The organism is Cohnella algarum (assembly GCF_016937515.1).
In the GTDB taxonomy this organism is placed as follows: Bacteria; Bacillota; Bacilli; order Paenibacillales; family Paenibacillaceae; genus Cohnella; species Cohnella algarum.
Genome location: NZ_JAFHKM010000002.1, coordinates 925,001 through 1,040,343 on the forward strand (window position 1 = coordinate 925,001; position 115,343 = coordinate 1,040,343).

At 54.3% G+C, this 115,343-nt stretch carries 90 protein-coding genes, 1 rRNA gene, 3 pseudogenes and 1 riboswitch (2 of these 95 running past the window's edge); of the genes and pseudogenes, 13 read left to right on the forward strand and 81 right to left on the reverse strand.

From position 1 onward, the window contains the following. Positions 1–723: ribosomal RNA gene (locus tag JW799_RS04305) — 16S ribosomal RNA — on the reverse strand (it extends 827 nt beyond the left edge of the window). Between the two features lie 487 nt (positions 724–1,210). On the opposite strand from JW799_RS04305, the gene JW799_RS04310 reads away from it, so the two are divergent. Both JW799_RS04310 and JW799_RS04315 read left to right on the forward strand, forming a co-directional pair. Then, positions 1,211–1,609, forward strand: coding sequence for a DUF4395 domain-containing protein (locus JW799_RS04310; RefSeq protein ID WP_338026214.1), 399 nt, complete (start codon positions 1,211–1,213; stop codon positions 1,607–1,609). 105 nt (positions 1,610–1,714) lie between these two features. Further along, entirely contained in the window at positions 1,715–2,110 is a 396-nt protein-coding gene (locus JW799_RS04315) for a VOC family protein (protein WP_205428765.1), read from the forward strand. 110 nt (positions 2,111–2,220) lie between these two features. Here the strand turns inward: JW799_RS04315 and ligA are convergent, their stop codons facing one another. From ligA to JW799_RS04360, 9 genes are all read right to left on the reverse strand, one after another. Beyond that, positions 2,221–4,251 (reverse strand): NAD-dependent DNA ligase LigA, encoded by a 2,031-nt coding sequence (gene ligA, locus JW799_RS04320; protein ID WP_205428766.1) that lies wholly within the window; start codon positions 4,249–4,251, stop codon positions 2,221–2,223. Positions 4,252–4,354: 103 nt separating this feature from the next. After that, positions 4,355–6,754 (reverse strand): DNA helicase PcrA, encoded by a 2,400-nt coding sequence (gene pcrA / locus JW799_RS04325; RefSeq protein ID WP_080831791.1) that lies wholly within the window; start codon positions 6,752–6,754, stop codon positions 4,355–4,357. Further along, positions 6,744–7,463 carry a heptaprenylglyceryl phosphate synthase gene (gene pcrB / locus JW799_RS04330; protein ID WP_205428767.1) on the reverse strand — a complete coding sequence of 240 codons (720 nt, stop codon included), beginning with the start codon at positions 7,461–7,463 and terminating at the stop codon, positions 6,744–6,746. The genes pcrA and pcrB overlap by 11 nt, the downstream gene beginning before the upstream one ends. A 224-nt stretch (positions 7,464–7,687) precedes the next feature. Then, on the reverse strand, positions 7,688–8,563 hold the full coding sequence (gene galU / locus JW799_RS04335) for a UTP--glucose-1-phosphate uridylyltransferase GalU (protein ID WP_205428768.1): 876 nt from the start codon (positions 8,561–8,563) through the stop codon (positions 7,688–7,690). Between the two features lie 18 nt (positions 8,564–8,581). Next, on the reverse strand, positions 8,582–9,946 hold the full coding sequence (locus JW799_RS04340; RefSeq protein WP_080831794.1) for a UDP-glucose dehydrogenase family protein: 1,365 nt from the start codon (positions 9,944–9,946) through the stop codon (positions 8,582–8,584). Between the two features lie 358 nt (positions 9,947–10,304). Beyond that, a complete protein-coding gene (locus JW799_RS04345; protein ID WP_338026342.1) occupies positions 10,305–11,153 on the reverse strand; it encodes an IS3 family transposase in 849 nt (282 codons plus the stop codon). Between the two features lie 11 nt (positions 11,154–11,164). Next, positions 11,165–11,461: a transposase gene (locus tag JW799_RS04350; protein WP_080833492.1), complete on the reverse strand. Its 297-nt coding sequence runs from the start codon at positions 11,459–11,461 to the stop codon at positions 11,165–11,167. 424 nt (positions 11,462–11,885) lie between these two features. Continuing rightward, a complete protein-coding gene (locus JW799_RS04355) occupies positions 11,886–12,590 on the reverse strand; it encodes an SDR family oxidoreductase (RefSeq protein WP_205428770.1) in 705 nt (234 codons plus the stop codon). A gap of 226 nt (positions 12,591–12,816) precedes the next feature. Then, entirely contained in the window at positions 12,817–13,710 is an 894-nt protein-coding gene (locus JW799_RS04360) for a LysR substrate-binding domain-containing protein (RefSeq protein WP_205428773.1), read from the reverse strand. A gap of 121 nt (positions 13,711–13,831) precedes the next feature. On the opposite strand from JW799_RS04360, the gene JW799_RS04365 reads away from it, so the two are divergent. Both JW799_RS04365 and JW799_RS04370 read left to right on the forward strand, forming a co-directional pair. Then, positions 13,832–14,230 (forward strand): CidA/LrgA family protein, encoded by a 399-nt coding sequence (locus JW799_RS04365; RefSeq protein WP_205428775.1) that lies wholly within the window; start codon positions 13,832–13,834, stop codon positions 14,228–14,230. Further along, entirely contained in the window at positions 14,227–14,907 is a 681-nt protein-coding gene (locus JW799_RS04370) for an LrgB family protein (protein ID WP_139787027.1), read from the forward strand. Before JW799_RS04365 ends, JW799_RS04370 begins: the two co-directional genes overlap by 4 nt. Positions 14,908–14,958: 51 nt before the next feature. Here the strand turns inward: JW799_RS04370 and JW799_RS04375 are convergent. Together JW799_RS04375 and JW799_RS04380 are read right to left on the reverse strand one after the other, a co-directional pair. Beyond that, positions 14,959–17,470 (reverse strand): annotated as a pseudogene (locus tag JW799_RS04375) (U32 family peptidase). Between the two features lie 164 nt (positions 17,471–17,634). Next, positions 17,635–17,856, reverse strand: coding sequence for a hypothetical protein (locus JW799_RS04380; RefSeq protein WP_080831798.1), 222 nt, complete (start codon positions 17,854–17,856; stop codon positions 17,635–17,637). A 272-nt stretch (positions 17,857–18,128) separates the two neighbouring features. Here JW799_RS04380 and JW799_RS04385 point away from each other — a divergent pair, with 272 nt between their 5' ends. Beyond that, positions 18,129–19,748, forward strand: a complete 1,620-nt coding sequence (locus JW799_RS04385; protein ID WP_205428777.1) for a nitrite/sulfite reductase — start codon at positions 18,129–18,131, stop codon at positions 19,746–19,748. Between the two features lie 751 nt (positions 19,749–20,499). Then, a complete protein-coding gene (locus JW799_RS04390) occupies positions 20,500–21,171 on the forward strand; it encodes a PDDEXK family nuclease (RefSeq protein ID WP_205428780.1) in 672 nt (223 codons plus the stop codon). A 242-nt stretch (positions 21,172–21,413) separates the two neighbouring features. On the opposite strand, the gene JW799_RS04395 is transcribed toward JW799_RS04390, so the two are convergent. Continuing rightward, on the reverse strand, positions 21,414–22,121 hold the full coding sequence (locus JW799_RS04395) for a YwaF family protein (protein WP_176220560.1): 708 nt from the start codon (positions 22,119–22,121) through the stop codon (positions 21,414–21,416). Positions 22,122–22,295: 174 nt separating this feature from the next. Then, a complete protein-coding gene (pyk, locus tag JW799_RS04400; protein ID WP_205428782.1) occupies positions 22,296–23,711 on the reverse strand; it encodes a pyruvate kinase in 1,416 nt (471 codons plus the stop codon). 110 nt (positions 23,712–23,821) lie between these two features. On the opposite strand from pyk, the pseudogene JW799_RS04405 reads away from it, so the two are divergent. Then, positions 23,822–24,603 (forward strand): annotated as a pseudogene (locus JW799_RS04405) (helix-turn-helix domain-containing protein). A gap of 77 nt (positions 24,604–24,680) precedes the next feature. Here the strand turns inward: JW799_RS04405 and JW799_RS04410 are convergent. Next, complete coding sequence (locus JW799_RS04410) at positions 24,681–25,718, reverse strand: YheC/YheD family protein (RefSeq protein ID WP_205428784.1); 1,038 nt, start codon at positions 25,716–25,718, stop codon at positions 24,681–24,683. A gap of 95 nt (positions 25,719–25,813) precedes the next feature. Next, positions 25,814–27,880, reverse strand: a complete 2,067-nt coding sequence (locus tag JW799_RS29195) for a LuxR C-terminal-related transcriptional regulator (protein WP_205428786.1) — start codon at positions 27,878–27,880, stop codon at positions 25,814–25,816. A 121-nt stretch (positions 27,881–28,001) separates the two neighbouring features. Between JW799_RS29195 and ilvB the strand changes: the two genes are divergently transcribed. Beyond that, positions 28,002–29,747: a biosynthetic-type acetolactate synthase large subunit gene (gene ilvB / locus JW799_RS04420; RefSeq protein ID WP_205428788.1), complete on the forward strand. Its 1,746-nt coding sequence runs from the start codon at positions 28,002–28,004 to the stop codon at positions 29,745–29,747. Continuing rightward, positions 29,744–30,223 carry an acetolactate synthase small subunit gene (gene ilvN / locus JW799_RS04425; RefSeq protein WP_080831806.1) on the forward strand — a complete coding sequence of 160 codons (480 nt, stop codon included), beginning with the start codon at positions 29,744–29,746 and terminating at the stop codon, positions 30,221–30,223. Before ilvB ends, ilvN begins: the two co-directional genes overlap by 4 nt. Before the next feature lie 170 nt (positions 30,224–30,393). Here the strand turns inward: ilvN and rpiA are convergent, their stop codons facing one another. Both rpiA and uvrA read right to left on the reverse strand, forming a co-directional pair. Then, complete coding sequence (gene rpiA / locus JW799_RS04430; protein ID WP_080831807.1) at positions 30,394–31,077, reverse strand: ribose-5-phosphate isomerase RpiA; 684 nt, start codon at positions 31,075–31,077, stop codon at positions 30,394–30,396. A 101-nt stretch (positions 31,078–31,178) separates the two neighbouring features. Next, positions 31,179–34,037 (reverse strand): excinuclease ABC subunit UvrA, encoded by a 2,859-nt coding sequence (gene uvrA / locus JW799_RS04435; RefSeq protein WP_205428790.1) that lies wholly within the window; start codon positions 34,035–34,037, stop codon positions 31,179–31,181. 357 nt (positions 34,038–34,394) lie between these two features. On the opposite strand from uvrA, the gene JW799_RS04440 reads away from it, so the two are divergent. After that, on the forward strand, positions 34,395–34,910 hold the full coding sequence (locus JW799_RS04440) for a GNAT family N-acetyltransferase (protein WP_245809589.1): 516 nt from the start codon (positions 34,395–34,397) through the stop codon (positions 34,908–34,910). 1,865 nt (positions 34,911–36,775) lie between these two features. On the opposite strand, the gene uvrB is transcribed toward JW799_RS04440, so the two are convergent. Further along, positions 36,776–38,776: an excinuclease ABC subunit UvrB gene (gene uvrB / locus JW799_RS04445; RefSeq protein ID WP_205428792.1), complete on the reverse strand. Its 2,001-nt coding sequence runs from the start codon at positions 38,774–38,776 to the stop codon at positions 36,776–36,778. A 267-nt stretch (positions 38,777–39,043) separates the two neighbouring features. Between uvrB and JW799_RS04450 the strand changes: the two genes are divergently transcribed. Further along, complete coding sequence (locus JW799_RS04450) at positions 39,044–39,319, forward strand: autorepressor SdpR family transcription factor (RefSeq protein WP_080832473.1); 276 nt, start codon at positions 39,044–39,046, stop codon at positions 39,317–39,319. After that, on the forward strand, positions 39,316–39,993 hold the full coding sequence (locus JW799_RS04455) for an SdpI family protein (RefSeq protein WP_080832474.1): 678 nt from the start codon (positions 39,316–39,318) through the stop codon (positions 39,991–39,993). Before JW799_RS04450 ends, JW799_RS04455 begins: the two co-directional genes overlap by 4 nt. Here JW799_RS04455 and JW799_RS04460 read toward each other — a convergent pair. The 54 genes and pseudogenes from JW799_RS04460 to JW799_RS04725 all read right to left on the reverse strand — a co-directional run bounded on the left by JW799_RS04460 (position 39,990) and on the right by JW799_RS04725 (position 106,787). Continuing rightward, the gene (locus JW799_RS04460) at positions 39,990–40,310 is read right to left on the reverse strand and encodes a DMT family transporter (protein ID WP_080832475.1); all 321 of its coding nucleotides are present in this window, start codon (positions 40,308–40,310) and stop codon (positions 39,990–39,992) included. The two genes, JW799_RS04455 and JW799_RS04460, sit on opposite strands and share 4 nt — an antisense overlap. Next, positions 40,310–40,651 (reverse strand): DMT family transporter, encoded by a 342-nt coding sequence (locus JW799_RS04465; protein WP_080832476.1) that lies wholly within the window; start codon positions 40,649–40,651, stop codon positions 40,310–40,312. Before JW799_RS04465 ends, JW799_RS04460 begins: the two co-directional genes overlap by 1 nt. 138 nt (positions 40,652–40,789) lie before the next feature. Further along, positions 40,790–40,918, reverse strand: a riboswitch (guanidine-I (ykkC/yxkD leader). 119 nt (positions 40,919–41,037) lie between these two features. Beyond that, positions 41,038–42,516, reverse strand: coding sequence for a PDZ domain-containing protein (locus JW799_RS04470; RefSeq protein WP_080832477.1), 1,479 nt, complete (start codon positions 42,514–42,516; stop codon positions 41,038–41,040). A gap of 61 nt (positions 42,517–42,577) precedes the next feature. Beyond that, the gene (locus tag JW799_RS04475) at positions 42,578–44,044 is read right to left on the reverse strand and encodes a S41 family peptidase (RefSeq protein WP_205428794.1); all 1,467 of its coding nucleotides are present in this window, start codon (positions 44,042–44,044) and stop codon (positions 42,578–42,580) included. Positions 44,045–44,202: 158 nt separating this feature from the next. Continuing rightward, positions 44,203–45,381 (reverse strand): peptidoglycan DD-metalloendopeptidase family protein, encoded by a 1,179-nt coding sequence (locus JW799_RS04480; RefSeq protein WP_205428796.1) that lies wholly within the window; start codon positions 45,379–45,381, stop codon positions 44,203–44,205. A 15-nt stretch (positions 45,382–45,396) separates the two neighbouring features. Continuing rightward, the gene (gene ftsX, locus JW799_RS04485) at positions 45,397–46,314 is read right to left on the reverse strand and encodes a permease-like cell division protein FtsX (protein WP_205428798.1); all 918 of its coding nucleotides are present in this window, start codon (positions 46,312–46,314) and stop codon (positions 45,397–45,399) included. After that, complete coding sequence (ftsE, locus tag JW799_RS04490) at positions 46,304–46,990, reverse strand: cell division ATP-binding protein FtsE (RefSeq protein WP_338026215.1); 687 nt, start codon at positions 46,988–46,990, stop codon at positions 46,304–46,306. The genes ftsX and ftsE overlap by 11 nt, the downstream gene beginning before the upstream one ends. A gap of 459 nt (positions 46,991–47,449) precedes the next feature. After that, a complete protein-coding gene (gene argH, locus JW799_RS04495; RefSeq protein ID WP_205428800.1) occupies positions 47,450–48,865 on the reverse strand; it encodes an argininosuccinate lyase in 1,416 nt (471 codons plus the stop codon). Between the two features lie 674 nt (positions 48,866–49,539). After that, the gene (locus tag JW799_RS04500) at positions 49,540–50,787 is read right to left on the reverse strand and encodes an argininosuccinate synthase (protein ID WP_080832483.1); all 1,248 of its coding nucleotides are present in this window, start codon (positions 50,785–50,787) and stop codon (positions 49,540–49,542) included. Between the two features lie 116 nt (positions 50,788–50,903). Further along, positions 50,904–51,863 (reverse strand): ornithine carbamoyltransferase, encoded by a 960-nt coding sequence (argF, locus tag JW799_RS04505; protein ID WP_080832484.1) that lies wholly within the window; start codon positions 51,861–51,863, stop codon positions 50,904–50,906. A 50-nt stretch (positions 51,864–51,913) separates the two neighbouring features. Further along, entirely contained in the window at positions 51,914–53,098 is a 1,185-nt protein-coding gene (locus JW799_RS04510) for an acetylornithine transaminase (protein ID WP_205428803.1), read from the reverse strand. Positions 53,099–53,124: 26 nt separating this feature from the next. Beyond that, entirely contained in the window at positions 53,125–53,910 is a 786-nt protein-coding gene (gene argB, locus JW799_RS04515) for an acetylglutamate kinase (protein WP_080832485.1), read from the reverse strand. 18 nt (positions 53,911–53,928) lie between these two features. Continuing rightward, positions 53,929–55,158, reverse strand: coding sequence for a bifunctional glutamate N-acetyltransferase/amino-acid acetyltransferase ArgJ (gene argJ, locus JW799_RS04520; protein WP_080832486.1), 1,230 nt, complete (start codon positions 55,156–55,158; stop codon positions 53,929–53,931). Positions 55,159–55,185: 27 nt separating this feature from the next. Further along, complete coding sequence (argC, locus tag JW799_RS04525) at positions 55,186–56,244, reverse strand: N-acetyl-gamma-glutamyl-phosphate reductase (protein WP_205428804.1); 1,059 nt, start codon at positions 56,242–56,244, stop codon at positions 55,186–55,188. A gap of 955 nt (positions 56,245–57,199) precedes the next feature. Further along, complete coding sequence (locus JW799_RS04530) at positions 57,200–63,877, reverse strand: alpha-amylase family glycosyl hydrolase (protein ID WP_240353145.1); 6,678 nt, start codon at positions 63,875–63,877, stop codon at positions 57,200–57,202. Between the two features lie 465 nt (positions 63,878–64,342). Then, positions 64,343–65,462 (reverse strand): peptide chain release factor 2 gene (prfB, locus tag JW799_RS04535; protein ID WP_139787072.1). Its coding sequence is split into 2 segments (ribosomal slippage): positions 64,343–65,383 and positions 65,385–65,462, totalling 1,119 coding nucleotides; the frame shifts between segments, so codons are not numbered across the junction. A gap of 18 nt (positions 65,463–65,480) precedes the next feature. Then, positions 65,481–68,000: a preprotein translocase subunit SecA gene (secA, locus tag JW799_RS04540; RefSeq protein ID WP_205428805.1), complete on the reverse strand. Its 2,520-nt coding sequence runs from the start codon at positions 67,998–68,000 to the stop codon at positions 65,481–65,483. 319 nt (positions 68,001–68,319) lie between these two features. Further along, positions 68,320–68,880: a ribosome hibernation-promoting factor, HPF/YfiA family gene (gene hpf, locus JW799_RS04545; RefSeq protein WP_080832491.1), complete on the reverse strand. Its 561-nt coding sequence runs from the start codon at positions 68,878–68,880 to the stop codon at positions 68,320–68,322. A gap of 281 nt (positions 68,881–69,161) precedes the next feature. Then, positions 69,162–69,359, reverse strand: coding sequence for a cold shock domain-containing protein (locus JW799_RS04550; protein ID WP_080832492.1), 198 nt, complete (start codon positions 69,357–69,359; stop codon positions 69,162–69,164). Positions 69,360–69,490: 131 nt separating this feature from the next. Next, a complete protein-coding gene (pseC, locus tag JW799_RS04555) occupies positions 69,491–70,678 on the reverse strand; it encodes a UDP-4-amino-4,6-dideoxy-N-acetyl-beta-L-altrosamine transaminase (RefSeq protein WP_205428806.1) in 1,188 nt (395 codons plus the stop codon). Positions 70,679–70,767: 89 nt separating this feature from the next. Next, complete coding sequence (locus tag JW799_RS04560; RefSeq protein WP_205428807.1) at positions 70,768–71,715, reverse strand: dTDP-glucose 4,6-dehydratase; 948 nt, start codon at positions 71,713–71,715, stop codon at positions 70,768–70,770. Positions 71,716–71,780: 65 nt separating this feature from the next. Continuing rightward, positions 71,781–72,860: a UDP-2,4-diacetamido-2,4,6-trideoxy-beta-L-altropyranose hydrolase gene (gene pseG / locus JW799_RS04565; protein WP_205428808.1), complete on the reverse strand. Its 1,080-nt coding sequence runs from the start codon at positions 72,858–72,860 to the stop codon at positions 71,781–71,783. A gap of 2 nt (positions 72,861–72,862) precedes the next feature. After that, a complete protein-coding gene (locus JW799_RS04570; protein ID WP_205428809.1) occupies positions 72,863–73,591 on the reverse strand; it encodes a cytidylyltransferase domain-containing protein in 729 nt (242 codons plus the stop codon). A 130-nt stretch (positions 73,592–73,721) separates the two neighbouring features. Beyond that, on the reverse strand, positions 73,722–74,774 hold the full coding sequence (gene pseI, locus JW799_RS04575; RefSeq protein WP_205428810.1) for a pseudaminic acid synthase: 1,053 nt from the start codon (positions 74,772–74,774) through the stop codon (positions 73,722–73,724). Positions 74,775–75,139: 365 nt separating this feature from the next. Beyond that, positions 75,140–75,739: a class I SAM-dependent methyltransferase gene (locus JW799_RS04580; RefSeq protein ID WP_205428812.1), complete on the reverse strand. Its 600-nt coding sequence runs from the start codon at positions 75,737–75,739 to the stop codon at positions 75,140–75,142. 32 nt (positions 75,740–75,771) lie between these two features. Next, positions 75,772–76,812, reverse strand: coding sequence for an acyltransferase (locus JW799_RS04585; protein ID WP_205428814.1), 1,041 nt, complete (start codon positions 76,810–76,812; stop codon positions 75,772–75,774). A gap of 35 nt (positions 76,813–76,847) precedes the next feature. Further along, positions 76,848–77,957 carry a hypothetical protein gene (locus JW799_RS04590; RefSeq protein ID WP_205428816.1) on the reverse strand — a complete coding sequence of 370 codons (1,110 nt, stop codon included), beginning with the start codon at positions 77,955–77,957 and terminating at the stop codon, positions 76,848–76,850. 2 nt (positions 77,958–77,959) lie between these two features. Further along, the gene (locus JW799_RS04595; RefSeq protein WP_205428817.1) at positions 77,960–78,901 is read right to left on the reverse strand and encodes an ATP-grasp domain-containing protein; all 942 of its coding nucleotides are present in this window, start codon (positions 78,899–78,901) and stop codon (positions 77,960–77,962) included. Beyond that, the gene (locus JW799_RS04600) at positions 78,901–79,953 is read right to left on the reverse strand and encodes a polysaccharide pyruvyl transferase family protein (protein WP_205428818.1); all 1,053 of its coding nucleotides are present in this window, start codon (positions 79,951–79,953) and stop codon (positions 78,901–78,903) included. The genes JW799_RS04595 and JW799_RS04600 overlap by 1 nt, the downstream gene beginning before the upstream one ends. 29 nt (positions 79,954–79,982) lie before the next feature. Then, positions 79,983–80,279: pseudogene (locus JW799_RS29950) on the reverse strand (CatB-related O-acetyltransferase); the annotation flags it as partial. Between the two features lie 655 nt (positions 80,280–80,934). Beyond that, positions 80,935–83,274 carry a polysaccharide pyruvyl transferase family protein gene (locus JW799_RS04610; RefSeq protein WP_205428819.1) on the reverse strand — a complete coding sequence of 780 codons (2,340 nt, stop codon included), beginning with the start codon at positions 83,272–83,274 and terminating at the stop codon, positions 80,935–80,937. Between the two features lie 13 nt (positions 83,275–83,287). Continuing rightward, the gene (locus JW799_RS04615) at positions 83,288–84,301 is read right to left on the reverse strand and encodes a 6-hydroxymethylpterin diphosphokinase MptE-like protein (protein WP_205428820.1); all 1,014 of its coding nucleotides are present in this window, start codon (positions 84,299–84,301) and stop codon (positions 83,288–83,290) included. A gap of 18 nt (positions 84,302–84,319) precedes the next feature. Continuing rightward, complete coding sequence (locus tag JW799_RS04620) at positions 84,320–85,513, reverse strand: N-acylneuraminate cytidylyltransferase (protein WP_205428821.1); 1,194 nt, start codon at positions 85,511–85,513, stop codon at positions 84,320–84,322. Continuing rightward, entirely contained in the window at positions 85,473–86,348 is an 876-nt protein-coding gene (locus JW799_RS04625) for an N-acetylneuraminate synthase family protein (RefSeq protein WP_205428822.1), read from the reverse strand. The genes JW799_RS04620 and JW799_RS04625 overlap by 41 nt, the downstream gene beginning before the upstream one ends. Positions 86,349–86,378: 30 nt before the next feature. Next, the gene (locus JW799_RS04630; protein ID WP_205428823.1) at positions 86,379–88,700 is read right to left on the reverse strand and encodes a hypothetical protein; all 2,322 of its coding nucleotides are present in this window, start codon (positions 88,698–88,700) and stop codon (positions 86,379–86,381) included. A gap of 37 nt (positions 88,701–88,737) precedes the next feature. Then, positions 88,738–89,904, reverse strand: coding sequence for a glycosyltransferase (locus tag JW799_RS04635; protein ID WP_205428824.1), 1,167 nt, complete (start codon positions 89,902–89,904; stop codon positions 88,738–88,740). A 16-nt stretch (positions 89,905–89,920) separates the two neighbouring features. Next, complete coding sequence (locus tag JW799_RS04640; protein ID WP_205428826.1) at positions 89,921–91,015, reverse strand: glycosyltransferase; 1,095 nt, start codon at positions 91,013–91,015, stop codon at positions 89,921–89,923. Positions 91,016–91,032: 17 nt separating this feature from the next. After that, positions 91,033–92,445: a CDP-glycerol glycerophosphotransferase family protein gene (locus tag JW799_RS04645; RefSeq protein ID WP_205428828.1), complete on the reverse strand. Its 1,413-nt coding sequence runs from the start codon at positions 92,443–92,445 to the stop codon at positions 91,033–91,035. Then, positions 92,442–92,846: a glycerol-3-phosphate cytidylyltransferase gene (gene tagD, locus JW799_RS04650; protein WP_205428829.1), complete on the reverse strand. Its 405-nt coding sequence runs from the start codon at positions 92,844–92,846 to the stop codon at positions 92,442–92,444. The genes JW799_RS04645 and tagD overlap by 4 nt, the downstream gene beginning before the upstream one ends. A 23-nt stretch (positions 92,847–92,869) precedes the next feature. After that, entirely contained in the window at positions 92,870–95,233 is a 2,364-nt protein-coding gene (locus JW799_RS04655) for a hypothetical protein (protein WP_205428830.1), read from the reverse strand. Further along, positions 95,230–96,228 carry an SDR family NAD(P)-dependent oxidoreductase gene (locus JW799_RS04660; protein ID WP_205428831.1) on the reverse strand — a complete coding sequence of 333 codons (999 nt, stop codon included), beginning with the start codon at positions 96,226–96,228 and terminating at the stop codon, positions 95,230–95,232. The genes JW799_RS04655 and JW799_RS04660 overlap by 4 nt, the downstream gene beginning before the upstream one ends. Before the next feature lie 39 nt (positions 96,229–96,267). Then, on the reverse strand, positions 96,268–98,130 hold the full coding sequence (locus JW799_RS04665; RefSeq protein ID WP_205428832.1) for a motility associated factor glycosyltransferase family protein: 1,863 nt from the start codon (positions 98,128–98,130) through the stop codon (positions 96,268–96,270). Next, positions 98,127–98,726 (reverse strand): hypothetical protein, encoded by a 600-nt coding sequence (locus JW799_RS04670; RefSeq protein WP_205428833.1) that lies wholly within the window; start codon positions 98,724–98,726, stop codon positions 98,127–98,129. The genes JW799_RS04665 and JW799_RS04670 overlap by 4 nt, the downstream gene beginning before the upstream one ends. A 128-nt stretch (positions 98,727–98,854) precedes the next feature. Further along, complete coding sequence (locus tag JW799_RS04675) at positions 98,855–99,676, reverse strand: flagellin N-terminal helical domain-containing protein (protein WP_205428834.1); 822 nt, start codon at positions 99,674–99,676, stop codon at positions 98,855–98,857. Between the two features lie 101 nt (positions 99,677–99,777). Beyond that, positions 99,778–100,194, reverse strand: coding sequence for a hypothetical protein (locus JW799_RS04680; RefSeq protein WP_205428835.1), 417 nt, complete (start codon positions 100,192–100,194; stop codon positions 99,778–99,780). Further along, positions 100,181–100,570, reverse strand: coding sequence for a flagellar export chaperone FliS (fliS, locus tag JW799_RS04685; protein ID WP_205428836.1), 390 nt, complete (start codon positions 100,568–100,570; stop codon positions 100,181–100,183). The genes JW799_RS04680 and fliS overlap by 14 nt, the downstream gene beginning before the upstream one ends. A 48-nt stretch (positions 100,571–100,618) precedes the next feature. Next, positions 100,619–102,121: a flagellar filament capping protein FliD gene (fliD, locus tag JW799_RS04690; RefSeq protein WP_205428838.1), complete on the reverse strand. Its 1,503-nt coding sequence runs from the start codon at positions 102,119–102,121 to the stop codon at positions 100,619–100,621. A gap of 36 nt (positions 102,122–102,157) precedes the next feature. Beyond that, positions 102,158–102,553, reverse strand: a complete 396-nt coding sequence (locus JW799_RS04695) for a flagellar protein FlaG (RefSeq protein ID WP_205428840.1) — start codon at positions 102,551–102,553, stop codon at positions 102,158–102,160. Between the two features lie 13 nt (positions 102,554–102,566). Next, positions 102,567–102,815: a carbon storage regulator CsrA gene (csrA, locus tag JW799_RS04700; protein ID WP_205428842.1), complete on the reverse strand. Its 249-nt coding sequence runs from the start codon at positions 102,813–102,815 to the stop codon at positions 102,567–102,569. Continuing rightward, a complete protein-coding gene (gene fliW, locus JW799_RS04705; protein ID WP_205428844.1) occupies positions 102,802–103,266 on the reverse strand; it encodes a flagellar assembly protein FliW in 465 nt (154 codons plus the stop codon). Before fliW ends, csrA begins: the two co-directional genes overlap by 14 nt. 28 nt (positions 103,267–103,294) lie before the next feature. Beyond that, positions 103,295–103,696, reverse strand: a complete 402-nt coding sequence (locus JW799_RS04710; RefSeq protein ID WP_338026343.1) for a DUF6470 family protein — start codon at positions 103,694–103,696, stop codon at positions 103,295–103,297. A 77-nt stretch (positions 103,697–103,773) separates the two neighbouring features. Beyond that, entirely contained in the window at positions 103,774–104,664 is an 891-nt protein-coding gene (flgL, locus tag JW799_RS04715) for a flagellar hook-associated protein FlgL (protein WP_205428846.1), read from the reverse strand. Between the two features lie 12 nt (positions 104,665–104,676). Then, entirely contained in the window at positions 104,677–106,254 is a 1,578-nt protein-coding gene (gene flgK / locus JW799_RS04720) for a flagellar hook-associated protein FlgK (RefSeq protein WP_205428847.1), read from the reverse strand. Between the two features lie 35 nt (positions 106,255–106,289). Further along, entirely contained in the window at positions 106,290–106,787 is a 498-nt protein-coding gene (locus tag JW799_RS04725) for a flagellar export chaperone FlgN (RefSeq protein WP_205428848.1), read from the reverse strand. Between JW799_RS04725 and JW799_RS30395 the strand changes: the two genes are divergently transcribed. Further along, the gene (locus JW799_RS30395; RefSeq protein ID WP_476695925.1) at positions 106,776–107,174 is read left to right on the forward strand and encodes a hypothetical protein; all 399 of its coding nucleotides are present in this window, start codon (positions 106,776–106,778) and stop codon (positions 107,172–107,174) included. The two genes, JW799_RS04725 and JW799_RS30395, sit on opposite strands and share 12 nt — an antisense overlap. Positions 107,175–107,195: 21 nt before the next feature. Here JW799_RS30395 and JW799_RS04735 read toward each other — a convergent pair whose 3' ends face one another. The 8 genes from JW799_RS04735 to JW799_RS04770 all read right to left on the reverse strand — a co-directional run. Beyond that, positions 107,196–107,609: a TIGR03826 family flagellar region protein gene (locus JW799_RS04735; protein ID WP_205428849.1), complete on the reverse strand. Its 414-nt coding sequence runs from the start codon at positions 107,607–107,609 to the stop codon at positions 107,196–107,198. A 99-nt stretch (positions 107,610–107,708) separates the two neighbouring features. After that, the gene (locus JW799_RS04740; RefSeq protein ID WP_205428850.1) at positions 107,709–108,473 is read right to left on the reverse strand and encodes a ComF family protein; all 765 of its coding nucleotides are present in this window, start codon (positions 108,471–108,473) and stop codon (positions 107,709–107,711) included. Next, positions 108,463–110,727 carry an ATP-dependent helicase ComFA gene (locus JW799_RS04745; RefSeq protein WP_338026217.1) on the reverse strand — a complete coding sequence of 755 codons (2,265 nt, stop codon included), beginning with the start codon at positions 110,725–110,727 and terminating at the stop codon, positions 108,463–108,465. The genes JW799_RS04740 and JW799_RS04745 overlap by 11 nt, the downstream gene beginning before the upstream one ends. A gap of 22 nt (positions 110,728–110,749) precedes the next feature. After that, positions 110,750–111,163 (reverse strand): hypothetical protein, encoded by a 414-nt coding sequence (locus tag JW799_RS04750; protein WP_080832524.1) that lies wholly within the window; start codon positions 111,161–111,163, stop codon positions 110,750–110,752. Between the two features lie 396 nt (positions 111,164–111,559). Further along, positions 111,560–113,191 (reverse strand): hypothetical protein, encoded by a 1,632-nt coding sequence (locus JW799_RS04755; protein ID WP_205428851.1) that lies wholly within the window; start codon positions 113,189–113,191, stop codon positions 111,560–111,562. Positions 113,192–113,349: 158 nt separating this feature from the next. Then, positions 113,350–113,778, reverse strand: a complete 429-nt coding sequence (locus tag JW799_RS04760; RefSeq protein ID WP_080832526.1) for a hypothetical protein — start codon at positions 113,776–113,778, stop codon at positions 113,350–113,352. A gap of 695 nt (positions 113,779–114,473) precedes the next feature. Next, on the reverse strand, positions 114,474–115,196 hold the full coding sequence (locus JW799_RS04765) for a response regulator (protein WP_080832528.1): 723 nt from the start codon (positions 115,194–115,196) through the stop codon (positions 114,474–114,476). Then, a protein-coding gene (locus tag JW799_RS04770; protein WP_420830675.1) for a sensor histidine kinase crosses the window boundary here: on the reverse strand, positions 115,186–115,343 show its 3' end. The gene runs 1,027 nt beyond the window's last position; 158 of the gene's 1,185 nt are visible here — the last part of the coding sequence; the start codon falls outside the window, past its right edge; its stop codon occupies positions 115,186–115,188. The genes JW799_RS04765 and JW799_RS04770 overlap by 11 nt, the downstream gene beginning before the upstream one ends.

A 115,343-nucleotide genomic window follows, 5' to 3' on the forward strand; every position in this document is an offset into this window, starting at 1 on the left:
CCTCCACATCTCTACGCATTTCACCGCTACACGTGGAATTCCGCTCTCCTCTTCTGCACTCAAGTCCCCAGTTTCCAGTGCGTCACGGGGTTGAGCCCCGCACTTAAACACCAGACTTAAAGAACCGCCTGCGCGCGCTTTACGCCCAATAATTCCGGACAACGCTTGCCCCCTACGTATTACCGCGGCTGCTGGCACGTAGTTAGCCGGGGCTTTCTTCTCAGGTACCGTCATCGAGCTAGCAGTTAACTAGCCCTTATTCTTCCCTGGCAACAGAGCTTTACGACCCGAAGGCCTTCCTCACTCACGCGGCGTTGCTCCATCAGGCTTTCGCCCATTGTGGAAGATTCCCTACTGCTGCCTCCCGTAGGAGTCTGGGCCGTGTCTCAGTCCCAGTGTGGCCGTTCACCCTCTCAGGTCGGCTACGCATCGTCGCCTTGGTGAGCCGTTACCCCACCAACTAGCTAATGCGCCGCAGGCCCATCCCTTAGCGACAGATTGCTCCGTCTTTCCCAGCTCGCTCATGCGACCAAGCTGCGTATCCGGTCTTAGCATTCGTTTCCGAATGTTATCCCAGGCTAAAGGGCAGGTTGCCTACGTGTTACTCACCCGTCCGCCGCTAACCTTCTTAAGTAGCAAGCTACCTAAAAAGATCCGCTCGACTTGCATGTATTAGGCACGCCGCCAGCGTTCGTCCTGAGCCAGGATCAAACTCTCCATAAAGGGACTTTTGACGGCAGGGTTCCCAAAGGAAATCCCGATAGTCAAAATGTCCAACTACTTTATTGAAGAGCCCTTAGGCTCAAAAAGTTATTGCTGGTTTGTCTCGCACAGGCTCAAAGCCTGCATTCGACTTGTTTCCAATTACGCTCGATGTTCAGTTTTCAAGGAGCAATCGCGTTAGCCCGAAGGCCTTCGCTTTCGCGTCTGCTCAAGGAGCCGACAGCGATTAATGATATCAGCTTCTTCAAAGCTTGTCAACCACTTTTTTTGAAGCTGTTTTTCATTTGTTTCGTTCGTGCTGCCCGCTCCGTTCGAAGCGGCGAGATTTAATTTACCACGAATCGACGCGACTACGCAACAACCTTTTTATGGAATTCATTGAACTTCCACTTGACGATCCAAAAGCCGATAAGTTAAGTTGGAATTAATTCAACGTTTCTTCATCCCTTTTGCGAAAACGGAGGCGAGCAAATTGAAGGAGATTCCCATGCCTTACGTAAAAGCGAATCAGGCAGGCATCGTCCTGTTCGTCGTTGCGTCGGTCGTTTTGCAAAACCCTTGGGTGCTTGCCGCCCTGTGGCTCGTTCAGGTCGCCGGACTGCTGACGCGGGGCAAGTACAATTTGTTCGTGCGCCTCGCCAGGCCGTTTCTGCGAACCGAAGGCAAAGAAACGCAGGCGGAAGTGCTGCAACGTTTCAACAATACGCTTGCGGTCGTCTTCCTGACCTTGTCGCTGCTTTGCCATTTCTTCGGCTGGACGCTCGCGGGGACCGTATTCGCGGCGTTTCTGCTGATCGCGGCCGGCGTCGCCCTGCTCGGCTATTGCATCGGCTGCACGCTTTATTATCAATATAAAAGGATATCGCGCAAGCTGAAGCCCGGTTGACGCCTAAGCCGCCCAACCGCAGCCGTCTTCGCTCCCTATTTCAGGCACCGCAGAAGTGGCGAGCTTTGGCAACGGGCGTGAACTTATTTTCGGGAGGAATCGGATATGGCGCAAAAAAGAATCGATCATGTCGGCATCGTCGTTCGGGATTTGGAAAAAACCGTCCGATTTTACACGGAAGTTGTCGGCTTGGAGGTAAAAGGGCGCCTCGTCCACACGAACGGGGTGTTTCAACTCGCGTTTCTCGGCTTCAACGGCTCGGACGAAACGGAAATCGAACTGATTCAAGGCTACAGCGATCAATTGCCGTCGGAAGCCACCATTCATCACTTTGCGGTTCACGTGCCGGATATCGAAGCGGAATTCGAACGGCTCAAGCGGCTCGGCGCGACGTTCATCGACCAGGGGCTGGACCAGGATATCGTAACGCTCCCCAACGGCCACCGCTACTTCTTCATCTACGGCCCCGAACGGGAGTGGATCGAGTTCTTCCAGCGATAATTCGGACGAAAGAAAGAGACCGTCGTCCCCGACCCGACAACGACAACGGGCCATTCGGACGGCGGTCTTTCGTATTATTAGGTCAGCCAGAATTTCTGGTTGGCCTTTTTTTACGACTCCATGCCCAGCAGCTTGAGCAGCTCCTCCTCGTCCTCCAGCACCTCGACGCCGAGCTCTCGCGCCTTCGCCAGCTTGCTGCCCGCGCTCTCGCCGGCGATGACGAGGTCCGTCTTCTTCGATACGCTGCCCGATACTTTCGCCCCGAGCGCCGCCAGCTTCTTCGCCGCCTCGTCGCGCGTCAACCGCGTCAGCGTCCCGGTCAGCACGACGGTTTTGCCGAAAAGCGGGTGGCTCTCGTCGGCGGCTTCCGACGCCGGGCGCTCCGCCTCGGCGCGCACGCCGGCCGCGCGCATGCGGGCGATGCTCTCCTGCATGACGGGATCGCGGAAAAAGCCCGCGATGCTCTCCGCCACGATGCCGCCCACGTCCGGCAGCGACGTCAGCTCCTCCGCCTCGGCCGCCATCACCTTGTCCAGATCGCCGTAGTGATCGGCCAGCATTTTCGTCGTCGCCTTGCCGGTGTTCGGAATGCCGAGGGCATTCAAAAACGCGGCCAGCTCGCGGGATTTCGACTTCTCGATCGCCGCCAGCAGGTTGCTCGCCTTTTTCTCGCCGAAGCGGCTCAAGCCCAGCAATTGCTCGAGCGTGAGCGAATACAGGTCGGCCGGATCCCGAACGGAGAGCTCCTCGTACAGCTGCTCGGCCGTTTTTCCGCTAAACGTCTCGATGTCCATGCAGTCGCGCGAAGCGAAGTGGGTGATGCGCCCGATGATTTGCGGCTTGCAGCCGAGCTTGTTCAGGCAGAACAGGTGCGCCCCGCGCATTTCCAGCGGCGAGCCGCAGCCCGGACAGACGTTCGGATACTCGATCGTCCCGCCGGCTTCTTCCTCGCCCGCTTTCCCCAAAATTTCCGGGATGACGTCGTTGGAGCGGCGGATGAACACCCGCGTGCCCAGCGCGTGCTTCAGGTTTTTCCGCTCGATGTCGCCGATGTTGTTGAGCGTGCAGTTTTGGACCGTCACTCCCGCCAGCTCCACCGCTTCCACGCGGGCGAGCGGCGTGATTTTCCCCGTGCGGCCGACTTCCCAGGAGACGGATTCGAGCACGGTCGTCGTCTCTTCCGCCTCGAACTTGAACGCGATCGCCCACCGCGGGAACTTGTCCGTATAGCCGAGCGCCTCGCGGGTCGCGAAATCCGTCAGCTTGACGACCGCGCCGTCGATCAAATAATCGAGTTCCTTGCGCATCTCGGCGACCCGCTCCAGCTCCGCCGACAGCGCTTCGATATCGGAAAAATACCGGACGTAGGCGTTGACAGGAAATTGATTTTCGCGCAAAAACGCCATCATTTCCCGGTGGTTGGCAAGCTGCAGCCCCTCGGAATAGCCGATGTTGTAGCAAAAAGCGTCTAGCCGACGAGACGCGGTAACGCGCGGATCGAGGTTCCGAAGAGCGCCGGCGGCGCCGTTGCGCGCGTTTTTGAGCGGTTCGGCGGCCGTCTCGTTGTACTTCTCCAGCACCGAAAGCCGCATGATGCCTTCGCCCTGCACTTCCACGACGCCGTCCTTGAACGGAATCGCGAGCGGCACCGAGCGGATCGTCCGAACCTGCGCCAAAATGCCTTCGCCGACGACGCCGTTGCCGCGCGTGGCGGCTTGAACGAGCTCGCCGTTCGAATACGTCAAATTGAGCGTCAGGCCGTCGTATTTCAGCTCGACGACGTATTCCGGATCCGGAAGCGGACGGTCCGGGTTTTTCGCGTTGTAATCGGCGATAAGCTTCTTTACGCGCGTCGCCCAGGCGGTCAGGTCGTCCAGATTTTGCGCCTTGTCGAGGCTCCACAACCGGGACAGGTGCCGATGGGGAACGAACCCCTTCAAAATTTCCCCGCCGACCCGGCGCGTCGGCGAATGTTCCAAAACCGTTCCGGACGCTCGCTCAAGCTCCGCCAGCTCGTCGTACAGCGCATCGTATTCCTTGTCGCTGATGGTCGGACTGTCCATCGTATAATAGCGGCGGGCGTGCCCGTTCAGCACCTCCACCAGCTCCCGCATCCGCTCGATCGGTTCCTTTGCCGTCATAATCGACCGTCCTTCCTATGTACTCTTATGTTCTCCAATGGGCCGCGCATAAAATCACCCCGTGAGCCTGCGATATGGAACACGGGGTGATAACGCGAAAAGATTATATCTTCGTCACCGGCGCGAATGCCGCGAGCAGCCGCTTCACGCCGACCGGCGCCGGAAACGCGATTTGCAGCTCGGTATCCTTGCCCGAGCCTTTGACGGCGATGACCGTGCCGACGCCCCATTTGGCGTGCTGCACTTTATCGCCCGCGGACAGCTGCGCGTCGGCCGCTCCGCCGGCTTGCGGCGCGGAACCGCCGCCCGCGGCCGTTCGTCCGGCCCCGGTCGCTCCGGCGGCCGCTCCCGGCCGCGAGCCGAACACGCTGCCGCCCGAGCCCGCCTGCGCCCGGCTCCCGAAGCCGCCGGCCGTCGCCGCGCCGCTTCCGAACCGCGAGCCGCCCGGACGGGCGCCGAAGCCGCCGCCTCCGCCGATCGAGCCGTAGCGCCCTCCGCCAAACGAGCCGGCCCGCTCCTTGAGCGGCTCCGGTATTTCCTCCAAAAAACGCGAAGGCGAGTTGCTGTTCGTCCGGCCGTACAGGAGCCGCGAGCGCGCGCACGTCAAATACAGCTTTTTCTCCGCGCGGGTGATGCCCACGTAGGCGAGCCGCCGCTCCTCTTCCATCTCCTCGTTGTCCAAAAACGCCCGTCCGCCGGGAAACACGCCTTCCTCCATGCCGACGATAAACACGACCGGGAATTCGAGCCCTTTGGCGCTGTGCATCGTCATGAGGACAACGGCGTCATTTCCCGCTTCCGGATCGTCGTTCATCGTATCGATATCGGCGATGAGGGCAAGGTCGGTCAAAAACGCGAGCAGCGACTTGTCGTCGTTGCGCTTCTCGAAGTCCTGCGTCACCGACAGAAACTCGTCGATGTTTTCGAGCCGCGCCTGGGATTCGAGCGTGTTTTCGCGCTGCAGCTCGAGCCGGTAGCCGGTTTCCTCCAGCACCTTTTCCGTCAGTTCGGTTACCGACAAATAGTCGGCCATTTTGCTCAAGTTCGCGATCAGGTTCCGGAATTCGGTCAACGCCGTTTTCGCCCGCGTCTGAATGTCCAAATGATACAGCCCGTCCCCGAGCAGGCCGTCGCCCTCGCTCAGCAGGCTGTACACCGAAATGCCCCTGCGCCCCGCTTCCTCCAACACCTTGGCCATCGTCGTATCGCCGATCGACCGCTTCGGAACGTTGACGATCCGCGCCAGGCTGATGTCGTCGTCCGGGTTGGAGATCAGCCGCAAGTACGCGAGAATGTCCTTGATTTCCTTCCGGTCGTAGAACTTGACGCCGCCGACGATCTGGTATGGAATTTCCGACTTGATCAGCACTTCTTCGACGACCCGGGACATCGCGTTCGTCCGGTACAAAATCGCGTGGTCCCCGTAGCTGCGGCCGTTCTGCCGGTTGTTGCGGATTTCGCGCGCGATAAAATAGCCTTCGTCGTGCTCGGAATCGCCCTGGAAGACGGTGATTTTGTCCCCGCCGGCCTTGTCTGTCCACAGGTTTTTAGCCTTGCGGCCCAGGTTGTTCTGGATGACGCCGTTCGCCGCGTCCAAAATGTTGGACGTCGAGCGGTAATTTTGCTCCAATAAAATCGTCTGCGCTTCGGGGTAGTCTTTCTCGAAGTTCAAAATGTTGGAAATGTCCGCCCCGCGCCAGCGGTAAATCGACTGGTCGCTGTCGCCCACGACGCAAATGTTGTGGTGCCCTTCCGCCAGCATCCGGCAAAGCACATACTGCGCCCGGTTCGTATCCTGGTATTCGTCGACGTGGATGTACCGGAATTTGTTCTGATAAAACGCGAGCACCTCCGGCACGTCCTTGAACAGCCGAATCGTCAGCATGATCAGATCGTCGAAGTCCAGCGAGTTGTTCGCCTTCAGCCGTTTCTGATAGACGCCGTAAACCTTCGAGACGATCGTCTGAAAATAGTCCCCGATTTTCGCCTCGTATTGCTCCGGCGTGAGCAGCTCGTTTTTGGCGGCGCTGATGACGGCCTGCACCGCCTTCGGTTCGAACTTTTTCGTGTCGATGTTTTGCTCTTTCATGATGGTCCGGATGACCGACAACTGATCGCCCGAATCCAGAATGCTGAAGTTGGACCCGTAGCCGATCCGCTCGATATCCTTGCGAAGGAGCCGCACGCACATCGAGTGAAACGTGCTGACCCAAATGTCGCGGCCTTGCGGACCGACGAGCTTGGACACCCGGTCCTGCATCTCGCGGGCGGCCTTGTTGGTGAAGGTGATGGCCAAAATGCTCCACGGCGCGGCCAGCCGCTTGGCGATGAGGTACGCGATCCGGTGCGTCAGCACCCGGGTTTTGCCGCTGCCCGCGCCGGCCATGATCAGCAGCGGGCCGCTCGTCGCCAGCACCGCTTCGCGCTGCTTCGGATTGAGCCGGCCGACCGCGCTCTCTATGTCGAACGATTCCGTATCTTGGGGTACAGGTTCAAAAAACATGGTCTTGCTCCTTTGCGCTGTTGATTACGGCATCCACCGTCGAAAGCGCCGCCTCCAAATCCTCGTAGACGACGTTGCCGACGACGACCGTATGCGCGGATAGCGCCGCCTGCCTCGCCTGTTCCGCCGAACGGATGCCGCCGCCGTAAAACAGGCGCGCCTGCGTCAGCTGCCCGCGCACGCTGCGGACGGTCGCCATATCGCCGAACGTTCCGCTGTATTCCAAATAGACGACCGGCGCGCGCCAGAGCCGGTCCGCCACCTGCGCGTAAGCCGCGATTTCGGCCGCGGACAGGTCCGCCTTCGCTCCCGTCACTTTCGCGGCGGTCGAGTCGGGGTTCAGCACGAGATAGGCTTCTCCCGCGACATGCTCCCACGGGAGCAGTCGCCCGTAGTCGCGAAGCGCTTCCGCCTGCCGGCGGGCGATCCATTCGCCCCGGTCCGTGTTCAGCATCATCGGAATGAAGTAGCCGTCGAAGCCGGGCACGCCGCATTCCGGATCGGACAGCTCCAGCGCGCACGGCGTCTCGAATCGGCGGACGCGGGAGAGCAAGTCCACCGTATTGTCGAACGTCAGGCCGCTCGAACCGCCGACGAGGATCGCATCCGTGCCGGACGAGCAGACGGCGGCAAGCCGGTCGTCGTCGATCGGGCGGTCGGGATCCAGCTTGAACACATGACGCCATTCGCTGTAAAAAGGGGAATTCATGCCGTCCTCCGTCGGTCGTTTACCCCTAGTCTAAGCGTAGGCAAAGGGTGTGTCAATTTGCTTCCGTTCCCAATTTCCGGGGACCGGGGGGCTTGTTCTGCCGCGCGCTTCCGGATGCGGCAACATCTTCCCGAAAATGAAAAAGCCCGGCTCCATAAGAACCGGGCTTCGGCCTGCGCTCCGGAAGCGGCCGCCGCATCGTCGGCGGATTCCCTCGTTTCCGGTTATTCGCTTAGCTTCGTTTTCAAATAGTTCCGCACGTCTTTCGCCAGATCGGGGCGCTCGAGCGCGAAGTCGATGATCGTCTTCAGGTAGCCGAGTTTTTCCCCGGTGTCGTAGCGCTTGCCTTCGAAGTCGTAGGCATAAATCGATTCGCTTTCCATCAGCCGGTAAATCGCGTCGGTAAGCTGAATCTCTCCGCCCGCTCCCATCGACTGGGTCTCCAGCAAATCGAAGATGGCCGGGGTCAAAATGTAGCGGCCCATGATCGCGATGTTCGAAGGCGCGTATTGCTTGACCGGCTTTTCCACCACGCCGCGCACCTTGACGATCTTGTCGCCGTCCGCCGTGCCCGGCGCGGGATCGACGATCCCGTAGCGGGAAATTTCCTCGTCCGGCACGCGCTTGACGGCGAGCACGCTGCTGTGGACTTGGTCGTACACGTCCATCATCTGCTTGAGGCACGGCACCTCGGATTGCACGATGTCGTCCCCGAGCAGCACGGCGAACGGCTCGTCGCCGATGAACTTCCGCGCGCACCAGATCGCGTGGCCGAGTCCTTTCGGTTCCTTCTGCCGGATGTAGTGAATGTCGGTAAGCTCCGTCGCCTTTTGCACCTCGGACAGCAGCTCGAGCTTGCCCTTGGTGAGCAGATTTTGTTCCAATTCGAACGAACTGTCGAAATGATCCTCGATCGCGCGCTTGCTTTTGCCGGTTACGATAATAATGTCTTCGATTCCGGAAGCGACCGCCTCTTCTACGATATACTGGATCCCCGGCTTGTCGATGATCGGCAGCATTTCCTTGGGCATCGCTTTGGTCGCGGGCAAAAAACGGGTTCCGAGTCCCGCCGCGGGAATGATGGCTTTGCGAATCTTCATGAAACGAGTATCCTCTCTCTACGACAATAATGACGAAGGAAAATCCGCCGCAGCCGCGTCGAGTTCGGCCGTCGCCTCGGGCAATCTTCCGATGCCGATGCAAACGACGCCTTCCGCGTTCAACCCGACGGCGTCCAAATGGTTTCGTCCATCTAGTATTATCGCTCGTTTCATCCATTTTTTAAAGTCATTTGCGGAAATATGGCGAAATTCCGGCCAATCCGTCACCACGATCGCCGCATCCGCTTCATGCAGCGCTTCTTCCGCCGAACCGCAAATCCGGACGGCGTTCGGCAGCATCCTCTTCGCCGACTGCCCCGCGGCGGGGTCGTACGCCGACAGCCGGATTCCCGGATGTCGGCGCAGCAGCTCGGTCGCCAGCCTCAACGAGGGAGCCTCGCGCATATCCGCGGTCCCCGGCTTGAACGCAAGGCCCAGCAGCGCGACCTTGCGCCGCGAAGGACCGGAGATCGCGGCTTCGAGCTTGCGGACCATGCGCAGCGGCAGCAGCGCGTTCGCGCGGATCGCCGCCGACACGACCGTCTGCGGCGCCCCGGCTTCGTCCGCGAGGCGCACGAGACCGCGCGCGTCCTTCGGCAAGCTCGAGCCGCCGAAGCCCAGGCCGGCCCCAAGAAATTGCGGCCCGATTCTCGGATCCAGCCCGAGCGCCCGCGCGATGGCCGGGTAATCCGCTCCGGTATGCTCGGCGAGGGAGGCCATCTCGTTGGCGAAGGACAGCTTAACCGCCAGCGCGCCGTTGGCGGCCAGCTTGGAAAGCTCCGCGCTTCTCCGGTCCATATGGACGACCGGGGCGCAAAACGGCCGATGCAGCCGCTCGAGCTTCGCCGCCGTCTCCGGATTCGCCGCGCCGATCACGATTCGCGACGGCTGGAAAAAGTCCGCCACCGCATGGCCTTCGCGCATAAAATCCGGCAGCGAGGCGACGTGAACGGGACAGCCCGCGGGCAGCCGGCTGCGAAGCCGCGATTCCAGCCGGTCCGCCGTCCCGACGGGAACGGTGCTTTTGACGACGACTGTCCGTTCTTTTCCGTCCGCCCACTCCCCGATCCGTTCCGCCGCCGCCCACAAAAAAGAAAGCTGCAGTTGGCCGTCATCCGCGGACGGCGTACCCACAGCGAGAAACACCGTTTCGGCCTCGTGCATCATCTGCGCCGGATTGGAGCCGAACTTCAATCGCCCGGCTTCCGCATTGCGAGCGACAAGCGCTTCCAATTCCGGTTCGACATAAGGCATCGTTCCTTGCGTCAACAACCGAATTTTTCCCGAATCCGCGTCATAACAGTCCACGCGATGACCCAATTCCGCAAAGCCGGCCGCCGTCGTCAATCCGGCAATCCCCGCTCCGATCACTGCCATATGCATCGCGGAAGCCTCCTTACATCACTTTGGTTTCGATATACCGCGATGATAGCATGGAGGCAATATCGCATTTCCCTTTTTTCGTTAACGGAGTGTAAACTTTTGCGCGCGTTAACGAATCGGTGCGCCCGACATTGCGCTTCGGCTCCCTGAGCGAACGGGATAGCGGCGCCAGGCTGTGAAATAAAATACCACATAAGGAAACGCTTGACGGGGGCCTTGGAAACACGAACGAGACTCCCGGGATCGTGAATCGGAGGAAACTTCGGACGGACTAACCGAAACGCGGCCGTAGGCGGAAAGAGGTTCGGATAGGTAATTTTGAACCTCTGTCAAGAAAGTGGACACTCAAATTGAGTAATTAAGAAGCAAAGTTGGCAGCAAAACGAACCGGCGACAGATAGCCAAGTGCACCATGGATTCGTTTGCGGTTGTAGAACAGCATGATGTACTCGTAGATCTCGTCGTACGCCTGCTTTTTCGTTTTAAACTTGGTGCAGTAAATGAGCTCCTTCTTCAGAATGCTGTGGAAGGACTCGATGCACGCATTGTCATAGCAGTTTCCTTTTCGGCTCATGCTGGCTTCCATTTTGTAGGTTTCAAGTTGCTTACGGTAATCTTCTGACGTGTATTGGGAACCACGATCGCTGTGGTGCAGAAGGCCTTCCGGCGGCTTTTTCGCTTCGTAGGCGTCATCTAGCGCGCCCAGGACCAGATCGACGGTCATGCGGTCTCCCAGACGCCATCCAACGACCTCACGTGTGCATAGGTCTAGCAGGCTCGCGAGGTACAAGCGGCCTTCGTTACAAGGAATGTACGTAATATCTGCAACCCATACTTGATTCGGCTTCTCCGTTGCAAACGCTTGATTTAGCGTGTTCGGGGCGACGGGATTGTTGTGATTGGAGTCGGTGGTAACGACCTTGAATTTACGAGATACGCAGGAACGCAGGTTTAACTCCCGCATGTAGTTGCTTACCGTTCGCTCGGTTATTTGAAAGCCCTCTTCATGCAACAAGTGCGTGATCTTCGGGCTCCCGTACCGTTCTTTGTTGTCGTAGAAATGATACGTGATGCGCTCCATCACCTTCTCCTTCAGAAGGGCTTGGTTGCTTGGCTGCGCATCCTTCCAGTTGTAATAACCGCTCCGAGAAACACCGAGTACCGCGCACATCTTCTCCACAGGAAAGTCGGAGCGATGATCTTCAATGAATTGAAATCTTACTTTCTTGGGCTGCTGAAGATGTGCACTGCTTTTTTTATGATTTCAAGCTCCTGTTCGAGGTCTGCAACCTGCTTGTCTTTCTCGCGGAGAAGCCATTCCAGCTCACGAATCCGATCTGCGCTGTTAACGGGCTCGACCTCAAACTGACGATACTTTGCTACCCACCCGTATAACGTCTTTTCCGGAATATCCAATTCCTGCGCAATCTGTACGACCGTCTTCGTTTGTTCCTGGATGTACCTTACCGTTCTTTGTTTGAACTCCTCGTTGTAATGCACCCGTTGTCCACCCATGTGAACACCTCCCGTTAATCTTATTATTGGGTTTATCTTAACGAGTGTCCATCTTTTATTCTAGCTGCATTTTTACTCAACTGAGCAGGGTTATCGGCGTTTGGACGGGACAGATGGGTAATTTTTACTCAACTGAGCGCGGTGATCGGCGTTTGGATGGGGCAGATGGGTAATTTTTACTCAACTCGGCGCGATGATCGGCGTTTGGCCGGGGCAGATGGGTAATTTTTACTCAACTCGGCGCGGTTATCGGCGTTTGGACGGGGCAGATGGGTAATTTTTACTCAACTGAGCGCGGTGATCGGCGTTTGCGACAGCGGACGCATGGGGGGAGTTGGGTGCGCCCGCTATCGCCGGAGATGCTCGCCGGCTGCGTCGGATATTCGTTTCGTCCAATCCGGCGAGGCCTTTCTCTTGGCTTCCGCTAAAACGGCAGCGGGCTCCCGTCCGAGTGGATGAAGAAGCGGCCGTGCTCCGGCCTCGTCTTCCCTTCCAGCAGATCGCACAGCTGCGCGGCCGGCTCGGACGGGTCCAGCGGCGCTTCCATCCCGCCCTGATCGGTGCGCACCCATCCCGGGTGCACGGCGTACACCGTCACGTTCCGATCCGCCAGCTGATTGCGCAAAATGCCCGTGAACATATTGAGCGCCGCCTTCGACATCGCATACGAATAGTCCTTCGACCCGCATTTTTCGATAATGCCCGACGCGGAGGACATGTTGATGACGAACGACGGCCCGTCCCCGGCCCTCAGAAGCGGGACGAAATGCTTGCAGACCCGCACCGGACCGAACGCGTTCGTTTGAAACGTCCGCTCGAAATCGTCCAGGTCCGCTTCCTCGATCGAGCTTTTACGGCCGACGGCGATGGCCGCGTTATTGACGATCGCGTCGAAACGAACGCCGTTCGCCCGCATCGTTTGCGCGGCGGCCCGAATCGAAGCCTCGTCGCCGACCTCCGCTTCGACCGTTTGCAGGGCGTCGGCCGGATATCGACCCCGCAACCGCTCCATTTCCTCCAGCCGCGAAGCCGGACGAATGCCCGCCACGACCCGATGTCCCCGCTCCAGCAGCGCTTTGACGATAGCCAGTCCGATGCCGCGGTTTGCGCCCGTAATGAAAATGTTCATCCCGTATCAACTCCTGTCCAGTATCGGCTCGCAAGAGCCTTTCCCCCGCAATTCGCCGATCATGTCGAATGCGGAAAATTACGGATGTTGCCTTTGGACCTGGCAAATATCCTTTCTCGGCGTCCGGCCTCGTCTTCCCGGCCGGGCCAAGCCTCCCCGCCATTTTATTGCAAGCGCTTTACTTTGTCCATGGAAAATTCGGCAGCGCCCGGCGCTTGGCGCGCGCCTATCCCCGTCCGCCTTTGAAATACGACTCCGCGAACTGCAGCCATGCCCGCTCCGCAGGGGACAAATATTTGTCCTTTCGCCAAATCATCGCGAGCGCCCACGGAATCGAAGGACGGACGAGGCGGATCGCCCTCGCCTTGTCCGAAACGACCTGTCGGCAGATCGATTCGGGCAAAAGCGAAATGCCGAGCCCCGCCGCCACCAGCTTGCCGATCAAATCCCACTGCGAGCTTTCGCAAACGATCGCCGGCTCGAAGCCGGCCTGAATGCATGCCGAGCGGATCCGGCCCCGCAGCGCGAATTCCTGGCCGAACAATATAAACGGCTCGCCCGCCAGCTCGGCGAGCGACGCCTCCTGCCGCCCGGCAAGCCGATGCGAGCTCGGGACAAGCAGGTGGACCGGCTCCTCGGAAATCGGAATGGAATGATAATCATCCCGTTTGGTCGGCAGCAGCACGACGCCGATATTGAGCGTTCCGGCGGCAATGTCGGCTTCCATTTTTTTCGCGCCGTCTTCCACCAGCTCCAGCGCGATGCCGGGATGACGCTCGTGAAACAGGCCGAGCGCTTCCGGAAAATAGCCGGCTCCCGCCATCGGGGGCAAGCCGATGCGCAGCGTCCCCTTTTTCAGGTTCAGCAAGTCGTCCAAATCCGAGGACAAATGCTCGAACGAGCGAACGATATTTTCCGCCTGCGCCAAAATCATCCGTCCCGCGTCGGTCAGCTCGATCCTTTTGCCCGAACGGTCGATCAGCTCGGTTCCGAGCTCCTCCTCGATGCCTTTGATCATTTTGCTGATCGTCGGCTGGCTGACATGAAGCTTTTCCGCGGCTTTCGTGAAGCTTCCCTGGCGCGCCGTCTCCATAAAATATTGCAAGTGCCGGATGTCCACCGATTTCACCGCCATGCACGAATGGAATGATAAGCATTCATTATATGTATTTTACCTATGAAAATAAGCGGCGTATACTTTTCATTATTCATTTCGCCCGTTCGAAGGGAGGCAAGCTCGCATGAAGTGGCACATCCGAATCCTCAATGCCGCCGCCGCGTTCGTCCAAATCGCCGCTTTGGCCGGCGTCGCGCTGGCGATGGACAAGTTGGCCGGCCGGCTCGGCCTGCCGCTCCCGGGCAGCATCTTGGGCGCGATCGCGGTGTTTCTGCTGCTGAAAACGAAGCTGCTGCCGCTGCGCTGGATCGAACGGGGAGCGAATTGGCTGCTGGCGGAATTGCTGCTGTTTTTCGTTCCTTCCGCCGTCGGCATCGTCCAATATCCGTCGCTGCTCGGAAGCGCGGGCTTTCAGCTGCTGCTCGTCATCGCGGCGGGGACGCTTCTCGTTCTGGCATGCGCCGGCGCGGTGACGAAGCTCGTGTTGCGGCCGCGCGCGCGGAAGGAGGCCGATTGCCGATGACTCCGCTGGCTTTGCTCGGGGCCGGGATGACGGTCGGCTTGTACTTCGGGATCAAAAGCGCGGCGAAGCGGCTGCGGTCCCCGCTGCTCTCTCCGCTGCTGGTCACGCCCGTTCTGCTGATCGCCTTCATCCTGATCGCGAACATTCCTTACGATGACTACCGGGCCGGGACTTCCTGGCTGACCGATCTGCTGCAGCCCGCGACCGTCGCGTTCGCCGTGCCGCTGTACAAAGCCTATCCCGTGCTCAAAAAACATCTGCGAGCCATCGCGGGAGGCGTCGCCGCCGGCAGCCTGATCTCGCTTTTTTCCTGTTTGCTCATCTCCGGCATGCTGCGGCTGGATGTCCGGTTGACCGACAGCCTGCTGCCGCGCTCGGTGACGACGCCGATCGCCATCGGCCTGTCGCAGGCGAACGGCGGCATCGGCTCCGTCACCGCCTGCGCGGTGCTCGCGACGGGATTGCTCGGCTCGATGATCGGTCCTTCCGTCATCCGCCTGCTGCGCATTCGCGACGACGTCGCCCTCGGCGTCGCGCTCGGGACCGGCGCCCACAGCGCCGGCATATCCAGGGCGCTCGAGCACGGCGATGTCGCGGGAGCCGTCGCCAGCGCATCCATGATTTTGTCCGCGCTTTTTACGCTGTGCGTATATCCTTATCTCGTTCCCGTCCCGTGAAAAAACGGCCCGCCGAATCGTATCCGATCCGCCGGGCCGCTTTTCGTTCGTTTATTTGATCAGTTGCCCGCGCGTGACGCCGAGCTGGTTCGTCGCCTTCAGTTTCTTCCAAACGTCGCTTCCGGCAACCCGGCCGTCGATCGCGGCCCGGTAAAGCGCGAGCACTTCCCGCACCTTGTCCGCGTTCTCCTCCAGAAACTCCACCCGATACGAGGCGAGCCCCAATTCCATAAAATGGCTCAAATATTCCGCTCCCGATTGCTCGATCGCGTTGTACACCGTGTTCCGGCAGCCTTCGTCGACGCGGACCGGATGCGACATCCCAATGCGGTCCTGCAGCGACGCGCGTTTCTCCTCGCAAGGACGGCCGCAGTTCGTGTAGTCGGTCCCTTCGCTCAAAAACGTGCAGTACACGCAATGCTCCGTATGGAACATCGGCATATGCTGGTGAATGACGAGCTCCAGTCGCGACGTGTCGGACTCGCGCAGCATATCGACCATTTGCTGGATGTTCAGGTCGTAGGACGGCGTCAGCCAATCGAGGCCCGCTTCGCGGAACAGCTCGATCGTCTTGTGGTTCGCCACGTTCAGCGAGAAATCGCCGATCAGCAGCGGATGACGCTCGCCCGGCTTCTCCGCGCGCTCCTTCAAATAATAGTACAGCGCGCCGGTATTGCGAACGAGCACCGCGTCCGGCTTCAGGTTCAAAATGTTCCGGTGATAGCCGTTCTCCCCGGGCATATGAATGCGCGGCGTCGCCAGCGCGATCGGCTTGCCGGCTTCCCGGCAGACGGCGATCGCGTCCGGGAACTGCTTGATGAATTCGAAGTCGGCGTAGATCATCGCCGCGTCCGTTTCCGCCGCCGCGCGCACCTGCTCAAGCGTGCGGCAAAGCACGGTCAGCCGGGCGTCTTCCGGGCGAACCGGCTTGGCTTGCGCCTTCGGCGCGCGCGGCGGCAGCGGCCGCTTGACGTACCGCGGCGGCTGCTCGCGAAGCCGTTCCAGCTGCTCGACGGCGACGCGCCGGATGCGGTTCAGCTCGCTCTTGGGCACGATCACGTCCCCTTCGAGCGCGACGGCAAGCTCCTCCAGGCGGTAAAGCGAGCCGCCGAGACGGCCGAGCTGCTCGGCCAGCACCTCCTGGCCCAGAGGCCTTTTTTCCGCGCGTTCGAGCGGCATTTCCGACGGCACGACGACCGTCGTCCCCCTTGCCGCATCCGTCCAGATCGTCCGCAACGGCGCGCCCTCGCGGCCTTCGACCGTAACCGCCACCGGGAAGGTGCGGTACGGCTTCTCCGTCTCGAACGTGCCGCGCAGCCGCTTGTCCAGCGCCGGATCGCTCGTCTTCCAGATCCGGTCGCCTTCATGCACGCGATGGAGGTCGACGTCGTTGCGCCCCATCACGATTTCGACGCGGCCGCCTTCCGGCGCTTCGCCTTCGAGCTTGGCGCCGTTGCTGCGCAAATCGTAGACGCGCCCGCCCTCTTCCTTCTTCGTCGGGTCCCCGCGTCGAACACGATGCCGTCGCCGCGCTTGAGCGGCGCTTCGATCACGCAAACGACGCTGTCGCGCAATATTTTCTCCACGCGCCCGAGATAGACGCCCCGGCTTTTAGGAAACGTGCCCTCCACGAGCTTCTTGTTGTTCGTACCTTCCAGAAAGCCGTGCGTGAAGCCGCGCGAAAAGCTCTGCTCCAGCTCGCGGACTTCCTCGCGCGACGGCTTGCTTTCGTCGCCCTCGAAATAGCGGTCGATCGCGCGGCGATATTTGCTCACGACGTTCGCCACGTATTCCGGCGACTTCAACCGGCCTTCTATTTTAAAAGAAGTAACGCCGGCCTCGATCAGCTCCGGCATGATATCGATCGCCGCCAAATCCTTCGGCGACAGCAGGTAAGCGATATTGCCCATCTGCTTCTGGACGCCGTCGACGATGAGATCGTACGGCAGGCGGCAGGCCTGCGCGCACTCGCCGCGGTTCGCCGAGCGGCCGCCCCACACTTCCGAGGTCAGGCATTGTCCGGAATAGGAAACGCACAGCGCCCCGTGCACGAACACTTCCATCGGCAGCTTCGCCTGCTCGCCGATTTTGCGGATTTGCTTCAGATTGTTTTCCCGGCCGAGCACGACGCGCTCGATGTTGAACGGCTTCGTAAATTCCACCGCTTCGGGCGACGTGATCGTCATCTGCGTCGATCCGTGGATCGGGAAATCCGGCGAAAGCTCGCGAATGAGCTTCACGAGGCCCAAATCCTGCACGATGACCGCGTCCACGCCCGCGTCGATGCAGGCTTCGACCAGCGTTTGGGCATCCTTGAGCTCGTCCTCGAAAACGAGAATGTTGAACGTCAGAAACCCTTTGACTCCATAACGGTGCAAAAACGCCATAATTTCCGGCAGCTCGTCCATCTTGAAATTGTTCGCGCGGGCGCGGGCGTTGAACTTTTCCACGCCGAAAAAGACGGCGTCCGCCCGTTCGCCACGGCGGCCCGCATGCACTCCCAATCTCCCGCCGGAGCGAGCAGCTCGATATCTTCACGCCGAATAACGGCTTTGTCTGTCATTTCGTTTACCTCCATACCGCCCTCCCGGGCAGCCAATACCCCAAGTATACCAAACCGCGCCAACCGGGGCCAAAAGAAAATAAAGCCTCCGCTTTGCCGCAAACAGAAAAAACGGGCGGAAGCGCTCGGCTTCGGCCCGTTTCACACCCCTATCATGCCATCGTTTAAAACCAGCCGCTGACCATCTTGACGTCCGCGATGAGGAACACGATCAAAGCCACGAGCGCGAAGCCGATGGCGAACACGTTCTTCTTCCCTTTCTCCATGAGCAGACGCACGAGTCCAAGCGCGATGAGCACCGTAAAAATGACCATGAATATGTCGAACGGAGTGTAAAGGCTGGCCGTTTCCTCCGCCGCGTTTGCTGCATTTGCCGCCAGGAACATTGGGTGGGACCTCCTTTTGTTCATAACCTTCCCATTATCCTATATGTTATCCGCAAAAAGCGAGGCTTGCAAGTCCGAGTTTGCGCGCGTAACAACTTTGTCACAACTTGGAAGCGCTTTTGTTTATAACGATCCGTTAAAGCAGCCATCAGTAAGTTTTATAGATGAAATCGCGTCATGCATTGTCGGGGGAGTCAAATATGATACGATCAAAACATACTGGATAAATCGGAATTAGCTGCCGATTCGATTCAACAAGGGGGAATATCGCAGTGGCCTACGAAGCGGTATGGATGAAGAATCCGGACAAGCTGAATAAATTCGAATTTTATAAAATGGAAAAAGACGGCCTCGACATTATCCGCGACATCGTGGAAAAGTATGCGAAGGAAGGGTTCGCGTCGATTCCTCAGGAGGATTTCAACCTATTTAAATGGGCCGGCGTATATCAGCAAAAGCCGAACAACGGCCACTTCATGATGCGCATCCGGATTCCCGGCGGCGTGCTGACGAGCGCCCAGGCCCGGGTGCTGGCATCCATCGGCCGCGACTACGGCCGCGGACTGATCGACGTGACGACCCGTCAGGCGATCCAGTACCACTGGCTGGAAATCGAGCATTTTCCCGACATTTTCGACCGTCTCGCTTCCGTCGGCATGTCGGGGGTCGAAGCTTGCGGCGACTGCCCGCGGACGATCGTCGGCAACCCGCTCGTCGGCATCGATCCGGACGAATTGATCGACACGGCGCCGATCGTCGACCGGCTCGAGAAGTTTTTCCTGAACAATCGGGACTTCTCGAACCTGCCGCGCAAATACAAAATGTCCATCTCGGCCAACATTTACAATAACGCCAGCGCCGAAATCCAGTGCCTGGGCTTCGTCCCGGCCTCGAAAGTGATCGACGGCAAAGAAACGATCGGCTTCCACGCGCTCGTCGGCGGCGGCCTGTCGGCCAAGCCGCACTTGGGCAAACAGCTCGACATGTTCATTTTGCCGGACGAAGTGCTGAAGGTCGCCATCGGCGTTACGACGCTGTTCCGCGATCACGGCTACCGGGAAAAACGCCACTACGCGCGCCTGAAATACCTGGTCGCCGACTGGGGCGTCGAGAAGTTCCAGGAAGAGCTGGTGAAGCTGATCGGCCCGATGCCGTCCCGCGGGGAAAACCGGGTAATCGGCTGGAACGGCTCCTACTTCGACGGCGTGCACAAGCAAAAGCAGGAAGGCCTGAACTACATCGGCCTGAACGTGCCGGTCGGCCGCACGAGCAGCGAGGAGTTCGAACAGCTGGCCGATATCGCCGACAAATACGGCGACGGCACGATCCGGACGACGATTTCGCAAAATATTTTGCTGCCCGGCATCCCGGACGCCAAAGTCGAAGAAGTACTGCAGCACCCGCTGCTTGAGCGCCTCACGCCCAACCCGAACCGGTTCATGAGCCGGACGGTGTCGTGCACGGGGAACGAATTTTGCAACCTGGCCATCGTCGAAACGAAGGAGCGCGCCCGCCGCGTCGCCCAATATTTGGACGAACACGTGCAGCTCGACCAGCCGCTCCGCATTCACTTCATCGGCTGCCCGAACGGCTGCGGCCAGAAGCACATCGCCGACATCGGCTTGCAGGGCTCCCTGATCAAGACGCCGGAAGGCATGATCGACGCCTTCGATATCGCCGTCGGCGGCACGCTCGGTCCGGATCCGAAGTTCAATTCGGTGCTCAAAGGCCGGGTCAAGGGCGAAGAAGTCCAGCAGGTGCTCGCGCAGCTGATCGAATTTTACAAGGAGCAGCGCAGCGGAAACGACGAATCGTTCCACGATTTCGTCCACCGCGTGGGCGTTCCCGTTCTCCAGGAGAAGCTGACGGCGATTTTGGCTGCGGCTTCCTGATCGGGGCGGCGAACTGATCGGCGCTACGTTCTACGTTCTGATCGAGGCGTTCTGATCGAGGTGGCTATTCTTCTCCCGGCGAACCTTCCGTTATCGCGGCATCGGATTCATTCCTATCCTCGAGCAATGCGCCCCCCCTTCGTTTCGGCCTCTGCCGCGGAGGAGGGGGTTTTCCATTTCGTGGGCTGGGAGATTTTAGTGCCTCCGCGATTTTCTCGGCCGGCAGGATTGTTACCTCTTTCGCTCAAGACTGGCCATAATGCCCCCTTCCCGGGAGGAAGGCTCTACCTTCGTTGGATTTTATCCAATCTGCAGAGGGAAAATTCGCAAAACCGGTCCCTACGTTGGATTTTATCCAACGAAAAAGCTCATTTTTTCATCCGTCACAAGGAAATGCCGATTTTGATTGGACAAAATCCAACGTAGGCGCGTTTCTGGTGCAAATCAGGCTTCCCCGTTGGATATTTTCCAATGTAGCCGACTGCAGCCGGTATCCGGTTCACCCGAACGATGAATTTCTCGTTAAATCCCCCCGCATTTTTCGACCGCAGTGTACTCTAAAATCCCGAATCCCGCCGTCTATATCTTCTCCATTCAGCCAACAGTCTACATCCAGCAATCCGGCATCCTCACACTATTATCACCTCTTGCCCTGTGGCCGTCCTTTCGTTATACTGATGGCAAGACGAAGAACGTCCCGAAGCCTTTTACAGGTTCCGGGGCGTTTTTTATTTTCGAGGGGGAATCGGGAATGGCTCATGTTGACCAAGCGGTTGAAGCTTTCATCGAACGCCACGTTGCAGCGCGCCAGGGAGAACGGAAAGGACGGCTGCGGAGAGGAAACCGTTATGCGGAAAACCTGTTTCTCCGCAATGTCTGGTGGCCGTTGTTCGGACAGTTCGACCATTTGCACCCCGAATACGAGGTCTATGATTGGAACCGCAAGTCGCAATTCATCGATTTCGCCTTTATGCCCCCGTATGGGCGATTCGGCCTCGAGATCGACGGGTTTCAGACGCACGTCAAGGATATGGACCGCGAAACGCACAGCTACAGCCTGAACCGGGACACTTTCCTGACGGGACTCGGCTGGACCATGCTTCATTTTTCCTTCGATGACGTGCAGAAACATCCGGAAATCAGCCGCATGCTGCTGCAGCTTGCGGTTGGCACCGACTCGCTGCGGCCTCTCGCGTTGACGTCGGAAATCTCCCATGTGGAAAAAGACATCCTTCGAATGGCCTGGAGGCTTGGTCGGCACATCCGTCCGCGGGACGTTCGCGAGCAGTTCGGATTGGATTTTCGCACGGCTCGGAAGCATCTCGCCTCGATGTGCGACAAGGGGCTGCTCCGTCCCGTTTCCTGCGGAGGAGCCGTTCGCCGCTATGAACTGGAGCCCGACTCGCTGAAAAAGCTGCTCTAGCTGGCACCGTGCGCCAGAACGCAGCACGATTGCGGCGGTCTCATACCATCTGCGTGCCCTGACCGAGTTGCGATTGCTTGACAAGCTTTTATCCAATGAGGGATGACAGTTATTACGGAATCTTAATCCCCTGCAATAGCGGCCTCGAGGCGCGTGTCGCCCCCAAAGAGATTGCTTGACCCGCAAGCCGAACACCACTCCCCTGCAGCTCTGCTTGGCCCGAAAGCTGAACGTCGCTGCAGCTATGAGCCCGACGCCGCTTCCCGTCTCCCGAAGACGAAATCGGCGAGCCGGACGACGCCGAGCAGCAAGAAGCAAAACGCCGCCGCCACAACCTCCAGCTGCAAAATGTACCAGGGCCATGGGGCCAGCAGATCCAGCAACGACCCGGTTGCCGGTTTGCGAGCGAGAAACATAAAGTTGGTCCCTTTCCACGCGTTGACGATGCCGGCGGGGATGGCAAGCAAATTCAACCAAACGAGCGCCCGGACGACGGACCGGACGGTCGGACGGAAGCCGGTGACGGCGGTCATGAACACGTTGGCCGCGATGATGGCGATATGCGCGATAAAAAAGTGGAAGTAGCGGAACTGCGGGAACGTTTCGTCGAGCGCCGGCGTCAGCATCGCCTGCAGCGCCCCGAGAATCCCCAGGAAAAAGGTAATCTCGTACAGCCTGTAGCTGGACGTCAGCAAAGTCGCGCAGGACAAGAAGACCATCATGCTGCAAAGCTGCAGCGGCAGCGACCCGAACGTCCAGGAATCCGTCAGAAAATAGGACGCCTGCAGCGACAGCTCGCTCGCCGCCAGGACGGCGGCAATCGTATAGGCGACCGCCTTGCTCGCGCCCGGCCGTCTCAGCCGCCCGCGAAAAACGACGATCGCGGCCACGGCCGCGGCGCAAGCGGCCATCGCCGCGACATGAGCAGCCGAAAACGCTTCGAATTCCATCCTGAACGCCCCCCGTGTTCCCGGATTGAAAGCCTCTTTCTCTATTATCCCCATTGTAAAAAAGAGGAAGCGAAATGAACAGGGCAAAAAGAACGCAAAAAGCTCCCGGAACCGCCGCAAAGCGGCGGCGCCCGGAAGCCGGTTCATCCCGTATGAAATTAACGGGGCGAATGGTTAAACCTGTTGAACTTTAATGAGGTTCGTCGTTCCCGACTGACCGAACGGCACGCCGGCGGAGATGACGATCGTGTCGCCCGGCTTCACGACGTCCGTTTGCAGCGCTCCGCGGACGGCGGACTCGAACATTTCGTCCGTCGTCGAGACGGCGCCGCTCTTGACCGGAATGACGCCGGACAGCAGGCTGATTTTGGACAGCACCTTTTCATGCTGCGAGATGGCGATGATCGGCGCCTGCGGCCGGTACTTGGACACCATGCGGGCGGTAAAGCCGCTTTCGGTGGCCGCGACGATGGCCGCCGCATTCAGCTCAAGCGAAGCGCTGACCGCGCTTTGGCTGATGATTTCCGTCGTGTTCGTCGCGTGATGGGCGATCTTTTTGTGGAACTGCTCTTTGTAGTCGATCATGCCCTCCGCTTTTTTCGCGATCGTCGCCATCGTCCGTACGGACAGGACCGGATATTTGCCGGCGGCCGATTCTCCCGACAGCATGACGACGTCGGCTCCCTGAAGCACCGCGTTGGACACGTCGCTGACTTCCGCCCGGGTCGGACGGGGGTTCACCTGCATCGACTCCAGCATGTGGGTCGCGACGATGACCGGTTTGCCCGCGAGGTTGCACTTTTCGATCATTTCCCGCTGAATGAGCGGCACGTCCTCGATCGGAACTTCGACGCCCAGGTCGCCGCGGGCGACCATAATGCCGTCGGACGCTTCGATGATCGCGTCGAGGTTCGCCACGCCCTCTTCGTTTTCGATTTTCGAAATGATCTGGACGTGGCCGGCGTTGTTTTCCTCCAGAATGCGGCGGATTTCCAAAATATCTTCGGCTTTGCGGACGAAGGACGCCGCGATCATTTCCACATTATGCTTGAGTCCGAAATGAATATGCTGAACGTCCCGCTCGGTCACGCCCGGCAGCGACGTTTTGATGCCCGGCAGATTGACGCCTTTTCTCGGCTTGAGCGTGCCGCCGTTGACAATGCGGCAAGCAATTTCGGTCCCCTCAACCCGCAAAACCGTCAAGTCCACGAGCCCGTCGTCGATCAAAATCCGGTCGCCCGCTTTGACATCGTTCGGCAGATCCGCATAGTTGACCGGCAGCCGAGCGGAATCTCCGAGCACTTCCTCCGTCGTCAGAACGAGCTCTTCGCCCGCCTTCAGCTCGCAGGAAGCTTCCTTCAGCTTGCCGATCCGAACCTCGGGACCTTTGATATCCATCATGATCGGAACGAATGTATTCAGGTCGCGAGCGGCCTGGCGGATTTTGTCGATCCGGCCGGCATGGTCCTCGAGCTCGCCATGAGCCATATTCAAGCGGGCTACCGTCATCCCCGCCTCGATCATCTCTTTCAGGATGCTTACGTCCTCGCACGCGGGTCCCATCGTGCAAATGATTTTCGTTTTGCGCATGATTGTCCAGTCCTCCTCGTCATACCGCTATTGTACGACGAAAGTTCGGCATGAACTATGAAAAATAGTATAATGAATGAAAAATGGTATGCTTCGGGAGGACGTTCTTTTTGCTAAAAATCGAGGAATTTCGCCAGGACAGCGGCTTCGATTGGTACGAGGAAGGCGGCGCCGCGCGGGATACGCATTATGCCGGCCTGGCCACTTACGGGAAGTGCGTTTATTGGGCGGAGGACGAAAAGTATATTTTGGAAAAGGGCGAGCTTCTCCTCATCCCCCGAATGCCGCGTTTTACGGAAAAAGCATTCCGTCCGTCCTGCACACGAAGTTCGCCGTTCGGTTTTCCGTTCCGGACGCCGAAGCGAAACTTCCGATCCTGAACGTTCGGAAGCCGCTGAAGCTGAAGCTGGGCGGATACGATTTGATTCACGACCGGGTGCGCGAGGCCTGGAGCCAGTGGCAGGAGCATCCGCCCTATTACGAGACGATGGCGGGGGCGCTGCTGACGGAAGCGCTCGTCCATTTCAACCGGGAGCGGGATCGGGGCGCCGTTCCCTCCGAAAAGCATCGTCATGCGGAAGTGATGAAGGAATACATTCATAAACATTACCGCGAAAAAGTGACGAAGCAGGAGCTTGGCGAAGCGATCAAAAAAACGCCCAACTACGCGGCGGCCCTGTTCCGCGAGGTGACGAACCAGACGATCAGCGAATACGTGCATCGGCAGCGGATCAAAACCGCCGTCTATTTGCTGACCGAATCTAGGCTGACGATCGGCGAAATCGCCGCCTTCGTCGGCTACGGCGACGTTTCGTATTTTTTCCGCCTGTTCAAGCGGATCACGGGGAAATCGCCTTCCGAAATCGCGGACGATCGGCGTCATGGCGTTTAAAAATCGCCCGAAAGCGGGTAACTTTTCGCACGGCTCGTTCGTCCCGATTCTTCGTCGGGAACGGTGACTGCCTGGCGCTAACGCAAATTCGAAGCCGCGGCGGCGCGGGCGGCGATACGCTTCGCGTAAGCGATCGTATGGACGGCCCGCTCCGGCTCGTGGTCGGCGGCCTGCGGCGACATGTCGGCCTCGTAAAACCACGTCCGCAGCCCTTCGTCGATCGTCAGATCGATCTCCAGCTCGTCCAGCGGGAAATCGGAGCCGCCGTCCGCGCAAGCCGCGATTTCAAGGGCGAGATGGCGGAGATGGCGCTCGATAAACGGATGCTGCTGCGGAAACCGTTCTTTCAGAAAGGGCTCCAGTTCGATCGTCCTTCCGTTGCGGCCGCGACTGTTGCTCGCGACCGCCCCCGGTTGGCCGAGCCTCGGATAAATGCGGGTCACGGTCCATCCCCCTTCCCCGTTTCGCTGCGCGCGAATGCGGAAATCGAACGGTTCCCCTTTTTCCGTGACGCAGTTGATATACGGCTGGACCAAATACAGGCCGTTCCGGCCAAGGGCGCGGACGGCGCGATCCAGCATGGCAAAGTCCAGCTTCTGAAGCCTGAAGCCTTCCAGCCAGCGATAGTAAAGCCCGTCGGCTTCGACCGCGACGATGCCTTCCCCCTGACGCCCGTTGTCCGGCTTCAGCACTACGCGTCCGTACGCTTCGAGCGCCCGCAGCACGTCCGACGCATCGCGCGCCGGCGCGGTCGGAATGAGCAGTCCCCTCAGACTGTCCGATCTTTGCAGCAGCTCCATCGTGCGCAGCTTCCCCTGAATCGCATGCGACGCAAAGGTCACTCTCCGGCTCAGGCTTTGCTCGATCGGCGAGCGGTCGGCCGGCGGCCTCGGCTGCTCGTCGATGACGACCGAAGGAAGCGGCAGCTCCCTTTCCGTCCATCGTCCCCTCTCGAACGTTTGGCCTTTGACGAGATTCCGCTTCAGGTCCACCCCTTTTTCATCGAAAAAAACGAGCTGAACGTGCTGCCGGACCGCTTCGGCCGCAAGCGCTTCGAGCCGTTTGCCCGGTAGCCGCTCGAGGGGAGATTCCGGGTAATAGACGCCGATTAACACGGTAGGGTCCTCTCCTTGAACTCTTTTAACGAGTCATGATAGCAGACCCCGCTTAAAAGATACTTAACATGCGTCCACGCACGCCTCGGCGCGCGTCAGGCTTCCAGCAGCGCGGCCGCCAGCTGGGTGCGGTTTTTCAGCCCGTATTTGGACAGCATCGAATTGACGTGCTTTTTGACGGCGGCTTCGCTGATAAACAGCGAGGAGGCGATCTCCGCGTTCGTGTACCCTTGCGCCAGCAGCCCGGCGACCTCGCGCTCCCGTTCGGTCAGGCCGCCGTGCTTTTCCGGCATCGGCATCGGCGGCGTAGAAACGCGTTCGCTTCCGGCCGCTTTTTCGCCGGTCAGACGGCAAATGTAGTCGTACAGCCGATGCTGCCTCGTATCGAGTACGTACGTCGGCGAGGGATCGTCCCCGCCGTAATCCGCATGCTCCGCCCCGGGAAAAACGTCAAATCCGAGGCTGAGCTTGGCCAGGCGATAGTAGTCGTGCGGAGGCGGCGATTCGATGAGCAGGCATCCGCTCAACAGCCGTTCGAACACCGCATGAAGCGAATCCGCGCGATACGTCTCCTCGCCCAAATCCTCGACGTCCATCGCATAGACGTACCAGGTGTCGGCGGGCGCTTCCGCCGCCTGCAGCCTGCGTTTTTCCGCCTCGGGCAGCGCCGCGAAATACGCCCGCGAAACTTTCGCTTCCGCCAGCAGCCCGAACGTCCGGGCATAGACCGGGACGATCGCGAACAGGCCGACGACGCGCCCATCCCTCCCCCGCAGCAGCCGGACCGCGTCGGGACTCGCCCGGCAAAGCTCATCCAGCGGCGGGAGCAGCTCCAGCCGGCTCCTGTCCACGGCGGACGGGAGCGCGAACCGGAACATCCGGCCGGATAACGGATCGGAGCACCGGACCTTGCGCGTTTCGTTCATTTGCAGCCGGCGCCGCACGTACGCTTTCGCTTCCTCCCGATTAAACTCGTCGAGCGGCTCGGTAAAATGGTTCGTCTCCCATACCTGCCGGTAATGCGCGCGCAAAACGGGATTGCCCGAACGATGCAGCAGCTCGGCAAGCGGGCGCAGAATCGATTCGCCGCTGGCCAGCCCGCGTTCGACGAGCCCCCGGTAATAGCGCATCGCTCTCGCTTCGTACGAGGCGAACGTGTTCGGCCTTCTTTTCCGAAAGCTCCGGCGAATCGTTTCGCGGACGAGCTCGTGAATATGCCAGCCGCCTTCCGAAGCGGCGACGAACGACAGCCCGATCAGCTCCTCGAACAGGTCGTCGGGCACCGTTTTTTCGGTCAATTCCCCCAACAGCTCCTGCTGGAACGTAAACACGGTCGACGCCGCGTAGACGAGCGTTTTCAGCTCTTCTCCCCTTACCTCCCGCATCCAATCGTCCAACAGTTGCTCCAGCGATTCGTCGATGGACAGGGAATTCGAAGACGGCGGCCGGTCCGGACGTTCCTCCGCGCTGACCGGCGTAAGCAGCGACAAGGCCAGCGGATGGCCTAACGTTTTGAGCCAGATCGTATCGACCTTGGCTTCGTCCGCGATGCCCCATTTTCCCAAGTACTCCCTTATGTCCTCGTAGGACAACTCGGCAAGCGGCAAGCGAACGACGAGCCGCTTCCAGGCGGGAAGATGCTTCCAGGGCCCTTCGAGCGGATGGCGGCCGGCAACGACGACCAAAATGTTCGCGTGCAGCCGCGGCAGCAGCATCGTCCGCAGCCAGTAGTCGAGGTCTCCCATTTCTTCATAGCTGTCAAAAGCCAATACGATACGCTGCCGGCCGGCGCGCTCGTTCAGGAGCGCGATGCAGCGTTCGCCCGCATCCGTCTCCGTCCGCGGCCCCGGGTCCCGCTCCGGCTCCGCCCGTTCGGATTCCGCCAATCGCCCGATCATTTCGCGGCAGAAGGACTCGGGCTTTGGGGCCGTATAACGGGCATCCACCGTAATCTGCAGCGCCCCGTGCCGCTCCGCAATGGCCGCATACCGGCTCAGCAGCAGCGTTTTGCCGATTCCGGCCGTTCCGTACACATTCAAAATGCGCTCGACGGTTTCGTTCAGCCGGGTCAGACAGCGTTCGAAAAACGCCGTTTCAAACGAGCGCCCGACAAAATCCTTCTCCATGAAACGGCCGAATCGTTCCCCGATCGTCTGTGCCACGACCTGCACCCCATCCGATTTTTATCGAAAAGTATACTATCAAAGTAACCGAAAGGATAGCCTCTTTTCCACCCCTTTCATGTTACCTTAACGAAAGAATGGATTGAAGGAGGCAGCGAAAATGACAGACGAACATTGGCTCGACGAAGAGACGAAAAAACGGCTGCGGCAGCCGGACCCGGTGTCGGGCTCGGAAATTTTGCTCCGCATGCTGCTGCTGGAAGGCGTCAGGTGCGTATTCGGCTACCCGGGAGGAGCCGTTCTTTATATTTACGATGCGATGCACGGAAATCCGGATTTCCGCCATTTGCTGACGCGGCACGAGCAAGGGGCGATTCACGCGGCGGACGGCTACGCGCGGTCGACGGGGCGGACGGGCGTCTGCCTCGCCACTTCCGGACCGGGAGCGGCCAATCTCGTCACCGGCATCGCCACCGCGCACATGGACTCGGTGCCGCTGGTCGTCATTACCGGCAATGTGGCCACCTCGCTCATCGGCACCGACTCGTTTCAGGAGGCGGACATCGTCGGCATCACCCAGCCGATCACGAAGCACAGCTACTTCGTGCGCAACGTCGAGGATTTGGCGCGTACGATCAAGGAGGCTTTTTATATTGCCGGAACCGGCCGCAAAGGCCCGGTCCTGATCGACATCCCGAAGGACGTGTCGGCGGCCGTCACGGATTTCGCGTATCCGGAGGACGTCTCGATCCCCGGGTACGATCCGGAGCCGCCGGTCGATTCGCTCTCGGTATCGAGGCTGGCCGAGGCGATTCGCGGCTCGCGGAAGCCGCTGCTGCTCGCCGGAGGCGGAATCGTGCAGGCCGGAGCGTCGGCCGAATTGGAGAAGCTCGCGGAAACGACCGGCATTCCGGTGACGACGACGCTGCTCGGGCTTGGCGGCTATCCCGGCGACCGGGAGTTGTGGCTCGGCATGCCCGGCATGCACGGAACGTATGCCGCCAACCAGGCGCTGCTGCAGTGCGATCTGCTCATCTCCGTCGGAGCCCGGTTCGACGACCGCGTGACGATGAGGCTGGACGGGTTCGCGCCGAACGCGCGGATCGCCCACATCGATATCGACGCCGCCGAAATCGGCAAGCTCGTGCCGACGGCGATTCCCGTCATCGGCGACGCGAAACGGGCGCTGCGCGAGCTAAACGAACGGCTCGCCGGCTTTTCGTTCGACTTCTCGCCATGGACCGATTTTTTGAAAGGGTTGAAACAAACGCATCCCTTGCGCTACGCGGACGCGGAAACGCCGCTGAAGCCGCAGTATGTCATCGAAATGATCTCCCGTACGACGAACGGCGAAGCGATCGTGACGACCGATGTCGGGCAGCATCAAATGTGGACGGCGCAATTTTACCGGTTCCGGCACCCCCGCTCGCTCCTTACGTCGGGCGGCCTCGGGACGATGGGCTTCGGGTTCCCGGCCGCGATCGGCGCCCAGATCGGCAATCCGGGGCGGACGGTCGTGTCCGTCAACGGAGACGGGGGCATGCAGATGTGCGCCCAGGAGCTGGCCATTTGCGCGATTCACCGGATCCCGGTCAAAATCGTCGTCATCAACAACGGCACGCTCGGCATGATCAAGCAATGGCAGGAGTTGATTTATGAAGGCCGCTTCAGCCATATCGACCTGTCGGGAAGCCCGGACTTCGTCAAGCTCGCCGAAGCGTACGGCGTCAAGGGGCTCCGGGCGGCATCCCGGTCCGAAGCCGAGCGGGCATGGCGCGAGGCGCTCGACACGCCGGGACCGGTGCTGATCGACTTCGTCGTCTCCCGGGACGAGCTGGTTTATCCGATGGTGCCCCAGGGCATGGCGCTGCAGGACATGATTCTGGGAGAGGAGGAAGGAGCATGAGGGAAAAGCATTTCATTTCGGCGCTGGTCGCCGACCGGCCTGGCGTGCTGCAGCGGACGGCCGGGTTGTTTTCCCGGCGCGGCTACAACATCGACAGCGTCGCGATCGGATCGTGCGAACGCGAAGGGATGTCCCGGATCGTCGTGACGGTCGACGGGGACGAGCCGCTCGTCGGCCAAATTTGCAGCCAGCTGCAGAAGCTGATCGACGTCATCGAGGTCCGGCATCTGAACCGGCACCCTTCCGTCGCCCGGGAGTTGATGCTCGTCAAACTGGCGGTTCGGCCGGACCAGCGAAACGAAGTGGGAGCGCTGGTCGACCGTTTCCGCTGCAGCATCATCGACGTCGGGGAAAGCTCCATGATCGTCCAATCCGTCGGCGAGCGCGAAAAAAACGAGGCGTTCCTTCGCCTGATTCAACCCTACGGCATATTGGAGATGACCCGAACCGGAGAAACGGCGATGACACGGGCGTAGGCCTGCGGCGTCAGCCGGGCTTGACCTCCGATACGTCAATGACACGGGCACTGCGCTTGCGCCGTCAGCCCGGCTTGACCTCCGAACGTCGATGGTTCGGGCACGACGCTGCGGCGTCAGCCGGGCTTGACCTCCGATACGTCGATAGCACGGACACGGCGCTTGAAGCGTCAGCCCGGCTTGACCTCCGATACGTCGATCGTCCCGTCGCTGCGGCCGAAAACGACCGCCGACGTCATGCCCGCGAACAGCCCGTTTTCCACGACGCCGGGAATTTGGTTCAGCTGCACCGTCAGCCGCTCCGGATCCGGAATCGAACCGAACTTGCAATCCGCGATCAGGTTGCCGTTATCCGTCCGGTATGCCTGGTCCTTTTCCGTTCGAATGACAGGCTCGCACCCGAGTTCCTTCAACCGGTTCAGCGTCAGCCGCGTCGCGAACGGAACGATTTCGACGGGCAGGGGAAATTGCCCGAGCGTTTCCACCCGTTTCGACTCGTCGGCCACGATATAAAGCTTGGCGCTGCTTGCCGCGAGCACCTTCTCCCGCAGCAGCGCCCCTCCCCCGCCTTTGATCAGATTGAACCGGGAATCCACTTCGTCCGCTCCGTCGATCGTCACATCGATGCGGTCGACTTCCTCGATCGGGACGAGCGGGATTCCCCATTCGGCCGCCAGCTGCTCGGAACGGACGGAGCTTGCGACAGCCCGAATATCGAGCCCTTCCTTCACGCGTTCCGCGATCCGCTTGATCGCCCAGTAGGCGGTGGAGCCGGTGCCGAGGCCGACCAGCATTCCCGGCTCCAGCCACTCGACCGCCTTCTCGGCGGCCAGCTTTTTCATATTCGGTTCCATATTGGCAGCCCCCCTTATCGTATTCGATTCCCTTCCGCTTTCGGCTGAATGCTCAAAGAGACGAAGCCGCCCGGCAAGGCGTTTCGTCTCTTTCGCTTGGCTCAAGCTTTGGCCATCGCCGCTTCGGTGCGCGCGCGATCCCGTTCCAGTATCGGCGCGAGATACTTGCCCGTGTACGAATTCGGATTGGCCGCGAGCTGCTCCGGCGTGCCGGTGCCGACCAGCGTGCCGCCGCCGCTGCCGCCTTCGGGCCCCAGGTCGATCAAATAATCGGCCGTCTTGATGACGTCGAGATTGTGCTCGATGACAAGCACGCTCTCGCCCGATTCGACGAGCCGCTGCAGCACTTCGAGCAAACGGGCGATGTCGTGGGCGTGCAGCCCCGTCGTCGGCTCGTCGAGAATGTACAGCGTCTTGCCGGTGCTCCGGCGGTACAGTTCGGCCGCCAGCTTCACGCGCTGCGCTTCCCCGCCGGACATCGTCGTCGAAGGCTGGCCCAGCGTCATATAGCCGAGCCCGACATCCATGAGCGTTTGCAGCTTGCGGTGGATGCGCGGGAGGTTCTGGAAAAATTCCGTCGCGTTCTCGATGGTCATTTCCAGCACTTCCGATATGTTTTTGCCCTTGTATTTGACTTCGAGCGTTTCGCGGTTGTAGCGTTTGCCCTTGCAAACTTCGCATGGGACGTAAACGTCCGGCAGGAAGTGCATCTCGATCTTGATGATGCCGTCGCCCTTGCACGCCTCGCAGCGGCCGCCCTTGACGTTAAAGCTGAAGCGTCCCTTTTTGTAGCCGCGGACTTTCGCTTCGTTGGTCATCGCGAAAACGTCGCGAATATCGTCGAACAGCCCGGTATACGTCGCCGGATTGGATCGCGGCGTGCGTCCGATCGGAGACTGGTCGATGTCGATTACCTTTTCCAAATGTTCGAGCCCGGTCAATTCCTTATACTCGCCCGGACGCGTCTTGGCCTTGTTCAAATCCCGGGCCAGCGTTTTGTACAAAATCTCGTTGACGAGCGTCGACTTCCCGGACCCGGAAACGCCCGTAACCGCCGTAAATACGCCCAGCGGGAACTTGACGTTCAAATTTTTCAGGTTGTTTTCTTTCGCGCCCTTCACTTCCAGCCACTTGCCGTTCGGCTTGCGGCGTTCCAGCGGAACGGGGATAAATTTCCGCCCGCTCAGGTAGGCGCCGGTCAGCGAATTCTCGTCGCCCATCACTTCCTTGGGCGTTCCGTGGGCGACGACCGTCCCGCCGTGAATGCCCGCCCCCGGTCCGATGTCGATCAGGTAATCGGCCGCCAGCATCGTGTCCTCGTCGTGCTCGACGACGATGAGCGTGTTTCCGAGATCGCGCATATGCTCCAGCGCCTGAATAAGCCGGTCGTTGTCGCGCTGGTGGAGTCCGATGCTGGGCTCGTCCAAAATGTACAGGACACCCATCAAGCTGGAGCCGATCTGCGTCGCGAGGCGAATGCGCTGCGCTTCGCCGCCGGACAGCGTGCCCGCGGCCCGCGACAGCGTCAAGTAGCCCAAGCCTACGTTCACGAGGAAGCCGAGCCGGCTGTTAATCTCTTTCAAAATGAGGTTGGCGATGGCCTTCTCCTTCTCGTTGAGCGACAACCCGGCGAAAAACGACTGCGCCTCCCCGATCGATAACGACGTCACGTACGAAATGTTGCGTTCGCCGACCGTCACCGCGAGGGATTCCTTCTTCAGGCGATGCCCTTTGCAAGTTTCGCAAGGCTTCGAGCTCATGTACTGCTCGACGAATTCGCGAATAAAGTCGGACGCCGTTTCGCGGTATCGCCGTTCCAAATTGTGCACGACGCCCTCGAAGGCGACCATCGCATCGCGCGTATGGCCGAACTCGTTCTCGTAGCGGAACCGGATTTTCTCCGAGCCGGTCCCGTACAAAAGCATGTTCAGCTGCTTGTCGCCGATCTCCGAAACCGGCGCGTCCATCGGGATGCCGTAATGCGCGCATACGGCCGCCAAAAACTGCGGGTAATACGTGGACGCGCCCCCCGCCCAAGCGTCGAACGCTCCTTCGTTGATGCTCCTCGAGCGGTCCGGGACGAGCAGATCGGGGTCGACGACCATTTTCACGCCTAACCCGTCGCAATCCGGACAAGCGCCGAAAGGCGAGTTGAAGGAAAACATCCGCGGCGTCAGCTCCTCCATCGAAAAGCCGCAAACCGGGCAAGCCAGCTTGGAGCTGAACATCAGCTCCTCCTTGTCCATGACGTCCACGATCACCTGTCCCTCGGACAGCTTCAGCGCCGTTTCGAGCGAATCGGCGAGCCGGGGCGCCACGTCCTCCTTGACGACAATGCGGTCGACGACGACCTCGATGGAGTGCTTCTTGTTTTTCTCCAGTTCGATCTTCTCGGACAAATCGCGAATTTCCCCGTTGACGCGGACGCGAACGAAGCCCTGCTTCTGCACGTCGGCTAGCAGCTTCGCATGCTCTCCCTTGCGTCCGGACACGATCGGGGCGAGAATCTGCAGCCGGGTGCGCTCGGGATATTCCATAATGCGGTCCACCATCTGCTCCACCGTTTGCGAAGCGATTTCCACCCCGTGGGTCGGGCAATGGGGCCGGCCGATGCGGGCATACAAAAGCCGCAAATAGTCGTAAATTTCGGTTACCGTTCCGACCGTCGAACGCGGGTTGCGGCTCGTCGTCTTCTGGTCGATCGAAATGGCCGGCGACAGCCCCTCGATCGAGTCGACGTCCGGTTTGTCCATCTGCCCGAGGAACTGGCGGGCATAGGCGGACAACGATTCCACGTAACGCCGCTGGCCTTCCGCATAGATCGTATCGAACGCGAGCGAGGATTTGCCGGATCCGCTAAGTCCCGTCAACACGACAAATTTATCCCGCGGGATGGTTACGTCTATATTTTTCAAATTGTGGGCGCGAGCCCCTTTAATGACGATATTCTCGTTGGCCAACGTTCAAGCCCCTTTCGCTTACGGTCACGTTCGGGGCTTCCATCGCCCGCCATTGTCCGTACATAAGAATATGTGTTCCCATCCATTATAACGGAGCCGCTTTTAGGATGCAAATGGAAATGTAACCCCTTGGAGGAGCGGCTCTTCGGCCGGAGGCGTCCGCCGCGGGAGCAGTCGACGGCGCCACGGCATATTAATTTGCCGGAATCCCCCCGTTGCAAAACGAGCGGAAGCTGGGATGACGCACTAAAGACGGCGGCTCCCGGCAAAAGTACCGTTGTTCTTTCTCGTTATGGCGCGGTAAAATGGAGGATACGAAGAAGTTCGCGCGAAGTTCGGAAAGGGATGAATCGCGACGTGAACGCGGAGAAAAACGAACGACCGAAGATCTCGCTCGCCCGCCCGGAAGATCTGCCTGCCATTGTCGACATATACAATAGTACCGTTGCGAGCCGGCAAGTCACGGCCGATCTGGAGCCGGTATCGGTCGAAAGCCGAATCCCCTGGTTTGAAGCGCATTCGCCCGAACGCAGGCCCATTTGGGTCGCCAAGCGGGGGGAGCACATTGCCGGTTGGGCCAGCTTGAGCGATTTTTACGGACGTCCGGCTTATGACGGCACAGCGGAACTCAGCATCTACGTAGGCGAAACCGACCGCGGCGCCGGCGTCGGCAGCCGGCTGATCGAGCATGCCATAGCGGAATGTCCGAGGCTCGGGATCAAATCGCTGCTCGGATTCGTGTTCGCCCATAACGGACCGAGCCTCGGTCTGCTGGGCAAATACGGCTTCGAGCGCTGGGGCTATTACCCGAGGATCGCCGTTCTGGACGGAGCGGAACGCGACGTGGTCGTGCTGGGCAAGCGATTGGGTTGACAGAAATCGAGCGGACAAAAGCATGCGGTCCAAACGTACCGGAGCCGCCGATTGCGCCTTATGTAGCGCACTGGGTGCACTACTTGGCCGCCTAGCGCGCCGATTGCGCCTCATGTAGCGCACTGGATGCACTACTGGCCGCCTAGCGCGCCGATTGCGCCTCATGTAGCGCACTGGGTGCACTACTTGGCCGTCTAGCGCGCCGATTGCGCCTCATGTAGCGCACTGGGTGCACTACTGGCCGCCTAGCGCGCCGATTGCGCCTCATGTAGCGCACTGGGTGCACTACTGGCCGCCTAGCGCGCCGATTGCGCCTCATGTAGCGCACTGGGTGCACTACTGGCCGCCTAGCGCGCCGATTGCGCCTCATGTAGCGCACTGGATGCACTACTGGCCGCCTAGCGAGCCGATTGCGCCTCATGTAGCGCACTGGATGCACTACTGGCCGCCTAGCGCGCCGATTGCGCCTCATGTAGCGCACTGGATGCACTACTGGCCGCCTAGCGCGTCGATTGCGCCTCATGTAGCGCACTGGATGCACTACTGGCCGCCTAGCGCGTCGATTGCGCCTCATGTAGCGCACTGGATGCACTACTTGGCCGTCTAGCGCGCCTATTTCCCCCCAAGAAGTGCACTGGGTGCACTTCTTGGACCATCCACAGGATTCTTGCATCAGCGTAAAGCTGCTTCACGTGCTCATCCCGCACCGCACGCTCATGCCGTACCAGCGACTCACAAGCTCATGCCGCTCCACTCTCTCGTACCGCCCAAGCGACTCCGCACGCTCATGCTATGGCTATCTCCCCCCTGCCGGCGAAGCACAGCAAAATCGAGTAGATAGGGGCGACTACCCCCTGACCTCTCACCTATAAAAACATGCAAGCCATTTGTCGAAATAATTTATACTTCCCGTGGCTACTCCTAAAAATGGCAATAGCAAATTAAACCGGGCCATTGGTATTTTTTTGACCCAGTCTGTTTTGCTTGGCTTGCTTAGTCACCCATCATAACCTAAGTTCGGTTTTGTCAAGGCGATCTCCCTTGACGGAACCGGGCTTAGGTTATATCCTTTCAAGCCGCAAGCCAGACTCCTCTTATCCTGTACCACCTAGCCATGTTGGTGAAACCTCGTGAGGAAAGTCCTCTTCTAAATCCGCGAACATTTCCAGCAACTCGTCCATGGACGTGTCATATTTCAGAGCATGTTTCTGCATTTTCTTCAGTTTCCGATCCAGCAAATCCCTTCGCAGATCTCTATACTCCTCCTGTTTTACCAAGACCGCCCATGCGGCTTCACCGCTACCCTTTGCCGAAAGCTCTCTTGCGAGATATTCTGCTGTCGTTGCTCTTCGTGCGAACGCATCGGTTTCTTCTCCTTTAAGTTCAGCCCTTCCGCACGCTGTTGCAACAGCCTGCGTACTATGGCTTCTGCTGACTCCTGCGGATTCAGCGCGGCTTCTCAGCCGCGGTTACGAAGTAACTTCGCGTATTCCGCAGGCCTCCCCAGATAAGAACGTCACCTTTCCGCCCGCGCTCGCCCAAGTTTACAGCTGCAGCCCTTGGCAGCTTTGGATTTCGTCATGTGCTGGTGACTCATCCGGCTGCAACCGCCTCAAATTGGATTCGTGTACCTCGAGCCGTGCTTTTGCCTCCAGCTTCCTTCAGATTCCGCCTCGCGGCGGACACCCTTGCTCTTGGCTAATGGTAGGCGCTTGCCAGTCCCCCATTCCGGACTTTCACCGTAGAGATGACGCCCATGCCGGGCGCACAACAAAAGCACACCGCCAAACCAGCGGTGTGCTTCAAGCATCGACTCGCCAACGGAGTCGCGAAAACCTAAAGGAACTGCCCGGCGAACGCGCCGCCTACATTTCCGCCTTCAGCTCGAGCAAAGCGTCGCGAAGCTCGGCGGCCCGCTCGAACTGGAGGCTTTTCGCCGCTTCCTTCATCTCCGCCTCCAGACGCTGAATGACCGACTGGCGCTCCTTCTTCGACATCTTCTCCACGTTGCCCACGCCGGTCAGATAGCCGCTCTTCTGCTCCGCCACTTTGGTCGCTTCGATAACGTCGCGCACCTTTTTGCGGATCGTTTGCGGCGTAATGCCGTGCTTTTCGTTGTAGGCGGTCTGAATGGCGCGGCGGCGCTCGGTTTCCGAAATCGCCTTCTCCATCGAATCCGTGATCTTGTCGCCGTACATGATGACTCGACCCTCGGAGTTGCGGGCCGCGCGCCCGATCGTCTGGATAAGCGAGCGTTCCGCGCGCAGGAAGCCTTCCTTGTCGGCGTCGAGAATCGCCACGAGGGAAACTTCCGGCAGGTCGAGGCCTTCCCGCAGCAGGTTGATGCCCACGAGCACGTCGAACTCGCCGAGCCGCAATTCGCGCAAAATCGCCATCCGCTCCAGCGTCTTGATGTCCGAGTGCAAATACCGGACCTTGATTCCGACTTCCTTCAAATAGTCGGTCAAATCCTCCGCCATCTTCTTCGTGAGCGTCGTCACGAGCACGCGCTCGTCCTTGGCGATGCGGATCCGGATTTCGCCCAGCAGGTCGTCGATTTGCCCCTTCGTCGGGCGCACTTCGATGATCGGATCGACAAGGCCGGTCGGACGGATAATCTGCTCGACCATCGTCGGGCAATTCTCGATCTCGTAAGGGCCGGGAGTGGCCGAAACGTAGATGATCTGATTGACCTTGCTTTCGAATTCCTCGAACCGGAGCGGACGGTTGTCCTTCGCCGAAGGCAGGCGGAAGCCGTGGTCGACGAGCACGGATTTCCGCGCCTGGTCCCCGTTGTACATCGCGCGGATTTGCGGCAGCGTGACGTGGGACTCGTCGATAACGACCAAATAATCGTCGGGAAAAAAGTCCATCAGCGTATACGGCGTCGCCCCCCGCTCGCGGAACGTCAACGGCCCCGAATAGTTCTCGATGCCGGAGCAGAACCCCATCTCCGCCATCATTTCCAGATCGTAACGGGTCCGCTGCTCCAGCCGCTGCGCTTCCAGCAGCTTGTTTTCGGCGCGCAGCTCGGCAAGCCGTTCCTCAAGCTCCCGCTCGATGTTGACGAGCGCGAGCTTCATCTTCTCTTCGGCCGTCACGAAGTGGGAGGCCGGGAAAATGACGACGTGTTCCCGCTCGCCGACGATCTCGCCGGTCAGCGTGTCGATCTCGGTGATCCGTTCGATTTCGTCGCCGAACAGCTCGACCCTTACCGCCCGGTCGCTTCGCGATACGGGGAAAATCTCGATGACGTCGCCCCGGACCCGGAACGTTCCCCGGGTAAAGTTGATATCGTTGCGCTGGTATTGGATGTCGACGAGCTTGTGCAGGATGGCGTTGCGCGAACGTTCCATCCCGACGCGCAGGCTGAGCCGCAAATCGCGGTATTCCTCCGGCGAGCCCAAGCCGTAGATGCACGAGACGCTCGCGACGATGATGACGTCCCTGCGCTCGAACAGCGCCGACGTGGCGGAGTGCCGCAGCTTGTCGATCTCGTCGTTGATGCTGGAATCTTTTTCGATATACGTGTCCGAAGACGGAATATACGCCTCCGGCTGATAGTAGTCGTAATAGCTGACAAAATATTCGACCGCATGATCCGGGAAAAATTCCTTGAACTCGCTGCAAAGCTGAGCGGCCAGCGTCTTGTTGTGCGCGATGACGAGCGTAGGCCGGTTCGCCCGGGCAATCGTATGGGCGATCGTAAACGTTTTGCCCGTTCCCGTCGCGCCCAGCAGCGTTTGATGCTTGATGCCGGCTTCAAGCCCTTCGGACAGCTTTCGGATCGCTTCCGGCTGATCTCCTTGCGGCTCGTAATCGGACACGACCCGAAACTTTACGTCTCCCGGCGAAATTTCCGCCATAGCAGGCACACCCCCACGTTTCCGAAACAGAATATTTGTTCCCGTTCATTATATCGATTTCGCCCGGCTCCGTCAAAACGCGTTTCCCCAAACCGCCCGTTAAATCGGACGAACATCGACCCGCAGAAAAAAAGAAAGCCCGGGCGCAAAAAGCCGGGCGTTTCCCCTCTTGATTTTTTCCCGCTCATTCGTTATGCTTTATTTAGATAATTATCTAAATATCAAATTCCGATCAAACCGACTTCCCGAAGAAAGAAGGACTTCAACGTGAACGACGCGTTCAAAGCGCTGTCCGATCCGACCCGCAGGCAAATCATTCAGCTCCTTAAAGCCCGCGATTTGTCCGCCGGGGAGATCGCCGAGCATTTCAACATTTCCAAGCCCAGCATTTCGCACCATCTGAACATTCTTAAAAACGCGCACCTCATCCAGGACGTCCGCCACGGCCAGAATATCATCTATTCGCTGAACATGACGGTCGTCCAGGAAACGCTCGGCTGGTTTCTCAACCTGATCGGAACGAAGGGAGACGAAGAAAAATGACACAACCATCCGCTATTCCGCACAAAAGGTGGATCAAAGGCATCCTCGCGCTGTTTCTCGTCAATTTCGTCCTGTTCGCGGCAGCCTTCCTCATTTTCAACGAGCGATTGCCCGACATCATGCCCACGCATTTCAACGTGGCCGGCGACGTGGACGACACGGCGCCCAAGTGGCAATTTTGGCTGATGTACGGAGGCTTGGCCGTGCTGCTTCCTTCGATCTTGTCGGCCACGCGCTTTATCGATCCCCGCAAGGAGAATTATGCGCGTTTCGAAAGCTTTTACTCGATGTTCCGGTGGGCGATCAGCCTGTTCCTGCACGGCGTGTTCGTCTTCGTGATCCTGCACAGCCTTGGCTACTCCTTCCCGATGAACAAAATCATCGTCAGCGCGCTCGGCTTGCTGTGGATCGTCGTCGGCAACCGGATGGGACAGGTGCGGAGCAATTTTTTCATGGGCATCCGCACTCCGTGGGCGATCATGGACGAGAACAACTGGAATCAAACGCACCGGCTGGCCGCGAAGCTGTGGGTCGCCGCCGGACTGCTGATGCTGATTTCCGCCTGGATCGCTCCGTCTTCCTGGACCGTCGTCGTCGTACTCGTCTGCGCGCTCGGCAGTTCGTTGGCTCCGGTCGTCTACTCGTATTCGCTTCATCGGCGCAAAAGCCCCTAATGCTCGCCGATCAGCTTCAGGCCGATCGCGGCGGCCACGACCAACGCGAGGAAAAAGAGGCGGCGGGGCTGGCGGGATTCACCGTAAAAGAGCATGCCGATCAGCGTCGCCCCGATCGTTCCGATCGCCGTCCAGATCGCGTAGGCGGTACCCATCGAGATCGATTTCATGGCCAGCGTCAGAAGAACGAAGCTGAGGCCGAAGCCGCCCAGCAGCAGCGCGGCCGAAAGCGTGTCCCGCCGTTTGTTCCACAAGTTCAGGCCGGTGACGCCGATCACTTCGCCCAGCCCGGCGAGAATAAGCCATACCCAAGCCATTATGCCCGCTCCTCCTTGTCCGCCTTGACGTCCGTCGTCAGCTTCAAACCGGCGATGCCGATAATCAAAATGATCACAAGCGCAAGCTTTCCGGGATCCAACTCGGCCCCGAAAAAGATCGACTCGCCCAGCACCGTCCCGGCCGCTCCGATCCCGGTAAACACCGCGTACGTCGTGCCGACCGGCAGTTTGCGGGACACGACGATCAACGCGGCAAAGCTGAGCACGATGGCCGCGGCCGTCAATCCCCAAGTCAGCCAATCGTCCGCGTGCTTCAGGCCGGACACCCAGCCGACTTCGCAAATGCCGGCCGCCGCGAGCAGCAACCAATAGCGATTCATGAATCCATTCCTCCTTGAACGTAGTCTAGCGTTAGCCGCGTAGCCCCGGTCCATTCGGATAAACGCAAAAAAGCCCGAGAGCAGCGGAATGCTCCCGAAAGACGCGGCCAAGCCGCGCAACCTTTCGGCGCATCTCGATACTCCCGGGCTTTTATCCCTCCGTGAACGCTATCCTCTGCCGGCGAGGACGGCGCGTTACTCTCTTGGACCGGGCCGGAACCCGACGCCTTGCGGCGGCCGTCCCGCGGAACCCTAGAGTAACCATCGACTTCATCCTATCCTATCAAACCTGCCACGACATGTCAACATGCTGCGGACGCCGAGCGGAAATGCCCCGTTCCGGCGCTTTCATGCGGCGGCATTTCGCGATCGCGAGAGGCGGGCGTTTACCTCCGCGAACGGCGCGGCGGCAGACCGGCTTCCTCCGGCGCCTTGCGCTCCGCGGTCGCGGCCGAAGCCGGCGGCGCGGGCAGCCGCGCGGCAAGCTCTTCCCGCGGATCGATCGCTTCGAGCAGCATGACGGGCTCGGCCGCGGACGAGGCGGCGGCCGTTTCCCCGGAGGCGTCGGCGGCCTCCCGCCGGGCCGCCTCTTCGGCCCGCAGCCGGCCGGCGTGCCGCCTTCTCGCCCCCGCTTGCCTCAGCCCCTGCCAAATCGAGCCCGAGCGCGGGGCGGCGACGATATCGGCGTCCTCGTCCGGCGCAAGAATGATGCCGAGCTGGTAATGCTCGCCCGAGTAGCGGGCGCGCTGGGCGAACTTCACATGCCCTTCGCGGTTCACGACCTCGAGCTTCGAGAACGCGGCTTGCAGCTGCATCGCGTCGTGAAGCTGCTCCTTGTCGTCGACGCGTTTTCCGTTCAGCCGCATAATCCGCTCGCCCGCCTGCAGGCCCATTTCCGCCGCCGGCGTTCCCGGAAGCACCGCCAGAATCGTCAGCCCGCGCCCCTCTTGCGCGTAAACCGGCTGGCGGCCGCCCTCGCGCCACCTTCCGAGCAGCAGCACGCCTTCGTGCAAAACGAAAGCGCCCAGCGACGCGACGAAGGCAAGCGGCTCCCAGAAAACGGAGCCCGCGGCCAGCAGGCAGATCAGCGCTCCGTAAACGAGAAGCGAGTTGCCCGATTCGCGCGCCTTCTCCTCCGGCCAGCGCGTCGTCGTCCGGTCGGTGAAGCCGATCAGCACCGGAAACGCGAGGAGGCTCCAGGCGGAGACGGAGCTTTCGAGGCCGAACAGCGGCGTCCAGGGAAGCGTCAAGCCGTCCGCGCCGGCGGCGGGAACGAGCCACAGCAGCGGGATCGGCCAAACGCCGGACAGCGAGTAAGCGCCGACCGGCTTGCCGCGCTTGCCTTCCAGAAACAGCGGGACCGCCTGTTTCGCTCCTTGCAGGCGTATTAGAGCGCCCTCGGCCACGTGCAGCAAGCCGGCCAAAAACAGGAGGCCGGGCACGTCGATGCCGAGCAGCTCCCGGATCGCGCCGGAAGAGTCGCCGTCAAGGCCCGTCCACGCCAAAACCGACTGAACGACGCCAAGCGCGCCCGCCGCATAGGCGAGACAAATGTAGCGCAGCCGAAACAGCGCCAGCACGACCATCGCGAGCCAGATGCACAGCAGCGTCCCGTTCGACAACCGCGCGCCCGCGCCGAGCCCGACGAGGGAGAGGCAAAGTCCCGCTCCGAGTCCGGCAAGCGTCCGGCTCGCGAGCAGGGAAAGCGAACCGTACATGCGGACGTGAAACATTTGCCGCTGCAGCACGACGCCGTTTCTCGCATGCCACCAGGCGAACAAAACGGCTATATAAAAATAGGGCAACGTAAACAAACCCGCTGCGGCCAGGCCCGCTTCCCGCAGCCAGTCAATCCAAGGGCTCATTCCTTTCGTCCCCTTTCGTATTCGGTCTAGTCTACATTCGACGAGGGGCGCCGCAATTCCTTTAGCCGCTTTTTTCCTCCATTTTCAGCAAAATGTCGCGCGCGGCGACCCACTGCGCGTCGAACTCCGGATTTTGCAGCGCTCGGTAAAATTCCTCCTCCAGCCGCTCCGCGGTTCGTTCGTCCGCGATTCCCGTCTCGGGGAGCCCCGCATGCCGTTGAAAGCTCTTCAACGCTTCCTCGGTCGCGGAGCTGAAATACCCGTCCGCGCGATCGGCGGGAAAGCCCGCTCCTTCCAGCATCAGCTGCAAATTCCGGACGTCGTCTCCCGTTTCGTCCGGCTTCAATACCTTGTCCCGCGGCAGCCGGGAAGCGCCGAAATAAGCGGGCTGGCTCACGGACACGTCGGGGACGATGCCCCGATCGTCGATCCAGCTGCCGTCCGGCAGCAGCCACTTCGACACGGTCAACTTGACCAGGCTTCCGTCGTCCAGGCCTTTTTCGAAGCTGATTTGCACCGTGCCTTTGCCGTACGTCGTTTCGCCGAGCAGCGCGGCTCCCGCCGAATGCTTCAGCGCCCCGGCGACGATTTCGGCCGCGCTGGCGCTCCCCTTGTCGATCAGAACCAGGATCGGGTACGCTTTGGCCGCCGTCAAGCTCCCGTTCGACCGTTCGGTCGTTCGGACGCCGTTTTTATCCTCGGAGATGACGATCGGCTTTCCCTGCGGCACGAACAGCTCCGCCACCCCGAGCGCGGACGGCATGACGCCGCCCGGATTGTTGCGAAGGTCGAGGACGAGCGCCCTCATCCCCTGCTCCTCCATCTCCCGAAGCGCTTGCGAGGCTTTTTCCGCCGTATCGAACGAGAACCGGGTGATTTTCAGTTTGCCGACGCCGTCTTCGCCGAGCTGTCCGATCGCCGTCTCTTCCATGATGAGGTCGCGGATAAGCTCCAGCTCCAGCATCTGTTCCGCGCCCGGCCGCTCTACGCGCAGCTTGGCTTTCGTCCCTTTGGGACCTCGGATTTGAGCGATCGCGTCGCCAAGGCTCAAGCCTTGCAGCGCGTTTCCGTTCACCGACAGCAAAATATCTTCGGCCTGCAGGCCGGCGCGATCGGCGGGCGTTCCTTCCATGACCTGCCGGACCACGACCTCGCCATCCTCGATGCCCAGCCTGGCGCCGATGCCGGTAAACGTTCCTTCGACCGCGTCCGTGAATTTGGCGGCTTCGTCTCCCGTCATGTAGACGGAATACGGATCTCCGAGCGCTTCCACCATGCCCCGGATCGCTCCGTCGACCAGTTCTTCCCGATCGACGGACAGCCGGTATTCGGCTTCGATCAAAGCGATCATCCGGTTCAGCTTCTCGAGCTCGTCCGGTCCCAAGCCTCCGGAATCCGCGGCGGCGCCGGCGGAAGATGAAGTCCGGTTCGTTTTGCCGGCAGCGTCCAAAATGCCGATCGTCGCCAAGCAAGCGAGCAGCGCCGTGCAAGCCATAATGGCGATGACCGTTCGCCCCCGAAACCTCATCTCCCCCACCCTCTCTCTTTTCTTCCAATTAGTGTATGAGCGCGGCGCCGGTCTTAGTTCAGTTCCGCAGCCGCGGCTTCCGAAACGAGAAAACAGCCGTCCTCCGCGACTCTTCCGGCTTGCGGAAGCTTCGGGACCGGAGGAACCGGCTGCGCTCGTTATTTCAAGTATGGTGCCGGATTGACGGGGTTTCCGTCCTTGCGCACCTCGAAGTGCAGGTGGTAGCCCGTCGCCGTGCCGGTTTTGCCGACAAGGCCGATTTTTTCCCCGCGTTTCACGGTTTGGCCTTTCTCGACGAGAATGCCGCCCGGCTTCAGGTGCCCGTACAGCGTCCACAGCCCGCCCCCGTGGTTGATAACGATCGTATTGCCGTAGCCGCTCCACGATTGGGCGACGATGACGACGCCCGACTCCGCCGCATAGACGGACGTTCCGTTCGGCGCGGCCATATCGATGCCGGTGTGAAGCTTGTTCTTCTGGCCGGTTACCGGATGGGTTCTGTAGCCGTAAGGAGACGACAGCCGGTACGAATCCTTGAGCGGAACGGCGAGCTTGCCTCCGGTGTAGTACGTTTTGATCTTTTCCTTTTTCTCCAGAAGCTCCGAGTACTTTTTCCCGAACTCCATGAGCGCCTTCTCGGCTTCTTCGCTGATTTCCTCGGTTTCCTCGATCTGCTCGTCGAGCTTGGCGATCATGACTTCCTTCTCGCGTTCCTTCTGCTCCAGGTTCGCCTTGCGGGCCGCCATTTCGTCGTACAGCGCCTTGACGTTGGCCAGCTCGGATTCAACCTGCGCCTTCTTCTCGGCGACGAGCGCTTCGTACTCCTTGCTTTGCTCGAATACGTTCTTGTCCTGTTCCATGATCAGCTTCATCGCATTGAACCGGGTCAGAAAATCGTCGAAGCTGGTCGAGCTGAGCAGAACGTCGAGGTAGGACACGGTTCCGTTCGTATAAATGAGGCGAATTCGCGTTTTCAGCAAATCGTCGCGCTCGGCGCGTTCCTTTTCGGCGGCTTCGAGTTCCGCCGTCGTCGCCAGCAGCTTCTCCTCGGCGGCATCGATCTTCGCCTGGGTGGCGACCAGCTCTTCGCCCGCCTTGGAGATTTCCGCCAGCAAGGCGGCGACGTCCGCTTTCGTCGCTTCCCTTTGAGCGGTGAGCACCTTGCTGTCCTGCTCCGCCTGCTTTTTGTCTTGGGTGACCTCGTTCATTTGCTGCTGAAGCTTTTTGATTTCTTTCTCGATCTTTTCGACCTCGGTCTCCGCCCGGCTCTCGTAGGGCTGTCCGATCATGAGAATAAGGGCAAGGAACGCGAGGACCGGCAGCAACTTCTTTCTCACGGTTGTCCTCCTTCTTTATACCTTCAAGTATTTGCGGACGGAAACGGTGCTGCCCCAGATGCCAAGCAGCGCGCCAAGCGCGAGCAGCGTAACGGTGACAAATCCGGCAACCTCGTCCATGCCGGACAATTGAATCATCATCAAGCCGAGGTCGAACTGCGTCGTTTTCAGCAATTGCGAGTAGCCGTAAAGCAGAATTCCGGTCGTGATGGCCGCCCCGCCGACTCCGATCAAAATGCCCTCCACGAAAAACGGCCAGCGGATGAAGCTGTTCGTGGCGCCGACGAGCTTCATGATCGCGATTTCGCGGCGGCGGGCGATGATCGTCATCTTGATCGTCGTCGAGATAAGGAACATCGCCATGACGGCAAGCCCGGCGACGATCACGAGGCCGATATTGCGAACCGCGTCGGTAATGCGGAACAGCTTCTCGACGGTGCCTTGCCCGTAATAAACGCCGTAGATGGGCTTGTCCGCGTCGGATACGTTGAAAGCCTCGATCTGCTCGGCGACGTAGGCGACTTGCTGGGGATCGAACACTTCGACGTCGAAGCCGTCCGGCAGCGGATTTTGTTCGTTTTCATAGCCGTCGAGCGCGCTTTTGGCGTTTTCGTCCAAACTTTCCCGAAGCCGTTCCAGGCCTTCCTCCTTGGAAACGAACGTGACGCTCTTGACCTGCTCCAGGTTGCGGATTTTGCGGTCGACTTCCTCGATTTTCGCGTCGTCGGCGTTCAAATCCATGTAGACGCGAATCTCGACCTGGCTTTCGACTTGATCGGCGAATTTGTTCACATTGAGCGCGAGCAGCATGAACACGCCGAGAATAAGGAGGGACACGACAATCGAGCCGATCGAAGCGAACGTCATCCACCCGTTGCGGAAGACGTTTTTGGCTCCTTCGCGCAAGTGGCGCGCGTAGGTCCTAAAGGTCATAGCCGTATTCCCCTCTCTGCTCGTCGCGAACGATCGTTCCCCGCTCGATCGCGATGACGCGCTTGCGCAGACTGTTCACGATTTCCTTGTTGTGGGTGGCCATGACGATCGTCGTTCCGCGAAAATTGATCTCCTCCAGCAGCTTCATGATTCCCCAGGACGTCTCGGGGTCCAGATTGCCCGTCGGCTCGTCGGCGACGATGACGGCGGGATTGTTGACGATCGCCCGGGCGATCGCGATCCGCTGCTGCTCGCCGCCCGACAGCTGCGCCGGCAGGCTGCCCGCCTTATGCTTCAGGCCGACCAGATCGAGCACTTCCATCGTCCGGCGGCGTATCGACCGCTTGGGCGCTTCGATGACTTCCATCGCGAACGCGACGTTCTCGAACGCAGTGAGCTTGGGGAGAAGCCGGTAATCCTGGAAGATGACCCCGATGTTGCGGCGTATGTACGGGATTTTTCGTTGTTTCAGCTTTCCGATGTTGAAGCCGTTTACGAAAAGCTGGCCTTTGGTCGGAACTTCCTCGCGATAAATGAGCTTCATGAATGTCGATTTGCCGGCGCCGGAAGGGCCGACGATATATACGAACTCGTTCCGGTCGATCACTACGTTGATACCTTCAAGGGCGATCGTTCCGTCCGAGTAAGTCTTGGAAATGTCGTGCATTTCAATCACGGGAAACTACCACCTTGTTCGTATTCGGACTTTAAATACTTCGACATTGTGCCTGAAATTCCTTTCTTTGTCGACGGTTCCCGGGCAAACGATCCGAATTTTGTCGCGGTCATGTCGCCGCAAAGCGTTGGCGGGCGCCGGAATCGGGAAAGATTTTAAATTTTTTTAATCTGCAGGAGTCGGAAGGCGGCGGCATTCGGGGCTTGGCGGGGTGGTACGAGGTTCGGCGAAGGTTGCTCAAGTTGGATGAGTAATCACGACTCAACTGGATCGGCAGCGTGTGCGCGGAGGCGGCGAAATGAGTAATATTTACTCAAGTGAGTGCGGATGGCTGCGGATGGCGCGTTGAGATGAGTAATCACGACTCAACTGGATCGGCAGCGGATGAGTAAAAACCCGCCGGTCCCTGGCCGGCGGGTTTCGGCGCGAAGACGGAAAGCCCGTTCCCGCGCGATCATCTTATTTGCATTTCTCCGCATACTCGGCCGTCCACGCGTTCACGCGCTCGAGCTCGGCCGCCGCGCGTCCGATCGCGGCTTCGACCTGAGCGGTCGCGGTGCCGCCGTAAACGTTGCGCGCATTGACGACGTTGTGAGGCTGCAGCACCTCGTAAATGCGGTCGTCGAACAGAGACGAAAACTGCTTGAACTCGTCCAGCGTCAAATCCAGCAGGAATTTGCCGTTCTGGATGCAGTACAGCACCGTTTTGCCGATGACCTCGTGCGCCTGGCGGAACGGCAGCCCTTTGCCGACAAGAAAATCGGCGATATCGGTCGCATTGGAAAAATCGTTGTCGACCGCGCGCCGCATTTGCTCTTTGCGCACCTTCATCGTGGCGATCATCGGCGCGAACAGCTGAAGGGCGCCCTGCAGCGTTTTAACCGTATCGAACATGCCTTCCTTGTCTTCCTGCATGTCCTTGTTGTACGCGAGCGGCAGCGACTTCAGCACGGTCAGCAGCCCGACGAGATTGCCGTACACGCGCCCGGTTTTGCCGCGGACAAGCTCGGGCACGTCCGGGTTTTTCTTTTGCGGCATAATGCTCGAGCCGGTGCAGAACGCGTCGTCCAGCTCGACGAACTGGAACTCCGTGCTCGACCACAACACGAGCTCTTCGCTCAAACGCGACAGATGCGCCATGATCAGCGAAGCGTTGGCAAGAAACTCCACGATAAAATCGCGGTCGCTGACGGCGTCGAGGCTGTTTTCGTACACGCGCCCGAAATTCAGCAGCTTCGCCGTGTACTGGCGGTCGATCGCAAACGTCGTCCCAGCCAGCGCGCCGGCGCCGAGCGGCAGCGTGTCGATCCGCTTGTAGCTGTCCTGGAGCCGTTCGATATCGCGCCCGAACATCGAGACGTACGCCATCAAATGGTGCGCGAACAAAATCGGCTGCGCCCGCTGAAGATGCGTGTAGCCCGGCACGATCGTGTCCAGATTGGCCTTCGCCTGCGAAATGAGCGCATCCTGCAGCTTGGCCAGCAGGTCGACGAATTCGATGACCCGCTTGCGCAAATACAGGTGCATGTCGGTCGCCACCTGGTCGTTGCGGCTGCGTCCCGTGTGCAGCTTGCCGCCGACCGGTCCGATCTCGTCGATGAGCGATTTTTCGATGTTCATGTGGATGTCTTCGTCGGAAATGGAAAACTCCTGCTCGCCCCGCTGAATGCGGTTGCGAACCCTCATCAGGCCTTCCTTGATTTTCTCCACGTCGTCCGCGGACAAAATGCCGCATTTCCCCAACATCGTCACGTGCGCGAGACTGCCCTGGATATCCTCCTCGGCCAGCTCCTTGTCGAACGTAATCGATGCGGTGTATTCTTCCACCAGTTGGTCGGTTTTTTTCGTAAACCGGCCGCCCCACAGCTTGGTCATGGATATTGAAGCTCCCTTCGTCTTCGGTCGGTTGCCTGACGGTTCCGGGCGAATGGCCCGGATAGCGAGCCCTCGCCCCTTGCAAATCCGCCCAAACGGCCTGGCCGCGGCTCCGCCCATGAAAATAACGGTCCTAAACGACCGTTAATTGCCCGATTTAAGGGCCATGCAGCAAATTAACGGCTTAAATCGACCGTTAACGGCCCGATTTTAGGCCGTCGAGCAAAATAACGGTTCAAAGCGACCGTTAATGGCCCTGTTTAAGGCCGTTTAGCGAAATAACGGTCCTTTCGGGCTGTTAATCCTTTATTTTCCCGTTTTTTGGGCTGGTTTGAACCGAATAACGGTCGCAGAATGCCGCTATTCGGGGCAGGTCGTTCCCATGGGCGAAAAAAGGGAAAACGGGAGCCTCGCCGGCGCGATCATGCGCCTGCGCCGCTCCCCCGTTCGCTCAAGGCCGGATTTCCGCAATCCCCGCTTGCGGGTCTCGGGTACCGCCATCTTCGTACCGGCCAAGGCACCTTTCATCTTCATACCGGCCCCGATGCACGGCTAATGTTCGTACCGGCCGACACACAGCTAATGTTCGTACCGGACCGGATACCACCCTAATCCTCGTACCGGCAGATACGACCGCTATCGCGTATCCGCAAAAACTTCGGCTTTCCGCCGCCTCAGCCGTTGTCGACGCCGGAAGCGCCGGTAACGCCGGACGACACTTTGAGCCGCAGCGCGTTCAGACGGATGAAGCCGGTCGCGTCGCCTTGATCGTAGGCTTGCGTCGGGTCGGCCTCCATCGTCGCGATGTGCGGGTTGTACAGGCTGACCGGGCTCTTCAGGCCCGCAGCCATAATGTTGCCTTTATACAGCTTCAGGCGGACGGTGCCGGTGACGTTCTTCTGGCTTTCGGCGACGAGCGCCTGAATGGCCAGTCGCTCCGGCGCGAACCAGAAGCCGTTGTAAACGAGCGACGCGTATTTCGAAATGAGCGAATCGCGCAAATGCATGACGTCGCGGTCCATCGTCAGCGACTCCATCTTGCGGTGCGCCGTAAACAGGATGGTGCCGCCCGGCGTTTCGTACACGCCGCGGCTTTTCATGCCGACGAAGCGGTTCTCGACCATGTCGACGCGGCCGATGCCGTGCTTGCCGCCGAGCTCGTTCAATTTTTCCATGACGGCCAGCGGGCTGAGCTTTTCGCCGTTGATTGCGACGCAGTTGCCGGCCTCGAAATCAAGCTCGACGTATTCGGCTTGATCCGGCGCTTGCTCCGGCGAGACGCTGAGCACGTACATGTCCTGAACGTCCGGCGCGCTCGCGTCGAACCACGGATCTTCGAGCATGCCGCTTTCGAAGCTGATGTGCAGCAGGTTGCGGTCCATCGAGTACGGCTTGGCCGCGGATGCCTGCACGTTGATGCCGTGCTTTTCGGCGTAGGCGATCATTTCGGCGCGGCCCGGGAACGCTTCCCGGAACGCCTCGTCGCGCCACGGCGCGATCACTTTGATGTCCGGCGCGAGCGCCGCCGCGGTCAGCTCGAAGCGCACCTGGTCGTTGCCCTTGCCTGTCGCGCCGTGCGCGATGGCCGTCGCGCCTTCGGCGCGGGCGATTTCGACCATGCGCTTGGCGATCAGCGGACGGGCGATGCTGGTGCCGAGCAGATATTGGCCTTCATACAGCGCCCCCGCCTGAAACATCGGGAAGATGAAGTCTTTGGCGAATTCGGCGCGCAAGTCGTCGATGTAGACTTTGGAAGCGCCGGTCTGGATCGCTTTTTCCTCCAGTCCGTCCAGTTCTTCCTTTTGGCCGATATCGGCCGTGAACGTAATGATTTCGGCGTCGTACGTCTCTTTCAGCCACGTCAAGATGACGGACGTGTCGAGACCGCCGGAGTATGCCAGTACGATTTTTTCCTTTGCCATGTCGGGTACCGCTCCTTCTTTTAACTAACGCATGTCTCTTATTATATAGCTTGCGCAGGGGAAGCCGCCAGATTCGGAAATGAATTCCTTGTCCGGCGGCTCCTCGCGTCGACCTTTTACATGATGGCGGCCATGATCGCCTTTTGCGCGTGCAGGCGGTTTTCCGCCTCGTCGAAAATAACGGAGTTCGGACCGTCGATGACGCCTTCGGTCACTTCTTCTCCGCGGTGCGCGGGAAGGCAGTGCATGAACAGGTAGTCCTTCTTCGCGAACTGGACGAGCTGTTCGTTCACCTGGTAATTTTGGAAGGCGCGTTCCCGATCCTTCTGCTCCTCTTCGAAGCCCATGCTCGCCCATACGTCCGTGTAAATGACGTCGGCTCCTTCGACCGCTTCCCGGGGATCGCGCACGATGTCGACCCGTCCCCCGTGCTCGCCGGCGAAATCGCGGGCGAGCTTCACCTGTTCCGCGTCCGGCTCGTAGCCTTCCGGCGACGCGCTGGCAAAATGCATCCCGAGCTTGCTGGCGCCGATCATGAGCGAGTGCAGCATGTTGTTGCCGTCCCCGATGTAAGCGACTTTCAGCCCTTCGAGGCGTCCCTTTTTCTCCAGAACCGTCTGGTAATCCGCCAGCGCCTGGCACGGATGGGACTGGTCGGACAGCGCGTTGATGACCGGAACGGTCGCGCTGCGCGCCAGCTCCACCACGTTGCGGTGGCCGAACGTCCGGATGATGATGCCGTCAAGATAACGGGACATCGTCATCGCCGTATCCCGGATCGTCTCGCCGCGCCCCATCTGGATGTCGTTGCGGCTTAAGAACAGCGCCTGGCCGCCCAGCTGGTACATGCCGACTTCGAACGAAACCCGGGTCCGGGTGGACGATTTTTCGAAAATCATCCCGAGCGACTTGCCCTTGAGCGGCTGATACACTTCTCCTGCCTTGAGCTTGCGCTTCAGTTCGATGGCGAAATCGATCAAATACCGGATTTCTTCGGCCGAGCAATCGACAAGCCCGAGAAAATCCCGGCCTTTGAGGCCGGCGGCCAGTTCTTCCGTTTTTGCGGCTGGTTGCACGTTCAACCCCTCCTTCTCTATCGTAAAGTTTAAGCGTAAAAAGTCCGTATTTATTCGGCGGCAGGCTTGACGGCGGCCCGCTCCTTCAAAACGGCGGCGATCAGGCCGACCGCTTCCTCGATTTCTTCCGAAGTCACGAGCAGGTTCGGCAGCAGCCGGATCACGTTCGGACCGGCCACGATGACGAGCAGCCCGCGGCGCTGCAGTTCGCCGACGGCGTCCGCGACGGGACCGTCGCAGGCGATGCCGACGAGCAGCCCCTTGCCGCGAACTTCGAGCACGCCCGGCACGCCGTCAAGCGCGTCGCGGAGCTTGCCCATCAGGAGCTCGCCTGCGACGGCCGCCCGTTCGGGCGCCTGCTCGATCAGCATCGTCTCGACCGTGGCGGCGACCGCCGCCATGGCGATCGGCGTCCCGCCGAACGTCGAGCCGTGCGAGCCGGCGTTAAATGCCGGAATCAGCGGCGCCTTGGCCAGCATCGCCCCGACCGGGAATCCGCTGCCGAGCCCTTTGGCCAGCGTGAAAATATCCGGCTCCACCCCGTAATGCTGGTACGAGAACAGCTTGCCCGTGCGGCCCATGCCGGTCTGGATTTCGTCGAGGATGAGCAACAATCCGCGGCGGTCGCACAGCTCCCGCACGGAGCGCAGGAACGCCGGATCGACCGGCACGACGCCGCCTTCGGCCTGCACCGTTTCGAGCATGACGGCCGCCGTACGGTCGTTCACCGCCGCTTCGAGCGCCTGCAGATCGTTCAGCGGCACGTGCACGAAGCCTTGCGGCAGCGGCAAAAAGCCTTCCTTGACTTTATCCTGGCCGGTCGCGGTCAGCGTCGCGAGCGTCCGTCCATGGAACGATTGCGCAAAGGTAATGATTTCATGACGCCCGTTCCCGAGCACCTTTTGCTGATAACGGCGGGCCAGCTTGATCGCCGCTTCGTTCGCCTCCGCTCCGCTGTTGCAGAAAAAAACGGCGTCGGCGCAGCTATTGTCCGTCAGCAGCTTGGCCGCTTTTTCCTGGTTCGGGATTTGATACAGGTTGGACACGTGCCACAGCTGATCCAATTGGGCGACAAGCGCCGCCTTCACCCGGTCCGGAACGTGTCCGAGATTCGTAACGGCGATGCCGCTCATAAAATCGAGATATTCTTTGCCCTGATCGTCCCACAGTCGGCTTCCTTTGCCTTTGACGATCGAAATCGGATAGCGGCCGTAAGTCGGGAACAGATGGCTCATGAAAAACACTCCCTTCGCTTGAATGATCAATCCCGTACGATGCGGGTTCCGATGCCGCCTTCGCGAACGGCCCGGCTGAGCACGCGCGGCTCCGCGCCGTCGACGATCAGCACTTCCCGCACGGCGCCGTGCAGGCACTTCATCGCCGCGCGAACCTTCGGAATCATGCCGCCGTAAATGTCCCCGCTCGCGATCATCTCCTCGATGTCCGCGAACGACGCCTGCGGAAGCACGCGCTTTGCGCCGTTTTCCGTCCGCAGGATGCCGGGCACGTCGGTCACGACGATCATCGTGTCGACGCCCAGCCCGCTCGCCACCGCGCCGGCCGCCGTATCCGCGTTAATGTTGAACCGCTGCCCTTCGCCGTTGATCCCGATCGGAGCGATGACCGGCAAATAGCCGAGCCCGATGACGCCCTCGATCAGGCCGGCGTTGACCTCGGTCACGTCGCCGACGAACCCGATCTCGTCCGCGTTCGCGACCGGCTGCGCCCGAATGAGCAAGCCGTCCGTCCCGGACAGGCCGATCGCTTTCGCTCCGTTCTGCTGCAGCTTGCGGACGATTTCCTTGTTGATGCGGCCCGCCAGCACCATTTCCACGACGTCCAGCGTCGCTTCGTCGGTGACGCGCAAGCCGTTCGCGAATCGGCTCTCGATGCCGAGCTTGCCGAGCGTTTCATTGATCGCGGGTCCCCCGCCGTGCACGATGACCGGTTCGGTCCCCGCTTCCTGCAGCTCGCGCAAATCCTCGAAAAAAGCGTCCGGCAGCGCGGCGAGCGTGCTGCCTCCGCATTTCATCACAAAACGTGCCATTTCCGTCCTCCCATCCGGTCAGGTCCGGTAAGCGGCATTGATCCGGACGTAATCGTAAGTCAAATCGCAGCCCCAGGCCACCGCCGACCCGCTTCCGTCGTTCAGCTCGACCCGAATCGCGACCGTGTCGCTGCCCTTCAAATATTCCAGCGCCGCCTCTTCGTCGAACGGAACCGGCCGCGACTGCTCCAGCACGGAAATGTCGCCGAGCCGGATGTCGACCGTATGCACGTTGACCGGCACGCCGGCGCGTCCGACGGCGGCGATGATCCGCCCCCAGTTGGCGTCGGCGCCGAACATCGCCGATTTCACGAGGCTCGAGCCGATAATCGTCTTCGCGATCGCCCGTGCCGATTCGTCGCTCCGCGCGCCCGACACGGTCGTCTCGATCAGCTTCGTCGCCCCTTCGCCGTCGCGGGCGATCGCCTTCGCTAGCTCTTGGCACACATAGCGGAACCCGTCCGCGAACGCTTCCCAGTCGGCATGGCCGCGCGACAGCTCCCGGTTGCCGGCGAGCCCGCTCGCCATGGCGACCAGCATGTCGTTCGTGCTCGTGTCGCCGTCGACCGTAATCATATTGAACGTCGCGTCGGTAACTTCCCGCAGCAGCTCCTGAAGCGCGGAGGCCGGAATCGCGGCGTCCGTCGTCACGAAGCCGAGCATGGTCGCCATGTTCGGATGAATCATTCCGGAGCCTTTGGCCGCTCCCGCGATCGTGACCGCTCGCCCGTCGACGTCAAGCCGGACGCAGGCCGTCTTTTTGACCAGATCGGTCGTCAAAATCGCCTGGCAAAACTCGTCGGCCCCCGCTTCGTCGCCGCTCAGCTTCCCGGGAAGCGCGGCGATGCCGGAAGACACGCGGTCCATTTTCAGCAATTCGCCGATGACGCCGGTGGACGCCACCGCCACCTGGTGCTTGGGAACGCCGAGCGCTTCCGCCAATTCCGCGCGCATCGTCCGGGCATCGTCCTCCCCTTGCTTGCCGGTGCAGGCGTTCGCGTTGCCGCTGTTCACGACGACGGCGCGCAGCGCGCCCTCCTCGGCGAGACTTTCGCGGGTCACCTGCAGCGGCGCCGCCTGAAACAAATTCGTCGTGTACACCGCCGCCGCCGCCGCCGGCACTTCGCAGACGATCGCTCCCAGGTCGTTGCGGTCGGTTTTCTTCAGGCCGCAGTGCAGGCCGCCGGCTTTAAAGCCTTTCGGCGTCGTAACGCCGCCGTCCGGAATGATTTCAAACGTCTTCCCCATGTCGATTCCTGCGCCTCCGTATAACCGTTACGGGTAAACCGGGGTGAATTCGAGCCCCAGCGTTTCGTCCCAGCCCATGATCAGATTCAAGTTTTGAATCGCTTGCCCTGCCGCGCCTTTGACCAGGTTGTCGATGACCGAGATGATCGTGATCCGGCCCGTGCGCGGATCGACGGACATGCCGATGTCGCAATAGTTGGAGCCGTATACTTCCTTGGTCGCCGGATAAACGCCGGTATCGCGCACCCGCACGAATTTGCGTCCTTCGTAGAAGCTCCGGTACAGCCCCGTAAAATCCGCGCTCGTGCGGCCGCGATCCGTCAGCGTCGCGTACATCGTACTCATAATGCCCCGCGTCATCGGCGCGAGGTGCGTCGTGAACGTGACCGCCACCGGCCGTCCTGCCGCGCGGGCAAGCACCATTTCGATTTCCGGCGTATGTTGGTGCTGATTTACCTTGTACGCCTTGAAATTTTCGTTCACTTCCGAAAAATGGGAGCCCAAGGCAAGGCCCCGTCCCGCTCCGGAAACGCCCGTTTTCGAGTCGATGACGATCGTGTCCGGGTCGATCCAACCCGCTTCCACCGCGGGATACAGCCCGAGCGCCGTCGCCGTCGGGAAGCAGCCCGGATTGGAAACGAAATCCGCTCCCGCCGCCTCCTGCCCGAACAGCTCGCACATGCCGTACACCGCCCGATCCAGCTCGGCCTGCGCCGGGGCGTCCTTTTTGTACCAGTGACGGTATGCCTCCGGGTCCTTCAGCCGGAAGTCGCCGGACAGGTCGATCACCTTCAGCCCGGCGGCAAGAAATTGCGGCGCCAGCTTCGCGCTTACGCCGTGCGGCGTCGCGAGAAACACGACATCCGCTTTGTCGCGGATCAGGTCGGGGTCGACGTCGTCCAGCTTGTCCGTGACGATTTCCGTTAAATGGGGAAAAGCCTCCGCGAACGACGATCCCGCGCTCGACGAAGAGACGACCGAGGAAACGGCCGCGCGCGGATGCGCGGCGAGCAGGCGAATCAGCTCAACGCCGCCATAGCCGGTGGAACCGACGATCGCGGCGCGAACGGCAGGGGTTTGTGACATGGCGAGAATCTCCCTTAAGTAAATGTATAATTTCGTTCCGTTGCATAACCGCTAATCGGCTGGACGGACGGATAAGCTTCGCTGTTGGCCGAAAAAACCGAAAAGGCCCGAGCGGTTCAAGCCAAAACCATCCTCATTGTACCGAATTCCGGCAGCGATGTAAAAGCAAAACCGCGTTTATCGCTCCGGCTTATTATTACTGAATTATTATACGCATAATTGTTTTTTTATTCAATGGGTTTAGATCGTTCTTGGTTTGAAATCGTGGCGCGCCATCGCGGATTTGCATTTTGCGAATCCATTGCGGCGGCGGGCTCCGGGTTCGTTTCCCAACCAGCGCTCGCGCCCGAGCCTGCCGGCTGAATCGCCAAAATCCGGGGCATGGAAAGTCGGTTTCTGAAAAGAGGGGGAGGCCGGCCGAACGCCGATTTTGGCGCACTTGCGGGGAGCGGACAGGAAAATTCGTACCGAGTTATGGCGCGAAAGCGGGGGGTACGGCGTTTTTGTTCGAAAAATCATACAAACTCTTGCTCACAACGGGCAAGAACCATGATTTTGTATGAAAAATCATACAATTATCACCTCGAAAGCGGCATATGCGGCATTTTTGTTCGAAAAATCATACAAAATCTTGCTCATAATGGGGAAAAACCATGATTTTGTGTGAAAAATCATACAATGATCACCGCGAAAGCGGCTTATGCGGCATTTTTGTTCGAAACATCATACAAAGGTGCGCAGAGCCGTTAAAAAACGTGGAGACTTTGACCGTTATCGCGCCGAAATTTCCGCAAACCGCGCCCCCGGTCGAAACGGACCGGCGGGCGGCAGCGGCCGGACAAACGGACAAAACGCAGGGCCGGAGCGCCGCACGAAAAACAAGCAGCCGGGCATCGCTTTATCTGCGGCAATGCGAGAAGGGCCCCTTCGGGCCCTCCGCTTTCTTCCGAGTTTATTACCTATCGATAAATTCGACGGCCTGCAGGAATCGCTTCAGCATAACGACCGCTTCCGCGCGCGTGGCGCCTTCCGCCGGGCGAAGCCTGCCGCCGCCATCGCCCTGCAGGAGGCCGGCGCCGGCCGCGCGGGCGACCGCCTCCCTCGCCCAGGCGCCGACGTGCGAGCCGTCGGCAAACGCGGCGAGCGCTTCGTCCGCCGCCGCATCCTCCGCCAGCGGCCGGCCGGCGAAGTCGGCCGCCTTGGCGAGCATCGCGGCCATCTGCTCGCGCGTGATGCCGTCGCCCGGACGGAACGTCCCGTCGGCCGTTCCGCTCGCCAGTTCCGCCGCGGCGGCGGAGGCGACGGCGCCCGCGAACCAGTCCGTCGGCCGGACGTCGCCGAAGCCGCCGGTTCCGTCCGTTTCGGCCAGGCCGAGCGAACGGACGAGCAGCGCCGCGAATTCCGCGCGGGTGATGCTCCGCCCGGGAGCGAATCGCTCCGCGTCCACGCCCAGGACGATGCCTTTGTTCGCCATCGTCTCCGCGTCCTCTCGCGCCCAGTGGCCGGCAAGATCCGCGAACGACCGGTCCGCCGCCGCCGCGATGTAGACGCTGTTGCCCGGCCGCTTGAACGAGGCGACCGTCCGGCCGTCGACGGCGGCGAACAAGGCCGGAACGAACGCCAATTCGCCGGTCGCCGAATCGATCCGGTACACGGAGGCTCGTTTCGGATCGACGCCGCCCTCCAGCGCCAGGCTGCGCTCCGCATACGTGAAGCCGAAGTCCGCAATCTCGACTTCGCGGCCGCCCGCCGCGGCGGCTACCCGATAAGCGACCGGAGCGGACAGGGCGTTCAAGCCGGCCTCGCGGACCCGATCCAGCGCGCGTTCCGCTTCCGTCCCGACGAGCGGACCGAAGCTCACCGCAAGCTCGGCTTCTTCCGGCGGGACGCCGAGACGTCCGGCAAGACCGGCCGGATCGAGCACGGACAGCGGAAGGACATAGCTGCCGTCCGCGACCGCAAAGCGGATCGACGCTTCCGGCGCCGCTGCCGCCGCGGCCAGCGGCAGCACGAACCGGACGCCGCCTTTGACTTCCGGCAGGCGAATTTCAAGCGGATCGCTGCCGCCCTTCAACCCGGCCAGTGCCTTCGCCAGCTGTTCGCCGTCAACCGTCGCGACGGTGACGGCGTTCCCCCGCTCATCCGTTTCGACGGTAAGCTTCGCGATGGAATCGTCGGGCTTATCGGGGAGCGGCACGATCATGACGGGGGGCGTGCCGGGATGGGGACCGGGGCCCTCGCCGCCATGATCGGGGTCTTCGCCTCCGCCGTTTTCACCGCCGTCGCCTCCGCCGTTTTCACCGCCGTCGCCTCCTCCGTTTCCGCCGTCATCGCCGCCGCCGTTTCCACCGCCGTCCCCTCCGTCGTTTTCGCCGCCGTCGCCTCCGCCGTTTCCGCCGTCCCCTCCGCCGCCGTTTCCGCCGTCATCGCCGCCGGTTCGGACGATCGCGAGCGCAATCGTCTTTGTCGCCTGGCTTTTGCGGCCCTGGTCTTTATACCAGTCCTTCGCCAGCGTTTCCGCCGTCGGCTCGATATGCAGGGAAAACTCGTTCGTTCCGATTTCCAGCGGAATATCCTCGACGAAAACGTTGCCCCGGTCGTCCATCGCGCCTTCCGGCAGCGGGCTCCCGTTGATCGTGAACGCGACGCCGTACGGTACGTTCGCCTTCAGATCGAACGTCGCGGCGTCAGTCGAATAAGAGATATCCTCGCCGTAGGAAATGCGCGGCATCGTGACGATCAGCGGCATGTCGACCCAGCGGAGCACGTAGTCGTCGACGACCATTTTGTTGCCGCCCTGATTGCGAATCGTCAGCTTCATGTTCGTTTCCGTGTCGCTGTAGGCGTAATTGCCGCTATCCGCCGTGTCGTTCGGAATCCGGCTATGGCTCGTCAGCGCTTCGGTCGCCCACGTGCCGCGGGTGTACTTGTATTCGATCGTTTTTCCGGCCATCATTTTAAACGCGTACTGCACGACGCTCCGGTCGGTCGCGCCGCTCGGGACCGTAAGCTTGCCGCCGCTTGCGTTCCAGTTGTTCAAGCTGCCGGCGATATAGATCGAATCCGTCGACGGCGTGTAATCCGGCAAATGCAGCCGCATCGTGACGTCGACCATGACGAGCTGCGGCGTCACGCTTTGCTCGTTCGACCAGCTGCGGTTGTAGGCCGCATCGAACGCCGCGATTTTATACGCATAGGACGTGCCGTTGGCGACCGTGTAATCGGTGAAGGAAAGAGCCGTCCGCAGCGTGGCCAGCTTGCGGAACGAGGCTTCGCCCGCCGCCTGGCGGTACACTTCGTAGCCTGCCGTATCCTCGCCCGTCGTCGTCCAGCTCAGCGTTGCCTGCCCGGATTCGACCGTAATTTCGCTTAAGGAAGGCGCGGCCGGGCCGGACGTATCGTCCGCGTCCGCATAAGCCTCGAACGAAGCCGATGCCGAATCCGCGTGCGTCTCCCCGTTGTCCGTCGACACCCGCGCGAAATATTCGTAGACGCCCGGTTCGGTCGGCTCGAACTTTGCCGCGTACCGCTTCGCCCCGCCGTCGTCCGCCTTGTACGCCATCGCCAGCTCCGCCGCCGCTTCGGAATCGCCGGCTTTGGTTACGACGAGCTTCACGTCGAGAGACGGCGCTCCGGTTCCGGCGAACGCGGGATCGTCCGTCAAGCCCTCTACCGTCACCGATACGCCGATTTCCGCCGCGTTGCCGACGCCGACGGTCAGATTTGCGACCGGGTCCGGCGCTCCGACCGCCGTGATCGGGAACGCCGGCGTCGCGGACGCCGTCTCCGAAAGCGGGCTTTCTCCGGCCGCTCCCGCCGCCAGGCGAACCGCCGATACCGCATAGTAATATTTCACGCCGTTGACGACCGTAGCGTCCGTGTACCGCGTATCGGCAACCGTGCCGAGCGGCGTCGCTTCTCCGCCCTCGATCAAGTAGCGGTAAACGCGGTATCCGTCCGCATCCGGCACCCCGTCCCAGCTTAAGTCCACGCTGCCGTTTGCCGCCCGGGCCGTCAAACCGGACGGAGCCTCCACTTGCAGGAGCTCTCCCTCCGACAGCATCATCAGCCCCGTAAGCGCCGGAACGGTCAGGACGATTCGCCCGTTTTCGACCGCGCCGCCGATGCCGCTGCCGAGCCGGTCGCCGAGCACGGTGCCGTCCGGCAAATAGCCGGTAACGTCGGCCGCGATTTCGGCCGCCTCCTCGCCGCCGTTGAGGACGACGAGCGCGCCCTGCGCGTCAGTTTTGCGGGCGTACGCAATGACGTCGCCCTGCGCGTAGGCCAGCTTCAGATCCCCCGCCGAAAAGACGTCGTTCTCGGCCCGGACGGCCGCCGCCGTCCGATACGTATCATACAGCCCGGCATACCGTCCGACTGCCTCGAAGCCGCCGTCGGCCTCCTCGATCCGCTCCCAGGGGAACGTCCGGCGCGAATCGGGGTCCTTCGTGCCGGTGACGCCGACTTCGTCTCCGTAATAAACGGTCGGAGCCCCCGGATACCCCATTTGGAAAATCGCGATCAGCGCCTGCAGCCTGAGCGCCTTGTCGCTCGCCTCCGGGGCGATTTTAAGCTTTTCCTCCTCCCAGGCCGGAAAGTCCAGCTTCGTCAGCGACCGAACCGTATCATGGGAATCGACGAGGTTCAGCATCGCCCGCCACGCTTCCTCCGGGTAATCCTCGCGGATCCGCTCGAGCGCCTCGTGAAACGCCCGCGCGTTGTCCCCGCCGTTGCCGCCGTTGAGCAAAAATGTCTGCAGCGCCTCGCGGAACCGGTAATTCATGACCGAGTCGAACTGATCGCCGAGCAAATAGTGCGTCGCCACGCCCCATTCCTCGCCGAGGATGACCGGATCGTCGATCGGCTTTCCGTTCGCGTCCGTGCGGCCCGCCGCGGATTTGACCGCCTCGCGGAATTTTTGCCAGGTTCCCATGGACACGTCCGGCGCGACGTCGAGCCGCCAGCCGCTCGCCCCCATCCAGAGCCAGCGTTGGGACGCCGCATTTTGCATCGCCCCCGCCGCTTCTTCGTCCGTCTTGCCGTCCAGATCGTCTCCGATCACATGATGGCGGTAATCGACGTTGTTCCATTCGTGCTCGCCGTCCAGCGCCGCCGCGTCGCCTTTCTGCGGCTCTTTCGCGTCCATCGCGGGCAGCGAGTCGAACCCCCACCAGGCTTCATAGCCGTAGCGCGTATGGCCCGAACCCTCGTCCGCGATCGTCTCCTCGCCGATTGTAAACCACGTCGTAAACCCGAAGTCGTCGGGGTACTTGTAGTTTTGTCCGGTAGCTGGGTTGATTTGCGCCGTAAACGAGGCGATCGTCCGCTCCTCCGCTTCCTCCGCGGTCATGCCCGGATGCTCCGCTTTCGTTGTCCAGACTTTCGCCCAGTATTCGTAAGCGCCGATTTCGGGGTATTTTTCATAGCGGTCAAAATAAATCGAATCGTCGCCAACATGGTTGAACACGCCGTCGTTGATGATCCGGATGCCCGCCCGGGCCGCGGCCTTGGCGAAATCTCGGAACGCTTCGTCCGATTTTTTGCGCGTTTCCTCATAATTCAAGCCGGATGCCGGATCGCCCGGCACGTTGTAGACCGGCTCCCCGAACATCGGGTCGAGGTGCTTGTAATCGGTCGCATCGTATTTATGGTTGGAAGCCGCCCAGGCGACCGGATTCAGGTAAACCGCCGTCACGCCGAGCTGCTTCAAATAGTCCAGCTTCTTTTCGATGCCTTGAATGTCGCCGCCGTAAAATTCGTTCGTCCAGATGCCGTCCGATGCGGCATCCGGGTAGTACGGAGCGTTCTCGGGCTTGCCGCGATCCGGATTTTCCGGCACGTCGCTCCATTCGCCCCACACCTGGGACGGAGCCGGATCGTTTTCCGTGCCCCCGTCGAAATATTGCAGCGGCTGTCTTTCGAGGGTTCCGGCGTTTGCCCCGGTTTCCGAGCGGACGCCGCGATAGCCGTCGACCAGCTTGGCGCGATTGTTGGCTTCGTGGCCGTCGAAGAAACGATCCGGAAAAATCTGATAGACGACGGCGTTTTTCATCCAATCCGGCGTTTTGTAGTCGGATGCGTAAACGGTCAGGTTAAACGGCACCGCGCCCTCGGACACCGCTTCTCCCGCTCCGCCGCTCAGGGCGTCATCGCCGTACTCCGCCTTGGTCGCCCCGTCGATCAGCACGAACTTGTAGGTCCAAATGCCGATGCCGGCGAACGCGCTTCGCGGAACGACGACTTCGAAATAATCGAGATCGCCGACCGTTGTCGTTTTTCGCATCGGGTAGTTGGCCGAATTTCCCGCTCCGTCCGTAAGTTCGAGCCGCGCCGTCTGCACGTCGTCCCTCTTGGCCGCAATGCGCAGCGTCAAATCCTGGCTTCCTTGCCGGATCGCGCCGAACGGCTTTTTAAACGTTTCCGATCGGCTGTCGAACAAGATCGCTCCCGTATCGATCCGCCCGTCGTACTTGCCGTCGCCGACCGCGAAGTCGACCGTCAATTTCCGTTCGGCCGCCGAATTGTCGAAGGAGAACGTGACGTCCGCGGCGTCGGAAAGCCTGAATACGGCATTGTTTACTCCGTCTCCGAAGTTGTTGTCGTCGTTCCATTCGGCGCCCAGCACCGCTTTCACTTCGTGAGAACCCGCCGGGAGAGACCGCTGGAGCTTGTAGACGGTGTTGTTGAAGTAATAATCGACGAAAAATTGCTTCGCCTCCCCTGGCGACCACTCCGGTTCTCCGAACAGGGGCTGCGGGGAGCCGACGAGTCGCGGCCATTCGGCCGCCGGCAGCGCCGGATCGTAGATGGCGATGCCGGTCGCCGTCGAGCCTTCCGGCAGCGGCGATATCCGCGCTTCGTGCGTTTCTCCGTTTACGTAAAAGTTTACTTTGGCCGTTTCGCTCAGCGTCAGCTTCAAATTGTCTCCGTCTCCCGGGATGCCGGACGGATAGCTGCCGTTTTTCGTCAGTTTGAATTCGTAGCTGCCCGCATCCAGCACGGCCGAATAAGCGTAAAACTCCCCGGCCAGATGCTTCAAACGCGTCGCCGTCCCGTTCGGCACCCAGTTGCCCGACTCTCCCAACCCCTGCTGAAAGCTGCCGGCAATGACCCACTTCGCCCCGCCTCCGGGCTGCTCTTCGAACGTGTCGGCGATCGGCGAGCCGTCCGGTTCGCCGACCGTCAGCTTGTTGTTGCCGTTCGAAGCCAGCAGCGTACTGGTCGGATCGTTAAAATAAATGTCCTGCGACGAACCGTCCGGGTACGCCGCGCGAATCATATATTTATATTCGTACGTTCCTTCCGGCAGCGCGTCGGTCGTATACCGGAAGACGCCGCCCGTCAGCGTCATCTGCCGCTTCGGATTCCAGTCCGGATCAAAGCTTCCGGCAACCCGCGCCTCAAACGGAAGAAGCAGCGTCCCTTGCGCATCCGCCGTCGCGGTCAAATTGTCTCCGTCCATCCAATTCCCGCCGACGAGCAGCTTATACTCGTATTCGCCGCCGGGCGTCAATTCGTCTATGCGAATATAAGGCAGATTGGCATCGCTTACATAAACGCTTTGCGCGACGCTTGCCGTCCCCCAACCGTTAAAGCTCCCGTTTGCGGAGATGTCCAGCTTTCCGACCGGCAAAACAAAGGTTGCGCTGTCGTCGTCGTTTACGCGCGTCGCTTCGGCCGCCGCCGCAGCCGAAGCCGTCGAATCGCCATTCTGTGCATAGGCGGCCGCCGCCCCGGTCGAATGATTTATGCCATATATTGTGAATGCTGTGGATGAAAATGTGGACGAGATGTTTGTAAAATAGTAAACAGGAGTTATTCCATGTTGATTATGTGGATATTGGGGATAAAAAGCGTGGATAAAACGAATAACAACAGAATTGCGTGAAAATTCGGAGCAAATACACACAGTTTTTGCGATTTTCCTGTGGGCGATGTGGATAATGTGGATGGAATTCGACCGGTTCGGTGTGGATTTTCGAACAATTCTGTGGATATTGTGGATGAGTGGGGATAACTTCTCTCGACAGCTGTCGGCCAAAAAAAATCCCCCCGGCTTCAAAAGCAAGCCGGGGGATTTTCGTAAGCATGCGTACGATCAGGCTTCCGGTTTCCGAATCTGACTCCGCAGGTAGCCGTCGATGAACGCGTCGAGATCGCCGTCCATGACCGCCTGCACGTTGCCCGTTTCCACGTTCGTCCGATGGTCCTTGACCATGCTGTACGGGTGGAAAACGTAGGAGCGGATCTGGCTGCCCCAGGCGATATCCATCTGCTCGCCGCGAATGGCGGCCAGTTCCTTTTGCTGCTCCTGGATCTTCAGCTCGTACAGCTTCGACTGCAGCATTTTCATGGCGCGGTCGCGGTTCTGGATTTGGGAGCGTTCGGTCTGGCACGCGACGACGATGCCCGTCGGAAGGTGCGTAATCCGCACGGCCGACTCGGTCTTGTTGATGTGCTGGCCGCCGGCGCCGCTGGAACGGTACGTATCGACCCGCAAATCTTCCGGGCGAATTTCCACTTCGAGGTCATCCGGAATTTCCGGCACGACGTCGCAGGAAACGAACGACGTATGCCGGCGCCCGGAAGCGTCGAACGGCGAGATGCGGACGAGCCGGTGAACGCCTTTTTCCGCCTTTAAATACCCGTAGGCGTTATAGCCGCGCACCATGATGGTCACGCTCTTGATTCCCGCTTCGTCGCCCGGCAAAAAGTCGAGCACCTCGACCTTGAAGCCCCGCTTCTCGGCCCAGCGCGTGTACATCCGGTACAGCATTTGCGCCCAGTCCTGCGATTCGGTGCCGCCGGCGCCGGGATGCAGCTCGAGGATGGCATGCGACTTGTCGTAGGGCTGATTGAGCAGAAGCTGCAATTCGAAGCTGTCGACTTTGGAGGCGAGCTGGCCGACGTTCGCGACAAATTCGGCCTCCATCGCTTCGTCCGACTCTTCTTCCAAAATCTCCAGCATCGCCTCGAGGTCTTCCTGCTCCGAGGACAACGCTTTGAATTGATCCACGACGCCTTTGATGGCGTTCAATTCGGAGATGACGCCCTGCGCCTTTTCGTTGTCGTCCCAAAAATCGGGCGCGGACATCTTCACTTCAAAGTTCGCGATCATTTCCAGCTTCAGATCTAAGTCAAAGAGACCCCCTGAGTTGCTGGAGTCGCTTCGCGGTTTCGCGAAGGTCTTGCTTGATCGTTCCATCGATGACGGACATGATGAATCACCTCAAGATTTATTCTATGCGGCCGTGGCACATTTTGTATTTTTTCCCGCTGCCGCAAGGGCACGGGTCGTTGCGGCCGACGCGCTCCGCGGTTCCCTTGACCTTCGGCTTCTTGGGCGCCTCTTCGGCCTTGGAATCGACGGCCTGCCCTTCGGCGACGGCCTCGCGCTTCACGTTGCTTTCGACGGTCGCCTTCATGATGTAGAGCGAAATCTCTTCCTCGATCCGCTCGACCATGGCCAGAAACATGTTGTGGCCTTCGAACTGGTATTCGCGCAGCGGGTCGTTGCCGCCGTAGGCGCGAAGGTGGATGCCCTGACGCAGCTGATCCATCGCGTCGATGTGGTCCATCCACTTGCTGTCGACGGCGCGCAGGACGACGACCTTCTCGAATTCGCGCATCGTCTCGACGCCGATTTGCTCCTCGCGCTCGTCGTAAAGCTGTTCGGTTTTGGCGAGGACCACCTCGGCCATTTCGTCCTTTTCCTTGCCCCACAGCTCGTCCTTGTTCAGCCGGTCTTCCGGCAGCAGCGTCTTGTGGAAGTAGGAGACGAGCTCGTCCATCGCCCAGTCTTCGGGAATCTCCTCGTCCGGGCAATGCTTTTCGATGGCGCGCTCCACGACCGACTTGATCATGCCGGACACGATCTCGCGGATGTTGTCCGAGTTGAGAATTTGCCGGCGGTCTCCGTAAATCTTCTCGCGCTGCAGATTGATGACGTCGTCGTACTGCAGGACGATGCGGCGGGCGTCGAAGTTGCTGCCTTCGACCCGCTTCTGGGCGGACTCGATCGCGCGCGTGATGAGCTTGCTTTCGATCGGGGAGTCCTCGTCGAAGCCGAGGCGCTCCATCATGCCCATAATGTTGTCGGCGCCGAACCGGCGCATGAGTTCGTCTTCCATCGACAGGTAAAACTGCGACGAGCCGGGGTCGCCCTGGCGTCCCGCCCGTCCGCGAAGCTGGTTGTCGATCCGGCGGCTTTCATGCCGCTCGGTGCCGATGATGTGCAGGCCGCCGAGCTCCGCAACGCCTTCTCCGAGCAAAATATCGGTGCCGCGGCCCGCCATGTTGGTGGCGATCGTGACCGTGCCGCGCTGGCCGGCGTTGGCGATAATCGCCGCTTCCTCGGCGTGGTACTTCGCGTTCAGCACCTGGTGCTTGATGCCCTTCTTTTTGAGCATTTCGGAAATGCGCTCGGAGTTTTCGATCGACACCGTGCCGACCAGAACCGGCTGGCCGGTTTGGTGACGGGCGGCGATCTCCTCCACGACCGCGCGGAATTTGCCGTTTTGCGATTTGTAGACGACGTCCGGCATATCTTTGCGGATCATTTGACGGTTCGTCGGAATTTGCACGACTTCGAGGTTGTAGATCCGCTTGAACTCTTCTTCCTCGGTCTTCGCCGTGCCGGTCATGCCGGCCAGCTTCCGGTACATCCGGAAGTAGTTCTGGAATGTGATCGTCGCGAGCGTCATGCTCTCGTTTTGAACCTGGAGGCCTTCCTTCGCCTCGATCGCCTGGTGCAGGCCGTCGCTGTAGCGGCGCCCCGCCATCAGGCGGCCGGTGAACTCGTCGACGATAATGACTTCTTCTTCCTGCACGACATAATCGACGTCGCGCCTCATAATATAACGCGCGCGCAGCGCCTGGCTGATATGGTGGTTCAGCAGGACGTGCTCGTGGGAGAACAGGTTATCGATGCCGAATGCCTGCTCCGCCTTCGTCACGCCGGCGTCCGTGAGCGCGATGCTTCGCATTTTCAGGTCGATCGTGTAATCTTCGGTCTCCGTCAGCCGGCTGACGAAACGGTCCGCCGCGTAATAGAGCTGCGTGGACTTTTGCGCTTGGCCGGAAATGATGAGCGGCGTCCGCGCCTCGTCGACGAGAATGGAGTCCACTTCGTCGATGATCGCAAACTGAAGCGGACGTTGAACCATCTGCTCCTTGTATAGAACCATGTTGTCGCGCAAATAGTCGAAGCCGAACTCGTTGTTCGTTCCGTACGTGATGTCGCAGGCATAGGCGCGCTGCTTCTCTTCGTGCGACAGGCCGTTCAGGTTGCAGCCGACCGTCATGCCGAGAAATTCGTATATTTGTCCCATCAGCTGGCTGTCGCGCTGGGCCAGGTAGTCGTTCACGGTCACGACGTGCACGCCCTTGCCGAGCAGCGCGTTCAAATAGACCGGAAGCGTGCCGACCAGCGTTTTGCCTTCGCCGGTTTTCATCTCTGCGATTTTGCCGGAATGAAGCACCATCCCGCCGATCAGTTGCACATCGAAATGCCGCATATTCAGCACGCGCTTGGAAGCTTCCCGCACGACGGCGAACGCTTCGGGCATCACATCGTCCAGGTCTTCCTCTTCCGTCGCCAGACGGTCGCGGAATTCCTGCGTCTTGGCGCGCAGCTGTTCATCCGACAAAGCGGATATCTTCGGCTCCAGGGCGTTGATTTGGTCGACGGTTTTCATTAACCGTTTGACTTCTCTCTCGTTTGCGTCTCCGAAAATCTTTTTTACCAATCCGAGCATAATGAACCCCTTCCCTTTTAGGGTATGGCGTATCCTTTAATTGTAGCAGTTCCATCAGGCCGGGGCAAGAAAAGGAGGCGCGCGGCGGCAAGCAGATTTTGGCGGCGAAGGGGCGCGCCGGGCTCGACACCTGAAAAGGCCAAAAACGTTCATGCCGCGTTGGAGGCCGTCGTGCTAAAACTTCGTTCCGTGTCAAATTTATGTCATATTTCCGGCGGAGTTGCGAAGCTTGAAATTTTCCAACGATGGACCGCTGCCGTCATCATCAAAAAGAGCCTCCCGGGGGCCGAGAGACTCGCTGCATTCGTAAGTATAAGGATCAGGCTTCCGCCTGGATCAAGCCGTACCTGCCGTCGTTGCGGCGGTAGACGACATTCACTTCCTTTGTGTCGATGTTGGAAAAGACATAAAAGTTGTGGCCGACCATATTCATTTGGAGAATCGCTTCCTCCACGTCCATCGGCTTAAAGCTGAAGCTCTTCGTGCGAACGAGCTCGTAACGATCCTCTTCTTCGACGGCCAGCGTGGACACCCCTCCGCTTGCTTCTCCTTCGCGGAAAAGCCCCCGGGTCGTGCCGGTCTGGCGCAGCCTGCGGTTTACTTTCGTTTTGTGCTTGCGAATCTGGCGTTCGAGTTTGTCCACGACCGTGTCGATCGAAGCGTACATATCGTCGCTCTTCTCTTCCGCCCGAAGCAGGACGTTCGTGAGCGGGATCGTGACCTCGATAGCGTGACGTCCTTTGGTTACGCTTAACGTAACGTGGACATCGGATTGGGGAGGCGTTTCAAAATACCGTTCCAGGCGACTCAGCTTCTTTTCGACGTAATCCTTCAAAGCCTCGGTGACTTCCATGCGCTGACCGCGAATATTGTATTTCATTTAGCACTCCTCCTTTGCTGACTTTATTTTAGCATATCGGGCTTAGCCGTTTCAAAGAAAATCGCTTACATTTTCGAATATTTTGAAAACTTGGCTTAGGAAGTGCAAGTCTATGAAAACGAACGGGATTTTCGCTGCGAATTTTTGCAAGCTTAACCAATTGAGTCTCGGCTATCGCCCATACGCACAAAACCCTGGATCGCTCCAGGGTTCCGGGTGGCCGGCAAATCGTTTCGGTCAGCCGACAGTGCTATTTAGCAGGCGCATGAAACGCCTAATCATTACAGTTTAACAACGTTAGCTGCTTGCGGGCCTCTTGCGCCTTGCACAATGTCAAACTCGACGGATTGGCCTTCTTCGAGGGCCTTGTAGCCGTCCATTTGGATAGCGGAGAAATGCACGAATACATCGCCGCCTTGTTCCGTCTCAATGAAGCCGTAACCTTTTTCCGCGTTGAACCATTTTACTTTACCTTGCATTCGCTAAACATTCCCTTCATATTCATTTGACAATGGCGATTTGGCCTAGCCCACAACCCGAATATACATCAGGAAAAGAATGGTGTCAACGAAATTGTTGTAAGCGGTGTCAAAGCGCTTTCTTTTTGGCGTTATTGCCTAAAAATCGCCGCTGCCGTTTGTTGGATAGCTTGGATGACGTCGTTTACGTCTTCGTCCGTCATGGCAGGAAACATCGGCAGGGTCATCGCCGTGCGATAGTAAGCTTCCGCGTTCGGACAGCCTTCCGCCGTATAGCCGAGCTGCTTGTAATAGGGCTGCCGGTAGATCGGAATATAATGGACGTGAACGCCGATATGACGGGCGCGCAACATGTCGAATGCCCGGTCCCGGGCTCCCGGCATCGTCCGTTCGTCCCAGCGAAGCATGTACAGGTGCCAGCTGGAATTCGTATCCGGATGCTGGCGGGGCACGACGAGACCCGGGATGGCGGAAAAAGCTTCGTTATACCGCGCTGCGATCTCCCTGCGTCTTGCGACAAACCCGTCCAGCTTGTCCATCTGGGAGCAGCCGAGCGCCGCCTGCAAATCGGTCATCCGGTAGTTGTAGCCGAGCGTCTGCATTTCGTAATACCAGGGGCCGTCGTTTTGCGTCAGCAGCCTGGGATCCCGCGTCATGCCGTGGTTTCGGAACAGCTGCAGCTTTTCGTAAAGGTCTTCCCTGTCGGTCACGATCATGCCGCCTTCGCCGGTCGTCACGTGCTTGACCGGGTGGAAGCTGAACATCGTCATATCCGCCCATGTTCCGACTTTGCGGCCTTTATAGTCGGCGCCGAGAGAGTGCGCCGCATCCTCGATCAGGATGAGGTTGCGGTCGCGGGCGAGCTTGGCCAGCTTATCCATTTCCGCGGGCTGGCCGGCGAAGTCCACGGCGATAATCGCCTTCGTCTTGTCCGTCAGCCTGGCTGCGACTTGATCGGGGGCCAGATTGTACGTTTGCGGATCGATATCCGCAAACACCGGCGTGCCGCCCTGGTACAGCACGCAGTTGCTGCTCGCCAGAAACGTGATCGGCGTCGTGACGACCTCGTCTCCCGGGCCGATCCCGGCCGCATGGCAGGCGCCGTGGAGCGCCGCCGTGCCGTTGCAGAAGGCAACCGCGTATTTTGCCCCCGCGTAATCCGCCACCTTGCGTTCGAAACGTTCGATCGCCGGACCTTGCGTAATATATTCGCTTCTAAGCGTTCGGACGACCGCCTCGATATCGTCCTCGTCGATCCATTGCTTGCCGTAGGACAGAAAGGTATCCCGCTTGGGGACGTTTGCCGGTATGTTCGCCATCGTTGACGTCTCCTTGAAAATTAACAGTCTGTCACTTCCGCGCCTCAGACCAGATTCGACGTCCGAATCAAGGTCGCCGATCGGCCTGTTTAGATCAAATTCGACGTCCGAATCCAGTCCTCCGTCCGACGGATGCCTTCCTCCAGCGTCACTTCCGGCTTCCAGCCCAAAAGGCGCTCCGCTTTCGCCGAGTTGCAAAGCAGCTTCGGAATTTCGCTTTGCGGATGAATATGCTCGACATGCGCGATCCGGGACTTGTCGCCGACGATCAGCTCGGCCAGGTCGTTAATCGCGATGTCGCGGCCAAGTCCGGCGTTGACGATTTGGCCGTCCGCCGCGTTCGAGTAGCCGGCCTGGACGACAAACCGGGCGCAGTCCTCCACATAGAGAAGGTCGCGCGTTTGCGTACCGTCGCCGTAAATGTTGAGCGTGCGGCCGGACAGCTTGTTTTTGATGAAGATCGCGACGACGCCGCCCTCTCCCCCGGTTTTCTGATATGGCCCGTACGTGTTGAACGGCCGGATCACGACGGTCGGCAGACCGTACGCGTGGTAGTAGGACAGAACCATATTCTCGGCCGCGATCTTGGCTCCCGCGTAAGGCGAGGCCGGCTTGATCGGGTGGCGCTCGTCGATCCCGGCCGGCTCCGTGCAGCGGTCGTATACCATGCAGGTGCTCATGAACACCATTTTGACGCCGTGCTTGCGGCATTGTTCGAGCAGATAGAAGGTGCCGATCGTATCGTTGTTGAACGTCGTCCGCGGATCGTCGATCGAGTCCTGCACGTTGATCGAGGCTCCGAGATGGTAAATGACATTAAAGTTATGCTCCGCAAATAATCGGTCCAGCAGCGGCTCGTCCAGGATCGTGCCTTTGACGAAAGCCTTCAGTCCCGGATGATTTCGGAATTCCTCGAGGTTGACCTCCCTGCCGTTGGACAGGTCGTCCAAAATCCAGACGGAATGCCCGTCTTCGAGCAGCCGCTTGGCTACCCATCTGCCGATAAAACCGGCGCCGCCGGTGAGCAGGATGTTCAAGTTTTGCACTCTCCTTGGTTCTATTATCCGTGTTATCTATGCCGGTCCGTGTCGAGCATGCCACTCTACCCACGCCGGTCCATTTCGAGCATGGCAGAGGCGACCGGGCTCTCCGTCCGGTCCGCCCGGCTTTCGGTAATTTCAAGCGCACGCTTCGACATCTCGAGCAGTTCGCTCGGTGATTCGAGCGCTTTCTCGATGGCACGGGCGTAAGTGTCGGCGTTCGTCTCGGCGCTCTCGCCAAGATAGGCGACTGCGCCCGTTTGAGCTGCGCAGCGCACGCTGGCCGCCTGATTATCCGCGACGACCGTCACGGCCGAAGGCAATCCCAGATAGCACCGCTCCCACATCGCAACGCCCCCGGCGCCCAGCGCGAAATCGGCGGATGCGATGAGTTCGGCCATATTTTCGGCTTGAACGTGCAGTTTCGCATAAGGTCGTTCCGCACACATGGCGGTTACTTCGCCGCGATAAGGATTGGCGGAGCCGATGACCACGTCAGTGTGAAAAGACGGTTCGTCGTCCGCTCGGCGGGCTAGCGCTCGCAGCGCTTTTGCCGTCTCGTTCGTCGGGTCGCTTCCGCCGAAAAAAACGAGAAGCCTTCGCAGGCTGCCGTCTCTTGCCCGCAGCGATTTTCTCGCTTCGTAAAACGACGGTCGCAGCAGCAAATATCCGGGGCCCAACAGCTGCAAGCATTGCGGCGGCAAGAGATCCTTATATCTCGATTCCATGCGCTCGTAAGCGTTCTGGTCGACGAGAATATCGCAAAGGTGCGGCCTGTTGGCCAAGTCGTCGATGACCAGAATGCGATTCGCCAAAGATCCCATTTGAATTTCCCAGTTCCGGTCGATTCCGTAGTGGTCGATAATCAGCCAGGCGATAGGGCTCGCTACTCGCGCCAAAATTTCCTTTGTCATGATCGCATCCGATTCCGGACGAAATTCGTCATCGTTCGAATCGATCCATTCGACGTCATACCCCTTATTTCGAATATATTCGCAAAGATGCCCTTGAAGCCGCCGACAGACAAAAATCGACTCGAAGCCATTAACGCGCAAACTGTCCGCCAAAGCGAGACAGCGCATGACGTGCCCCGATCCGATGAGGGATGAGGCGTCGGTGCGGAAGACGGCGATTTTCGTCATCGTTAGACCACCGGCTTTTGTTCGATATGCGCATTTAGCTGAGCCGCTTCCGGATGGGTATTGAGGAAAGCGACAACATCGGAAGAAGGAATCAGCTTGTTCCCTGGGAAAGCATCCGCAACGGCACGGCAGAGCGCGTAATCTTCCACCGTATCCAGCGTAATTCTCAGCTTCGGAAAACGCAGTGGCTCAGGTACGGGAACGACAGTCCTCGAATATTTCCCCGGAAATTCGTGCGCGTAGTAAGTTACATGCTCGCGATGACGCGGCTCCTGTCCTTCCCTGTCGATCCGCAATAACGCATCGTACGTAAGCACTTCCGCTACAAGACCGCGCGGCAATTCGCCATCCCAAACGACAAGATCCTTCGAAGGGTTGCGCTCCATCGCTTCAATAAACGATTCCGTGAGCTGATAATCGACGAATGGACAGTCGCCGGTTACTCGAACGACGCAATCGGGAGCATAGGGTTTGGCAGCATCAACGTACCGGGACAGCACATCATCTTCCGAACCCCGGAAAAAGCTGACGTTATTCTTTCTACACCATTCCTCCACGGCGTCGTCTTGCGGAAGCGCCGAAGTCGCGACGATAACGTCCGACACGTTTCGTACCTGCTTGCACCGGGAAACGACATAATCCAACACGACGCTATCGCCAAGCGGCATCAGAATTTTACCTGGCAAACGGGAGGAGCCCATGCGTGCTTGGATGATGATGATGGTTTTCATTCAGGCCTCCGAAAGATGGGTAAAGGCTAAAAATATGTACTTTAATCTTTATCGGAACGAAACGGAAAAAATCGTATAGCTTTAACCCATTATAACGCAAAGAACGCCATCATGGCGTCCCGCTAAATCTTTATATCAGATCCCAATCGACAGGGGTTCCGTATTTAACATCCTGTTTTACGACTCGGCCCAGAATTGTTTCGTAGTATTTAGGAGACAGCCCGGCGCCCGGACGAATGGCGCGGACATTGTCTGGAGTCAATACATCGCCGGCTTTCAAATCCTTAACGATGTAGAGGGAACGGCGATGTTTCAAGGAAGGCTTTTCGGCTGCCGTCGGACCGTATTGAATTTGCCCGATGCTCTGCCAAGCTTTTGCGGATTCTTCCACTAAAGCTCTCATTTCGTGCGGCTCCATCGAGAACGCCGAATCTACGCCTCCTTCCGCCCTTGAGAGAGTAAAGTGCTTTTCGATCACCGTCCCTCCCAGCGCCACGCTCGCAACGCTGACTCCAATTCCCATCGTGTGGTCGGAGATGCCGACTTGACAGTCAAACAATTGGCCCAAATGCGGCATCGTTGCCAGATTGGAGTTTTCTGGGGTAGCCGGATAAGTACTTGTGCACTTCAATAAAACCAGATTGTTGCAGCCGGCTTCGCGTGCCGCTCTTACCGTCTCATCCAACTCGGCTATCGTCGCCATACCGGTAGAGATAATTAGCGGCTTCCCAGTTCGGGCGGCCCTTCGGATTAAAGGGAGATCCGTATTTTCAAATGATGCGATCTTATAAGCGGGCGCATTCAAACTCTCCAGAAAATCCACCGCACTTTCGTCGAACGGCGTGCTGAACGGAATAATTCCGCGTTCGCGGCAACGCTTGAAGATCGGTTCATGCCACTCCCAAGGCGTATACGCTTGCTGGTAGAGTTTATAAAGCGACTCGCCCTTCCATAGGCTCGCCGGATCCTCGATAAAGAAATCGCCTTCGCCGATATCGAGCGTCATCGTATCGGCCGTGTAGGTTTGGAGCTTCAGGGCATCGACCCCCGCATCCGCTGCAGCGTCTACAATTGCTAATGCACGGTCCAACGATTGATTATGGTTGCCGGACATTTCAGCGATGACGAAAGGCTTTTGGTCTGGACCGATTGGTCTTCCGGCGATGTTGAATTCTTGAGGCATGTGAAATACTCCTTTCAACTGTTAAATCTAACATTAACGTTTGACTGCGAACATAAAGACGGAGCGCCCCATTTCGAGTTGAGCCAGAGATTCATAGAGTTTAGATAGTTTCCCCCAGCGACCTGTTTGTGCGAATGCCTGATGAAATTGTTGGACGAATGGTCCAACTTTTTGAAGATCGTCTTCATTTGAATAATAATTTATTCCTCCGAGCAAAAGAAACTCGAGAGGAAAATTAGTCGTCCTGTACATTTCATCAAATCCACACCTTTCAAGCAATTGACTTAGGGATGAAAAGGTGAAGTAATTAATATGATCCGGTTTAACGACCCAGTGTAATTTCTCTTTGTAATATCCTTGATAGGCTAATTGTCCGTCACTAAAATCATTGGGAACACAAATACGGATAACCCCCCTGGAGCCATTGCCTTGTGTACTTTTTCAAGAAGACTTACAGGGTCCGCAATGTGTTCTAATACGAACTGAATATTTACAAATGAAAGGTCTTTAAAACCAATTTCATCAATTTCTTCCGCAAAGCGTTCGCAGACACTGATTCCAAATCGACTTAAATAATAAGCAGCATCTTTATTAGGTTCCAGAACGTTTGTTTCCCATCCGGCAATCTGAAAGTACTTTGCAAGTAAGTCATTGCCACAACCAATATCAAGCATGCGAAAGGAACTGGAACATGATCTATGCAATAGGTTTATTACTTTATTATATATATATTTATATGAACTATTCTGCAAAACTTGCTCCGTTTTCTTCTCTACATATGATTCTGTTACTGTACCATAATCAAATGGCTTTATTTCCGAAAAATAACTCAACTTGTAAAATTCCTCAATATCATTCTTGGTTGGAATTGGATACAAATGAATAAATCCACAGGTCTTGCAATCGATGATTTTAATTTTGTCCTTTTCCCACATTCGATCATGTTCATGATAAATTTTACTCATTGATTTATAGTCTCCAATTCATCATAAAATCTCTATTCAATAGTTAAATCGGTAAAATTCCAATACTGTTTATCTGAAGAGTACTTTGAAGCAAATTCATAATGCATTTGCGTCAAGTCTGTTTTATCCCATGCAATATCACGTTTAATTATGCGTGCAGGAATCCCAGCCGCTATGCAATTGTTTGGAATACGGGTTTTTACGACGGCACTGTGTCCAACAATGCTACCATTACTTATGTTGGAGCCGGATAAAAGTACAGCACGATCAGCCAACCAAACATGATCTCCAATTTTTATTGATTTACTTTTATTTATTCGCTCACCATTTTTTACATTATAAATCGGGTGATAGTCATGGGTGCTTATCATATTGTTTGATGCGAACATACAATCATGTCCAACTTCAACAGATGTATCTTCTGCTGTAGTAATGCAACAGTTATTTGTTACCCAAAGATGGTTACCAATGTTTACAGTACAGTTTGAACCAATAAAAATCTTTCCTCTATATTGAGAACATTCCCCTACCATACATACCCCATCATTCGACAGAAAGACGATAGTGCAGTCTCTTAAAATGGTGTTTTTTCCAATTATGACTTTGTTATTTACTCCTTTAAAAATAATTTTACTATTAACAGCTTGAAAGCGACCAAAAATATGATTATTATACTGATCAGAATATTCGTTTAGTTCTTCGCCAATAGAAGAACAAATACATCTAATATTTTTAATGGTACCGATGTATACAAAGTCTCTTTCTGCTTCGATGTACCCTAGATCGTTTAGTTTATTCTTAACCTCATCATAGAAATGTGTCATAGCTACAATGACAAAAGTTGTTTTATTTTTTCCGGAAATATACTGCGGATTCCTCACTACTTTTCCAAACTTCAGGGAACCTGATATCTCTATTGAACTATCGATTACTGTACGACAATATAAACCTAATTCGTTCAAAACTTCAGAAACTATTTCTCCATGTGTGCCTCCTCCCCAAATTACAATTTCTCTAGCATGAATTTGATTTTTTAACTGGCTCAGTTTTTCTTTTATATATTCTTTATTCATGTTTGTTCGCTCCTAAGTCAGAAGAGAAAGCTCAATTAAAGTCTCCAATCTATCAAACTCTCCACTGCACTGACCTCAAAAGTGGGAATTCCAAGCTCCAAGGATACTTTTTTCCGTTCAGAATATGCGTCATCAATAAAAATTGCACGCTTCTTCTTCATATGTCGGCATTTTTCATCAGATTGTTTGAGCCAAATAATCGTTTCGAATAAAGCCGAAATCCCGTACTTTTCCAAGGTCTCTTTCAAATTATATCGGTGTTTTGTAATAAGATGGACTCTTTTTCCTTTATTACGACACTGGAAAAGAAAGGCCATCATTATTGGGTTTACTTGCCCACGGATAAGGATAGTTTCATCCAAATCCATATAAACATCGTCATATTCATAATCCAATTGGTATCTCCAAGCCGTTAATTTCTGCCTTTTCATAGAAAAATGATCCAAATTCACTTCAATCTCGTGACCAATGTGGTCAAATACGCTAAGGGCAGCAAGATTAACTCCTTTCATTCGACAAGCCGACATGGAAGGAACAATACCTGGAATGATTTTTAAACCAGTTAACTTACCATTTTCTAAAAAACAAACTTGAAACGACCAAGGCCCTCTTAATCTAAGGCTTGAATTAATTGCATATGCAATAGTATGAATTCGATTTATAATTTCTACCGATTGCAGTTGCTCTTCAATATTGGATATAAACCTCAATTGATATTTTCCATCAGTTAAACAATATATTAACGACTGTTTTAAATCGTCTTTTCCATATAATTGAAGAAATTCTTTAAACATGGCATTGGTTTTTTCGTTATTTAAGCAATGAACTATCGTTTGGTATTCTGGAGCAATGACTTCAGCTTTTAAAGCAAGCCGATGGAAAGCCAAAAGAGTCAACGCTTCGGGACTTGCAGGAAAGATTATATTTATACTATGCCTTATTATTAGTTCGTTCATTTGTTCAACAAACGTATCCTCATTCATATTTAAGTTGCCAATGTAATTCACGAAAATAAATTGGCCGCTCTCATCCGGGCAATTAGAGTCTCCAACACCAAACAAATGAAAATGAATAATTTTACCGAGTGCAAGATTTATTTCTAAAGCGGCTTCTGTATTGGCGGGAAAAACTAATACGTTCGTCAAGATCATTCACTACCTTTATCATTTACAAATACTGCCTCATCATACCGCAACATCTTTAAACCCGCTTGATAAGGATACAAATTTTCATACTGTTGATACCCTGTTTTTAAAAAGTCTGCATAAGGTACCCCTGAATGGATCGTTAAAGGAACTCCGCCACCGAATCTTGGGTTAATTTCAATAAAGTAAAACAGCCCTGTCGTTCTCTCTTTTATTCCTTGTAGAGTAACAGGGCCACTTAATTGAAGCTGCCGTAAAAGTTGTAGCGTTTGTTCCGTTAAAGCAACATCACGAATCGTAACCGATTTGCTAACTTCTCCCGAGCGAACTTCCAATCTCTTTCTGGGGACGATTGACAAAACTCGGCCATTATCAGCTACGAAAGCATCAATGCTATATTCTTGACCCTCAATATATCTTTGAATTATGGGGTCATAAACTTTATTCCAAACAAACGATGCATCACTTTTATTTGTTATGTATACATCTTTGCTTCCCATTCCTGTTTTGGGTTTAACCACCCATTTAGAGTTCCCATCTATACGTTCGTAAGAGTCATAAGTGTCGGGAGTAAGAATTTTACTATTCCTTAGATATTGGTATAATGTGAACTTATTCAAACATACTTGCAATTTTTCAACATCTGATACAACGATTCGTGTACCCACCTCTTGAAATTCTTTTTTAAGGAACGCTAGTTTTACCAGTTCCGGCTCGAACAACGGAATTAAGCAATTTACTTGTTCGAGCTTACATATCTCTAGCAATTGCTCAAGGTATCCTTGATCATCAGATTTGGGTACTTTATATATTTGAGGGACTATGTTCCTTGTTGCACATTCATCCGGATTAGCATCCGCGCCTATAACTTCCCATCCATGCTCAATAAAATGCCTTGCAAGCTGAACTCTTCTTCCAATGGAAGTGAAGAGGACTTTTTCCATTAATATCCCCCTGCTATTTTCAATCCGTTCTTTTCCGCAAATTGCTCAAATTTCAAATAAAGACTCTTATAATGCTTATTGAAGTCACTATAATCAGCCATATCATACAATTCTTGTGCAGTCAAATTAAAGTCAAATTCTCCAATGTCTATAAAAGGAAACTTGAAATATTCACACATTTCTCTTGTCCTTGCATCTATTGTAATAAAAAGTGAGGGGACACCCTCCAATAGAGGTATAACATTTCCATGAAAGCGGCCACCAAATGAAAAATCAAGGGTATTGCAATAGCTCCTCCATTCCCCAATGTTAAAAAACATTTTAGAGTATTCTTTTAAATAGACTTGCAATTTATCATTAAAATTTGAATCCGCCTTGGTTATATGTTCAACCCAGAGTGCATTAGTCTGCTCAATAAATTCAAATTGATTTTTCATTATAAACTCAAAAAAATCCTTAACTTTTTGCAGCTCCATATTTCTATTTGGCCAAGGCGTAATCCCAGATGCTATTTTAGCATTCTTATTTATTTGATCCTTTTTATAAATTTTAAAATCGGAATCCAACTTGTGGAATAACGAGGGACATCCAATAACTTCTATGTTTTTAACGCCATTTGAACTCAAAACATTCGCAGTATATTCACCTCTACAAGCGATAATGGCCTGTTCATTTATTTCTTTTAGCCATGTTAAAGTTGTGGGGTGGTATTTGAAATCTTTCTTGTATTTTGCCGTTTGTGTACCAACGCTGATAGGAATAAATTTTTTCCCTTTCTCGATTATTTTTCTAAAACAATTATAAAAATAAGGGTCAATTGGCTTATCTTCAATTATCCATGAAAGATTCCCTACGATGTATGTATCAAATTTGTCTTCCAAAAGAGCACTATTTAATTCTGTATAATGAATTTGAGTAGCATTGAATATTTCTCTTAAAGCTGAAATGTATGCAATATTCCCTGTATTTCCACCTACTGATTTAAGCTTTTCGTCAATGGAGTCTAAAGGATTGAAAGATCTGCATTCGGTTAATAAAGCAACCCTGGTCATTTCTTTTCCCCTTACTTTGGATATTAATTTCATAAACTATTTTTATATTCTTCAAAAAATAATTTAGGTTCCTTGAATAACTTGTGGTTTTCTACAATTTTTTCATCTTCCCAATCCCACCACTGTACTTTATTTAAAATTGCTATTTGTTCTTCATTGAACCGGAATTTGATTACTTTAGCGGGGACTCCGACTACAATAGCATAATCAGGGATATCTTTTGTTACAACCGCTCCCGCCCCAATAATAGCTCCATTCCCAATATTTACTCCGGGTAAAATAATGACGCCAGTGCCGATCCAAACATCGTTACCAATAACGACATTGCGATTATTGGATATCTTAAAAATATCCAATATACTTTGTCCATATTGATCCAACAAGCCTACAGGCACCTTATCTAATGTAACCACATCTTTATTATGATAAAGAAAAGGGTGGGTTGATAGTAAAGCTGTAGGGTGATTGCGGTATCCAATATAAGTATGATAGTTTATAGAGCAGAAAGCTCCTACACTCTTCAGTAAAGTTGTTGGAGTACAATGTTTTTCTGCTCCATATGTGTATTTTCCAATTTCAACTCCATTAAAAACTCGTTTCCTTCTAGTTACATCATTAGGAGATGATTTAGTATCATTTATATCCCCGAACAAAGGAATAAAGTGAGTGTCCGCTATAAAACCTAAATCTTCTAACTGCCCAATAATTTGATTGGTATGCGTGCTTGATATTAAAATAAATAATCGGTCTTTGGACAAAGATAGAAGGTATTCTGGTTTCATTACTTTCAATCCATGTAGGTTTTCTCCCCACTTTTCTGCATTATTGTCTGTAAAGAAGGCAGGTTCATAGTTCAATATTCTCAATGCAGAATACGTTAATTTCCCACCTTTACCCACACCAAAAATTACTATTTCTTTTTTTTTAAGGTTTTCGTCATGATCAATTAACTTTTCGATCAAACGATTCAGCATAAATTAACTATCTCCCTGTATTATTGTCAATTATGTTTTTTATTTTTTGAATATTTTTGTTTGTAATGCTCCATAAATCACTTTGAATCCTATTTATTTCAAGGTTTAATTCATCGAAACTAGAAGCTTCTACAAAACGAATAAAATTTTGCTCCATATCTGGAGAATGTACATCTACTCCCCACTCTGGATGTCCAATATCCTCCAAAAAGTACTTCAATTTATCATGACTAATTAAAGAAAAAATCGGCTTGCCTAACCCAAAAGGAACCATTTGTGCATGACCTCTCATACCAATTGACAAATCAACTTCAGAATAATATTCAATAACCTTATCTGGGGGAGCTTGATTTAAATTAACCTCTTCTATCTCCAAGTTATAACGCTTAAACCAAAGGCGGCTTTGTTCATCCAGATGATGATGGTGAAATAATTTAACGTTCCAATTATTCTCTATAAGGTAATGAGTAATTCTTATTACTTTTTTTATTACGTCGGTATAGTCCCTGCCGAATCTTAGAAATGGACGATCCATTGCAATGTTTATAGCAGCTTTTTTACTAATTGATTGATTTTGAATTGGATCTAAATATTTTATAAGCGTTGTTGGGCATGGTTGATATTCGATTTTATTCCAATGTTTTTGCGGTACGTATTCTTTAAGGGCTTTTATGCTACCGCTATTTCTGATTCCAAAAAATACGCTTTTCTCGATTAATGTTTGTATATTTTTATAAAAGACCGGCAAGAAATCAGATTGTCCTCTAAACCTATTATATCCTGCCGCAAAAACAATAATAGGAACTTCAATTTTTTTTAGAAGTTCAGTTGGACAAGGCCACTGCCAACCGGATTTCTCGTTGGGATTAGTATCCGCTAAAAAAAGGCCACCTCCGCCAATTATAAGAGCATCCAATTTATTGATACTTTCAATGGTTTTTTCTGTGACTGCCTCGTGAATATTAAATAATTTAAACTCACAATTTCTAAAATGTGATTGAAACACTTTCCTTACATATGGAAACAAAAGAGTATCTCCAGCATTAGTATTTAAGTGATATCCTACGTGACCAAACTTATACGTTGCTGGGTAATTTGTAGGTAAAACTGCTATTTTTTCAGCATTCTTTTTTAAAGGACTTTTTGCCTGACCTACAATATTCTTTATTCTTTGGGCGTTTTTAAAATTGATTATTTGAAGGTTACGCACATCAGTTAAAGTTGATTTTTTTCCTAAAACCCACAGAAAACCCAAGCTGTTATATCCTGAGCTCACTACATTAAATCCGGATTTAAGTAAATAGGACTTTAAAACTTCTTCTGAAAAGGTATTAACATGAACATCCCAAAAAAAGTCATCCATTGGAGTGTGCATATTATCAATTCCAGGACACTCAATGAAAATGTATCCATCTTCTTTTAAAAATCGTTTGACTCGAGTAAGAAAGTCAAAAGGACTCTGTACATGTTCAATAACTTGAAAAGAGCAAACTAAATCCGCGTAGTTAGCTGGTATTGGGGTATTTTCCAGCATCGAATTCTTAACCGATATATTATATCTCTCCATTGAAGAATTAGCATATTCCTTATCCGGTTCGACACCCAAAGTCTCCCAGCCCACTATACTCATTATATTAAGGAAGCTTCCTGTTCCAGAACCAATCTCGATAACCTTTTTTATTCTACTATCGTATATTTCAGTCGGCAGTAGTGTTTCTATTAGTTTAAATCGTTCATATGCCTGAGACTCACAAAATTTGAACTTTTCATCATCCGGTCTTTCACTTTTTCTTGCTTTTTTTGAAAATTCACCATTCAAATATAGTTCCTCATGCTGATGTATTGTTAACCTTGGGTATGTAAATACCGCACCACAATTCAAACAAATATAGTTAAATAAAATTTTGCGATTTCTTCCTTTATCATAAAGCAACTCAAAACTAGATTCCCCACATAAATCGCAGATATGACTTTTTATGTCTATGTCGAATTTTTCTTTTAACTCTTTAACCTTCATACAGGTAAAATCGTAAATTCCGCTTTCTATCATATCCCAGTTCATAATTATTTCCGGCATTTTAGGCATTTCTTTTACCTGTAGAAGAATTTCATCAAAAAATGAGCTTAAAATAAGGAGTCCTACTTCACTTTTCTCTATCTCATTTAAAATCGAAGGACTATAAATTAATTTACCATCCAATTTTTGTCCCCAGTTATTTGAGTTATTGTCGATAAAGCAGTAAGGGTTTAAATTGATCTTACCCTTACACTTTTGATAAAAATCCCCTGTGCCCCAAACTATAATTTTCTTATTTTTAAGATCAGGAAAAATCTTTTGCAACTCCACAATAAATTCTCCTTTAATATAGAATTTCATCTAAATTGACTCGAGGGAAAATGTCCAACTCAGTTGAACGCGATGCGTTATACATCTCTACTTTTCCACTCAAAAATTGGTGTGCATACAGCAGCACTTGATAATGTTTGTTTAGATCAGGGTAATAGCACACTTCACCATTATTATGATATTCCGAATGAAAGTGCGTCTTATGTTTACCTTCTTGATGATAATATACTAATTGATCCCCAGGCGGAGTAGGAGGTAATCCTTGATAATTAAAGTCTAGACCAAGAAAATAAATTTTTTTAATTCCCATATAATAAGCTAGTTGGATATTAAAAAAGGTAACTGTTCCGCCAGTAAAAATTTCCTTTGAAATATCTTCAGAAAATCTTTGGGATCCCCGATTGGAACCAAAAAAGTTGTTCTCTTTTAACCAGTAGGCCTCAACCATATCACCTAAAGTTCGAAAAAGTTCTTTTGGAAAAAATTTAACAGCCCTAATATTTCGTATCGTACTTTTTTTATTTTTTGCAGCCATGTCGTCGGTTATTGTATAGTACTGGGGTCTCCAATTTGTTTCTTGAAATGCAACATGTATGCTGTTTGAAGCAAATGTAATTTCATTTTGTAGCAGCTCCAAGTCATTAATTGTAAGGCTAGGACCATTACCAATAATGAACGCTCTTTTGCCTTCATGAATATTTTTAAACTTGGAGACATCTTTATAGATTGCTCTAAAAAAATTTTCGTTATGCATTTCGCTAATTTCAAAATAATGAACACCGGCAATTAAGCCATAAGAATTAAGTTGTTCGGATATCTCAAGAACGTACATACTTGCAATGATCACAATCAAGTTATTTTTGTCCTCGTTCAGCAGCGAGTCAGGATTCTTCACCAATGCTCCGTTATGAATAATTCCCCATTTATTTTTATCGTTGTCAACATAATAGTTGGGAGATATTGAAGCAATATAATGTTCAAGGCTTAGTTTTCCGGTGCCAAACACGATAACTTTTTTAGAATTCATGGAGTTTCGGAACACCACCTATCTTGCTCTTTCTTTAATCAACAAATCGCAAACTTCCCTGACACAGCCCTTACCGCCTTCGGTTTTACAAATATACTTCGCATATTTTCGGACCTCTTCGTGGCTATCTGACGGCGCGGCTGAGAAACTCGAAAGTTGGATACACTCCAAATCATTAATATCATCCCCGATGTATGCGGTTGAATTAAAGGAATATTCAGGGTGATTTTTGAAAAAATGCTCCAGAAACATCTTTTTATCTGTAATCCCCATAAAAATATAATCGGCTTTGAGCTTTTCTCCTCTTCTTTTCACCAATTCAATGTTTTCTGACGTCAACAGCATAACGTGAATTCCGGCAGCCCGAATCAATTCGATTCCTTTGCCGTCTCGAGTATTGAACTTCTTTAATTCTTGTCCGTCGGAAGAATAATACATACCGGCATCCGTCAACACCCCATCGACATCGGAAATAAGCAACTTAATGTGACTTAACGATTGAAGTTTCCCGCGTTTAAGTTTAAGCTGTTCTGCAATTATCCAATCCGCCAGATCATCGATTTCAAAATACGTTTCTTCATGCATTTCATATGCTGTTATTTCTCCCGAAATCCTGCACTTTGACTTTAACAACCGATCTTTCGTCGTCATGTAGAAGGCACCGTTCTCTACCAAAAAACCATCCCATTGCTGCCTTAACGGTCTATTGGAGGGATTATAATTGACAGGTATAGCAAGGTTATCTTCCTGTTTCCACAAAAATCTTTTTTGACGTACGACAGATACTAGAGAATCAACTTTACTTTCATAATACTTTTGAATAGCTTGCGTTAAATCCTCGCTTTCCAATAATGGCGAAGTAGCTTGAATTAGAACGATTTTATCGAAGTCGTATTGTTCTGCAAACTCAAGCATACCGTACTCTGTGGAAGCAGTATCTGTAGCGGACTCTTCGCTTCGACTGATAACCGAGACTTTGGGTAAGACAAAGCTTTTTACGACCTGTTCAATTTGTTCATTCTCCGTTGCTACAAAGACTTTGCCAATAATTTCGCACTCGACAGCCGCTTTAACAACCCAGTAAACCAAAGGCATTCCGCAAAACAGTTTAATATTTTTATTTGGGATTCCTTTGCTTCCGCCTCTTACCGGTATATATGCAACAATTTTTTCACACTTTTCTTTTAAGTTTGTTTCGCTGTACTTTTTCAACGTCAAGTAGATCCTCCCGTTTATAAGTTAAAGCTTTATTCACGTTTCGGATATCTCTCACAAGCCGTCTCATGCCATCGGGCTCCAAACTTGCCGCATGATCTGTTCCTTTCCAAGTACGATCAAGCGTAAAGTGACGTTCAAAATATTTGGCTCCTAAAGTTAATGCTGCAATGTCGGCAGCTATTCCTAGATGATGACCGGAAAACCCAATGCTTTTTACTTTAGATTCATATCTATCTCTTAATCTTTGAATATCAAGCAAAGATAAATCCTCAAACGAAACGGGGTATCCCGATACGCATGAGTAAATGACCAGACTATCAAGTCTTCCAAGATTATTAAAGAAGGCAATTACTTGCTCTTCCTCTTCCGGTGTTGTCATCCCAAATGATAGGTGAACATCGCCCGAATATCTTTCCAGAAGCACCCCTAGCATATCAAAATCAAGGTTGCACGCCGACGGGATTTTTATGAACTTTGGATTTAAATCAGCCACCTCAATAGCGGATGTTACGTCCCATACGGATGAACTATACTCAATTCCATTAGTCTTGCATTCATGAACAAGTTCCTCGTGCTGCTCTATAGTTAGCTCAAGAAATTCCCTGTGTTCTCCGTAACTCGAACCATAAGCGTGTTGAGGATTCGGATGGGGAGCATTGTATTCGTCAGATGAAAGAAGTTCTTTGGGGTTCCTTTTTTGGAACTTAACGGCATCAACTTTGCAATAATGTGCTGCTACTTTTATCATTTCTTTTGCAATATTTAAATCCCCTTTATGGTTGCATCCGATTTCCGCAATGACATAGGGTTGTACTTTTTGGTAATCCATTATGTAGCACCTCTTCTATTCGTCATCAATTCAAACCGCCACGATCTTTAAATCAAGTTTCATTTTTTGGCTCAGGTTCTTCAGGTCTCTTATAATTTCCGAAGTATAAGCAAATGAAGCAACGGCCACTGTTCTTACCTTTAATTTTAGAGCATCGTCTAAGGACAAGACTGGAATTCCGTTCTTGTTTGATCCCCATAGACTTTCATTTTTATCTATAAAGCACTTAACCTTGATAATCGTTCCGTTCAGAATATCCGCGAGCTCATCTCCCATTTGCCCGGCTCCATAAATCATAATTTCGCATTCGCCATCTTCAAGTAACTTCAGCGCCAAATTTGCCATAAAGGCTCGAGAGTTTTTAGCGTCTCCTTGTTTAAATAAACTTATTTTCGAGTAATGTGGAAATGCACGCTCAACTACTCCGGCAGGCCAAACGAGCAAACTCGTTCTTCGTTTTTGAACAAAGGATGTAATACCCTCGGTTCTTACTTGATTTTCTAAGTGGGATGGGCAAAAAATGCCGTAAGAATGGCCTTCATCAAAAAGATTCTCATGTTCAAGATTGCCAAGTTCTACTGCCTCTTGATAAGTCGGGTATTCCATAAATCTCGACAAGATCCAAATTAGCTTTTCTTTTTGGTTCAAAATACGTTCTAGAATCCATGGTTTTTCTTTTTGCAGATTTAAAAAAAGCGATTGAAAAAATACGATGCCCTGCTGACAGAGCTCCTTAGCTTTTTGATTATTAGTATGAACGTTTTGTTCTAAAATTGGGACAACTTTGGAAGAATGCTCTTTTTTATATCCAATCGTGCTTCCCACGTTCTCGGTAATAAGTTCATCAATAATTCCCGGCATCCAATTTTTTGAACGATAGATTTTCCCGTTTATTCCCGCATTACATAATAATCCTCTCAATTGCGAGCCCTTTAAAATTCGATCCAACGTCATTTCATTGGCCATCGTCATTAAATGGATACCTTTGGGATATCCTTTTCCTCTTAAATGCTGATCCAATGAAAACTGAATGGTCCCGGCATGCCCAATATCATAAGTAATATAAGGCTCATTTAGATCAAAGTTCCCAATCAGATACTTCAATAGTAAATCCGATTCGGATTCCTGAATTCGTTTTAACCTTTCCATTAAATCGGGGCTTAACAAATAATTCGTAATTACCTGTTTCAGGGTCTTTCCATTTCCAAAATTAGTCTTCTCCGATTGACCTAATGTAACGTCAGAATAGTCTTCAAAAATATTGGATATTTTCAACCTTCTAAACAAAGCTTCTACCGTCATCCAAGAGACGTTCAATAATGACTGTAGCGTGTCCTTATTTATTTCCTTTATGGAAGGCAGGAAGGTAGATCTTCTCGATACATAAAGGGGTTTGACTTTAATACCTTTAATACCTCTATGCTCCAGAGAACGATTGATCAAATTAGTATGAAATTCCCCCCCTCTCATTAAAGGGTAGATATTACGAATCCTCTCTTTCAATGCCGAATCTATAACCCATTCAATACTCACTATTTCTATAGGGCCTAATATAGCTGCCCCAAATTCAAACCAAAAGCGTTCTTCTTTTGAAAATGCTCCCGACATATTCCATGCAAGTTTACGTAAAGAAAAGAGCTCGGGGATAAGCTCGTTCAGCCGCTGTCTTTCCAGTTCAAAGCTGCTATTTCGATCTTCCTTCCCATAGTAGTGGATCGCATCTATTCCGAATTTTTTGCAATTAAGCACGTCGGTTTTATAATTATCTCCGATGTGTACGATTGCCTTTTTATCGATATAAGGATATTTTTTCAACAAGACGGTAAATAACATTCCTTGATTCCATTTTGTAAGCCGGTGTTCGCTTGATACGATAATCTCCTTTACGATCTCACAGTTAAAACCTACATGTTTCAAAAGCTCCTCGAGTTGAGCTGCAGAGTAGTACATATCCGATAGCAAAATAATAGAAATACCGTTGGAATGGCAATATTGAAGAAAAGACGCTACGCTCGGGTTTAGAAATAAGCACTTTTTCTCAACCTCAAGTTCAATTTCCATTAACCGGGCTTTGTCGCCGTAGTGCTCAGGAATTTGATTATATATTTCAATAAAATTAACTTCCGTCTGCAATACTCTACGAGCTTCACGATCTGCAGCCATTCTGATTAATTTAAATTCTTCCGCTGAAACGGCGGGATTTAAAACTTTTCGGCGCAATGCTTCTTCCGCAACATGAAAAAAAACGTCTTCGGGATGAATTGTTGTCCTTAACATTAAAGTATCAAAAATATCGCAACTCAAAAGTTTTATGTTTTTTTCCTTTAGTTGCAATAGGTTTTTATCTCTCATCCATAAGAAGTCATTCACCAATCTCACCTACTGTTTGTTAGTGGCAAAAAATTCGGGGCTGCTTATTTGCTTTTTTGAATTCGGCATTTATATTAGCAGCTATCTCCTCCGCATAATTAAAAGAGCCCACTACAAAATTATCAATTTCCGACTTGACAGCCTCTTCGATAGATACAATGGGAACATGAAATAATGTTCTTCCCCAAGTTTCTTTTTTACTATCCACAAACAGCTTCACATCAATGTCGTTCTGTAAGAGCATTTGAAATAAGTCCTTTGCGAATTCTCCTGTTCCATATAGGATAACGGTTCCAACTTGATTAAACTTCAACTGCTTGAAGATCGATTTCTTGGCATGTTCTATTAAGTACATCGTTTGAAGGTGGTCCGTTGAGCTGTTTATTTTCGCAATATTTATTAAGTGACCTATGCCCATTTTTCCTTCTCTTAAATCTTTCCTTAAGTAATCATTTCTTATTTGCGTAGCTACTTGGTTGTGTTTAGTCGTAAGGCCAAAAATCGTATTGCTGTAAACACCTGTTTTGAGGGAAATTCTGTGATGATAATTGGCAAGAGCTTCATTAATGAGATGAATATTAAATTCGCTTAAAAACCGAAGATAAAAATCCCAATCCCCCAACACGGGCAACTTTTCATTGTAATACCCGACGCAATGATGAACATGCCGCCTATATACAATTGATATTGGCACAATCGTATTTTGAATGGCCATCTCCGCTAAGCTTATGCTTTGTAAATTCGGTTTCCATAAATCTTTGGAATGAATACGAATTTCATCTCCATCGATTTCTTCGATTACTCGTATTATTTTAGTTGCAACTCCGCCAAAGTCCTCGCCCTCCGCACTTTCTAAAAAGCTTACAGTCTGCTCTAGAAAGTCTGGCTGTAACGTATCATCGTCGTCGTGTATAAGTATGTAAGAACTGTCTACTGCTTTTATGCCGATATTGGAGGCAGCCTCCATGCCTTGAGAAACTTCATTATGGATAATAACAACTTTTTTTTGTATACGACTAGGCAGCTCTGAAACTAATTTCTCAACCGTTTCTTGTTCGCCTCCATCATTTACGATAACATGAACCCAGTCACAGAAAGTCTGGTCTGCAACGCTTTTAAAAGCTCTTTTTAACATAATCGGTCTATCTTTTGTTCTCGTTATAATTGCTGCCTTTGCAGTATGCACGCGACATTAGCTCCTTTTATTTATATGTAGTCAGCACTTTTCTTAATGGCTTTAATGTTAGTCTCAATGCGTTTTTAGTTTTGTAAAGTTTCAGATTATTCTCCGCGTCCATATAAGTCGGTCTAATCTTTAGAGCCTCTTCAAATAATCTAGAGGCTTCCATATATTGTTCATTTAAAGACTTAATACAACCAAGATTGTTGTAACCTTCTGCTAGGGTACGATTTTGTTGAATAGCACTTTCAAAAGCACTTTCAGCTTGATAAAGGAGTCCCAACTGATAAAAACATACTCCTTGCAGAAAAAAAAGGACTTCATCTTGTTCAAAATTCTTCTGGAGTAAGGCTGAAGCTTCACTATATAATCCGATTTTCATTAGTATTTTGGCATTTAAGATTGTTTTGCTTAACCTATCGAAAGACGATCTTTCAACAGTCTTAAAGATCTCATCCTTCCCAACATTCTTAACAATTTGTTGTTCTGCTTCCATTTGTTTCTGATGTCGATTTGTTAGATTCCTATCGTGTCTTCGATATTCGTAAAGAGCTTCGGGAATGTAATGAAACTCGTATCGTTTCGCCATTTCTATAGAGAGATAATAATCTTCCGCATGTACCAAATTTTCAGGATATGGAACTGTCTCAAAACATTTTCGCCTGCCCATTATTGCGGGTAAACAAGGAATGACTTGTCGATCCAACAGAGCAGCCAGGAAATCCTCTTTATTTATATAAACTCCTTCACTGGACAGCCGGTTTATAATTATACCCGTTTCGTTAATTACGTTGACATCGCAATAAACCATATCTGCCAGAGAGTTCGAATCCAACACTCTAGCTTGATATTCAAAGCGTTCAGGCATACTTCGGTCGTCAGCATCATGTATGGCTATGTAGTCTCCGCTTGAATACGTAATAGCGGTATTTCTGGCTTTTGACGGGCCCTGATTGTTTTGATAGATATAGGTTACTTCCCTATACTGTTGAATAATCGACCTAGTTTGATCAGTCGATCCATCGTCTACCACGATAATTTCGTCCGGCCGGCGAGTCTGAGTTAACAAACTTTCGATGGCTTCCGCTATATAAAGCTCTCCATTGTATACCGACATAACAGCGCTTATTCGCCTCATGAAACCATCCTTGCCTCAACGAATTGGCGGATCATGTCCCATACTCTTTCCGCAGAGTGTCCGTCCTGATAGTGATGAACAAGATTACGTATAACCTTTCTTTGCTGATCGTGAGAGTCTCTTCCCTCTAAAGCATTTAAAATATAGTTTTCCATCTCTGCTTGCGAGTTCGCCTTATCCCCGGGAGTCCACCAATCATAAGGCTCCAAAAGAAATCCTCTTGTGCTCCGATACTCCTCCAAGTCGGTCGCCGTAAATAGAATCGGACGATTCAATAATAAATAATCGAAATAAATGGATGAGTAATCGGTGATAAGCATACCTGCTGCATTTAATACCTGATACAAATCAAGAGCATGTTCCTCAAGCAAGGCATCATTTATTAAATGAATATTCGGATGCTGAATTGCTTGATCCATAAAGGATTGCTCCTCAAAATTGTGTAGCTTCACAACTAAAGCAATATTATTGCGCTCGAGAAACTTCTTAAAACGAAGATGATTAAAGTCTTCAAAATCAAAAAGCCGGCTCCAATCACGAGCCCCTTCTATCGTTCCCCTGGATTGATATGTCCTAAAAGTAGGCATATAGAAAAGAATTTTTTGGTTGTTAAGAGAGACATTTAACACGTTTTCAAGGCATTGCCGACCGTTCGAGTAAAACAAATAATCATTTCTAGGCACGCCTGTTATATAAAATTGGCGGCCTCTTGCAGGAAAACATGCACTCATTAATGTCGTATATAAAGCGGAATAGGACGCAATTCCTTGCACCTCAAGCCAAGATTCGACATTAGCGGAGTCTTCTGTTTGGATGTTCATTCGCCCCATAGCTTTAAGCGGAAACCCGTGCCATAGTTCAATGTTGATGTGATCGCCCTTAAGAGTGAAGTTGCGATGTGTGGTAACCACGACATCCGCATGGGCGACGTTATTTTCGCTATTTTCGGTTATTAGCTGGACTTCAAACTGTTCCTTTATTTTATCTGGAATAAACTCGTATAAAGCTCGGGCATTGCATCCGGAAAAACTGTTTGAAATCAAAGCAATTTCCGGACGAGCCTTTTTACGACTAAATTGAGTATATAATGAATCCAATACGGACTTATGGTAATTTTGGACCTGATCAGAATAATGGCGATAATAGAAAGGAATTATTTTTTTCGGTTCTACTCCAAATTGAATCAATTGCTCTGAAATCGGTTCTACGAATTGACTGGCAATAACCACATAATCAAATGTTAGATGAGAGATTTGGTTAGGCGAATAAATTAAAGCCTCTCCGATTGAAGAACCCGCCAACTCAAAATTATTATCCAAATAACCTACAATTTTCGATTTAGATAAATCGAGATTGGATACAAAAGACCTGGCGCTGCTACCGGTACCGAATACCACAATCTTGATCATGTCACCCCGTACCCTTCTCTTTGCAAATCCATTTTAATCTGGGTTGTCGATATTTCCGGAGTTCGCGGCAAATAGATCACTTCGCACACTTCCTGCAAGGAGTCGAATTTTCCCTTCCAATCGTCTCCCATAACAAGCGCATCGATCTTATGATGAATAATATCCTTCTTTTTCTGATCCCAACTGTTTTCCGGAATGACTTCATTTACAAAAACAATGGATTTTAAGAGCAGCAAGCGATGCTCATACGAAAAGTAGCTTTTTTTTCCTTTTATTTCATTAAACGAATCGCTGGAAAGTCCGACAATCAAGTAATCGCCTATTTCGCTTGCTCTTCTAAGCAGGTGAATGTGCCCGTAATGGAGCAAGTCAAAAGTTCCGTAGGTTATGACTCTTCGCACGAAAACACCCCTCCAAGAACATTTTATACAAGCGATTCGTAATCAATAATGGTAAGTACTTTATTGACTTCCTTGCTCTTTTGTTGAAGCAGCGTTCTTATCTGGATCATATAGGCATATGATGCAATGATATAGACCGAAGCGGTTAATTCAAATGCTTTATCAAGAGACATAATTTCAATTCCTTCAATGTAACTCCCCCATAATTGGGGATTCGAGTCAACTATGCAACTTATATCTACCTGGGAAGTTCGAAGCAATCGAATAAGCTGGCTTCCTATCTCCCCTCCGCCGTATACAATTACTTCTCGGAATCTTTTCGTGTAAACATACTCATTTAGTTCTGCGATCATTTTTTTCTGACCGGTAGAAGCTTTAAACAATCTGTTCAAAGAAGCATTGGGGTATACCCGTTCAACCATGCCAGCCGGCCACACTTGGCTGTGAGGCCTATTCTTTCTTAAAAATTGATCAGGTCCTATTTTTTTGACTTCTTCTAGTTGAATTTCTGTCATTAACGGCGATAATGAAATCCCGTTTACAAACTCGTTTTCAAAATATAAGTCGCCCAAATGAGCGGCTTCTTGATAGGTAGGAAACTCCATAAGCCGAGTTACTAGGCGATGAAGCTTAGCCCTTTCTTGAAAAAGTTCCTCAAGGAGAAAAGGTTTCTTGCTTACGAGATCTAAAAAGTGCTCTTGGAAAGTTAATATGCCTTTATGGGTCCAAAATTTTTCTTCCCTATTGGTTTTCTCATTCTCCAGCACCTCTTGAACGGGATAAACGAGACCCCCTTTTTCCTGGTAGCCTGTGGTAGTCCCAACATCTTCCATCAATAAAAGTTCAATTAATGCAGGTGTCCAGTTATTGCTGCGAGTATAATCCGAGGCCACGCCAGCTTGATTTACAAAACCGCAAATACGCGACTCCTCCATGTAGTTTTCCAACGATCCCCTTGAAGTGAAAGTTAAGGCATGATAAATGGGGTCGGACATGACTCCCGAAAGTGCCTGGTCTAACGCTTTTCCAATATTACCGGAGTGACCGATATCCACAGTCAAAAATGGACCGCTAAGATCATATTCCTGCTGAAGATATTTAATAAATGTATTTTTAGCCTTTCGGATCATTTCGTTAATATGATTAAGTCTTTCTGGTTCTTCGAGAAAAACAATAATTTCTTCCTTCAGTGTTTTCCCGCTTGCCATTTGGATAAATGTCGCTTGGGATAACTTTTCTTTCTCAAACCGTTTAAACGGGAGAGCGATGTGATATCTTTTAAATAATGCGCCTACGGTTAACGTACTTTCTTTGTTAAAGATTTGTTCGATTTTGCTTTTATTTAATTCCCCATGTCCAGGAAGAAAACTAGCGCGCCTTGAAGTAAACAGAGGCTTTACAACAATGTCTGTTCTCCCCTTCTCTTTCAAAGAACGTTCTAGTAGCTTTTTAAAAACCCCAGCTTCTCTCATCAGTGGGTAAATATTCTTTATCCGTTTGCGATCAGCAAGACGAATGACCCATTCCGAATAAATAACTAGCAGCGGACCCAATACGGCAGCCCCAAACTCAAACCAAAATTGTCCCTTTGCAGGGTATGCAGCCGATAAACGGCTAGCAATTTTCCTCAGGGATAATATTTGAGGAGCTGGAACGCCTCCATTGGCTCGTTCTCTCTCAAAAACCGTCCCTAATTCTTTTCTTGAATCATAGTGAATTGCATGAATGTTATGTTCCCTAGCATTAAAAACATCCGAAATCAGATTATCGCCTATATGTAATATCTCATTAGGATTGATATGATTAAACTGAGCTAAAAAGATACTATATAAACTTTTATCGCTTTTACTGCAATTATATTCATTGGAAACCATAATATTTTGTACGATGGAGTAATCAAAGCCTGTAGAAGCCAAGATCGTTTTTAATTGTTGCGACGATAAATACATATCCGACAAGAGTACGATGTTTATCCCTTGCTTATAGACATCTTGTAATAAGGAATTTATAACCGGGTTTAAATACAAACAACTTATTTCGCATTCAAGTTCAATTTGTATCATTGCGTTTGAATCGGCAACAACCCAGTCAGGAATCACTTGGTAAATTTCGTTTAAGTTTACTTCGGAAAAGCCGTGCTGGGCTTTCTTTTCTTTTTTGGCTTTTTGTTCAGCATAAATTCTTATTTCCTTGAAAGCCTCGGGCTCAATCTCGCTACTTAATAATCCGCGTTTACGCAGTTCTTCTCCGACTTTTACAAAAACATCTGACGGCTGATCAACTGTTCGCAAAAGTAATGTATCGAATATATCACAGCTTATTATAGCTAGTTGGTTTTGGAGAGATTCGTATAGTTTATAAATCGGGTCTTGCTGATAAAGCTTCATTCTAGCAGACCCTCCTCCAGTATCCATTTTCGTAATAGTTCCTTATGAATGGCTTGTTCCTCGAATGAACGCAGGAGAGAAACCGGCTCCGTTCGTTTTGTTTTAATACCTTTATGTATCGAAGGCAAGATGTACATGCTTGTGTCCTCAATAACGTGCTTCTTTTCGTCCTCGGTCATTAATTCCTCGTACAATTTTTCGCCGGCTCTAATTCCGATTTCGTTTATGGCAATCTCATCCGCAATTCTATACTTTTTAATCATCTCTTCAAGGATAACTTCCGCCAAATCCTGGAGCCGAATAACGGGCATCTTTAAAATAAAAATCTCTCCGCCGCTTGCCCTCTCGTTAGCTTCCAATATAAGTCGGATGGCTTGGTTCGGCGTCATCATATACCTCAACATGCTAGGGTCTGTAATGGACAAGCTCCGATTCTTCAAGATTTGACTTACAAACAAAGGGATAACCGAACCTCTGGCCCCCATCACATTGCCGAACCGAACGGCGGAGAATACAGTCTGCTTGGGACCTTTTTGGTATTCCGATGCGGCGATTAATTTTTCCGCCATAAGTTTAGTGGCTCCGTACGTGTTCGTTGGTGAAATTGCCTTGTCTGTGCTAGTGAATAAAACCTTTTTAACTCCGGAATAAAGCGCGCTTTGAATGACATTTTGCGTTCCGATGACATTCGTCTGCACAGCCTCAAACGGATTATACTCACATGCCGGGACATGCTTCATCGCTGCTAAGTGGAACACGTAGTCGATGTCTTCCATAGCCCTAGTCAGCCGATCAACATCCCGAACATCGCCGATCAAGTATCGAATGTTATTAAGTTCCCGAAGTGACTGTTGCATTTCGAACTGTTTATGTTCGTCTCGGCTAAAAACACGTATAACAGTCGGTTCATCTTGCAGAAGTCGACGAACGAGGTGTTGTCCAATCGTACCAGTGCCACCGGTAACTAATATTTTTTTACCTTTGTAAAAAACCACTCTCCAAAACCCCTCTGTTATACTTAAAAAATGGAAATGTTAACCTAATTGCAAAAGTATCTCAACTAATCTATCCAAGTGTGCTCTCAATAATGGGGATATTTCATCCCACCCTTGCATAAAAGGAGTAAGCAATTCTACAAGTATTGTGACCTTCACTCGAATTTCTTTCTCATCCAGCATGTCCCGCCAGTTTCTGTCAAGATAATTCAACTCACGTTGAAAGAAGAACCCATATACAAATTTAAATGACTCATCGTCAATTATTGGCTTCCAAATCTCTTCAAAACGGATTAGCCATTTCTTTAGAGTAAGTTCATCCCCTGTCTTAGTGAGCTTATCTGCTATAAGAATATGCCTCTTTAGTGATTCAACCCCATGTTCGAAATGAAATGATTTACGATGCAATTCAAACACTCTGCTTCGTATCGCATTCATTCGATTTTCATCGTATTTCTTTGCGTACAATTCAATTAGTTTATTAAACCAATCATCCTCAAACTGTGTTGAAGATTTTTTTTCATATAATTCATCCAATGATATTCGATGAGTGTTTTCAATCTTTGCCCCAACATTGGACGCATTATAGAATGTGCAATGCGGATTCATATAAATTAGTTGCTCAATCCCTTGCCTTGATACGGTCATAATACGATTGGAGCGATTCATTCCTCCATTTACATTCAGAACTTCTTCGGTTGATTGGTTCATTTTTCGTTGTAATACATCAGTTGGCGCATGAGAAACGCCTTCGGAGTAAAATTGATTATTGGGGAATGAATAATCTTGCCCAATAAATACAATTTCATTGCATCCCAAGAAAATAGCCGCTTGAATTGCAGTACCGCTTACTGTTGCTGTAGAAGCAAATATCGGATCGGAATCTGTTAATCCCATCAAAAAAGCAGTAGGAGCATCCAAATTAAAAAAGGCATGTATTTTATATTTGTTTTTTTCTCTTAAAACTCCAGAATGTACAGTTGGGATATAGAGTAACGGAATATTTCGAAGTTCTAAAGTTGTAAAAGCCCTATAATTATATTCTCCCGGATCCATTGTCACTACTAAATCCGGTTCAATATCAAATTTTCGCAAGGCCATTATGCTAGTACCTGCCGCAATGATTAATGCATGATTCTTAAGACGACGAAGAGAGTCCTTTTCCATCTCCAAAGATGGACCGGAACCGACTACAATAGCGGGAATTCCATGACATACACCCTTCATGCCCTTAATCGAAGGAGTAAGTAAGTTAAAAGCGGTATTTAAGATCAAATTACGAGCCCAATCCTTCCGAAAGCGCTCTAGCGTCCTTAACGAAGAGGCCGCCGAAGCAGCTGTCTGGGCGATAAGTTGACGGTAATTTTCAATAAGCCCCGGATAAGCAAGTTTGTAAACCGGAACATCTACTAATCTTAAGTTATTGCTGGATGTATTAAACGCGTTTTCGATGAATTCGACTTGGGTTTCCAGAGTATTACCAATCCCGAACATGGCAATTTGCTTGTTCATTAAAATCGATCGAAGGTCGCGCTGTTCGAGCGCATAGAGAAGAGTGTCTACGTACGGTTCGTAAAGATAGACCCTTTTCTCCGGATACAACTTCAGAAAAGCCTCCAGATGGTACCCTAAACCAAATCCACAGAACAAAACATCCTTCGTCTCTGATACAGCGTCAGCAAGCGACTGAGCCCAACGATCGGCCTCTAAGGAAGGATTGTAACGACTGTATAGACTTTGCCAAGATCCGGATTCCGTAACAACAGATGCGATGGGCTCGCCGTTTTTGGCGATTTCAGGACGAATGGCTGCCTGATCATACGACTTTCCCCGAATCAGTTTATAGATTTCCGGATACTCTTCACGCAAAAACATTAAATTGTCGGCAGCGAATTTTCTCATACGGTCACCCTGGATTGAATAGCATTCTCTAGATGTTGGAGAAGTTCTCCAAATTCATACTTAATCAAATCTCCCGCCGCAACTCGATCTTCGCGACCTAAGACGGCTTCCAACTCGGCCAGGAGCTCCGGTATTCGACTTGCAAACACGGCAAACGGTTCTTGTAAAGGCTCCGTGCCGTTAACGCGATTAAATTGAAGCAGGATAATATTAACCGCCTTTTCGACCCAACCGATTCCTTCAATTAATTGAGAAAAGTAACCCCAGTCGTCCGCGGTCATTTCGCCGTAAAACAGATCCGAGATCGAGTCGATAGCCCGATTTACGCGAGGCAAATATTGATGTAGCTCCTGAAGCATTTCCTGGGTAAGCACGTCCCCATTTATTGTTGCAATACGAACTTCTTGTATCTCCTGCATTCTAAGCAGCAATTCATTCTCGTAGCCTTCGTGAAAAACCGTATTATCGATCGTAACCTCTTGCACAATTTCATTACGCTCGTAAAGGGTGGCAAAGACACGATTGAGCCGTTCTTCGCGTCCCTTCGCGTCCATATTCGACAAGTCCAGCTCTTCCTGGAGATAAAAAACCTTCATGGGATCAGCACCTTTATTGGATTCGACGGTTACATCTTCTATACGTATAAATATCGGCAAAAAACGACAGAAAGTGAATAGAAAAACTCCCCAACCGGATAGGTTGAGGAGTCGGAAATTGTTTCCTATTAGCCCAACAGACGCAGGACGTTTTGCGGCAGCGAGTTCGCTTGAGCCAGCATAGCCGTACCGGCTTGAACCATGATTTGTTGCTTCGTGAAGTTGGTCATTTCTTTGGCCATGTCTGCGTCGCGAATGCGGGATTCGGAAGCGGACAGGTTTTCGGCGTTGACGCCGACGTTGTTGATCGTATGCTCCAGGCGGTTTTGAACGGCACCCAGCGTAGCGCGTTGGCTGGAAACCGTCGTGATCGCCGCTTGGATTGCGCTCAGTGCGTCTTGGGCACCTGCTGCGGTAGCAACGCTCAGGGTGCTAATGCCAAGTTGGTTCAGCGTCAGACCGCTGCCCAGGTCGGCCGTGATCGTCGTACCTTTTTCCCAACCGACTTGGAACGTCACGCTGGAAGTCGAACCGTTCAGCAGCGTAATGCCGTTGAACTTCGTCTTGCCGACGATGTTGGAGATTTCTTGCAACAGTTGGTCGACTTCAAGTTGGATTTGGTCACGGTCTTCGTCTTGCAGCGTACCGTTCGCCGCTTGCGTAGCGAGCGTGTCCAGACGTTGCAGCATCGAGTGAACTTCGGTCAGCGCGCCTTCAGCCGTTTGGATGAGGGAGATGCCGTCTTGCGCGTTGCTCAGCGCTTGGTTGTAGCCGTTGATTTGGTAGCGCAGCTTTTCGGAGATCGCAAGGCCTGCAGCGTCGTCAGCCGCACGGTTGATGCGGTAACCGGAAGACAGCTTCTCAGCCGTTTTGCCGAGTTGCGTGTTGTTGAAGTTCAGGTTGCGGTTCGTGTTGATTGCACTTACGTTCGTGTTAATAAACATTCCCATACCGTTCATCCTCCATGATAGGTTCTAGTACCGCGTCCTTGCGGTCTATTCCATATATCGGCAGGCCAAGAGCTTTTTTTAATGGGTTCAAATATTTTTTTTTATTTTTTTTCATCGAAATAATAGGCGAATTGGGGATCGCTCTGCATGCCGTAATAGGCGTTCATCAGCTTGAGATGATTTTTCGTATTGCGCAAATCCCCGGTCACTTTGGGAAACTCCGCTTTAATCCGTTCAATTGCCTCCGCAACAACTCGATTCGCTTCTTCGGCGATCGGGAGAATCTCAACCTTGAACATATTTTCGTACTCCCGTTCGCCGATATTTTTTCGGAGAGCTTCGCCGGCAGCCTCCGCAGCTTGTTGCAGTTCTTCGCCTTTCTGCGACAGATGGACGAACTGTTCCCAATTCAAATCCGGAGTATCGAGCAAGCGCAATTGTTCGTTAGCATGTTCGAGAATTCGTTCAAAACAATCGCGCCACTCGACAATCAGGCCCTTCAGATCAGATTTTTCCAATGGACACTTCACTTCCGATCTGATCCCAAGCGGACTTGATTTCCAGCAACAGGCTTTCCGCCTCTGCCAGCGGCTCTTTCTGTTTGCGTAAATTCGCTTTTACGAGCATGTCGATCACGTACAAATAAATTTGCTTGAGATTGGCGGCTACTTGGCCGCCTTGCTCTTCATTAAGACAAATAATAAGTTCGGAGACGATTTCCTGGGCGCGAACAATATGACGATGTGCGAGCATGATCTGCTTGTCGTCTATCGCTTTTGCGGCATGCGCAATATTGGACAACGCCGCTTCGTACAGCATTTGGATCAGACGATGGGGAGAGGCCGTTTCATATTTGTTTTTACGATACGCTTGGTAGCCTGCTTGATTTAACAATATCGTTATCCCCTTAAAACTTTATTTGGTTGCATTTTTATTTCCGTCTTAGTTATAGAAGGAGCTTACGATTCCGGTCAAATAACTTTGCGTCCCTTGCAAATTGGAAAGGGAAACTTCCATGTTGGAAAACTTCGCTTTAAGAGATGCTTCCTTCACTTCCAATCGATTTTTCATTTGGTCCATCTGATCGGTTATAAACGAAATTTCGGAGTCGTACCCGTCGATCTTGTTTTTGAGAATTCCCGAAGAAAAACTCGTCCAAGTCGTCAGGTTCGTATTAAAGACCTGCGCGATACCGCTTGCCTTGCCCTCATCCTTCCCGTTATAGCGGAACAGTTGAATAACGCCTTCCGGATTGTCGCTGAGCGCTTCCTCAAACTTCTCGCGGTCGAACGTGATTTTGCCGGTCATCTCGCTTGCGGTAGTTACTCCTTTATCTACTTCAAGGCCGACTTCGAAAAGATACTTATACGCAAAGTCGGAAGAACCGGCTGCTCCTCCGTTCGTTTGGCCGACTTGCCCGGTCAACCAGCCCGAGATTTGATTCACGAGACTGTTCAGCGTCGAATCGGACTGCAGCGTCGTTCGGCCATTCGAATCTTTGTACGCTTTGGCTTCCTTAACGGCGTCTATAATATCATTGTAGGCGGTGACAAACGCCTCGACCGCGTCGCCGATCGCTTTCGTGTCCGAGTTGACCGTAACCGTCGTCGTTCCATCATCCACCAAAGTAAACGTCACGCCTTCGATGGCATCTTTCACGGTGTTCGAGCTGGAGGTGACACTCACCCCGTTCACCTTTAAAACGGCATCTTGCGCGCTCGTCACTTCGTTTTGAATCGTTGCGGCAGTGTTGGTTCCGCCAAACAATCCGAGCGCTTGCAAAGTGTTGAAACCGCCGGAAAACGTGCCGGCAGTCGCCGTCGAACTTTCATCATACCGGATGGCATTGCCCTCGCCGGACTTTTTCGTGGTTAATACAAGGGAAACGTTATCGTCCGACGTTTGCATGACGGAAGCGGTAAGGCCCGTATCGCCGCTGTTGATCGCGTTTTTGATGCTCGTTAACAGTTCCTTGTCCGTTTTCGCGCTTGCCGCCAATTCGCTTACTTTGATCGTTACGCCGTTTATCGTAATATCTTGCGCGGTGGCGAAGCTGCTCTTCAAGGTCGTTCCCGAGGCGCTAATATTCGCCCCCTTGATCGAGTGGGCTTGCGCCAGTTGCGTCACTTCAACCTGATAGGTACCGGCTGCTGCTCCGGAGTTTGAAGTCGTCGTCAAAACTTTCGTATCCGAACTGGATGCGGCCGTTTTGGTAAAGCTGCTTGCTAGCGTCAAGTTAAAGGCAGCCGTCTTTAATGCAGAAAGCTTGGTGTTGATCGATCGGAATAAAGACTGCTGATTGGAGTAATCCGATTTCCGGGCCTCCAGCGAGTCGTACCTGTTCTGATCCGAAGCCATCAAAACCTGTACCATCGCGTCCGTGTCCAATTGCGAAAAAATCCCTGTCAACGACATTGCGCTGCTGCTTACGCTGCTTGTTGCCATTTGGAATACCTCCTTGTGTATTCAAATTACAAGTCACTATAGCTTCTTATCCATAAACATACCGATCATTTCTTTCATTTTAATCGACAGGTCGATTAGAAACTCCGGCGGCATGCTCGCCACCACCTCTTGGGATTCCGTATCGACGACTTCGACATACGTTTGCTTTGCTTCCTCGTCATAGCGGAAACGAATCTGCTTTTCATAGGAAATCAGGGAATCGTTAACCTTCTTCAATTCCTTTTCCAGCTTCTCTCGCGCTTCTTCCGACAAATCCTTGAAGTCGAACTTGTTTTCTTTCTTTCCTCCGACAGCAAGCTCTTCGTTTTGTTTACGGCCGCCTTCGAACTTTTTAAATGTCTCTTGTGCTGTATTTCTGGATGATTGAAGTTCGTAGGCGGAACCTCCCTCAACCGGTTGAATTCCGCTCATTTGCGCATCCCACCTAATCTTGTTTATTTGATTTTTTTAAATTCCCCAATAAGTGAATCAGTTGCTCGCCCTGAGCTGCGGGTTGTCCAGCCAGAATATTTTCCTGCCGTATGCTTTCATATAGTTCCTTGCGCAAAATTTGGATATGGGATGGAGCCGTCAATCCGATTTTGACCGATTCTCCTTCAATCGCGAGGATCTGAACTTCGATCTGATCTCCCAGCATAATCGTTTCGCCGACCTTGCGCTTAAGCACCAGCATCCGTTATCTCCTCCTTGCTTCCGCTTGACAGAGGATACCGGACGGGGAGTTCCTGATCATGAATGACGAACTGCACTCCGGATCTGTTCGTCGGGGACAACAATATCGGCGCTTTAAGGTTAACGTAAATCCGATCCTCGATGACGTTGACCACAAGCATCGTAACCACTTCCTCCGGGTGCGCGACCCTTAACAGCTCCGCAGTTTCATCATCGATGCGGAAACCGTATTGCTCAACAGCTTCGGATGCAGGAATTAGAATAAAGCTGATTTGGGCATCGAGGGCATGTAAAATGGAAAACGGGGTGCTTTCGAGTTGAAAAAGCGCGTATCGCTGGATCTCTTGTAGGCCGATAATCCCTTTTTGAAACTCGAAAACCTGCTCCTCGTTCACCTGCAAAGTTCCGTAAACATCGCTTTGGAGCGCAAAGTATGGCTGTTCATGGGTCACGCTTTGTCTTTCCCTTCGGAAAAAAGTTTTAATTCCCTTTCGGAAGGCCGATGACGACAGTCTTCATTTCGAAATTGATTTCCGGCGGGTGAATGCGTATATCGATTTTTGCCGGTTGTTTCGGAAGAGCGTCCAGTACGACTTCCCGGTTTGCGCCGCGCATGTACGTTTGAAAGGCGATTTGACCATACACATTCCCGGACTCTTTATGAATGTCCCGAATACGGCGGCCATTCCGCACTTCATCGGTTACTCCCTGCACATACGCCTTTTCTGCGCGATTTTCAATTTCTTTCCGGAAACTCGATGGCCGCAAGGCTCCCCAATCTTCATAAACGTGGGTCATATCCACGTTCATGTCGGCTTGCCTGGTTTTAATTTTCAAATCGGGGGGCTGGTATCGGACATCCGTTTGCGCAGGGCTTGCCACATCCCGAATCCGGGCCTGTACCTGCCGCGTAAAATTACTCTCAATGCTACTCAAGGATTAGCCCCCCGCTGTCAATTTTATTTCAAGTAATCCACCAACGATACGCTCATAATTTGCGCACCCGTTGCCAAGGACGCCTGGAATACGTTCTGCTTTAGTTGAAGCTGGGTTATCGCATCCGCATAATCTACGTCGGCGACGTTGGAGCGAAGAGTTTGCAAGTTTATCATATTGGATTCGATGCGGCTTTCCATTAGCGTAAACCGATTGGTTCTGGCGCCGATTTCCGCCCGTTGAACCGAAAAGTTGTCCGATGCGGCCAAAATTTTATCGACATCGTCTCCCAGGGCGGTTGTATCATTCGTTTCCAAATGATTAATTAAATCGTCGAATATTTTAAAAACGTTGCTGTCGCTGCCCGCTTCTCCAAATACCTGTTCGCCGGAAATGCTGACCGGCACCTGCACCAGCGGACTTACATTTAGCTGAAATACGCCGCTGTCCGTTTCATCGTTTGCCGCATTCGCCGAAGTGTAGGGGGCTTGGTCCGTTTTTTGCCCATTGAATAGATAGCGGCCGTTATACGTGCTGTTTCCGATCAGCACCATTTGTTCCCGAAGCTGCTTGATTTCCGCTGCGATCGCCAGCCTGGCGTCCGGCGATATCGTTTCGTTCTTTGCCTGCAGCGTCAGCGTATGAGCCCGTTTCAGAATGTCGTCCGCTTGCTGCATGATCGAATCCATCGTGTTCAAAATGCCGCTGCCGGTTTGCGCGTTCGTCAAATATTGATCGCTGCGGTTTAATTCCGTGTCATAGCGCATCACATAGGAGATCCCGACCGGATCGTCGCTTGGCTTGCTGATCCGCTGCCCCGTCGCCAACTTGTTTTGCCAATCATAAATTCCGGTCTGGGTATTGCGCAAATTCGTCAGCAGCTGCGTATATTTCATCGATCCCGTTACTCGCATCACTTAACTCCTTTACCGGCCTACGAGACCCATTTGATTAATGACGCGGTCCAGCATTTCATCCACTGTCGTCATGTGCCTGGCCGCAGCGTTATATGCGTGCTGGAATTTCAAAATATCCGTCATTTCCTCGTCCAGAGAAACGCCGCTGACCTGCGACCTGCGCGTTCCCGCCGCATCCACAAGCTCCTGCTGGTTGTTCATGTTCCGAAGCGCGTTGTCCGCGGTCGTCCCCAACTGGCTCGTCACCGCCCGGAAGTAGTCGTCGATCGTGCCGGAGGTAAGATTGGTGATGTTGGTGGAATAAGCAAACGACTTGTCCCGCAATGTCGTAATGGCGTATGCGATGTCGCTGTTGCCCTTAATCGTTTGATTCGTTCCATCCACCGTCTCGTATTTGCCGGATGCGGCTACTTTGCTGGTGTCGCTCGCGATGACAGGGTTTAATCGGACGTTGCTCATATTAAACGTCGTGCTGCCGTCCGAAGTCGTGAAAAAGGGAATGCCGTTCGTCGCGGGATCCGACGTCCCGTATCCGAGGCTGTGCAGGCCGTTAATACCATTGACGGTAAATTCAACGGCTGAAGTAATGACCGAACCGGCCGGGATGATCGTTCCCGCCGGGATGACCGATCCGTCTTCAAGCGTTACGGCATTGTTCGCCGTCATTGCTTGGGAAGTCGTATACCCGTTTTCCAGCGTGACCGTCACTTCTCCGTTGACCATCGTCTGGACCAAGGCGTTTAACTCGTTCCGAATTTGGTTGATATCCGCTTTTGCCTGAACGTAACCCGCCAGCTCGCCTGAAGTTGCGCCCGTCGCGATCGCGGTGGTTAACGTTACCGCTTCATTGTTCGTCACTGCCGCCGTTCCCGCAACGTTCAGCGTAAAATCGCCCTCCGGCGTTTCGGCGTATTCGATATTGACAATAGAAGACAACTGGTCAAGCAGCAAATCGCGTTGGTCGCGGTAGTCGTTAGCGTTGGCCCCGAGGCTTTCGGCTTTGCGAATATAATCGTTCAACTGCGCGATGTTGGTCAGCATTGTGTTAATCGAGGTTACCTTTGCCGTAATGCTGCTGTCGATATCCCCTTCGAGACTGGTCAAGGATTCGTCCACCTGCTTGAACGTATCCGCCATGTTCGTCGCTTTGGCAATGACGTCGACCCTCGCGCTCAGCAGCGTAGGATCCCGGTTCAACACTTCCCAGGAGTTCCAAAAATCGTCGACGACGCCCCGAATGCCGTCGTCCGAAGGCTCGTTGAGAATCGCCTGGATGGATTCGAGATGGCTGTTGCGAACCGACCAATAACCGAGTCCCTGGTTCTCCCGGCGATACTGCGTATCCAGGTAGTTCTCGCGTATGCGGGTAATGCTGTCCGCCTGTACTCCCGTGCCGATTTGACCGACGGCCGTACTGCTCTGCATGCCGACAGCCTCTTGCGGCCGCGTCGCGGACAGGTTCACGCGTTGTCTCGTATAACCGGCCGTACTGGCGTTGGCCACGTTGTGGCCGGTCGTTTGCATAGCCAGCGATTGCGTCAATAAAGCGCGTTTGCTAGTTTCAAGACCGAGAAATGAAGATCGCATCGTTCATACTTCCTTTCTTTCGCAAAGTCAAATCATTACGCTTTAAAATCGTACGCTCCCTTGCGTCCGGTCGGGGCCGGCGCTTGCGTGGGAATCCGGTATACCGCTTCATCCGGCACGCCCATAAGCAGATCCAACGAGAGCTCCACGAAATCCAATGCCTGTCGGGTCAACGACTGATTGAGTTCGTTCATCTCCTTCAGCTTTCCGGTCAGCTCCGACAGTCGTTCGATGCGCATCCGGATATCCGCCTTATCCTCCGGGTTCGTTGAAATTCGCGCAACCTCTGTCAGAGTCAGGGGCTTCTCGCGTTGCAAACCCGCGGCTTGTTGAAACGAAAGAACGGCTTGCGTCCGCATTTGTTCCGCTTCGGCGATTTTCTTGAGCAGTCTCGATTCCTTCGTCATGATCAACGTAAGATCGTTCAGCCGATCGTTCACGATGCTTTCTTTCTTCTGTTGGGCCAAATCCAGCAATTCCCGATAACATTCCTCATTCAATCGAAGAGACTCCCGAAGTTCATGCAGGCTCACGTTTCGAGCATCCTCCTGTCAGTATCCCTTAAAAAAAGGGAGCATCTTTTCCGCGATTTTGCCCGCCTCCAAAAAATAAGTACCGGAGGAAACCTCGTTCTTCAACGCCTCGATTTTCTTCGCGCGGTCGGCATCTCCGCCGCTTCTTTGGGCACCCAGCAATTCCTTCGCCTCTTCCGAAATTTGCACTTCATCCCTACGGCTTCCGTTCGTTGCGCTGCGCGCGCGGGTTTCGTAGGTTGTATTATAATTTTTAAACAGGGCCATGCGCTGCGATTCGTTGATTTTCAACTCGATCACCTCAAAATAGCGAATCCGGCAAATAAAAAAACCGATAAACTTATAAAAGTATTATCGGTTTACATTTATCAATTATTTAGAGAATGATTAAAAAGCCTTGCCAAGTAATTATTTCTTGTCCTTATTCCAATGGTTGATTTGATAGGCACCCTCGGTCTTTTTCTCATCCGCATGGTCCCGCCCCGTCTCCGCCGTCGCGTTCCGCACTTCCTTGCGAAGCCGCGCCCGGCAGTTGTCGCACATATTCCCTTCGCGAATGAGCGTGCCGCATACCTCGCACGGGTAGGACATGTTGGGGGCGTTATACAGCGAGATGCGCCCTTCCTTGATAAACCGGGTAATCTGCTTGACGGACACCCCGGTCTCGTCGGACAGCTCCGTGATCGTGGCGCCTTTGTTGGCGCGCAAATATTCGATGCACGTTTCATATTCTCTCTCGATATCTTTCATGCAGTTCGGACATATATCTCGAAAATTGCGGGCAAACAACTTCCCGCAGCGGGGGCAATTCGCCAAATCCATCGCAACGAACCCTCCAGTCTGAGCCGACAACCAAGCGACAGCAAACGCCGCCCCTCGACATAACGTTTATACTAAATATTGCAAGAAACAAGCGGAATGTCAAGAACGGGCCAAAAGAACCCCGTACACCTCGCAAGCGGGGAACGAACGGCGAATGACATAGGCGCATTCGTTCATGGTGCTTCCGGTCGTATAAATATCGTCGACAAGCAGCACCCGCTTCGGCTCCCGGCCCTCTAACCCGCTCAGGGAAACGTCGACGGCGAAGCTTCCCTTCATATTTTCAAGGCGGCCGCCCCGGCCTATGAAGCTCATTTTGCTCGTATGGCGGATGCGGCGAAGCAGCGGAACATAAGGAACCCGGTACCAGTCGCAAATGCGCGCGGCCAGGCGCTCCGCCTGATTGAACCCCCGCTCGAGCAGCCGCTCCTCGGCTAGAGGCACGGCGGTCACCGCATCGAATGCGAGCCGTCCGATCATGCGCTCGGCCGGCATGGCGAGCATGGCCGCAAGGACCGGCTCCAGCCTTTCCAGTCCCCGATACTTGTACTGGGCGAGCCAATGCCGCATTGCCGGGTCGTAACGTACCGCCTCGCGGCAGCAGCGAAAATGGCGGTTCGTCCGGCGCAGGCAATCGCCGCAGCGCTCCGGGCGTCCGCATACGAGGCAAGCCGCCTCGTCGATCCAAGGGATGCGCCCGGCGCATTCGCCGCAGAGAGAGGACAAGATCGTTCTCGGCGTTTCATGGCGGATCGATACCGGAAGGGCGGCGGAACCGTTACGGAGCTGCCGCTCGCACACCGGGCAGCAGCCGTTGTCCGGGCCGAACAACCGATAAATGCGTTCGAGCCACTCAATCTTCATCCTTCGCCGTCCGGATATAGCCGAGCTTGCGGGCCAACCGATTCATGGCCTGAATTTGCGATTCCGCGCGATGCTGGGAGCGAGTGGCATAGGCGGAGCAGAAATACACGCGCCCCTTCGGATCTTCTCCCGACCGCCCGGCCCGGCCGGCCATCTGCACGAGCGCCGCTTCGTCGAACATCGCGTGGTGCGCGTCGAGGATGCAAACGTCGCTGCGCGGAACCGTCACGCCCCGCTCCAATATCGTCGTCGTCACGAGCACGCGGAACGACCGATTGCGGAATTCCGTTACTTTGCCGGAACGCTCCGCGTCTTTGGACGATGTGCCGCCGATCGCCTCCGGGGCGATTCCCCATTCTCCGGCATGGCGCCTCAGCAAGGAAACGACCGGATCGACATGCCGAATGTACGGGACAAAAACGAACAATTGAGCCCCCCGCCGTACCGATTCGTCAGCCAACCTCTTGAGCGATGCGGGAACTTGTCCCCTTCCGATCCACTTATAAATGGGCGGAACGTTCAGCCGAACCGGCACCGGAAGCGGATGACGATGGAAACGGACGGGCACCCGAGCGCACGGCAAGCCGCCCCTCTTTACTTCGCGCTGCATCGACGCGGGAGGCGTCGCGCTCAGGAACACCGTCGAGCCGTCCGCGCGGCGGGCTTTCTCCGCGGCATAATGCAGCATCGGATCGTTATGGTAGGGAAACGCGTCGAGCTCGTCGACCAGCACGAGGTCGAACGCTTCCTGGAACCGCAGCAGCTGATGCGTCGTGGCCAACGTCAATGGCGCGTTCGTCCACCGGTCTTCGCTGCCCCCGTACAGCACGGCAAGACCGACGTCGGGAAAAGCTTTGGCCAGCCGAGGCGCAAGCTCAAGCACCACGTCCCGCCGCGGCGTCGCCACCAGCGTCCTGCCCCCGCGGTCGAGCACTTCCTGCAGCAGCGGGAAGATCATCTCGGTCTTGCCCGCCCCGGTTACGGCCCAGAGAAGAAACCTGCGGCTTTGCGTTCGATTGGACCGACGGAACGCGCGCGGCAGCAGGCGATTTAAACTGTTAAGCGGTTCCCCCGGACCATCGCCGCGCAAAAAACGCACGGCAGCCTCGGACGCGCGAAGCTGCGCCGGACTGAGTCCCCATCGGTCGACGAACAACGGGGCGCGCTCTCCATCGACCGGCCGGGAGAATACGCTAAAGTCCGTAGACCCGCTTAGCGATCGGGGCCTTCCATCCGCAGGCAATGGACGACCGGATACCGAGGCGGAAGGTTGCTCACGTTCAGCTCGTCTCGGCAAGCCAAGAACGAGCAGCCCGCACTCGCGGCTGCGCCCCATCGCAATGCACGCCTCGCATACGGCGCACGCGGCGCTGCCGCAAGAAGCGCATGCCGTGCGGCGCATCCGCTCTTCGCCGCTGCCGCAGCGCCGGCAGCGCAGCTTCGCTCGCCTCCCGGCGCCGCTCTCCATCGCGGCGGCAAGCCGCGCCTCGCCGGCCAACGCGGCGAACTGCAGCAAAAACAGCCCCGTCCCGCTGTCCTCCATGCCCAGCAAGCCGATCGCCTCGTCGAGCAGCAGCGAGCGCCCGGCCAGCTTGCGGCCGGCTTCTCTAGCCGCACTCCTCCATGCAGCCCCTTCACCCGCCGAAACCCCTCTGCCTCGCGCAACAGCAGGCCGAAGCGAATCGTCGGCCCGGTTCCCGATCGCTTGATGCGCCGACTCCTGCATGCCCGTCCAGTCCGACAAATCCGGCAAAGCCGGCAAACCCGACAAGCCCGGCAAATCCGCAACCCGAACCGTTTCCAGCAAAAAGCTGCCGCCCGGACCGCCTATCGAACCCCAAAATGCATCCCTTGCCGTACTGCCTGCCGCTTCGCCAGGTCCGGACGACCGGGAAGGAGAGAAGCCCGGGCGACGGACCGCCGAATGAACGCCGGACGCTCCCCTTCGCATTCCGGCAGCGCCTGACAAGCGGTTTCTCCTCTCCCGTGAGAGCCCTTTGCGAACAGCCTCCGCCGTCTCCAGCAGAAGGCCGCCCGCATCGCCCGGCCCGATCTTCCCGCCAAGCCTCGCCTTCAGACTGTCGCAAACGATAACCGCCTCGGACAGCGGCAGCTCCAGGCGAAGCCGAACCAGGCTGCGCGCCTTATGCGCTTCAGTCGCCGAAGTCGCCGCATGGCCTGCCCAAAACGCCAGATCCGCCTCCCAACTAACGGTCCATTGCGGATAAGCGCAACCGTCGTTCGCAAGCGCCACATAAACTGAAGCTCGGATAAAATCACGCCCCTTCCCGGCTGCGCCGCCGTTCCCCCAAGCCGTTGAGCTGATCGTTCATCTGTCCGCGCAGCAAAAAAAATTCCTTCGCAAGCGAGCTCGACAAGCTGAAAAGCCGATGCGTATCGAGCGATAAAGCCTCCAGCTTGCCGTCCAGCTCTTCCTGCCCCCGAATGCCGGCATTGACCCGCTTCTCCAGAGTCTCCAGACGCACGTCCTGGCTGTGCAGAGCGATTTCCATCCCCTCCAGCCGGACGCAAATTTCCTCCAGCACGCGGATCGCCCGATCTGCCGTCTCCGCCCTCGCCGTCTCCGCCCTCGCCATCTCCGCCCTCGTCGACTCCGCCCTCGCCGTCTCCGCTGCCCGACCGCTCCGGTCCGTCCGCGACATCTTCGCGACCTTGTCCATCTCGTACATCCTCATCCTCCTCTTCCCTGTTAACTCTCTCAACCGCGCGCACGGGAAAAAGACAACAAAAAAACACACCCGAACGCGCCATACGCTCGCAGGTGTGCTTCACCCGTATCGATGCAATTTACCCTATCATTATATTCCAACTCGCACTCCGAAGCAATCACATTGCGTCATAACCTGGCTCAAACATCGAATGTTTAGGAAAGTGTTGTTCAAAGGAAGGATGGGACAATCCTTCGAACCGTCCCGCCCTTGTTTGTTCTGCTTCGTTATCGGTGGTCTTTATTTTTTCTTAAGCTTGGTCGATAAGAGGTACCGCATAAAAAATGCGAATCCCGTTTTCCTGCGCGTACCATACGACCTTATCGCCGATGACGATCGGATTGCAACGTGACAGCGCTAAGCGCTCGACCGTTTGAATGCCGCCGGAAGGCCGCCCCCCTTATCCAAAAACACATACTTCAAATCGCTTCGACGGTTCTGCGAGTAAAGCTCGCCAAATTTATCGAACTCCTGCCATAGCACGATGTGCTTGTCATCGTTTACTCTGACCAATCGAGGAATCGACGCGAGCTTGTCGCTGTCGATATATTCGGCAATCGTAACAACTTTAACTTCGTTCCCGTTCAAGTTGTTTTTCGGGACGGCGGCGATTAGGATATCTCGTTGATCTCTTTCCAGGCCTTTCATCTCGAAAGACGTATACTCGGTGACCAAAGCGTGGTCGATCGTGTTCATCGCAACGATATAGTGCGAAGACGACTCCGCAAAGCCTCCGACGGATACGCCGGTCATATTCGCCCCGATTTTTCCCGGAATCTCAAACATATCGACCTCCCTGTACGACACCCCGTTTCCTTTTTGCAAAACGATCGAACGCGGGTAGGCGTCGCCATGGTCGAGTAGTACGTGCTCGTTTCCATCAAATAATACATATTGATCAAAAGAATGGCTCACATGATTTGGCTGAAATTTTCCCAAACTATTGGTTACGGACATCGTCGACGTATCGATCATAATCGTCAGTTGGGATTGATGATTCAAGCCGTCTTCCGTCATATACCGCTGGCGAGAAGTATGGAAAACAAGCGTATTTCCGGATTCCGCCATCCTTCCTGAACCATGCGCAAAAGGAATCGTGGTATAGCTTGCTCCGCCCTGAATCGATACGCTGTCTATGCGGTTGAATTCTTTGTCATATCGTACGATTCGGATCACTTCTGCTTCATCGTTTTCCTCGGGGTTTTCCTGACCGTAAGCGATGTAATGATAGCTTTTCCCGCTGTAAAAGCCGCCGAACAATGGAAGTTCAGGGGGAATCTTCTTGCTGGAAATTAACTGAAAATCCTCATCATATGTGTCGATTACGATCTCGTCGTTCGCTTCAATGACGCTAAAGGTCCCGTCGTCGTTGCGAATCAAATTGGAGGTTAAGGGGCTCTGCCATCTCGGGTAATAGGGGGTCAGGATATTGTCAGCAACATTCCCTGCCGCCTTCACCCGATGTGCATTTTCCGGAAGCCGCGAATAAATGTGGATTTCATCTGATTCCTCGCTGAATTCAACGTCAAAATGGGCATACGCGCCCAAATCTCTCAACTTGAAATAATTGCTGCCGTCAATTACGTAGGCTATCGGCGCAACCGGCTCGCCGTCAACGATCAACTTTGATGTTCCAGGTTGGGCCGTATATTCAATAGAGGGAGCGTAGTAATAAGTATATGCTCCCGATTTTTGCTCGGTATAAGGCTTGTCCGTTATGAACTCTACCGCGTTGCCTTTAGCGTTCCAAATCACATCGAACCCGCTTGGCGTTTCCGACAGCGCCTCGGCAACATCGCGCAGCTTGAAATAGGTGCTACCCCCAATGGTAAAACCCGTCAATCGCGCTTCCCGGCCATCGACGTAAATACGGCTTTCCGATACGTTGGCCGGAACCGGATTACCGGTATTCGCGGTTGCGTTCAAAGCCGGTGTACCCATAAAAAGAGCGAGGAGCAAGCCAAGCAACTTTCTCAGCAACTGTTTCATAAAGTTCACCATCCGAGTGCTTTGGAATAGATTCTCCTCTCATGTATCGGCTTGTCCGTCTCCAAACTTTACATGAGTCACAAACCGTCATAAATCCGCGCAGACAAAAAAGGAGGACGTTTTGCCCTCCCCGAAGTTTTTGCAATAAATGCTGTTTCCTAACGCTGAGGCAATCTTGCATGTTCAAGGTCATCAAGGTCGATCCACACGACAATGCGATTCCCCTGACCGGTCCGCAAAGGCTCCGTTCCCGTTCTCCATGCCTCAATGTCCGCCGGCTCCCCAGGACGATAAGGTACAACCGCAAGCTCTCCTTGCTCCCGCGAAGCCAACAGAGATGCAATCTTCCCTGTTTCGTCCGCTGACAAAGCCTTCATAGCAACCGTTATGGCGATATCCTCACCAGTCCATCGCGAGAATCCCCGCAGCTTCCGAATATAGCCTTCGATCTGCATTTGATGATTGCCGGCAACGAGCACGAAATGCCGCCCTCCGGCCGATTCCTTGCTCATGCGGGAGATTCGCCAATGGACGCAGTAGGCCGCAGCCGCATAAGCGGCGACGATCCATACCAAATCGATCATCATGATGTCCGCCTCCCCGCGAAATAACGATTCGCTCCTACGACAGCATATGCTGCGCGGAAGGCGCAGGTTCCGGGCTTCGGCGGCAGGTCGATCTTTTGAGACGCTTTCCGATCAAAAACAGCAGCAAGCATGCAGGTGCTTGACAGACTTCCTGGCGAATTTCCTGGCGTTTTTCGCGGATTGAGCGGGGGGACGCTGAATTGCGTAGGTTTATGAAGGATTGAATGGGAGGGGGATCGCCGGATAACGCGAGATTGCATAGGAATTGCACAGGATTGAGAGGGATGGCGTTGGGTTCGGCGAGGCTTGGTTGGAATTTTTCCAACCAAAATCGACTTTTTTGCGAAAAGATTGGGCTTCGTTGGATTTTGTCCAATCTGGCGAGGCCTTTCCCGCGTTTTTGCCCAAATTCCAAATTGCTCGTTGGATAAAATCCACTCAAGGCAACGGTCTCGGCGTTTTCCGCCCCCTTGATTGGACAAAATCCAGTGTAGCTCCCTCCGCCATCCCCTGATCCCTCGCATACGAATTTGCCCCCACCGCCGTCCCGCAAGCTTCCGTACGCGCTCATAGCCAGGCGAAAACCTTAAACATTCCGACATGCCAAAAAAACCGCCGAAGGCAAAGGCGGTTTCCCGAACGTCCTTATGTAATTTCGCTGCTCGAAAGCCGAATTCCCGCTCCGGCCTTACGGCTCAAAGCGTAACCCAGCCGAACTTGATCGAATTGATGACGGCTTGCGTCCGGTCGTCCACTTCCATCTTCTGCAGAATGCTGCTGACGTGGTTTTTGACCGTTTTTTCGCTGATGAACAAATTTTCCCCGATCGACTTGTTGCTCTTGCCCTCCGCCATCAGGCGCAGCACTTCCGCCTCCCGGCGCGTCAGCGGGTTGTTGCCGTTCGGAACGAACTTCGTCACCGTCTCCCGGCTGGCCGCGGCGCCCGAGGTCGCGCCGATTTCGTCGAGATACGTCATTCGGCGCAGCTGGTTGATCAGCTTGCCCGTCACCTTCGGGTGAATGTAAGCGTGGCCGACCGCAACCGTGCGAATGGCGTTGACGAGCGCTTCGGCCTCCATGTCCTTGAGCAGATAGCCGGAGGCGCCTTTGCGCAGCGTTTCGAAGACGTAGCTCTCGTCGTCATGGATCGACAGAATGATGACCTTGATATCGGGAAAAATATCCCGCAGCCGCTCCGTCGCCACCACGCCGTTTTCGACCGGCATGTTGATGTCGAGCAGCACGACGTCCGGCTTGATCTGGTTGCAGAACTCCAGCACCTGAATGCCGTCGCCGCACTCCCCGATCACTTCCAGATCGGATTCCATGTTTAAAATCCGTTTCAGGCCTTCCCGAAACAGCTGGTGGTCGTCTGCAAGCAGCACCTTGATTTTGCGATTTTGCGATTTATTCTCCATTATAGCCCAACTCCTTTCGCAGCTCTGCCTGGTTTGGAACTTCTATGGTGACCGTAGTGCCCTGTCCGACGCCGGAGGCGAAGGTGATTTTCCCCTGGAGCAGCTCGACCCGTTCCTTCATCCCGATCAGTCCGAATTTGGAATGGC

Bases quoted from the DNA above. Each gene is read 5' to 3' on its own strand.
- JW799_RS04310 (WP_338026214.1), top strand. From the start codon at position 1,211: ATGCCTTACGTAAAAGCGAATCAGGCAGGCATCGTCCTGTTCGTCGTT.
- JW799_RS04315 (WP_205428765.1), top strand. From the start codon at position 1,715: ATGGCGCAAAAAAGAATCGATCATGTCGGCATCGTCGTTCGGGATTTG.
- ligA (WP_205428766.1), bottom strand. From the start codon at position 4,251: ATGACGGCAAAGGAACCGATCGAGCGGATGCGGGAGCTGGTGGAGGTG.
- pcrA (WP_080831791.1), bottom strand. From the start codon at position 6,754: ATGTTTTTTGAACCTGTACCCCAAGATACGGAATCGTTCGACATAGAG.
- pcrB (WP_205428767.1), bottom strand. From the start codon at position 7,463: ATGAATTCCCCTTTTTACAGCGAATGGCGTCATGTGTTCAAGCTGGAT.
- galU (WP_205428768.1), bottom strand. From the start codon at position 8,563: ATGAAGATTCGCAAAGCCATCATTCCCGCGGCGGGACTCGGAACCCGT.
- JW799_RS04340 (WP_080831794.1), bottom strand. From the start codon at position 9,946: ATGCATATGGCAGTGATCGGAGCGGGGATTGCCGGATTGACGACGGCG.
- JW799_RS04350 (WP_080833492.1), bottom strand. From the start codon at position 11,461: ATGGGTGGACAACGGGTGCATTACAACGAGGAGTTCAAACAAAGAACG.
- JW799_RS04355 (WP_205428770.1), bottom strand. From the start codon at position 12,590: ATGAACATTTTCATTACGGGCGCAAACCGCGGCATCGGACTGGCTATC.
- JW799_RS04365 (WP_205428775.1), top strand. From the start codon at position 13,832: ATGAAGTGGCACATCCGAATCCTCAATGCCGCCGCCGCGTTCGTCCAA.
- JW799_RS04370 (WP_139787027.1), top strand. From the start codon at position 14,227: ATGACTCCGCTGGCTTTGCTCGGGGCCGGGATGACGGTCGGCTTGTAC.
- JW799_RS04380 (WP_080831798.1), bottom strand. From the start codon at position 17,856: ATGTTCCTGGCGGCAAATGCAGCAAACGCGGCGGAGGAAACGGCCAGC.
- JW799_RS04390 (WP_205428780.1), top strand. From the start codon at position 20,500: ATGGCTCATGTTGACCAAGCGGTTGAAGCTTTCATCGAACGCCACGTT.
- JW799_RS04395 (WP_176220560.1), bottom strand. From the start codon at position 22,121: ATGGAATTCGAAGCGTTTTCGGCTGCTCATGTCGCGGCGATGGCCGCT.
- pyk (WP_205428782.1), bottom strand. From the start codon at position 23,711: ATGCGCAAAACGAAAATCATTTGCACGATGGGACCCGCGTGCGAGGAC.
- ilvB (WP_205428788.1), top strand. From the start codon at position 28,002: ATGACAGACGAACATTGGCTCGACGAAGAGACGAAAAAACGGCTGCGG.
- ilvN (WP_080831806.1), top strand. From the start codon at position 29,744: ATGAGGGAAAAGCATTTCATTTCGGCGCTGGTCGCCGACCGGCCTGGC.
- rpiA (WP_080831807.1), bottom strand. From the start codon at position 31,077: ATGGAACCGAATATGAAAAAGCTGGCCGCCGAGAAGGCGGTCGAGTGG.
- uvrB (WP_205428792.1), bottom strand. From the start codon at position 38,776: ATGGCGGAAATTTCGCCGGGAGACGTAAAGTTTCGGGTCGTGTCCGAT.
- JW799_RS04455 (WP_080832474.1), top strand. From the start codon at position 39,316: ATGACACAACCATCCGCTATTCCGCACAAAAGGTGGATCAAAGGCATC.
- JW799_RS04460 (WP_080832475.1), bottom strand. From the start codon at position 40,310: ATGGCTTGGGTATGGCTTATTCTCGCCGGGCTGGGCGAAGTGATCGGC.
- JW799_RS04465 (WP_080832476.1), bottom strand. From the start codon at position 40,651: ATGAATCGCTATTGGTTGCTGCTCGCGGCGGCCGGCATTTGCGAAGTC.
- JW799_RS04470 (WP_080832477.1), bottom strand. From the start codon at position 42,516: ATGAGCCCTTGGATTGACTGGCTGCGGGAAGCGGGCCTGGCCGCAGCG.
- JW799_RS04475 (WP_205428794.1), bottom strand. From the start codon at position 44,044: ATGAGGTTTCGGGGGCGAACGGTCATCGCCATTATGGCTTGCACGGCG.
- ftsX (WP_205428798.1), bottom strand. From the start codon at position 46,314: ATGACCTTTAGGACCTACGCGCGCCACTTGCGCGAAGGAGCCAAAAAC.
- argH (WP_205428800.1), bottom strand. From the start codon at position 48,865: ATGACCAAGCTGTGGGGCGGCCGGTTTACGAAAAAAACCGACCAACTG.
- JW799_RS04500 (WP_080832483.1), bottom strand. From the start codon at position 50,787: ATGGCAAAGGAAAAAATCGTACTGGCATACTCCGGCGGTCTCGACACG.
- JW799_RS04510 (WP_205428803.1), bottom strand. From the start codon at position 53,098: ATGAGCCATCTGTTCCCGACTTACGGCCGCTATCCGATTTCGATCGTC.
- argB (WP_080832485.1), bottom strand. From the start codon at position 53,910: ATGGCACGTTTTGTGATGAAATGCGGAGGCAGCACGCTCGCCGCGCTG.
- argJ (WP_080832486.1), bottom strand. From the start codon at position 55,158: ATGGGGAAGACGTTTGAAATCATTCCGGACGGCGGCGTTACGACGCCG.
- argC (WP_205428804.1), bottom strand. From the start codon at position 56,244: ATGTCACAAACCCCTGCCGTTCGCGCCGCGATCGTCGGTTCCACCGGC.
- secA (WP_205428805.1), bottom strand. From the start codon at position 68,000: ATGCTCGGATTGGTAAAAAAGATTTTCGGAGACGCAAACGAGAGAGAA.
- hpf (WP_080832491.1), bottom strand. From the start codon at position 68,880: ATGAAATACAATATTCGCGGTCAGCGCATGGAAGTCACCGAGGCTTTG.
- JW799_RS04550 (WP_080832492.1), bottom strand. From the start codon at position 69,359: ATGCAAGGTAAAGTAAAATGGTTCAACGCGGAAAAAGGTTACGGCTTC.
- pseC (WP_205428806.1), bottom strand. From the start codon at position 70,678: ATGGCGAACATACCGGCAAACGTCCCCAAGCGGGATACCTTTCTGTCC.
- pseG (WP_205428808.1), bottom strand. From the start codon at position 72,860: ATGACGAAAATCGCCGTCTTCCGCACCGACGCCTCATCCCTCATCGGA.
- JW799_RS04570 (WP_205428809.1), bottom strand. From the start codon at position 73,591: ATGAAAACCATCATCATCATCCAAGCACGCATGGGCTCCTCCCGTTTG.
- pseI (WP_205428810.1), bottom strand. From the start codon at position 74,774: ATGCCTCAAGAATTCAACATCGCCGGAAGACCAATCGGTCCAGACCAA.
- JW799_RS04580 (WP_205428812.1), bottom strand. From the start codon at position 75,739: ATGAGTAAAATTTATCATGAACATGATCGAATGTGGGAAAAGGACAAA.
- JW799_RS04585 (WP_205428814.1), bottom strand. From the start codon at position 76,812: ATGAATAAAGAATATATAAAAGAAAAACTGAGCCAGTTAAAAAATCAA.
- JW799_RS04595 (WP_205428817.1), bottom strand. From the start codon at position 78,901: ATGGAAAAAGTCCTCTTCACTTCCATTGGAAGAAGAGTTCAGCTTGCA.
- JW799_RS04600 (WP_205428818.1), bottom strand. From the start codon at position 79,953: ATGACCAGGGTTGCTTTATTAACCGAATGCAGATCTTTCAATCCTTTA.
- JW799_RS04615 (WP_205428820.1), bottom strand. From the start codon at position 84,301: ATGAATTCTAAAAAAGTTATCGTGTTTGGCACCGGAAAACTAAGCCTT.
- JW799_RS04625 (WP_205428822.1), bottom strand. From the start codon at position 86,348: ATGGATTACCAAAAAGTACAACCCTATGTCATTGCGGAAATCGGATGC.
- JW799_RS04630 (WP_205428823.1), bottom strand. From the start codon at position 88,700: ATGAGAGATAAAAACCTATTGCAACTAAAGGAAAAAAACATAAAACTT.
- JW799_RS04640 (WP_205428826.1), bottom strand. From the start codon at position 91,015: ATGTCGGTATACAATGGAGAGCTTTATATAGCGGAAGCCATCGAAAGT.
- JW799_RS04645 (WP_205428828.1), bottom strand. From the start codon at position 92,445: ATGATCAAGATTGTGGTATTCGGTACCGGTAGCAGCGCCAGGTCTTTT.
- JW799_RS04655 (WP_205428830.1), bottom strand. From the start codon at position 95,233: ATGAAGCTTTATCAGCAAGACCCGATTTATAAACTATACGAATCTCTC.
- JW799_RS04665 (WP_205428832.1), bottom strand. From the start codon at position 98,130: ATGAGAAAATTCGCTGCCGACAATTTAATGTTTTTGCGTGAAGAGTAT.
- JW799_RS04670 (WP_205428833.1), bottom strand. From the start codon at position 98,726: ATGAAGGTTTTTTATCTCCAGGAAGAGCTGGACTTGTCGAATATGGAC.
- JW799_RS04675 (WP_205428834.1), bottom strand. From the start codon at position 99,676: ATGGGAATGTTTATTAACACGAACGTAAGTGCAATCAACACGAACCGC.
- fliD (WP_205428838.1), bottom strand. From the start codon at position 102,121: ATGGCAACAAGCAGCGTAAGCAGCAGCGCAATGTCGTTGACAGGGATT.
- JW799_RS04695 (WP_205428840.1), bottom strand. From the start codon at position 102,553: ATGAGCGGAATTCAACCGGTTGAGGGAGGTTCCGCCTACGAACTTCAA.
- csrA (WP_205428842.1), bottom strand. From the start codon at position 102,815: ATGCTGGTGCTTAAGCGCAAGGTCGGCGAAACGATTATGCTGGGAGAT.
- flgL (WP_205428846.1), bottom strand. From the start codon at position 104,664: ATGCGAGTAACGGGATCGATGAAATATACGCAGCTGCTGACGAATTTG.
- flgK (WP_205428847.1), bottom strand. From the start codon at position 106,254: ATGCGATCTTCATTTCTCGGTCTTGAAACTAGCAAACGCGCTTTATTG.
- JW799_RS30395 (WP_476695925.1), top strand. From the start codon at position 106,776: ATGCAGGCTCACGTTTCGAGCATCCTCCTGTCAGTATCCCTTAAAAAA.
- JW799_RS04735 (WP_205428849.1), bottom strand. From the start codon at position 107,609: ATGGATTTGGCGAATTGCCCCCGCTGCGGGAAGTTGTTTGCCCGCAAT.
- JW799_RS04740 (WP_205428850.1), bottom strand. From the start codon at position 108,473: ATGAAGATTGAGTGGCTCGAACGCATTTATCGGTTGTTCGGCCCGGAC.
- JW799_RS04750 (WP_080832524.1), bottom strand. From the start codon at position 111,163: ATGTACGAGATGGACAAGGTCGCGAAGATGTCGCGGACGGACCGGAGC.
- JW799_RS04755 (WP_205428851.1), bottom strand. From the start codon at position 113,191: ATGAAACAGTTGCTGAGAAAGTTGCTTGGCTTGCTCCTCGCTCTTTTT.
- JW799_RS04760 (WP_080832526.1), bottom strand. From the start codon at position 113,778: ATGATGATCGATTTGGTATGGATCGTCGCCGCTTATGCGGCTGCGGCC.
- JW799_RS04765 (WP_080832528.1), bottom strand. From the start codon at position 115,196: ATGGAGAATAAATCGCAAAATCGCAAAATCAAGGTGCTGCTTGCAGAC.